The organism is Bradyrhizobium sp. USDA 4451 (assembly GCF_054822585.1).
In genome coordinates, this window is record NZ_JBTRCH010000001.1 from 1763648 (window position 1) to 1875399 (window position 111752).

The window sequence follows — 111752 nt, forward strand, 5'->3', positions numbered from 1 at the left end:
GCAGCGCGAACGCGTGCTGGCCCGCGGCACCATGGATGCGGCGAAACTCGACGCCATCATCGCCAAGCAGATGCCGGATGCCGAAAAGCGCAAGCGCGCGGATTTCATAGTGGATACCTCGCACGGACTTGATCCGGTGCGGGCGCGCATCCGCGACATTCTGGCCGAGGTTGTTAAGATGCCGAAGCGGCGCGTCTGATTCGCCGTCTTCCGGATGCCCTCACGTCATGCGCGAAATCGTTCTCGATACCGAAACCACTGGCCTCGATCCGCTGCGCGGCGACCGGCTGGTCGAGATCGGCTGCGTCGAGATATTCAACCGCATGCCGACCGGGCTGACCTACCACGTCTACATCAATCCCGAGCGCGACATGCCGTTGGAAGCGTTCAACGTCCATGGGCTGTCGACCGAGTTCCTGGCGTCCAAGCCGCTGTTCACCGAAGTGGTCGATGAGTTCCTGGCCTTCATCGGCGACACGCCGTTGGTGATCCACAACGCCTCGTTCGACATCAGCTTCATCAATGCCGAGCTCGACCGCATCAAGCGGAAGGCGATCCCGAAGGATCGGCTGGTCGATACGCTGCTGCTGGCGCGGCGCAAGCATCCCGGCGTGTCGAATCGGCTCGATGATCTCTGCTCGCGCTATCAGATCGACAATTCCCGACGCACCAAGCACGGCGCCTTGCTCGACGCCGAGCTGCTGGCCGAGGTCTATATCGATCTGATCGGGGCGCGGCAGTCGCAGCTCATCCTGGCGTCCGAAACATCGGATGCGCGCGCCGGCAGCTATGGTGATACGCCGCGCCGGCAGCGCGAGACGGCCCTGGTGGCGCGGGTCAGCGACGCGGATCGCGAAGCCCACCGGGCGTTCGTCGCCACGCTCGGCGACAAGCCGATCTGGAACGACTATTTGCCGCCGCCGGCGCCCGCCGAAGCCCCGGCGGCTTAAATCTTACCCGTCATCCTGAGGAGCCGCGCAGCGGCGTCTCGAAGGATGAATCGGCCCGGTCGGTGGCCGTCGATCCTTCGAGACGCCCGCAAGTGCGGGCTCCTCAGGATGACGGCTCACAGGTCCGGGTGACGCTATCTCGAATTGCGAATCAGCTCGGCTTGACGCCGGAGGCGGCCTGGGCTGCCTGGCGCTCCATGTTCTGGCGGTAGAGGCCGACGAAATCGACCGGATCGAGCAGCAAGGGCGGGAAGCCGCCGTCGCGGACCGAGGTTGCGACGATCTCGCGCGCGAACGGGAACAGCAGTCGCGGGCACTCGATCATGACCAGCGGGTGCAGGTTCTCCTTCGGCACGTTCACGATCCGGAAGACGCCGGCATAGGCGAGGTCGAAGCTGAACATCACCTTGCCCGCGGTCTCGGCCTTGCCCTCGATCGAGAGGATCACCTCGTACTCGTTCTCCGACAGGTTGTTGGCGGAGACGTTGATCTGGATGTTGATCGCCGGCTGTTGCTGCTGCTGGCCGAGCGAGGCCGGCGCATTCGGGTTCTCGAACGACAGGTCCTTGGTGTACTGCGCCAGAACGTTGAGCTGGGGAGCGGCCTGTTCGACGGGCGCGCCGTTGCCATTGGTCATGAAAATGTCTCCTGGAGCGGCGCTCGGGACAGGATGTCCGACGGCACGCGTTAAGGTGTTGGGAATGCCGATTCCGGGCGAGTGGCTATCATAGGCCCGGCTCGGTCCACAAGGACGACGAGTAATCGCGGGGCGGTGCGGCTGCGGCCGAAGCTTTGGCAATCGGCGCGCGAGCGCTACTCCGCCCAACCTCTTAACAGCTTCCTAAATTATTGAAGATGCGCGATTTCCGGGAAGGAACGGGTTTCCCCCCGGGGTTAAAACGCGCTACACTTGCCCGTGCCAAAAAGCGCCATTGGCCGGGCATAGTTTCGTGCCTACATGCTGCGGACTCACTCGGCGATGTAATCTCTGCCGTTCCCGACCGGGAACGCTTTGATGCCCGGCCCGTTGCCGGCAGAGACCAGAAAGCGAATTCGACGTGGATATCTACACCATCATCTTCCTGGCGCTGGCCGTGTTTATCTTCCTGCGCCTGCGCAGCGTTCTCGGGCAGCGCACGGGAAGCGAGCGACCGCCATATGATCGTGCAGCACCCAACGTCCTGCAGCGCGGCCAGGATAACAACGTCGTGCCGATCCCGGGATCGGTGATCGATCAGCCGGCCCCGGCCGCAACAGCCGAGCCGGTCGAGCCCACGGAGCGCTGGAAGGGCATCGCCGAGCCCGGGACACCGCTGGCGCAGGGTCTCGACGCGGTGGCCGCCCAGGACTCCTCGTTCGACCCGCGACATTTCCTCTCAGGCGCCCGCTCGGCCTATGAGATGATCGTGCTGGCTTTCGCCAATGGCGACCGCCGCGCGCTGCGCGACCTGCTGTCGAGCGAGGTCTATGAGAGCTTCGAGGCCGCGATCAAGGATCGCGAGAAGCACGAGCAGAAGACCGAGACCCGGTTTGTCTCGATCGACAAGGCCGAGATCGTCAGCGCGGAGACGCGCGATCGCTCGATCCAGCTCACCGTCCGCTTCGTGTCGCAGATGATCTCGGTCACGCGCGACAAGGCCGGAACCATCGTCGACGGCAGCCCGGACAAGGTCGCCGACATCACCGACATCTGGACATTCGCCCGCGACTCGACTTCCCGCGATCCGAACTGGAAGCTGGTTGGCACTGGAAGCGCTCACTAAACATCTCAGCTACGGGCGCCTCGCGATCGCGTGCTGTGCGCTCGCTGTCCTGTGCTCCACGGCGGCGATCGCCGCGCGCTACAGGACGAGCCGGCACGCTGCGCCACGGCACGAGCAATCCCACCCGATCCCCTATCCCAATCTGGAATTGCCGCTGCAGGTCAGCGGCAGCCAGTATGAGCCGCTGACCTGGCCCAATGTCTCCGGCTGGAACGACGACGATCATCTCGCCGCCTACAACGCGTTTCGTGCGAGCTGCAAGCCGATCGCGGCGCAACAGGGGGTGCCTGCAGACTCAAAGGCGCTGGGAAGCTCGCTGCGGGATCCCTGCCGGATCGCCAAGGGGCTCGTGCTCAGCGACGGCGGCAAGGCGAAGGAATTCTTCGAGCAGAATTTCGTGCCGCTGCGCATCTCGCGGCTCGGCGAGGAGGCCGGTTTCGTCACCGGTTATTACGAGCCGGTGCTCGACGGCTCGCGGACCCAGACCGATGTCTACAATGTTCCGGTCTATCGCCGGCCGTCCAACCTGTTCGTGCGCGGCAAGACGCAAGCCTCGGTCGGCCTGCCCAACAGCGGCCCGGTGTATCGCAAGATCGGCCGGCGCAAGCTCGTCCCCTTTTACGACCGCGCCCAGATCGAGGACGGCGCGATCGCCGGCCGCGGGCTCGAGATCTGCTGGCTGAAGAGCCAGACCGACCTGCTGTTCGCGCAGATCCAGGGCTCGGCGCGGATCAAGTTTGATGACGGCACCACGCTGCGCATCAATTACGATGCGCATAATGGCTATCCCTATACGCCGGTCGGACGCGTCCTGATCGACCGCGGCATCATCCCGAAGGAGCAGATGTCGATGCAGAAGATTAGGGAGTGGATGGAGCAGAACCCCGACGGCGCCAACGAGGTGCGGCGGCAGAACCGCGCCTATGTGTTCTTCCGCGAGGTGCCGCTGTCCGACAAGGACGAGGCCGTCGGCGCGCAGGGCGTGCCGCTGACGCCGGGCCGCTCGATCGCGGTCGACAAGGCGCTGCATGTCTACGGCACGCCGTTCTTCATCGCCGGCGAGCTGCCGATCGAGTCCGAACAGTCGAAGACGCCGTTCCACCGGCTGATGATCGCGCAGGATACCGGATCCGCGATCGTCGGGCCGGCGCGCGCCGATCTCTATTTCGGCGCCGGCGCGGATGCCGGCAAGGTCTCGGGCCGGCTGCGGCACAACATGCAGTTCGTGATGCTGGTGCCGAAGGGGCTTGACCCGGTCGCGCGCGGCCACAAGCTGCCGATCCCCGACGAGCGGCCGTCGGCGAAGATCGCAAAGCTGTTTCCGCAGACCGATCCGCTGAACGACAAGACGGCGGCGAAGCCTGCGGATGTGCCGACATCAGGTATTGCCAAGAGCACGGCAAAAGAAGCCGGCACTAGCGTCGTCGGGAAACCCGCCGCCAAGGATGCCGCGCCCGCGGCGCCTCAAGCGTCGACCCCTGTCGCGCAGGCCGCGCCTGTGGCAGAACCGGTGCCATTGCCGGCCGCCCGGCCCGACATTCCGCAGCAACCGGAGAAGCGGCGCACCCGGCGCTCCCGCCATCACCGCGATCAATGAAACGACCCGCGCCGATTCCCGATCTATCCGCTCCGTCGCGGCGCAAGCGCGCGCTGAGCGAGGAGGAGCGTGCGCTCTGGGAGAGTGTGGCCAAACAGGTCAAGCCGCTGCGCAAGAAGCCGGCCGCTCCGAAGGTCCATGCCGCGACCTCCGACACCGCCGCCTATCACGCGCCAGCAAAGCCCATCCCGGTCAGGCCGGTCATGTCAGTCAAGCCGACGCCGCGTCCACAGGTGCCGCCGCTGGCACCGATCGGCCGCCGCGAGCGGGCAAAGCTGTCGCGCGGCCGGCAGGAGATCGATGCGCGGCTCGATCTGCACGGCATGACGCAGATGCGCGCGCATCGGGTGCTGTTTGCCTTCTTGCAACGCGCGCATTCTGACGGGCTCACCTTCGTGCTCGTCATCACCGGCAAGGGCAAGGCCGGCGGCCTTCAGTCCGAGCGCGGCGTATTGCGCCGCCAGGTGCCGGAATGGCTGAGCCTGCCGGAATTCCGCTCGCTGGTCGTCGGCTTCGAGGAAGCGCATATCGGCCATGGCGGCGAGGGCGCGCTCTACGTGCGCGTCCGGCGCGCACGATGAGTACGATCCGGAAAAGTTTGCAGCGGTTTTCCGATAAAGATCATGCCAAAATTAGAATGGTCGTACGATCCCGACGCGCGGGATCAGCGTGATGATCCAGCCGAGGATTGTCGTCTTGCGATCGTCTGCCGGGACCACCGGCACGTCCTTCGACGCCGGCAGCATCTTCACGGCGTGCAGCATCAGGAACATGCAGACCGACCAGTTCGAGATCCAGCGCGAATAATCGAACACGGTCGCGAACATCACGACATAGCCGGTGTTGATCATGATCAGTGCGGCGAACACGATCCGGCGATGCAGCCCACTCGCGAGCGCCTCGATCAGCCGCGCGAAATAGCGCCACAGCGGCGTGTGCAGCCAGATCAGCAGCGCGAACACCGGCACGCCCAGGATATTCGAGGGCATCCGCGCCCAGGTATCGGCGAACTCCTTCGACAGCGGTTGGTACCAGATGTATCCGAACTGAAGCAGATCGGTGCGTGACGGATCGGCCATCCTGCCTTGCAGATGGCGGAGGAATTCGTCGTAGGGGACCTCGACCGTGCCCGCGAACTGCGCAACCAGGAACAGGATTCCGACGGCCGCGAGCGAGCCGATGCCCAAAATGATGTTTCGCGGCGTCGCGCCTTGCACGAGGTAGAAGCGCAGCACCACGATCGCTGCGATGGTCGGCACATACATCAGGACGAAGATGTGGTGGACCAGGATCAGCACGATCGAGAACAGCGCCGCAATCAGCACGTAGATGACCGTGCGTGCCGGGATCAGCAACAGCACGATCGCCAATGCACAGCCATAAATGTCGAAATGGCCGAGCGTGTGCATGAAGTTCTTCAGGAAGAACGGCGAGCCCGCGATGAAGACGAACAGCGGCCAATGAGTATCGTTAAAGCCGAATGTGCGCTGAAACAGCTTGATGAACAGTCCGAGCGTCAGCAGCCAGATCGCGCCGGCCATCCCGAACACCAGCCACACCGGCACCTTGTCGGTGAACAGCGAAACGATGGCGCCAACCAGCGCGCGCTTGGTGAAGCCGTAGTGATAGTCGACGAGGAGATGGATGTAGGGGACGAAGGGCGGCAGCGCGATCTTGTGCAGGAACACCCCGACCAGCACGGCCGCATTGACGGCCAGCATCAAGCGCCAGGGGTTTTGCCAGATTTGCAGACTCATCGGTCGCCCACTCTCGTCGTTCCGGGCAAGCGAAGCGCGACCCGGGACCCATAACCACCGAAGGAAGTTTTAAGGGGAATGTCGGCCCGAGTCTTGGTCACCGCGGGGATCGGTGGTTATGGTTCCCCGGCCTTCGCCGGGACGACGATGGTGGCCGCCTACAAAATAAACCGGCTCAGATCGGCGTTCTTGGCGAGGTCGCCGACATGCTTGGTCACGTAGTCGGCGTCGACCTGGATGGTCTCGCCATGGCGGTCGGGGGCGGTGAAGGAGATGTCGTCCAGCACCCGCTCCATCACGGTCTGCAGCCGCCGCGCGCCGATGTTCTCGACGGTGGAATTGACCGCGACCGCAACGTCGGCCAGCGCGTCGATCGCGCCGTCGGTGATGTCGAGCGTCACGCCCTCGGTCTTCATCAGCGCCACATATTGCTTGATCAGCGACGCCTCCGGCTCGGTCAGAATCCGGCGCATGTCGTCGCGGGTCAGCGCCTGCAGCTCGACGCGGATCGGCAGGCGGCCTTGCAATTCGGGCAGCAGGTCCGACGGCTTGGCGATATGGAAGGCGCCCGAGGCGATGAACAGGATGTGGTCGGTCTTGACCGCGCCGTGCTTGGTCGAGACCGTGGTGCCCTCGATCAGCGGCAGCAGGTCGCGCTGCACGCCCTCGCGGGAGACGTCGCCGCCGGCGCGGTTCTCGCGCACGCAGATCTTGTCGATCTCGTCGAGGAAGACGATGCCGTTGTTCTCGACCGCGCTGATCGCCTCCTGCACCAGCTGATCGGTGTCGAGCAGCTTGTCGGATTCCTCGTTGACGAGGATCTCGTGCGAGCCTTCCACGGTCAGCCGGCGCGTCTTGCTGCGGCCGCCCATCTTGCCGAAGATGTCGCCGAGCGAGATCGCGCCCATCTGGGCGCCGGGCATGCCGGGGATTTCGAACATTGGCATGCCGCTATTGCCGGACAGCGTCTCGATCTCGATTTCCTTGTCGTTGAGCTCGCCGGCGCGCAGCTTCTTGCGGAACGACTCGCGCGTCGCGGGGCTCGATCCGGGGCCGACCAGCGCATCCAGCACCCGCTCCTCGGCGGCAAGCTGGGCACGGGCCTGGACGTCCTTGCGCTTGCGCTCGCGGGTCTGCGCGATCGCGACTTCGACGAGATCGCGGACGATCTGCTCGACGTCGCGGCCGACATAGCCGACCTCGGTGAACTTGGTGGCTTCGACCTTGAGGAACGGCGCGCCGGCGAGCTTGGCCAGCCGCCGCGCGATCTCGGTCTTGCCGACGCCGGTCGGCCCGATCATCAGGATGTTCTTGGGCAGAACCTCCTCGCGCAGGGAACCGGCAAGCTGCAGCCGCCGCCAGCGGTTGCGCAAGGCGATCGACACCGCGCGCTTGGCGTCGGCCTGGCCAACGATGAAGCGGTCAAGCTCGGAAACGATTTCACGGGGGGAGAAGTCGGTCATTGGCTCTAGCTAGGTTGAAATCGCGCTCTCGGCAAGCGGCAGGCCGCCCAAGCATGATCCGGAAAGGTGGGCACCGGTTTTCCGGCAAGATCATGCCCTAAAGGATCGGCGGCCCGGCCTGCCACTGCCTGATCGCCTCGAATGGGTGGATCAGCATGATGATATTCAGTGTCAGATTGTCGCGAATGTGGAGCAGCATCACGATTTCGAACACAACGCCGAGCCCGATCGTTGCCGCGATTGCAAGCTTGCGCGCCAGCAGGAAGCCGAGAACCATCGCCAGCGTGTCCGACACCGAATTGACGATGGTGTCGCCATAATAATCGAGCGAGATCGTGCCGGCGCGATAGCGCTCGATGATCCAGTTGGAGTTCTCGACGATCTCCCAGCTGCCCTCGATCAGCATCGCGACAATCAGCCGCCCCGGCCAGGCGAGCCGCGGCAGCAGGAGGAAAGTCAGCCCATAGAACAGCAGGCCGTGCACGATGTGCGACAGCGTATACCAGTCGGCGATGTGCTGCGAATTCTCCGAGCTCTGAACCGTACCGTGCCAAAGCTTGACATAGCCGCAGGCGCAGATCGGCAAGCGGCCCATCGCGTACAGCAGGGCTGCTTGCAGCGCGAGCAGCGCGGCCGCGATCGCGGACCATTGCCACGCTGAAACGCCGGCTGCGGATTTGGGTACGGGTGTCATTCGTCACGGATCATCAGCAGCGCCCGCCCGTCGGGCGTATCGACCATTCCGGCCTCTCGAAAGCCTGCTTTCGCATAGGCACGCACCGCCCGCGCATTGGCCGGATCGGGATCGGTGACGATGCGCGGCGCGCCCTGCGCCAGCCGTTGCTCGGCAAAGGCACGGATCAGCGCCGAGCCGTGGCCGCCAGCCACCATGTCCGGTTCGCCGATGAAGAGATCGATGCCGCGAGTCCCCTCCGGCTGGGCGCCGAAGCCGGCATTCCAGGCCGTCAGGTCGTAGCACTGGATGTAGCCGAAATCGGACGCATCGGTTGCGACGATGAACTGATCCATTGCGGGCTCGTTGAGGTCACCACTCACGAGCGCGTATTGCTCGGCCGGATCGCCCCACCATTCCCGGACATGCGGCAACGCCAGCCAGCGCTTGATCTGCGGCAGATCGGCCGTCGTCATGGGGCGGAAATGATAGGGGGCGGCCATGCTCAGCCGCCGATCGTCTCGATCGTCACGTTGCGGTTGGTGTAGACGCAGATATCGGCGGCGATATCCAGGGCGCGGCGGACGATGGTCTCGGCATCCTTGTCGGTATCGACCAGTGCGCGGGCCGCGGCGAGGGCGTAATTGCCGCCGGAGCCGATCGCCATGACGCCGGATTCGGGCTCAAGCACGTCGCCGGTGCCGGTCAGCACCAGGGAGACGTCCTTGTCGGCTACGATCATCATGGCCTCCAGCCGGCGCAGATAGCGGTCGGTCCGCCAGTCCTTGGCGAGCTCGACGGCCGCCCGGGTCAGCTGCCCCGGATATTGCTCCAGCTTGCTTTCCAGTCGCTCGAACAGGGTGAAGGCGTCGGCGGTGGCGCCGGCGAAACCGCCGATCACGTCGCCCTTGCCGATCCGGCGAACCTTCCTGGCGTTGGCCTTGATCACGGTCTGGCCGATCGAGACCTGGCCGTCGCCGCCGATCACCACCTTGCCGCCCTTGCGGACCGTGCAGATCGTGGTGCCATGCCAAACCGGCAGCTCATTTTGGGATGCTTGCATAGGTTACCTCTCTTCCGGGCAGATTTAGGCGGTCGGGCAGGGGGTTACAATCGGGCGATTTGACAAGGAATTTAGGTCACCATGGCCCGAAGTTGGGCCATTTCGGGGTCATCCCGCAGTAGCGAAGGTGACATCAGCCTGTTAAAAGACCGGCGTTTTCGGCACGGGAAAGCTTAATCTTCATGCGCACGGCAACCATCAAGCGCAAGACCAAGGAGACCGACATCGAGGTGACGGTCAACCTCGACGGAGCGGGCGTATCCACGGTTTCGACCGGGATCGGCTTCTTCGATCATATGCTCGACCTCCTGGCCCGGCATTCGCGCATCGACATCACGGTGAAGGCGGATGGCGACCTCCATGTCGATTACCACCACACCACCGAAGACGTCGGTATCGCGCTCGGGCAGGCCGTCAAGCAGGCGCTCGGCAACATGGCCGGCATCACCCGCTACGCCTCGATCCACATGCCGATGGACGAGACGCTGTCGCGTGTCGTGATCGATATTTCCGGCCGCCCGGTGCTGGTGTTCAAGGTCGATTTCCCGCGCGACAAGATCGGCGAGTTCGACACCGAGCTGGTGCGCGAATGGTTCAACGCCTTCGCGATGAACGCCGGCGTGACTCTCCACGTCGAGACCCTATATGGCGAGAACAGCCATCATATCTCCGAATCCTGCTTCAAGGGTTTGGCGAGGGCGCTGCGGACCGCGGTTGCGATCGATCCGCGTGCCCAGGGCGAGGTGCCCTCGACCAAGGGTCAGCTCGGCGGCTGATCCCGGGAGCATGATGCGGAAACGGTCGTAACCGGCTTTCCGAAGGATCGTGCTCTCAACAAGAATTCATCGTCGGCGGAGCGTTCGATGCCGGTCTATACAGTGCATGCCCCCGTGGCCAGCGGCGCCGATCTTGCGGCGGCCGACAAATTCGTCTTCGTGCGCGACGGCTTCCGTTTCTGGGCCGCGGTTGCCGGCGTGGTGTGGCTGGCCTGGAACAGGCTCTGGCTGGCGCTGATCGGCTGGCTCGTCCTCACCTTCGTGATCGACTATGCGCTGACCAAGCTTGGTATCGGGCGCGGCGGGATCTTTCTCGTCGACCTGGTGCTGATGGTGCTGCTCGGGCTCGAGGCCGCGACCCTGCAGCGCTGGACGCTGTCGCGGCGCAAATGGCGCCTGATCGATCTCGTGGTCGCTGACAACGCGGATGCCGCCGAGCGCCGCTTTTTCGAGCGCTGGACCGCACGGCATCGCGGCGTCGTCAATGATCAGCGGTCGGTCGATCGCGGCGGCCCGCCGCCGACACGGGACGTTCCCGGTCAATCATTCTCAAAGCCCCCACCGATGCCGCAGGGCGGCATCATCGGATTGTTTCCAGAGCCAGGAGGATCGCGATGACCGTTGCAATCATCGATTATGGCTCCGGCAATCTGCATTCGGCGGCCAAGGCCTTTGAGCGCGCCGCGCGCAGCTTGGAGGATCCGCAGGCCATCAAGGTGACGCGCGATCCCGACGCGGTGTACCGCGCCGATCGGATCGTGCTGCCGGGTGTCGGTGCGTTCGCCGATTGCCGCCGCGGTGTCGACGCGGTCGACGGCATGCTGGAAGCGCTCACCGAGGCGGTGCGGGTCAAGGCGCGGCCGTTCTTCGGCATCTGCGTCGGCATGCAGCTGATGGCGACGCGCGGCAAGGAGCACGTCATCACCGAGGGCTTCGACTGGATCGGCGGCGATGTCGTCAAGATCGAGCCGCGCGACGAGGGCCTGAAGGTCCCGCACATGGGCTGGAATACGCTCGACATGGTGCGCGAGCACCCGGTGCTGGAGCGGCTGCCGCTCGGGCCGAAGGGGCGTCACGCCTATTTCGTGCACTCCTATCACCTCGACGCCGCCAACGAGGCGGACGTGCTGGCGCGCGCCGACTATGGCGGGCCGGTGACCGCGATCGTGGCCAAGGACACCGCTGTCGGTACCCAGTTTCATCCCGAGAAGAGCCAGCGTTTCGGCCTCGCCCTGATCTCCAATTTCTTGAAGTGGAAGCCGTGATCCTTTTTCCAGCGGTTGATCTGAAGAACGGCCAGTGCGTGCGCCTGGAGCAAGGCGACATGGCGCGCGCCACCGTGTTCAATCTCGATCCGGCGGCGCAGGCGGCAAGCTTCGCCGCACAGGGTTTCGAATATCTCCACGTCGTCGATCTCGACGGCGCCTTCGCCGGCAAGCCGATGAATGCGCATGCGGTCGAGGCGATGCTGAAGGCCGTCAACATGCCGGTGCAGCTCGGCGGCGGCATCCGCGACCTCACAACCATCGAGGCCTGGCTCGACAAGGGCATCACGCGCGTCATCATCGGCACCGCGGCGGTGCGCGATCCCGAGCTCGTGAAGGGCGCGGCGAAAAAATTCCCAGGCCGGGTGGCGGTGGGCCTCGATGCGCGCGACGGCAAGGTCGCGGTCGAGGGCTGGGCCGAGACCTCGCATGTGACCGCGCTCGAGATCGCGCAGCGCTTCGAGGACGCCGGCGTCGCCGCGATCATCTTTACCGACATCGCCCGCGATGGCCTGCTCAAGGGCCTCAACCTCGATGCCACCATCGGGCCTCGCCGACCGCATCTCGATTCCGGTGATCGCCTCCGGCGGCTTCGCCTCGATCGACGACGTCAAGGCGCTGCTGGAGCCGCGCGCCAAAAAGCTCGCTGGTGCGATCGTCGGCCGCGCGCTCTATGACGGGCGGCTCGATCCCGCCGCCGCCCTCAAGCTGATCCGCAGCGCAGCCTAGGAGGAGATCATGTTCAAGGTTCGCGTGATCCCCTGTCTCGACGTCAAGGACGGGCGCGTGGTCAAGGGCGTCAACTTCGTCGATCTGCGCGACGCCGGCGATCCGGTCGAAGCCGCGATCGCCTATGACGCCGCCGGCGCCGACGAGCTCACCTTCCTCGACATCACCGCCACCCATGAAAACCGCGGCATCATGCTCGACGTGGTGCGGCGAACGGCCGAGGCCTGCTTCATGCCGCTGACGGTCGGCGGCGGCGTCCGCACCGTCGACGACATCAAGACGCTGCTGCGCTCCGGCGCCGACAAGGTCTCGATCAATTCGGCGGCGGTCAGCCGGCGCGAATTCGTCAAGGAAGCCGCCGAGAAGTATGGCGAGCAATGCGTCGTGGTCGCGATCGACGCCAAGCGGGTCAAGCGCGCCGGCGGCTCGGACCGCTGGGAGATCTTTACCCATGGTGGACGTAATGCCACCGGCATCGATGCCATCGAATATGCCCAGGAGGTCGTCGCGCTCGGCGCCGGTGAAATCCTGCTGACCTCGATGGACCGGGACGGCACGCGGCAAGGGTTTGACCTGCCGCTGACCCGGGCGATCGCGGACAGTGTCCCCGTACCGGTCGTCGCGTCCGGCGGCGTCGGCAATCTCGATCATCTGGTCGACGGCGTTCGCGAGGGGCACGCCACCGGCGTGCTCGCAGCCTCGATCTTCCACTTCGGGGAATTTACCATCCGCCAGGCCAAGGATCACATGGTGCGTGCCGGCCTGCCGATGCGCCTCGATCCCTAGAGCATGGTCTGGAAACAGAGTGGTCTGGGACTCCTTGTCACAAAATGCTAAGTCCCCACCTAGGGGATGGCACCGTCTGGTGCTGTTGCGCATGCTTGAGTTGAGTTGATGTCGCGTTTCACGGTCCACGATTTGGCCGCCACCATCGACGCCCGTGCTGCAACGGGCGGCGAGGCGTCCTACACCCGCAAGCTGCTCGACAAGGGCGCAGAGCACTGCGCCAAGAAACTGGGTGAGGAAGCGGTCGAGACCGTGATCGCTGCGGTCGAGAATGATCGCGATCATCTCATCGCGGAAAGTGCTGATCTCGTGTTTCACCTGCTGGTCCTGTTGAAATCACGCGGCGTGAAGCTGGAGGACGTCGAGGCCGCGCTGGAGAAGCGCACCGCGATGTCGGGACTGGAAGAGAAGGCGTCGCGCAAGCGCGACTAGCGCAAATGATCGAGCGCATCGAGAAGGGCGGCCTCATGGACATCCGGGCACCAGATCAGCAGTACAACCCCTACCGCGTCTTCACGCGCCAGCAATGGTCGCATCTGCGCGACGATACGCCGATGACGCTCGAGCCGGGCGAATTCGACCGCCTGCGTTCGATGCACGACCGCCTCGATTTGCAGGAGGTCGAGGACATCTACCTGCCGCTGTCGCGGCTGCTCTCCATCTATGTCGATGCGACCCAGCGGCTGTATTACTCGCAGCGCCAGTTCCTTAATATCCGCGATCGCAAGATGCCCTACATTATCGGCGTCGCCGGCTCGGTTGCGGTCGGCAAGTCGACCACCGCCCGCGTGCTGCAGGCGCTGCTGGCGCGCTGGTCTCCGCGGCCGAAGGTCGATCTGATCACGACCGACGGTTTCCTGTTTCCAAATGCCGTGCTCGAGCGGCAGGGCATCATGCAGAAGAAGGGCTTTCCGGAGAGCTACGATCTGCCGACGCTGTTGTCGTTCCTCAGCGACATCAAGGCGGGACGGCGTCGCGTGCGCGCCCCTGTCTATTCGCATCTGACCTATGACATCGTGCCGAACAAATGGGTCGAGATCGATCAGCCCGACATCCTGATTGTCGAGGGTGTCAACGTGCTGCAGACCGGGCGGCTGCCGCGTGACGGCAAGGCGGTGCCGTTCGTCTCCGATTTCTTCGATTTCTCGGTCTATATCGACGCCGATGAGGCTGTGCTGCGGCAGTGGTACATCACGCGCTTCCTGGCGCTGCGAGACACCGCATTCACCGATCCGAGGTCCTACTTCCACCGCTACGCGCCATTGTCGGACGAGGAAGCGACCGCGACCGCGATCGCGATCTGGGAGCGCACCAACCTCGCCAATCTCGAGGACAACATCCTGCCGACCCGCCCGCGCGCGACGCTGATCCTGAAGAAGGGCGCCGACCACGTGGTGCAGACGGTGGCGCTGCGGCGGCTGTAGGCGTTAAGCGGCTAAGGCAGCCACATAACAGCTGTCGTCCTCGCGAACGCGGGGACCCATAACCACGAGTGCGCCGTAATTTGCAGGGCTGTGGCCGCAGCAGGTCACCAAAACTAAATTCGGTGGTTATATGGGTCCCTGCTTTCGCAGGGACGACACTGAGTTTGTGGTGACTACGCCGCGATATGCCGCGCGGCGGCGAGGCCCGCGAGCGCTTCTTCCAGCTTCTCGCGGTCGAGCGGCTTGATCAGGAAGCCATCCATGCCGGCCTCGAAACAGGCATAGCGGTCTTCCACCAGCGTATTGGCGGTCAGCGCCAGGATCGGGGTCCGGCGGATGGACTGCCCGGTCTCATGGCTTCGGATCTGTTTGGTGGTCTCGATGCCGTTGAGGCGCGGCATCTGGATGTCCATCAGCACGAGGTCATACGGCGTGCCGGCCGACGTCGCCGAGAGCCAGGATTCCATCGCCTGCTCGCCATTGGTGGTGATGACCACGTTGTGGCCGAGCCGGGTGAGCAGCGAACGCATCAGCAGCGCGTTGATCTCATTGTCCTCGGCGACCAGGATGGAGAGAGCCCTGTCCGCCGTCGCGCCTGCCGCCGCAGTGGGTGCGGATTCCGCGGCCGCCTCGATTGCGGGGCCTGGTGTCGGCATCGCGAGGCTGGGAGCCGCGATTTCGGGCTGCGCGGTCAGGCGGGCGGCGAGCGAGGCTGCGCGCAGCGGCTTGACCAGATAGCCGGTGAACATCGCGGTCTCGGCAGCCGAAAGCTCCTGCCGCGTCGCCGGCGTGAACATCACGATGCGATGGGTTGCATGGATGCGGGCGGCGCTGGCGAACGCCTCCATCGCCGCGGTGCCGAGCGTGTGGTCGATCAGCGCCGCGTGCCAGCTCCGTTCCGGCAGCAACGCCTCGGCGACATTGGCATCCGACACGATGCAGGTCTGCGCGCCCCAGCGCTGCAGCCGCCGCGAAATCAGCGAGGCCTCGATGCTGTGCGGCGCGACCAGCATGATCGACTGGCCGGCGAGATCGGGTGCGGTGAAGCTGTTGGCTTCACCAATGTCGGCCGCGGTCAGCGGGATCGAGACCTCGAAGGTCGAGCCGGCGCCCGGCGTGCTCGCCAGCGTGATGCGGCCGCCCATCCGCTTGACGATGCGGTCGCTGATCGAAAGCCCGAGGCCGGTGCCGCCATAACTGCGCGCGATGCGATCGTCGGCCTGCTCGAACTCACGGAAGATGCGCTGCTGCGCCTCCGGCGCGATGCCGATGCCGGTGTCGCGGACCAGGAAGCTGATCTCGTGCGGCCAGAGGCCGGGCTCGACGATCAGCGCCACGCCGCCGCTCGCGGTGAACTTGATGGCGTTGCCGGCGAGATTGAGCAGCACCTGGCGCAGCCGCGCGGCATCGCCGGCCACTTGCAGCGGCAGCCGCTCGTCGACATAGGCAGCGATCTCGATGCCCTTGGTCTGCGCGCGCGGCGCCAGCAGCTCGGTGATTTCCTCGATCAGGCCGGACAGCGCGAAGGGCCGGTGTTCGAGGTCGATCTTGCCGGCCTCGATCTTGGAATAGTCGAGCAGCTCCTCGATCAGCGCGAGCAGCGCGTCGCCTGACGTCTTGACCGCCTTGACGTAGGTCGTCTGCTCCGGCGTCAGCTGGGTATCCATCAGCAGTCCGCTCATGCCGATGATGCCGTTCAGCGGCGTGCGGATCTCGTGGCTGGCCATCGCCAGGAAGCGCGACTTGGCACGGTTGGCAGCGTCGGCCTGATCGCGGGCCTCAGTCAGCGCGCGCTCGCTCTCGGTGCGGTCGGTGACGTCGCGGCCGACGCTCTGCATCTCCGCCGGCGCACCGGCATCGTTGCGCACGAGGCCCTCGCGCCAGGCGATCCAACGCGGCCCGAGCGGTCCCGCGACCTTCTGGTCGTAGACACGGGTGCCGCTGGGCTCGAGCGCGGTCTCGCCCTGCTCCAGCACTGTCAGCGTGGCGGTGCTGTCGATCAGATTGTCGCGCGAGACCTGCGCCAGTTCGCAATAGGCGTCGTTGGCGTAGGTGATCCGTCCTTCGAGGTCGCGCAGCACGATCAAATCGCCCTGCGCCTCGAACAGCTTGCCGGCCCGCTGTTCGGCCTCTTGGAGTTCCCAGTTGCGGTCGGCCATCGCCTCGTTGTGCATGGCGACGGTGCGCAACCGCTTGCGCATCAGCCGCAGGCGGATGCCGAGCGTCACGATCCACAGACAGGCCAGCGCGAACAGGAAGCTGACCCCGATCGCGAATGAATTGGGATCGTAGCCGCTGTGCGGCGAGAGGGCGCCCGAGATGAATCCGAATGCGCCGCCGAACGCGACCGAGAAGATCGTGAACGAGCGGACGATCGTCGCGACCCAGGAATGGCGGCGCAGGAAGCGGCGAAAGCGTAACTTGATCCGGAAGAAACGCCCCATCAATGGTGGCCCTGAAATGGCTTGGTCTGGCAATGACGATGCGTCGGTCACCTTGCAAAGTGCTTGAGCTTGATGGCCGTTTCGCGTTGCCCTCGGAACAGGGTTAGCGCGAGGTTAACTCCGCCATGACCCGGCCGTGAAAGCGCGTGTCGGGTTTGACCGATGCCGCCTCCAGGCGGCGATGTCCGCCGCGGGCACTGACGATCAGCGCCGCGGCATCGCGCGCCGAAAACGTCCTGGACTGCACGAAGACGCGGTAATCGGACGGCCCATCGTCACGGGACAGATAGATCACCGGACCGTTTGCCGACGGATCGCTCGAAATCCCGATCAGCTGCGGCGTGACGTTGCTCTCGCACGCCCCGGCCTCGGCATCGTCGATGTCGTCGATCACGGTGAAGTCGGCGGTGTCCGCGCTGTCGGCAATCTGGACCAGGACGGTCGCAAGGCTCGGGTCGTCGGTGAAGCTGACGTGAAGCTGCGCCTGCCACGGCACCGCTGCGATCTGCATCGTGGCGCCGCCGACATCGATGCAGGGCCGGGGGCCCGGCAGGAATTCAGCGCGGGCAAATATCGCGGCCACAGCAAGCGGCACCACCGAGGCCAGCATTTTCATACGCAACATGACACAACTCGCTCGACCCAAGCTCCCGCGGATCGCGGTGCTTATGGTTTGCGGAGCGTAAATGAGAGTGGTTACTGCGGCGTTGACGCGACGAGCGTCGGTTGCAAAACACGAGGCGTCACGCCGCGCGCCGCAAATCGTCGGCCAATGCACGATAGGATAGCGCCTCGGCAAGGTGCAGCCGGCCGATCGTCTCAGCGCCGTCGAGATCGGCGAGCGTGCGCGCCACGCGCAGCACGCGGTGATAGCCGCGCGCGGTGAGATGCATGGTGTCGGCGGCCTCGCGGAGCAGCTTCTGCCCATGCGCGTCGGGCTGCGCGATGGTCTCGAGCAGCGAGCTCGGCGCTTCCGCATTGGTGCGGACATGCGGCATGCCGGCCGCCGCGTAACGCGCAAGCTGGATGTCGCGCGCGGCCGCGACGCGTCGGGCGACCTCGGCCGAGCCCTCCGCCGGCGGCGGCAGGATCAAATCCGCCGCGGTCACGGCCGGCACCTCGATCCTGAGATCGATGCGATCCATCAGCGGGCCGGAGATCCGCATCTGGTAGTCGGCGGTGCAGCGGTCGAGCCGGCCGCGCTTGCAGGAATAGCCGGGCTCATAGGCGTGGCCGCAGCGGCACGGGTTCATCGCGGCGACCAACATGAAGCGCGCCGGATAGGTGACGCGGTGGTTGGCCCGGCTGACCGAGACCTCGCCGTTCTCCAGCGGCTGGCGCAGCGAATCCAGCACGCGCGGATCGAACTCCGGCAGCTCGTCGAGGAACAGCACGCCTTGATGCGCCAGCGAGATCTCGCCGGGCCTGGCGCGCATGCCGCCGCCGGTCAACGCCGCCATGCTGGCGGAATGGTGCGGGCTGCGGAACGGGCGCCGCGCGGTCAGCGCGCCGTCGCGGATCTCGCCGGCGACGGAAGCGATCATCGAGACTTCGAGCAGCTCCGACGGCGACAGCGGTGGCAGGATCGAGGGCAGCCGCGCCGCCAGCATCGACTTGCCGGCACCGGGCGAGCCGATCATCAACAAATGATGCCCGCCGGCGGCCGCGATCTCGAGCGCGCGCTTGGCGCTTTCCTGGCCCTTGATGTCGCGCAAATCGAGCAGCGCTTCCTCGCGCGCCTCGTTCTGGTCTTGCACTTTCGGCTGCGGCCGTGACAGCACCTGCGTGCCCTTGAAGTGGTTGGCGATCTGGATCAGCGACTGCGCCGCGATGATCTGGATGTCGGGGCTCGCCCAGGCGGCCTCCGAGCCGCAGGCGGCCGGGCAGATCAATCCCTCGTCGCGCGAATTGGCGCCGATCGCGGCCGGCAGCACACCGGCCACCGGCGCGATCGAGCCGTCGAGCCCGAGTTCGCCGAGCACGGTGAAGCCGCCGAGTGCATCCGGCGGAATCGCCCCGATCGCGGCCATCAGGCCGAGCGCAATCGGCAGGTCGTAATGGCTGCCTTCCTTGGGCAGGTCGGCCGGCGCGAGGTTGACGGTGATGCGGCGGGCCGGAAGCGCCAGACCGGAGGCGATCAGTGCCGAACGCACCCGCTCCCGCGCCTCCGACACCGCCTTGTCGGGTAGGCCGACGATCGCGAATGCCGGCAGCCCCGGCGCGACCTGCACCTGCACGTCGACCGCGCGGGCCTCGATCCCCTCGAATGCGACGGTGGAAACGCGCTGAACCATGCTGCCCCTGTTTCTCGCCACCCAAGGTAGCGGAGCGGGCCGCTTAGCGCAAGAACATTAAGAGAACATCCGGGGACGACGCGCGCCGTCCCCGGATGATCAGCCGGTCACAGCGTCATCTGCATCGGCTCGGGATAGTAATGGAAGCCCTCGCCAGCCTTGGCGACGTGGCCATAGCCCGGCCAGGCGAAGTGATAGGACATGACGGCCGTCTTGTTCGCGGCCAGCATCTCCAGCATCTTGACCCGCGACGCTGCCGCCTGCTTCGGATCGGTGTCGTAGGAGAATTCCATCCGCGGCCGCTCCAAGAGCAGCACCGCGTGGTGCGAGAGATCGCCGAGGAAAGCGAAGGATTTGCCGCCCGAGGTCACCATGAAGATGGTGTGGCCCACGGTATGGCCGGGGGCTGCGAGCGCGGTCACGCCGGGCAGGAATTCCTGGCCGTCCTTGAAGAACACGATGCGGTCGCGCACCGGCAGCAGGTTCTTGCGGGCGTGCACGACAAAGTCCTTTAACGGACTGCCCATCTTGCCTTCGTCGGTCCAGAAATCGAGGTCGCTTTGCGCGATGTAGTACTGCGCATTCGGGAATAGCGGCTTGTCGTCGGCGCCGACGATGCCGCCGATATGATCGATATGCGCGTGCGACAGCACGACGGCGTCGATGTCCTCCGGCTTGATGCCGGCTTCCTGCATGCTCTTCTGCTGCCGGCCGGTGGTCGGACCGAACGCCTTCGAGGTGCCCATGCCGGTATCGAACAGGATCAGCCTGTCGCCCATGTTGACGATCGGTGAATTCTGCTCGAGCACGACATTGTCGGGCGAGAGGAAGTTGTCGGAGAGCATCTTCTTGACTTCTTCCTTCGGCACGCCCGTGAAGGTGCCGGAGGGATCGCCGAGCGGAAGGGGCCCGTCGGAGACGACGGTCACTTCGGCGTCGCCGAGTTCGAAGCGGTGCCAATAGGGAGTCTGTGTGCCGAGTTTCGGCGCGCGCGCCTGTGCGGTGCCGCCGAGCAGTGTGCTGGCGCCGAGACCGGCACCGAGCGCGAGCAAGGATCGTCGTGAGACATTGAGCGTCATAACGTCTTCCTCCCAATTTTTATGAATTTGTCGCGTTGTGCCCGCGCGTTGACCCGCCGCTTGACCTGACGCAGGCAAGAGGATGCTGCCCGCGCCCGCGCAAGCTGGCAAGTAGAATAAGGCGAACGCAGGCGCGACCGAGCCCTGGCTAAAGCGCGATGAGATCGGGATCGATTGTCAGCGCGCTTTAGCTCATTGTTTGAGCATGATCTTTTTCGGAAAACCGCTTCGCACTTTTCCGGATCATGCTTCTAGATTTCAGCCAGCCTGTGCGGCGCACAAAGAAGGATGATTATTTCGCGGCGCGCTTCTTCTCGATGGTATCCCAGATCATCGCCGCGACATCGGGGCCGTTGAGCCGCTGAATGGCGCGGATGCCGGTCGGCGAAGTGACGTTGATCTCGGTCAAATTGCCGTCGATCACGTCGAGGCCGACGAACATCAGACCAAGCTCGCGCAACGCGGGCCCGACAGTGGCGCAGATTTCGCGCTCGCGATCCGACAGCTCGGTCGCCTTGGCCGCGCCGCCGCGCACCATGTTGGAGCGCAGATCGTCCGCCGCCGGCACGCGGTTGACGGCGCCGGCGAATTCGCCGTCGACCAGGATGATGCGCTTGTCGCCATGCTTCACCTCGGGAAGGAAGCGCTGGATCACCCAGGGTTCCTTGAAGGTGACCGAAAACATGTCGAATAGCGAGCCGAAATTCATGTCCTGCGGCATCACGCGGAACACGGCGGCGCCGCCATGGCCGTGCAACGGTTTCATGACCACGGCGCCGTGCTGATCGCGGAAGGAGTTGATCTCGTCGAGGTCGCGCGAGATCAGGGTCGGCGGCATCAGCTGCGGGAAGTTCATCACGAACAGCTTTTCCGGCGCGTTGCGCACGCTGGCCGGGTCGTTGACGACCAGGGTGTTCGGATGAATGCGCTCGAGGAAATGCGTCGAGGTGATGTAGGCGAGGTCGAACGGCGGGTCCTGGCGCAGCAACACGACGTCGAAGCCGTTGAGCGCCTCGCGCTTCGGCTCGCCCAGCGTGAAGTGATCGCCGAGCTCGTCGCGCACGGTGAGCGGCTGCACCGGTGCCACCAGCTCCTCGCCGCGCAGCGACAACTTATCGGGCGTGTAGTAGGAAATGCCGTGGCCGCGCTTCTGCGCCTCGAGCAGCAGCGCAAAGGTCGAATCGCCGCGGATGTTGATGCGCGCGATGGGATCCATCTGGACGGCGATCTTCAATGTCATAGGTGTGTCCCGCGAGATCTTGAGGATAGGTTCTATGGGCTTGCGTCGAATGCCGCTAACAGATGGCGCGGCAGGCTCTTCGGCGCAATCAGCACGGCGTCGAATCTGAGGTCAAATTCGGCGTGTTCGGGATGCGCCATCAGCCACGCCTGGGCGGCATTGATAATGCGCAGCTGCTGGCGCGGCGTCACCGCATAGGCGGCCTCATCGAGGCTGGCCCGGGCCTTGACCTCGACGAAGGCCAGCAAATTGCGCCGGCGCACCACCAGGTCGATCTCGCCATAGGGCGTGCGGAAGCGCCGCGCCAGGATGCGATAGCCCTTGGCGATCAGAAGCGCCGCGGCACGGCTTTCGGCCGAGATGCCGGTGCGGAATGCGGCGACGCGCTCGGGCGAGGCGCTGTCAGTCTTGGCACTATCAGTCTTGGCCTCAGTCTTGGCGTTATCAGGCTTGGCCATCGCCGTCCCCGATGGTCTTCGCAAGCTCGAGCGCGCGGGCATAGACCTCGCGGCGCGGCCGGCCCGACAGCTCGACCGCGTGGGCGACCGCGTCCTTGACGCTGCCCCGCGCGAGCTGCGCGCGCAGGAGATCGTCGAGCGAAGTCTCGTCCATCACCCCGGCATCGTCGGCCGGCGGCCCGATCACCAGCACGAACTCGCCCCGGGTCTCCAGCGCATCCACGCCTGCCGCGAGCTCTGCGACCGGCGCGCGCTTGACCTCCTCGTGCAGCTTGGTCAGCTCGCGGCAGATCGCGGCATCACGTCCGGCCATGATTGCAGCCAGGTCGCGTAGCGTGTCCTGCACGCGATTGCCTGACTCGAACATCACCAGCGTCGCGTCGATCCGGGCAAGCTCAGTGAGCCGCGCGCGCCGCGCGTGCTCCTTGGTCGGCAGAAATCCCTCGAAGAAGAACCGGTCGGTCGGCAGCGCCGCCACCGACAGTGCCGTCAGCACCGACGATGGCCCGGGCACCGCGATGACGGCATGGCCGGCGGCGCAGACCTCGCGCACCAGCTTGAAGCCGGGGTCTGAGATCAGCGGCGTGCCGGCGTCGGAGACCAGCGCGATCGCGGCGCCCTGCGCCAGCCGTTCCAGGATCTTGGGCCGGGCCTGGGCGGCATTGTGCTCGTGGTAGAGCGCAAGCTCCGCCGTGATCGCGTAACGCTCGGTCAGCCGGCGCGTAATCCTGGTGTCCTCGCAGGCGATGACGTCGACGCCGGCCAGCGTCTCCAGCGCGCGCAGGGTGATGTCGGCGAGATTGCCGATCGGGGTCGCGACCAGATGGAGCCCGGGCCTGGCCCTGGGCGCGGGCAACTGCTGGCCGCCGATCGAAAAACTTCTGGCCGCAACGCCTGCCGTGGCATCCGAATGGTGGAGGGAACTGGCTTTTGCGCGCATAATGCCAATCTAGAGGGACGGCGACGCTTCCGCCATCCGCAAACGGCGGCGGAGAGGCCGTTGCCAGGGAAGGAAATGAAGGCCGCGGCAACGGCGCCGCGCGGCCATAATCCTTTTGTTTTAGTTAACTATTCGCCGACAATATGCCCAAATCCCCCCGCCTCATCAGAGCTGGATGGAGTCCTGGCCGATCCTGGTCGGTCAAGAGAAGAGAGACGATGGCAGGCCCGCATCACCGCAACTCCTCGCCGTCGGGCACGACCCGACGAACCGCGCTTGGTCTGCTCGTGGGCGCGCCGTTGCTGACGGCCTGTTCCGGTATCCAGCAGAGCTTGAGCCAATTCTCCAGCGGCAGCCCGGACGCCGGTCCTGCCGGCCCGCAGCAGCAGCCGCAGGCGGTTGGCACCGGCCAGGTCAAAATTGGATTGATTCTGCCACTGTCGGCGGCCGGCAATGCCGGGCTCGCCGCGCAGTCGATGCGCAATGCCGCCGAAATGGCGCTGGCGGAATTCCAGAACCCGAACATCCAGCTTCTGATCAAGGATGATGGCGGCAGCCCGCAGGGCGCGTCGCAGGGTGCCCAGCAGGCGCTGGCCGAAGGCGCCGAGATCATTCTGGGACCGCTGTTCGCGGGCTCGGTGCCGGCCGTCGCGCAACTGACCCGGCCGCGCGGCACTTCGGTGATCGCCTTCTCGACCGATTCGAGCGTGGCCGGCCGCGGCGTCTATCTGCTGAGCTTCCTGCCGGAGTCCGACATCAACCGCATCGTCGACTATTCGGCCGGAATCGGAAAACGCTCGTTCGCCGCGATGGTGCCGGACAACGCCTATGGCAATGTGGTCGAGGCCGCATTCAAGCAGGCGGTCGGCCGCAAGAACGGCCGCGTCGTCGCCTTCGAGAAGTATGGTGCCGACCGCGCAACGCCGGCGCGGACCGTGGCGCAGGCGCTTGGCCAAGCCGATGCGCTGCTGATCGCCGATGACGGCGATTCGGTGGTCGCGACCGCCGATGCGCTGACCGCGGCAGGCGCCAATCTGCGCAACATCCAGCTGCTCGGCACCGGGCTGTGGGACAATCCGCGGGTGTTCGCGAGCCCCGTCCTGCAAGGCGGCCTCTATGCCGCGCCCGATCCGTCCGGCTTCCGCAGCTTCGCCGGCCGTTACCGCACCAAATATGGCGGCGAGCCGGTACGCACTGCAACGCTGGCCTATGACGCCGTGGCGCTGATGGCGGCGCTGGCGCGCACCCAGGGCGCGCAGCGCTTTGCGCCGGAGACGCTGACCAACCCGTCGGGCTTTGCCGGTATCGACGGCCTGTTCCGCTTCCGCTCCGACGGCACCAATGAGCGGGGCCTTGCGGTCATGAAGGTGGCGTCCGGCGGCAGCACGCCGGTCGCAGGCTCGCCGAAGAGCTTTGGCGCCTAGATCGGTCGGGCACTGGCCTGAAATCGCCTTGAAGCGCCCGCCAGCTCCTTTGCATGGGGTTGTTTTCGATATTTAGGCGGCGAGATCCGCCACAACGGCGTCGAGCACCGGGAATCCCGCCTTCGTCACGCGCAGCCGTCCGTCGGCATCGACGGCGATCGCGCCCTCCTCGCGCAGCAGGGCGATCCGGTGCGGATCGAGCTTTCGGCCGGAGAGTTGCGCATAGCGTTTGGGATCGATGCCCTCGGCGAGCCGCAGCCCCATCAGCAGGAATTCGTCGGCGCGTTCTTCGCTGTTGAGGCTGTCGTCGCTGACGACGCCATGCCCGCGCTCCTCGACATTCAATAGCCAGGCCTCGGGACGCCGCTCGGTCGCGGTCGCGTGCCTGATGCCATCGATGTCGAGCCGGCCATGCGCGCCGGGGCCGATGCCGGCATATTCCTCGCCGCGCCAGTAGACGAGGTTGTGCTTGCACTCCGCCCCGGTGCGGGCGTGGTTGGAGATTTCATAGGCCGGCAATCCCTCGCGGGCGCAGACCTCCTGCGTCACGTCGTAGAGCGCGCGCGCGGTCGCTTCATCCGGGGTCTGCAATTTGCCGGCGGCATGCAGCCCGAAGAACGGCGTGCCTTCCTCGATGGTGAGCTGATACAGCGACAGATGCTCGGCCGCTTCCGAGATCGCCTGCTTCAACTCGTCCGCCCACATCCGCGGCGTCTGGTCGGGGCGGGCATAGATCAGATCGAACGAGTAACGGTCGAACGCGGAGCGTGCGATCGCAACCGCGTCGAGCGCCTCGCGCGCGCTGTGCAGGCGGCCCAATGCTTTGAGCGATGCATCATCCAGCGCCTGCACGCCGAGCGAGACGCGGTTGACGCCGGCTGAGCGATAGCCGCGAAAGCGCGTCGCCTCGACGCTGGTCGGATTGGCCTCCAGCGTGACCTCGACGTCGCGCGAGACCTGCCAATGCTTGCCGATCGCATCGAGCACGGCGCCGACGGTCTGCGGCTGCATCAGCGACGGTGTGCCGCCGCCGAGGAAGATCGAGCTGACCTCGCGCCCGGGCACCCGCGCGGCCGTGGTCTCGATCTCGCGGGCGAAGGCGCGCACGAAGCGCGCCTCGTCGACCGGTGCATGGCGCACGTGGCTGTTGAAATCGCAATACGGGCATTTCGACAGGCAGAACGGCCAGTGCACGTAGACGCCGAAGGCTGCTCGGTCAGCGTGGCTCAAGGCAGATCTCCGCGAGCTTCACGAAGGCGCGGGCGCGGTGCGACAGGCCGAGCCCGAGCGGCGGCAGGCCGTGCTTCTCGATGCTGGTCATCTCGCCAAAGGTTCGCGTGTAGCCGTCCGGCAGGAATGCCGGATCATAGCCGAAGCCGGCGGTGCCGCGCGGCGGCCAAACCAGGGTTCCATCGACGCGGGCCTCGACCTCTTCGAGGTGATTGTCCGGCCAGGCCACGCACAGTGCGGAGACGAAATGCGCTCTTCGGCGCGCGGGCGCGGTGGCGCCGCGCTCCTGCAACAGCCGCTCGATCCGCGTCATCGCCGCCATGAAGTCCTTGCCCTCGCCAGCCCAGCGCGCCGAGTAGATCCCGGGCGCGCCATCGAGCGCATCGACCACGAGGCCGGAATCGTCGGCGAAGGCCGGCAGTCCGGTCGCCTTGGCCGCCGCGATCGACTTGATCGCGGCATTGGCGCGAAAACTGTCGCCGGTCTCCTCGGGCTCGGCGAGGCCGAGCTCGCCGGCCGACACCGCCTCCACGCCATGCGGGGCCAGCAATTCCCGCATCTCGGCAAGCTTGCCGGGATTATGGGTGGCGATCACGAGCCTTCCGGTGATTCGGCGATGCATGGCCAATCTGACTACGCCACCGCGATCTTTTGCAAGTCGACCAGACGCGCGACACCTTTGCGCGCCAGCGCCATCAGGGCCAGGAATTCGTCCTGGGTGAACGGCGTCTTCTCCGCGGTGCCCTGCACCTCGATGATGCGACCGTCGCCGGTCATGACGAAATTGGCGTCGGTTTCGGCCTCGGAATCCTCGGCATAGTCGAGATCGAGCACCGGCGTACCCTGGTAAATGCCGCAGGAGATCGCCGCCACATTGTCGCGCAACACGTTGCTCTTCAGCATGTTGCGGGTCTTCATCCAGTTGATGCAGTCGGCCAGTGCCACCCAGGCACCGGTGATCGAGGCGGTGCGGGTGCCGCCATCGGCCTGGATGACGTCGCAATCGACCGTGATCTGGCGCTCGCCCAGCGCCTCGAGATCGATGGCGGCGCGCAGCGAGCGGCCGATCAGCCGCTGGATCTCGACGGTGCGGCCGCCCTGCTTGCCGGCGGAGGCCTCGCGGCGGGTGCGTTCCAGGGTGGCGCGCGGCAGCATGCCGTATTCGGCGGTGACCCAGCCACGGCCTTGGCCCTTCAGCCACGGCGGCAAGCGCTCTTCCAGCGTGGCGGTCACCAGCACATGGGTGTCGCCGAACTTCACCATGCAGGAACCCTCGGCATATTTGACGACGCCGCGTTCCAGCGACACGGGACGCAGTTCATCGGGCGCACGGCGGCTTGGCCGCATGAAGTCCTCCAGAAATCCGAGAAAATTGGCTGGGCGTGCTTGTAGGAGGGGGAAGGGGCAGCGGCAAGGGTTTTGGCAAGGGTTTTCGACCCAGTATCGCCCCGGTATCAAGAGGTCGAATGCGCGCTTGTCACCGGCCTTTGGGATCGACAAATTAGGCAGTAATTGTGAGGGACTGGAGTGTGACTCACCACGATCCAATCGGCCTGATCGCGCCGCATGCCGGGCTTGCCCAGCTCAACGAGCGTTCGCGCGACATTTTTCGTCAAATCGTCGAAAGCTACCTCGCGACCGGCGAGCCGGTCGGCTCGCGCAACATCTCGCGCCTGATCGCATTACCGCTGTCGCCGGCCTCGGTCCGCAATGTGATGTCGGATCTCGAGCAGCTCGGCCTGATCTATGCGCCGCACACCTCGGCGGGCCGGTTGCCGACCGAACTCGGCCTGCGCTTCTTCGTCGACGCCCTGATGCAGGTCGGCGACCTCACCGAGGCCGAGCGTCAATCGATCCAGACCCAGCTCGCCGCGGTCGGCCGGGCGCAGTCCGTCGAGGCCGCGCTCGGCGAAGCGTTGACGCGGCTGTCAGGGCTGACCCGCGCCGCGGCGGTGGTGCTGACGCCGAAGTCGAATGCGCGGCTGAAGCACATCGAATTCGTCCGGCTGGAACCGGAGAAGGCGCTGGTCGTGCTGGTCGGCGAAGACGGCCAGGTCGAAAACCGGGTGCTGGCGCTGCCGCCGGGTGTTCCATCCTCGGCACTGACGGAGGCGACCAATTTCCTCAATGCGCGGATCCGCGGCCGCACGCTGGCTGAGGCGCGGCTCGAGCTCGAGACCGCATTGACGCAGAACCGCGCCGAGCTCGATCAGCTCACGCAAAAGGTCGTCGCCGCCGGCATCGCGAGCTGGTCCGGCGGCGAGAGCGAGGACCGCCAGCTGATCGTGCGCGGTCATGCCAATCTGCTCGAGGATCTGCATGCGCTGGACGATCTCGAGCGCATCAAGTCGCTGTTCGACGATCTCGAGACCAAGCGCGGCGTGATCGATCTGCTCGGCCGCGCCGAGCGCGGCGAGGGCGTGCGGATCTTCATCGGCTCGGAGAACAAGCTATTCTCGCTGTCAGGTTCCTCGACCATCATCGCGCCCTATGGCGACGCCCAGGGCCGGATCGTCGGCGTGCTCGGCGTGATCGGGCCGACGCGGCTGAACTATGCGCGGGTGATCCCGACCGTCGATTATGCCGCGCGCATCGTCAGCAAGATGCTGGGCGGCTGATGGATGCGGATTTCGTTTTCATTTGACGGGTTGTCTTCGCCGAGGTCGGAGGTCCCTGTTCCCGAAACCGGTATGTTGCGCTTGATTTTCGCCGCCTAAAGCACGATATCCCGGGCAGCAATCCCCAAGATTTGAACCGACGCGAGTTTTCGAGAAGGCACGCCATGACCGATCCGAACCGGGCCAACGACAACACCGAGAATTCGGCGCCGACGGGTGAGCCCGTGGTCTCGAAGCCCTACATCATGCCGGACGATCCCGAGGTCGGGTCGGCGGAGGCGCTGACCAAAGAACTCGCCGAGGCGAAGGATCGCACGCTGCGCACGCTGGCCGAGATGGAGAATCTCCGGCAGCGCACGCGCCGCGAGGTGGCCGACGCCAAGACCTATGGCATCACTGGCTTTGCCCGCGATGTGCTCGATATCGCCGACAATCTGCAGCGCGCGCTCGATGCGGTGCCGGCCGAGACCAAGGAAACCGCCGATCCCGGCCTGAAGGCACTGCTCGAAGGCGTCGAGCTGACCGAGCGTTCGCTGCTCAACGCGCTGGAAAAGAACGGCGTGAAGAAGTTCGATCCGATCGGCGAGAAGTTCGATCCGAACTTCCAGCAGGCGATGTTCGAGGTGCCTGATGCGTCGGTGCCGTCGGGCACCGTGGTGCAGGTCGTGCAGGCCGGCTACATGATCGGCGAGCGCATCCTGCGTCCGGCACTGGTCGGCGTCTCCAAGGGCGGTGCCAAGCCCGCCCCGAGCGCCGACATCACGGTCTGAGCCGAAGGACTTCTGCGCCTTACGCGATATCCGACGACTGGATGCGCTTGACGCCGGCCTTGGCCATGTCGTCCCAGGCCTTGGCCAGCGATCCCTGCGTGTCGATGCCGCGGCAGGCGTCCTCCACCACGTAGGTTTCGAAGCCGGCCTTGCGCGCATCGAGCGCGGTCCATGCCACGCAGAAATCGGTGGCAAGCCCGGCCACGAAGAGCCGCTCGACGTTGCGTGCCTTCAGATAGGCGGCGAGCCCCGTTGTGGTCTTGCCGTCAGCCTCGGTGAAGGCGGAGTAGCTGTCGACGTCCTTGTGAAAGCCCTTGCGGATGATCAGCTCGGCCTGCGGGATCGCGAGCTCCTTCGACAGCGAGGCGCCGTCGGTGCCCTGCACGCAGTGGTCGGGCCACAGCACCTGCTTGCCATAGGCGAGGTCGATGACCTCGAACGGTTTCTTGCCTTCATGGACCGAGGCAAACGAGACGTGTCCGGGCGTGTGCCAGTCCTGCGTCATCACCACATTGGCAAAGCTCTTGGCGATCCTGTTGATGACCGGCACCACCTGCTCGCCGTCCTTCACCGCGAGGCTGCCGCCGGGCAGGAAGCAGTTCTGGACGTCGATCACGAGCAGTGCAGAGCCGTCGTCGGGCTTGATCGCAGCCGCCCAGAGGCTCTTGGGAACCAGGCTCGCGAGCGCCATCGCGCCAAGGCCTGCAACGATCCGTCGTCGATCCAACATCGTGCCCCTCCTCGCTTTGTGTGATTACAGCGCGAGGAGGCTAGTTCCGTTCGGCGACCTGCGGAAGTCCGAATCTTCGCGAAGACCGGATCAGCCGCGCGGCTGGATGCCGTCGCGCACCGCGCGGAAGCGCGGGAAGGCGGTCTCCCAGTCGGTGCGCGGCGAGCTGCCGATGACGCGCATCGACGTTTGCGCGCCGAACCGCAGCCACTGCACGATGGTCACCGGGGTGTTGTCCTTGCCGCTGACGGCGTCGATCCGGGTCTCGAAGCCGGGCTGGCCGTCGATCCGGATCGGCTCGGACATGGTGATCCGCCCGTCGCGCACGCCGGGGATCGTGGTGGCGATCTGCTGGGCGAAACGGCCGCGATCGTCTGGCGTGGCCGGGGCCGAGCCGATGATGCCGAGCAGCATGAACGGCTTGGTCTCGAGACCCTTCTCGTCGCCGTCGGCGATCAATAGCGCCGCGCCCGGCGCCAACATGCGGACATTCTTGAAACCTGAGAGTTCGCTGACCTTGAACGGCATCATGCCGAGCTGCTCGTCGACCGGCACCTCATTGCGGATCTGGGCGGTGGCGAACATCTGCCGCACCGCGTCGTCGGTGTAGATCTTGCTCGCATTCTCCGGCACCTGCACCGCGACATAGCCGGAGAAGGTCGGCCCCGGCAGGATCATGGAATAGCGCCGCACATTGCTGGCGCCGTCGCGCGCGCTCTCCACGGTGTAATAGGCGAGGCCGGCCGGCGTCTCGAGGCTTTCGGGCTTGATGTTTCCGGTGCCGGCGGGGTTGGTCTTGAAAGCGGTCACGACCTCGTTGTAGGCGTCCGCGGGCAGGTCGGCGATCAGGACCTTGACGCCCTGGTCTTCGGTCTCGAAGCCGATGAACGACTTGGCGCGGACGAGGCCCACCAGTGGTTTCATCCCGACATGTGCGCCCGGCGGAAACACCACGTCGGCGGCAGAGCCACGACAGGTGGCGGCAATCAGCAAGGCAACCGCAACGAGAACTCGAAAAGGCGTCATGGGGAATCTACCGGTTTTGCTTGAGGGCCGCGCAACGGGGCCGGTGCAGGGCTGGATGGCCTCTTTCAGTCGGACCGCTTTTAGCGGTTTTGATGACCCTGCAACAGGCCACCAAATCTCCGCTCCGGGCCCGCAGGCCCGATTCCATGGGCTTTTCGCCCTGATCGGCAGGCACTTTCCAGTTTCCCGACGTTTCCAAGAATGGAGGCCAGCGGCCAAACGGCGCGCCCTCGACCCGTGCGCGGCTCTCGCATACGACGTTTGTGAGCGTTCACTCAACAGCGCAGACGTCGCGTTACGGAGATTCGCGGCCGATGGCGGGGGCATCATTGCCGATTTGTTAACTTGGCCGGCGGTTGCCTCGGGCCTTGAACCGCCGCCGCAGCCGGGCTGACACAATCTTTCAAACGTCAGTCTTTTCAGGCTTCAACGTTGCGTCCAGTCCTTGCGGGCAGGACCCTCTCTCCTATATCAGGCTCACCGTCGCAATATCGCGAGTATGTGAACGTCTGGGGGTTCGGTACGGAGCGCCGTCAGGGCCCAACCAACCTGCCGTAGCAAAGAGGATATCAAAACCATGGGTAAGGTCATTGGGATCGACCTCGGCACCACGAATTCGTGCGTCGCCGTAATGGATGGCAAGAACGCCAAGGTGATCGAGAATGCCGAGGGCATGCGAACGACGCCGTCGATCGTTGCTTTCACTGACGATGGCGAGCGCCTCGTCGGCCAGCCGGCGAAGCGCCAGGCGGTGACCAATCCCGAGCGTACGTTCTTCGCGGTGAAGCGCCTGATCGGCCGCCGCTACGACGACCCGATGGTCGAGAAGGACAAGAAGCTCGTCCCCTACAAGATCGTCAAGGCATCGAACGGCGACGCCTGGGTCGAAGCCGATGGCAAGACCTATTCGCCCTCGCAGGTCTCGGCCTTCATCCTGCAGAAGATGAAGGAGACCGCTGAGGCGCATCTCGGCCAGAAGGTCGATCAGGCCGTCATCACGGTTCCCGCTTATTTCAACGACGCGCAGCGTCAGGCCACCAAGGACGCCGGCAAGATCGCCGGCCTCGAAGTGCTGCGCATCATCAACGAGCCGACCGCAGCCGCGCTCGCCTACGGTCTCGACAAGTCGAAGTCCGGCACGATCGCCGTGTACGACCTCGGCGGCGGCACCTTCGACGTCTCGATCCTCGAGATCGGCGACGGCGTGTTCGAGGTGAAGTCGACCAACGGCGACACCTTCCTCGGCGGTGAAGATTTCGACATGCGCCTGGTCGGCTATCTCGCCGACGAGTTCCAGAAGGAGCAGGGCATCAACCTGCGCAACGACAAGCTCGCTTTGCAGCGCCTGAAGGAAGCTGCGGAGAAGGCCAAGATCGAGCTGTCGTCGACCACGCAGACCGAAATCAACCTGCCGTTCATCACGGCGGACCAGACCGGTCCGAAGCATCTGACGATGAAGCTGACCCGCGCCAAGTTCGAGGCGCTGGTGGCCGACCTCGTCGAGAAAACCATCGAGCCGTGCCGCAAGGCGCTGAAGGATGCCGGCCTGACCGCCGGTGAGATCGGCGAAGTGGTGCTGGTCGGCGGCATGACCCGCATGCCGAAGATCCAGGAAGTCGTGAAGCAGTTCTTCGGCAAGGAGCCGCACAAGGGCGTCAATCCCGACGAAGTCGTCGCGATCGGTGCTGCGATCCAGGCAGGCGTGCTGCAGGGCGACGTCAAGGACGTGCTGCTGCTCGACGTGACCCCGCTGTCGCTGGGCATCGAGACGCTGGGCGGCGTGTTCACCCGCATCATCGACCGCAACACCACGATCCCGACCAAGAAGAGCCAGGTGTTCTCGACCGCCGAAGACAATCAGGGCGCCGTCACCATCCGGGTCTTCCAGGGCGAGCGCGAGATGGCGGCCGACAACAAGATGCTCGGCCAGTTCGACCTGATGGGCATTCCGCCGGCTCCGCGCGGCATGCCGCAGATCGAGGTGACCTTCGACATCGACGCCAACGGCATCGTCAACGTCTCGGCCAAGGACAAGGCGACCGGCAAGGAACAGCAGATCCGGATCCAGGCATCCGGCGGTCTGTCCGAAGCCGACATCGACAAGATGGTCAAGGACGCCGAGGCCAACGCGGCCGAGGACAAGAAGCGCCGCGAAGCCGTCGACGCCAAGAACCATGCCGACGGCCTGGTTCATTCGACCGAGAAGGCTCTGGCCGAACACGGCTCGAAGATCCCGGACACCGATCGTCGGGCGATCGAGGACGCCGTCAGCGATCTCAAGGAAGCGCTGAAGGGCGATGACGCCGAGGCGATCAAGGCCAAGACCAACACCTTGGCGCAGGCTTCGATGAAGCTCGGCGAAGCCATGTACAAGCAGCAGGCCGAGGCCGATGCGGCCAAGGACGCTGCCAAGGATGACGTTGTCGACGCGGAGTTCACCGAGGTCGACGACGACAAGAACAGCAAGAAGTCTGCCTAAGCGGATTTGCGATCATGACCCTCACACCAATGAGCACGCCAGGCGTCTCGGAGGAGTGGGGGTCATTTTTCTTTAAGGCGATCGCTGCATCTTCGAGACAGCCGCAATCCTTGCAGGCGCAGTTCTTGCAGACCTGGTCCTGGGCGATGGCCACGAACTTCGGACGGAATTGAAGGATGTCGACCAAGCGCTGCTACTACGAGACTCTCGAGGTCGATCGGAACGCGGACGAGACCAAGCTGAAATCGGCTTTCCGCAAGCTCGCAATGAAGTGGCATCCGGACAGGAATCCTGGCGACGCCACCAGCGAGGTCCGGTTCAAGGAAATCAACGAAGCCTACGAGGTGCTGAAGGACGGCGACAAGCGCGCCGCCTATGACCGCTTCGGCCACGCCGCCTTCGAACAGGGCATGGGTGGCGGCGGCCCCGGCTTCGGCGCCGGCTTCGCTTCATCCTTCTCCGACATCTTCGAGGATCTGTTCGGCATGGCCGGGCAGCGCCGCAGCGGCGGCCGCGAACGCGGCGCCGATCTGCGCTACAACATGGAGATCACGCTCGAGGAGGCCTTCCAGGGCAAGACCGCGCAGATCGAGATCCCGGTCTCGGTCACCTGCGAATCCTGCTCGGGCACCGGCGCCAAGGCCGGCACCAAGCCGAAGACCTGCTCGCATTGCGGCGGCGCCGGCCGGATCCGGCAGGCCCAGGGCTTCTTCACGCTGGAGCGGACCTGCCCCGGCTGTCAGGGCCGCGGCCAGATGATCGAGGACGCCTGCGCGTCCTGCGCCGGCTCCGGCCGGGTGACGCGCGAGCGCACGCTGTCGGTCAACATTCCACCGGGAGTCGAAGACGGCACCCGCATCCGTCTCGCCGGCGAAGGCGAAGCCGGCGTCCGCGGCGGACCGCCCGGCGACCTCTACATCTTCCTGTCGCTGACCACGCACCAGTTCTTCCAACGTGATGGCGCCGACCTGCACTGCCGCGTGCCGATCTCGATGGTGACCGCAGCGCTCGGCGGCGAATTCGAGGTGCCGACCATCGACAAGGGCAAGACCAAGGTGAAGGTGCCGGCTGGCACCCAGTCGAGCCGACGATTCCGCATTGCATCAAAAGGCATGCCGGTGCTGCGCTCGCGCCAGACCGGTGACATGTATGTCCAGGTCGTGGTCGAAACCCCGCAGAATCTGACCAAGAAGCAGCAGGAATTGCTGATGGAGTTCGAAAAACTGTCGTCCGGCGCAACCCAGCCGGAGGCTGCGGGTTTCTTCTCTAAGGTCAAGGACTTCTTCGGAAGCCGCTCCGCCTAGCCGCAGTCGTTCTGCTTGACCGTAACGGCTTCGATCTATACGTGTTTATGACTGTTTTCTGACAACCGCTCGATTGTGCGGTCCCCGCCTGGTAGCGACATGCCTTTGCAATCGTCCGTGCGTGCGTCGAAGAAGCCCCTCCGTCTCGACGACGAGGTTCGTTTTCTCCGTTCATGGATCGAGAAGCCGCTGCACATGGGCGCGGTGATGCCGTCCGGCCGGCTGCTTGCGCGCACCATGGCGCAATATGTCGATGCTGATGCGGAAGGGCCGGTTGTCGAGCTTGGACCCGGCACCGGTGCGATCACCAACGCGCTGATCGAGCACGGCGTTGACCAGAAGCGACTCGTGCTGGTCGAATACAATCCCGGCTTCTGCGCGCTGCTGCGCGAACGCTATCCGCAGGCCAAGGTGGTCCAGGGTGACGCCTACAGGCTGCGCGATACGCTGTGGGACGTGATGAAGTCTCCGGCCTCTGCCGTGGTCTCCGGCCTGCCGCTGGTCACCAAGCCGATGCTGACCCGCCTGAAGCTGATCCGTGACGCCTTCCTCGCGCTCGCGCCCGGCGCGCCCTTCGTCCAGTTCACCTATTCGGTGGCGCCCCCGATTCCGAAGTCACTGCCGGGCGTATCCACGGAGGCCTCCGAGCGGATCTGGATGAACCTTCCGCCCGCGCGGGTCTGGGTGTATCGCAAGGGCTGACGCGTAGTCCGCAAAAGTGGGTACCGGTTTTGCGCATGGAATACGCGTAGAATCTTAGCTAAGAGCATTTTCAAGGAAAATGCTCGCCGGCGCCGTCGCGCCGGGTGCACCTTCCACCTGCGATTTCGAAATGTCCGCGCTGAAAATCCTCGTGATCCCGGGATCGCTGCGATCAGGCTCGCTCAATGCGAAGCTGGCGGCTGTGCTGGCGCATGAATTGGCGCAGCTGGGCGCCGACGTCAGTCGCATCTCGCTCGGCGATTTTCCGTTGCCGATCTATGACGGCGACCTGCAGGTCAAATCGGGCGTGCCGCAGCATGCCGTCAATCTGAAGCGGATGATCGGCGCCCATCATGGCGTGCTGATCGTGACGCCCGAATATAATTCCTCGGTGCCGGCGCTGGTGAAGAACACCATCGACTGGGTCAGCCGCGTGCAGGATCCGCAGGAAGCCCGCGGCCAGGTGTTCCACGGCCGGGCCTTCGCGATCGCAGCCGCATCCGGCAACCGGCTCGGCGGCACGCGCGCATTGGCGGCGCTGCGCCTGATCCTGTCGGCGTGCCACGCCACCGTGATCCCGAACCAGCTCGCGCTGTCATTCGCCGAGCAGGCCTATGACGATATGGATCGTCTGAAGCACCAGGGCGATATCGACGCGATGCGCGCGCTGGTGCGGCAGCTGATCGACCATTCTCAACGCATGATGTGAGGTGACATGCAGCCAGCCAAGATCGCACCCAGAGACCGGTTGATTGCGGCGCTCGATTTGCCGTCGGTCGCTGCGGCCGAGACGATGATCGACAGGCTCGGCGACAGCGTCACCTTCTACAAGATCGGCTATCAGCTCGGTTACGCCGGCGGCCTTACGCTCGCAAAGCAGCTTACCGGCAGCGGCAAGAAGGTCTTCCTTGACCTGAAGATGCACGACATCGGCAACACGGTCGCGCGCGGCGTCGAAAGCGTCGCCGGTCTCGGCGCAACCTTCCTCACCGTGCATGCCTATCCGCAGACCATGAAGGCCGCGGTCGAGGCCCGTGCCGGCTCCAGCCTGAAAATCCTCGCGGTGACGGTGCTGACCTCCTACGACGACGCAGACCTTCATGCCGCAGGCTATCGCCTCAGTGTCTCCGAGCTGGTCGAGGCGCGCGCCAGGCAGGCCCAGGCACTCGGCGTCGACGGCCTCGTCAGCTCGCCTGAGGAAGCCGCCGCGCTGCGCAAGATCGTCGGCGCGCAGATGAACCTGGTGACCCCGGGCATCCGCCCGGCGGGCTCGGCGACCGGCGACCAGAAGCGCATCATGACGCCGGCCCGCGCCATTGCCGCCGGCGCCGACTATCTGGTGGTCGGCCGTCCGGTGATGGAAGCCGCCGATCCGAAGGCTGCCGCCGAAGCCATCCACGCCGAGATCGCCCAGGCGCTCGCCTGAACCAACAACAAGGGAGAAAAGAGATGGCCAAGGGATACTGGATCGGACGTGTCGACGTTCACAATGACGAGGGCTACAAGCCCTACGCGATCGCCAACCTTGCGATCTTCAAGAAGTTCGGCGGCCGCTACGTGGTGCGCGGCGGCCAGCTCAATTGCGTCGAGGGCCAGAGCCGCTCGCGCAACGTCGTGATCGAATTCCCCGACTATGCGACCGCGATGGCCTGCTACAATTCGCCGGAATACCAGGCCAACATCAAGGTGCGGCAGCCGCATTCGGTTGCCGACCTCATCATCATCGAGGGCTATGACGGCCCGCAGCCCTGATCGGGGCCAGCCGGTTCGGTTGCCGGAACAGCCCTGGCTCGCTATATCGCGTGGAGAGGTGAGCCATGGCTGACATGCGTTTGATTGTTGCGGGAGCTGGCGGTCGAATGGGCCGTACGCTGACGCGGGTGATTTCCGAAACCCCGGGGGCGGTGCTGGTCGGAGCCCTGGAAGCGCCGGGCTCGGAGCTGCTCGGCAAGGATGCCGGGATGCTCGCCGGCCTGCCCGCCAACGACGTCAAGCTGTCGGCCGACCTGTGGTCGATGTCGGCGGCCGCCGACGGCATCCTGGATTTCACCGTGCCGGCCGCGACCATCGCCAATGTCGCGATCGCGGCCGAGCGCGGCCTTGTCCATGTCATCGGTACCACCGGCCTGTCGTCGTCCGACGATGCCGTGATCCGCAGCGTCACCGATCGCGCCATCGTGGTGAAGTCGGGCAATATGAGCCTCGGCGTCAATCTGCTCGCCGCGCTGGTCAAGCGCGTTGCACAGTCGCTCGACCAGAGCTTTGACATCGAAATTCTCGAACTGCATCACAAATCCAAGATCGACGCGCCGTCGGGTACGGCCCTGATGCTCGGCGAAGCCGCCGCCGCCGGCCGCAAGATCGCGCTCGATCAGCATTCGGCGCGCGGCCGCGATGGCCTGACCGGCGCGCGGCGTGCGGGCGATATCGGCTTTGCCTCGTTGCGCGGCGGCACCGCGGCCGGCGATCACAGCGTGATCTTTGCCGGGCCCTCGGAGCGCATCACGCTATCGCACCATGCCGAGGATCGCGCGCTGTTCGCGCAGGGTGCGCTGAAGGCGGCGCTGTGGGCGCATGGCAAGAAGCCCGGCATGTATTCGATGTCCGATGTCCTCGGCCTGAGCGACTGAGACCGCTCGACGAGATCAAATCCAGCCAAGCGAAAACGGAATCTGAAATGAGTGATCGTCTTCTTGTGCTCGTTCGTCACGGCCAGAGTGAATGGAATCTGAAGAACCTGTTCACCGGATGGAAGGACCCCGATCTCACCGAGCAGGGCATCGCCGAGGCCAACGACGCCGGCCGCAAGCTGAAGGCGCAGGGTCTGTCGTTCGATGTCGCCTTCACCTCCGATCTCACCCGCGCGCAGCACACGCTGAAGCTGATGCTGGAGCAGATCGGCCAGACCGGACTGCCGACGACGAAGAATCTCGCGCTCAACGAACGCGATTACGGCGATCTCTCCGGCCTCAACAAAGACGACGCCCGCAAGAAGTGGGGCGAGGATCAGGTCCTGATCTGGCGCCGTTCCTATGACGTGCCGCCGCCCGGCGGCGAAAGCCTGAAGGACACGCTGGCGCGCACGCTGCCCTATTACGTCCAGGAGATCCTGCCCGGTGTGCTGCGCGGCCAGCGCACCCTGATCGCCGCCCATGGCAATTCGCTGCGCGCGCTGATCATGGTGCTGGAGAAGCTGACCCCGGAGCAGATCCTCAAGCGCGAGCTCGCGACCGGCGCGCCGGTGGTCTATCGGCTCAACGCCGATTCGACCGTTGCATCGAAGGTCGATCTGGCGGGGTAGGCATCGTGTGATCCGTCATGAGGAGCGCGAAGCGCGTCTCGACGGATGAATCGGCCCCGCTCGTGGCCGTCGACCCTTCGAGACGCGCGCAAGAGCGCGCTCTTCAGGGTGACGGTGAAAGAGCGGGTCCGCATTAATGCAATCCGACCTGGCCGGCTTCCCAGCCGAGCATCGCCTGCTTGCGGGTGACGCCCCAGTGATAGCCAGTCAGCGCACCGCTCTTGCCGAGTGCGCGATGGCAGGGCACCACGAACGACACCGGGTTGCGGCCGACCGCGGCGCCGACGGCGCGCGAGGCCTTTGGATTGCTGATCTTGCAAGCAATGTCGGAATAGCTCACCGCGCGGCCCATCGGGATCTTGAGCAGCGTCTCCCAGACCCGCACCTCGAAGTCGGTGCCGATCAGCACGACGCGCAGCGGCTGGTCCGCCCGCCACAGCTTCGTGTCGAACACGCGCTGGGCCAATGCGGTGGTGCCGTCGGTGTCCTCGACATAAGTCGCGTTCGGCCAGCGCCGCTTCATGTCGGCGAACGCGGTCTGCTCGCCGCCGGAATCGGCGAAGGCCAGTCCCGCGAGTCCGCGATCGGTTGCGATCACGATCGCGGTGCCGAACGGCGACGGGTGGAAGCCGTAGCGCAGGGTCATGCCGCCGCCGCCGGTCTTCCATTCGCCCGGCGACATCGCCTCGTGGGTGACGAACAGATCGTGCAGCCGCCCCGGGCCCGAGAGACCGGAGTCGAGTGCCGCGTCGAGCACGCTGGCGGAATCGCGCAACAGGTTCTTGGCGTGATCGAGCGTCAGCGCCTGCATGAAAGCCTTCGGCGTCAGCCCGGCCCAGCGGCGGAACAGATGGTGCAGTTCATCCGGCGTGACGGCGGCGGCATCGGCCATCGCTTCGATGGTCGGCTGCGTGCGCCAATGCTCCGAGATGAACGCGATGGCGCGCCGCACCGAGTCGTAGTCGCGCAGGGCGGCGCTCTGAAAGCCCGGCTTGGCCAGGCGCTGGTCATGTATCGCGAGTGTCATCATGGTGTCTGATTTAGGAGCCATGGCGCGTCCAAACCACCCGATTTCTGACAAGCACGATCCGGAAGAGTGGGACCGGTTTTCCGGCAAGATCATGCTCAAAAATGAGCTCGATCAAGCAATTGGATTGTAGGTGGGCCCGCGTTTCGCGGTATTCAATGCGGCAGTCAAGGCTTTGGAAAAGCTCGCCTTTTCGTCTGGGCTCAAGAAACTGCCGACGCTGACCCGGCGGCCCCGGGACACCAGGTAAAGCCGCTCGATGCCGAACTCCTCATGCGCGATCTGCTCGAACCGGACCCAGAGCGGATTGAGCACCCATTCCGCGACATGGCCGCGGTGGCTGACCCGGCGGATCCTCAGTTCCGACGGCGTCACGGTGATCTCCTCGCTCGCCTTGGCGGTACGAAAATTGACCTTGAATGCCCAGTAGATCACCAGCACGTCGAGGCCGAAGAAGCCGAAGATCGGCCAGGCGCCCAGCCACCAGAACACCGCGCCTGCGATGAAGCTGATCACGGTGACGAGCGACATCAGCACGATGAAGCCGGTGCGGTTCAGCGAGCGGTGCGGCGTCAGCAGCGCCGAGAACAGCTTTGGCTCCGCCTCAGGCGCATCCGCCTCGAGGTCATTGGTCCCGCGGTCGTCGCCCGGATCAAAGTCGTTGCCTGCGGTCATGACGTATCAGTATATCCCGTTCATGGCCAAAATCATCCGCTCACAACGCGTCAGCACGCCAAGCGTTCGGTCCGCGCCCAAGAAGAAGGCCGCGAAAGCGGCAAAGCCGCTGTCCAAACGCGCGGCAAAGAAGCCGGCGACCAAGGCCGCCAGGAAGGTCGCCAAGCCAAAGCCATGGACGGCGGAGGAGGTCTACGAGGTCTTCGACCGGTTCCGCAAAGCCAATCCGGAGCCGAAGGGCGAGCTCGAACATCTCAACCCCTACACGCTGCTGGTTGCGGTGGTGCTGTCGGCGCAGGCGACCGATGCCGGCGTCAACAAGGCAACCCGGCCGCTGTTTGAGGTCGCCGACACGCCGGAGAAGATGGTTGAGCTCGGCGAAGACAGGCTGCGCGACTACATCAAGACCATCGGGCTCTATCGCAACAAGGCCAGGAATGTCATCGCGCTGTCCGAAAAGCTGATTGCCGAATTCGGCAGCGAGGTGCCGCGCACCCGCGCCGAAATCGAATCATTGCCCGGTGCCGGCCGCAAAACCGCGAACGTCGTGCTCAACATGGCGTTCGGTGAGCGCACGATGGCAGTCGACACCCATGTCTTTCGCGTCGGCAACCGCACCGGTCTGGCGCCGGGCAAGACGCCGCTCGAGGTCGAGCTCGGGTTGGAGAAGGTGATCCCGACCGAGTTCATGCTGCACGCCCATCACTGGCTGATCCTGCATGGCCGTTATACCTGCCTCGCCCGCGGGCCGCGCTGCGAAGTATGTCTGATCAATGATCTCTGCCGGTGGCCGGAGAAGACCGTCTGAGCATTGACGGCTCCTGGCCGCCTTTGATCACGCGCGCATGTGCCGCCTGGCTTCGTGAAGAATGTGATGCGCAGGATCGGTCTGGAGTCGACCTCACCGCGCCGATCACCGCATCGAGATTCCCTGACGCCGGTCCGGCTCGATCAATTCGCGGCGCGGGCCTGACAGCCGCTTGTACATGTGCACCATGAAGGCCATGCCGAACAATGGCGTCGCCAGATTGACGATCGGGATCGAGACGAAGGCCGCGATGAACAGGCCGGCGGTGAACACGGTCGCCGCATTCTCCTTGCGCATCGCCTTGGCGTCATCAGGCGAGCGGAACCGCATCGCCACGAGCTCGAAATATTCGCGGCCGAGCAGCCACGCGGTCGCGATGAAGAAGATGATGAAGCCCGCGCCCGCGAACAGCACGAACGGCAGGGCGACCAGATAGACCAGGATGGTCAGCAGCGCCGTCTTGATACCCTCGATGGTCGCGAGCGTGACCGGCAGCGCCACGCCGGGATGGTCGGCCGGATAATGCTCGCGCTCGACATGGTCGGCGACATCGTCGACGAACAGGCTGGCCACCAGCGAGGTGATCGCGGGCATCAGGAAGATGCCACCGAGCACGACGCCGAGGCCGGCCGAGATCGAGATGATCCAGGACAGCACATGCAGCGTGGAATGGAAATTGGGGCCGAGCATGCCTTCTGCCCAGACCTCGCCGGCATCGGCAAGCCAGCTCAGCAGCCGCTGCAATCCGATTGCCAGCACGGTGATCAGCACCAGCGCAAGCCCGATCGAGCGCCACAGGATGCTGCGCATCGGCGGCGACAGGATTTGCGAAAGCGCCTTGACGGCGGCGTCGAACACGACCGGGTTACCTCTGGCAAGTGGACGTGCGAGAGGTAGCCACCCATTATGGCTTCGGCAAGTGCCGAAAGGTTCTAGGCGTCGAGCGGCTTGCCGCGGACGTGGGGTCCCCAGACACCAATGGCAATGATCACGATCACCATCGCGGCGGTGATCAGGCCGAACACCCCGATGACGCCGGCCTCCTTCAACATGAACGCCACGATGAAGCCGGAGAAGGTCGCGCTGAGCCGGCTCATCGAATAGACGAGGCCCGCCGCGCGGGCCCGGATCGCGGTCGGGAACACCTCGGTCTGGTAGGCATGATAGGCGTAGGACAGCGTCATGTTGGCGCCGGTCACCAGCACGCCGCTCGCAATCAGCAGCACCGGTTCGGTGAGCTGCGCGAAGGCGAGGCCGAACACCGAGATCGCTGCGGCCGCGCCGCAAATGATCCATTTGCGTTCGAGGCGGTCGGCGAAGGTTGCGGCCAGCAGCGGCGCCAGCGGATAGGCGACCGCGATGATGAAGGAATATTGCAGGCTCTTGGTGACGTTGATGCCCTTCTCGACCAGCAGCGCCGGAACCCAGTTGGAGAAGCCGTAGACGCCGAACGCCTGGCACAGGTTGAAGATCATGAAGAGCACGACGAGCGAAGCATAAGGCGGCCGGAACAGGTCGGCATAGCCGGTTTCGATCGCCGCGCGTGCCGGCATGGTCGTAGCCGTTGAGGCAGGTCGCGGTGTCGTGGTGCCTGATGCGGCCCTCGAGGGTCCGCATGATTTTTTCGGCCTCGGCTGCACGGCCGTGGCGGGCAAGCCAGAGTGGGCTTTCCGGCACGTAGAGCCGCAGGACCCAGATGATCATGCTGGCGGCGGCGCCGATCAGCGCCACCCAGCGCCAGCCGTCGATGCCGTGGGGCGAGAGCGGCACCAGCCACCACGACAGTGCGACGACGATCGGGACTGCCGACAGCATCACCGCCTGGTTGATCGCAAACGCCCGGCCGCGCATCCAGCTCGGCACCAGCTCGGTGATGTAGGCATCGATGGTGATGACCTCGATGCCGATCCCGATTCCGGCGATGAAGCGCCATAGCAGCAGGCCGCCCGGTGTGGTCTGGCACGCCATGATCACCGACGCCGCGCTGTAGAACAGCAGCGAATATGTGAAGACGGCCTTGCGCCCGTAGTGATCGGCGAGAAAGCCGAGGCAGAAGGTGCCGATGAACAGGCCGGCAAAGGTCGCCGCGACGAAGGCGCCGATCCCGGAAAAGCCGAAGAAGGCCTGCGTCGTCGTGGTCATCAGCCCGCTGCGGGCGAGGCCCGGCGCGATGTAACCTGTGAAGAACAGGTCGTAGATCTCAAAGCAGCCGCCGAGCGAGAGCAGGATCACCAGCCGCCAGACATAACCGGACGCAGGCAGCGCCTCGAGCCGTCGCGAGATCTCGTCGGGCCTGCTTGTCGTCGTGGCAAGATCGATCGCAGAGCCGACATCGACGGCGCTCATTCCGCTCCTCCCCAGGTGCGCTGGCGGCAGCCTTTCTTGGGAAGGCGTACCGGTTCGGCCATGTTTGGCAGCCGGGAGCCAGAAATCCAGACGAACATATCGAAGGGATCGTTCGATATTTTCGATGGGGCTATCCGACACGCGCGATTCTAGATCAGAAGCGTCGCCTCCCAGTCGCCACGGCCCACCTGGTCTGCGATCAGGGCGCGGATCAGCCGGCACATTTCCTCCATGACGTAGGTCATCGGGCGGTTGCGCAAGCGGCAGAGATAAAGCGTGCGGGTCAGCTTCGGTTCGACCACCTCGCGGGCGACCAGCAGCCGGGCCTTCAACGGCTCCTTGACGAAATGCGTCGTCGCGATCGTGCAGCCGAGGCCCGCGGTCAACGCGCCGATCATACCGCTGGTGGAATTGAGGTGCATGATTGCGTTGGCTTCCAGCCGCTTCAGCGGCACCGGATCGTCCAGCAGCGCACGCGCCGACAGCCCATGCCGCAACAGGATCAGCGGCAGCTGCGCGACCTCCTCGAAGCTGATTGGTGCCTTCTTGCCGATCAGCTTCTCGGTGCCGACGCAGAACATCTGCTCCTCCAGCACGGGCTCGGCGATCAGGTCCTTTTCCGAGGGCGGGTTGTAGACCAGCGCGAGATCGACCTCGGAGCTCATCAGATGCAGCAGCGTCGCACCCGACAGGCTCTCGGTCAGCGACAGCTTCAGGTTGGGATATTTCGTCAGCACGGTCCGCATCAGCGGCACGCCGATCGCCTTCATCGCCGAATTGGCCATGCCGATCGAGATGTCGCCGGCGATCGCGCTGCCGCCGTCCTTGATCTCGCGCTCGGCCGCCGCCATCGCGCGCAGGATGATGCGGGCATGTTCATAGAGCCGCTCGCCCGCCGCGGTCGGTTCCATGCCGCGCGGCTTGCGCTCGAACAGCGGCGTGGCGAATTCCGCTTCCAGATTGGCGATGTGGTGGCTGAGCGCGGATTGCGCGACATTGGCCTGATCTGCGGCCCGCGACAGGTTGCGCTGCTCGTAGACCGCGATGAAGTAACGAAGCTGGCGCGAATCCATGCTGGCTCAGCGTTCTAGAACGACGAATGCACTATTCGACAGATTATATTTTTCAGATAGCGTGCGGAAGCCTAACCTGCGCCAAACCACTCAAAACGAGCGCAACGAGCACGGAGAAACCGATGACCGGGAGCGGACTGCCGCTGGAAGGCGTGAGGGTCGTCGAGATGACCCACATGGTGATGGGGCCGACCTGCGGCATGATCCTGGCGCAGCTCGGCGCCGAGGTGATCAAGGTCGAACCCCCCGCAGGTGACAAGACCCGCTCGCTCGGCGGCATGGGCGTCTCGTTCTTCCCGCTGTTCAACCGTGGCAAGCGCAGCGTCGTGCTCGATCTCGCCAAGGCGGACGATCGCGACACGATGCACCAGCTGCTCGCCGGCGCCGACGTGTTTCTGGAGAATTTTCGCGACGGCCAGCTCGACAAGCAGGGGCTCGGCGCAGATGAGTTGCGTGCGAAATATCCGCACCTGATCATCGCCGGCCACAAGGGCTTTCTCTCCGGACCTTACGATCATCGCCCGGCGCTCGACGAGGTCGTGCAGATGATGTCGGGACTCGCAACGATGACCGGCACGCGCGACAAGCCGCAGCGCGTCGGCTCTTCCGCCAACGACATCATGGGCGGCATGTTCGGGGTGATCTCGATCCTTGCCGCGCTCTACCAGAAGCGGGGCGGCAACGGGAACGGCGCCGACATCCGCATCGGTCTGTTCGAGAACTGCCTGTTCCTGGTCGCCCAGCACATGGTCGAGTACGAGATGACCGGGCGCAAGCCGCGCTCGATGCCGGAGCGCGAGCATGCCTGGCCGATCTACGACATCTTCGATGCCGCCAATGGCGACCGCATCTTCATCGGCGTCGTCACCGAAGGCCATTGGCAGAGCTTCTGCCGCGAGTTCGGTCTGGCGGAGCTCGCCGACGATCCGACGCTGCGCTCCACCACCGACCGCATCATGGCGCGCGACCGGATCCTTCCGCGCGTGGCCGAGGTAATCAAAGGCTGGAACGTGGCCGACCTTTCCGCGCGGCTCGACGCGCTCAATATCTGTTTCTCGCCGATCAACCGGCCCGAGGATCTGCTCAGGGATCCGCATGTGCTGCGGCCCGGCGGACTGGTCAACAATGTCAACGCCGACGGCAAGCCGTTCCGCGTCCCCGCGCTGCCGGTTGAGTGGAACGGCCACAATATCGGCGAAGGCCTGACAGTGCCGGTGCTCGGCGCCGATACCGATGCGGTGCGCGCCGAGCTCGCCCAACGGAATATCTCATCAACCGGAAACGCCGCGTGAGGCTGACATGACCCGTGTCCACGATATCTATCCCAACGACAGAGTGAGCCTGCGCGAGGTCGGTCTGCGCGACGGCCTGCAACTGGTGAAGACGTTCCCGTCGACCGAGGCGAAGCAGCGCTGGGTGCGCGACGAATATGCCGCCGGCGTCCGGCATTTCGAAGTCGGCTCGTTCCTGCCGGCGAAAACCTTCCCGCAATTCGTCGATGTCCGCGACGTCGTCGCCGCAATCGCATCGCTGCCCGGCGCGCATGGCGTCGCGCTGGCGTTGAACGAGCGTGGCGTCAACGAGGCGCTGGCGTCTGGCGTCGCCGAGATCGCCTCGGTAGTGTCGGCGACGGAGGAGCATAGCCAGGCCAATGCCAACCGCTCGCGCGAGTCGGCGATCGAGAACATCAAGCGCCTCTGCGAGCTGCGTGACGCCTCTGCGCACAAGCCGCTCGTCAATGCCGCGATCTCGATGGGGCTTGGCTGCTCGATCGTCGGCGCGGTCGATCCGAAGGAGGTGCTGCGCCTCACCGAGAAGCTCTACGAGGTCGGGGTCGACATGGTCGCGATCGCCGATACCGTCGGCTATGCCGGGCCGAAGGCGGTCGGCGAATTGACACGCGGCGCGGTGAAGATCGCCGGCTCCAGGCCGGTCTGCGTGCATTTGCACGACACCCGCGGCATGGGCATCGCGAACGCGTCCGCTGCGCTCGATGAAGGTGCCCGCGTGCTCGACGGTTCGCTCGGCGGCCTCGGCGGCTGCCCGTTCGCGCCGGGCGCGACCGGCAATGTCGTGTTCGAAGACCTCGTCTTCCTGTGCGAGAGCAAGGGATTTCCGACCGGCATCGATCTCCATCGCCTGGTCGAGGTGCGAACGATCCTGAAATCAGAGATGCCGAACGAGCAGCTCTATGGCGGCCTCGCCCGCGCCGGCCTGCCGCGCGGCACCAAGGCGACGTAAGGAGACCCGTAGCCCGGATGGAGCGCAGCGCAATCCGGGACGCTTCGTTCGCGGGCGCAAGATCCCGGACTGCGCTGCGCTTCATCCGGGCTACGAAGTCTCAATCGTGCGTGTGCCGATGACCGCGCTTGCGCGGCTTCTTGTCGGGGACGGTCGGGATCATCACGACGCGGCCGTAGCGCACGCCGCGCTCGGCGATGACGTGGTCGGCGAGATGGCGGACCTCGCCGCTCGGTCCTTTCAGCGCCGTCACCTCCATGCAGCTGTCGTCGTCGAGATGGACATGCAGTGTCGCCAGCGACAGGTCGTGATGGCCGTGGAAATTCTGCACCAGCCGCTTCGACAGATCGCGCGCGGCGTGGTCGTAGACATAGACCAGCGCCGCGACGCATTGCCCTGACGGCGCTTCCTCCGTGCTCTGCTGCAGACCGGCGCGCGCGAGGTCGCGGATGATCTCGGAGCGGTTCTGATAGCCGCGCGCCTCGGCGGCGGCGTCGATCTCCGCGAGCAGATCATCCTCGATGGTGATGGTGATGCGTTGCATGGACTATCCGTGTTGCTGAGCATCAGTATGATATTTTTGTTGTAACATCATACTGTGCTTGCTAGCGTTCGCTGGCCGGGATTGGTTGGACTGGTGCGGTCGTCGCGTGACTGTAACAGGTATCATGCGGGGGCATGGGCGTTGCGTCGTACTGCATGGCGGATATTTCCGGCCGCCGCATCCATTGCCGCATTCGCACCGGTCGCCGAGGCGCAGACACTTGCTGCGGCACCCGGGCAACTCCCACCGGTGACGGTGACGTCGCCCGATCAGGCGCCGCCGAAGCGCGCCAAGCCGTCGCAGCGTCCGCGTCATGTCGCCGCGAGCGGCCGCAAGCCCGCCGCGGCGCAGCCGAGCCAGGCCAATTCTGCAAGCAATGGAATCACCGGCGGATCCGCAACGGTGTCTTCCAGCCTGCAACCGACCGCCGCCAGCGCGCGGCAGATCGGCGGCGACGAAGTGAATGCGCGGCCGGTCTCGCGGGTCGGCGAAGTGCTGGAGGTGGTGCCGGGCCTGATCGTCACCCAGCATTCCGGCGAAGGCAAAGCCAATCAGTACTTTCTGCGTGGCTTCAACCTCGACCACGGCACCGATCTCGCGATCACCGTCGACGGCATGCCAGTCAACATGCCGACCCATGGCCACGGCCAGGGCTATGCCGACATCAACTTCCTGATCCCGGAGCTGATCCAGTCGATCGACGTCCGCAAGGGTCCGTACTACGCCGACAAGGGCGACTTCGCGTCCGCCGGCGCGGTCGACATCAATTATCTCGATCGGCTTTCGAAGAACATCGTGGAGCTGACCGCCGGCAGCTTCGGCTACCAGCGCGCGATGGCCGCAGGCTCGACCAAGGTCGGAGACGGCACGCTGCTCGCCGCCTTCGAGGCCAACAAGTACGATGGCCCGTGGGACGTGCCCGACGATATCCGCAAGCTCAACGGCGTCCTGCGCTACAGCCAGGGCACCGCAACCGACGGCTTCTCGCTGACTGCGATGGCCTACTCCAACGGCTGGAATTCGACTGACCAGCTCGCGCAACGCGCCATCGATCAGGGATTGGTCGGCCGTTACGGCTCACTCGATCCGACCGATGGCGGCACCTCGAGCCGCCTCAGCCTGTCCGGCAGCTGGGCGCAGTCGAGCGACTACGGGCGGACCAAGCTCAACGCCTATGTGATCCGCTCGTCGCTGCAGCTTTACAACGACTTCACCTATTTTCTCGACGACCCGGTCAATGGCGATCAGTTCAGCCAGATCGACCGACGCACCGTCTATGGCTTCGACGCGAGCCACGCCGCCAATGTCCGCATCGCCGGCATCGAGACCCAGACCCTGTTCGGAGTGCAGGCCCGCTACGACGACATCAATGTCGGTCTGTTCAAGACGGCGCAGCGCGAGATCCTGTCCACCGTGCGCAACGACCAGGTGCAGGAAGGCAGCCTCGCGCTGTGGGCCGATACAACGGCGCGCTGGACCGACTGGCTGCGTACCACGGTCGGCGTCCGCGAGGATTATTTTGCCGGGCATGTGCTGAGTGACACGCCGCAGAATTCCGGCAACGCGCAGGCGGCGATGACGAGCCCGAAGGCAGGAATTGTGCTCGGCCCGTGGGCCAAGACCGAGTTCTACGGCAATGCCGGCTTCGGGCTGCATTCCAATGATATCAGGGGCGCGACCATCACGGTCGATCCCAACGACAAGGTCACGCCGCTCGATCGCGTGCCGTTACTGGTGCGCTCGAAAGGCGCCGAGCTCGGCATCCGCACCCGGGCGATCGACGGTCTCACCTCGTCGCTTGCCGTGTTCGTGCTCGACTTCGATTCCGAGCTGCTGTTCGTCGGCGATGCCGGCACCACCGAGCCGAGCCGGCCGAGCCGGCGGGTCGGCGTCGAGTGGACCACCCAGTACAAACTGTTGCCGTGGATGAGCCTCGATTTCGACCTCGCCTATACCCGCGCCCGCTTCACCGACGATGATCCGGTCGGCAATTTCATTCCGGGCGCACCCAGCTGGGTCGCCAGCGGCGGCGTCAGCTTCGGCCACGACACCGGTTGGTTCGGCAGCCTGCGCGCCCGCTATTTCGGCCCACGTCCGCTGATCGAGGACGACAGCGTCCGTTCGCTGTCATCGTTCATCGTCAACGCCCGTGCCGGCTACAAATTCGACAACGGGATGCGGTTGCAGCTCGATGTGCTCAATCTCTTCGACGCCCAGACCAACCAGATCGAATACTACTATCTGTCGCGGCTGCCCGGCGAACCGATCGACGGCGTCGTCGACCGTCATGTGCATCCCGCCGAGCCGCTCGCCGTTCGCCTGACGCTGGTGGCAACGTTCTGATCAGTCGTACACGCGGCGGCTCGAGCTGAAGTCCTCGACATCGGGGTGTACGGCGGGTGCTTCGCGATAGGGTGGCACAATCAGCATCACCACCCGCCGAGTCTGGCCCGGTCTGTCCAGCAACGTCGCCTGAGCATCGAACTCAGAGCGAATGACGTCAGTTGCGCGCAACGTGGTGCGCGCCATCCAGCTCAGGCAATCCGGCTGGTCGGCGAAGCACAGCGCGGCCCAGCCGCGGTCGAGCGTGGTCTTGCGCGGCAAGCCCCAGGTGTACTGATAGGCAAACGGCCGGGCATAGAACGGATGATCCGGACTGTAGAAGGCCGCAGCGAAGGCGAGCGCGTCGTCGCCGCTGACGGCGGCGAGCGGCGTCCCGGCCGCATCGTGCCATCGCGCGGTCAGCTCCGCTGCGACCGCGTGATAGAAGCCGCGGCCTTCGCCATAACCGTGGATGTTGCGGTAGAGCGCATGAAGCGGGGCGCCGACGACGGCTGCGAGAACGGCGATCCCTGCCACCATGACCGTCAGGTTGACCGTGTAGAAGCGCTCGATCGGATAGCTCGTCGTGCACACGATCAGGACGATGAACAGGAACAGGCCCTGCACCGCCCAGAGCGAAGGCAGGTCGGTGCCGACCGCGAGCGAAACGATCGCCGGAAACAGGATGGTCCCGATAGCGACCAGCAGCAGCAAACGGAGCCCGGGGCTCATCGTCCTGAAATCCCCCGGCAGCCGCACCAGCCGCCGGCCGGCGATGAACACCCAGGTGATTGCCGCGATCGAGCTGGCCCCGATCAGCCCCATGATGAAGTACGAGACTTCCCACAGCGCGGCGACACGATCGGCGCCGGCGTGCGCGAGCGCATAATCGAACGTGGTCGCGCCGGTCGTGGCGAGCCAGTGCAGATGCGGGCCGAGCACGAGTATTCCGGTCAGCGTCGAGATCCAGGGCGAGGCCGACAGCAGATAGCGGCGGCGACCCGGATGCAGCACGGCAGCGAACACGAAGCTCGCGATCAGGAAGATCGAATAATATTTGCCGAGCATGGCGAATGCGCAGGCTGCACCGGCCGCAATCGCCCAGCCGGGCTGCCTTGGCGCCTCGAATGCGCGCAGGAAGCAATAGGTTGCCAGCGGCCATGCGGCCAGCAGTACCGTGTTGGCGTTGAAGCGCTGGGCGTGGAATTGATAGACCGGCAGCAACATCGCCAGCAGCAACACGATCACCCGCTTCTCGCCGCGGACGAAGCGGCGCGAGATCAGGTCGACCGCCCACAGCGCCACGGCTGCGTTGACCATCGCCATCAATTGCAACGACCAATCGATCAGCGGGAAGACTGCCGTCCATCCCCGCGCGATCCAGCCCATCAACGGCGGATGCTTGGGGTACCCCCAAGCGAGATGACGGCCGAGCGTCCAGGTCTCGAGCACGTCCGGATGCAGTCCGGCGCCGAGATAGGCGATGACGAGATACGCGGTCCAGATCGCGATAAAGAAGGCGAGCAGCAGCGGGATCGACCATCCGGCCTCGATCCCTTCAAGCCACTTGATGAACGGACGGCGCCACCGCGCCGGGTCTTTCTCCGACGCGACAGCCATCGCCGAGAAATCGATCAACGAAAACACCGTAAAACTACCGAATGAGGCAAAACAGAAGCGCGTGCACTCTAAAGCATGATCCGGAAAAGTGCGAAGCGGTTTTCCGAAAAGATCATGCTCAAACAAGGGCCTAAAGTGCGATGACGATTTGATCCAATCTCATCGCGCTTTTAATGATGCAGCCGCGAGAACTCAACGACGAAGCCGAGTGCCAAGACGGATTCAAGATCATGGTTGACGCGGCCGACGCCCGACAGGTTGAGCCAGCCAGCGGCACGCGTCATGCCGCCGCGGTCGTCATTTCCGCAACCGGAAGCGCCGTCTCTTCGTCAATCGCTTCAGGAACAAGCGGCGGCGATCCTGGAAACACACCGAATGCGCCGGCTACCTCCTGGAGCGGCTTCTGCTTGTCGGCCCAGTGCAGGGCCGTGTAGTCGAAACCGTGCACGATGGTGGGTTTGACGACTTCGAAATAGGGCGAGATGTCGAAGTCGCGCGGCATGTAGAGCGAGGAGTCGCGGATATGCAGGATCTCGCGGCGCGCCTTGCGGCTGGCGGCCCGCGTGATCTTGGGCAGGATCGGATAGCGCACGGCGTCGAACGCCTGTGCGATCAACGCCGAGCAGATGATCTTGGTCGGATCGCCGGAGCCGAACGCGATCATGCGGCGGCGCCAGCGCTGCGGGATCGGCAGCGGAAACAGATAGCGCGCGAGATCGACGATGTTCTTGGTGTCGTAGCCGAAGCCGATGCGATTGATGGCATAGCGGCACACCGTGGTGCGGTCCTCGAACGACAGTCCGACCGGACGGCAGAGGCGGGTATGATAGGCCAGATATTTCGATAGCGGCGCGGAGGTCACGCCTTCGCCGATATTGGCCTCGATCAGCACATGCTGCTCACCGTCAGGCTCGAACGCACCGTCGATCGGTCCGACGAACAGCGCGGCATGGGACCAGGTCGATTGCGTGAGGTACTTGATGATGCCGGAAATGCGGTTGTTGCCTTCGACCAGCAGCACATCGCCGGGCTGCATGATGCTCCGCAGATGGTCCGGATCGCTCGGCGTGAACGGTTCGTAACCGGGGACCTCCTTCTGCAGGTACCCCGCAATCCATTTACCGACGGTATCGAGCATTACGCCCATGGATTCCCCCCAGCGGTTCTACGACCGCTTCGTTCGACTTAATCATGGTCGTAAGCCGTTGCAATTTGGTTCATGCCTGCAACCGATCAATCATGATTGATTCACCATGAGTGTTGCTGCGGTCGGTGAGATGCGGCACAGTTCGCGAAGCGTTCCCATTCCCTGCAAGTCTCCGGAAACCATGCCAGAAGCTAAGTCATGACAGTGACCCGCCGCGATTTCCTGTCGGCGACCGCAGGACTGGCGCTGGTGCCGGTGCTGGGTAGCCGGGCCGTTGCTGCGCCGCCGCCGCGCGAGGCCGACATCGTCGTGATTGGCGCCGGTGCCGCAGGCATCGCCGCAGCGCGGCGGATCGCCGCCGCAAACCGCAAGGTGATCGTGCTGGAGGCGTCCGGCCAGGTCGGTGGTCGCTGCCAGACCGATGCGTCGACCTTCGGCGTGCCGTTCGACCGCGGCGCGCGCTGGATGCACAATCCCGAGACCAATCCGATGATCCGGCTGGCGCGGTCCGCCGGCCTCGACATCGTCACGGCGCCCGCGGGCCAGAAGATTCGCATCGGGCGCCGCTACGCCCGTCCCGGCGAGACCGAGGAATTTCTGGCGGCGCTGGTCCGTGCCAATCGCGCCATCGACGACGCCTCGCGCAAGGCCGATATCGCCTGTGCCGCGGCGATGCCGAAGGATCTCGGCGATTGGGCCGGCACCGCGGAATTCCTGCTCGGCGCCAATTTCAGCGGCAAGGATCTGAAGGACCTCTCCGCCGTCGACAAGGTGCGTGCGCAGGATCGCAACACCGCGATCGCCTGCCGGCAAGGGCTCGGTGCGCTGATCGCAAAGCTCGGCGAGGGACTGCCGCTCGTGTTGTCGACGCCGGCGCAGCGTATCCTGTGGAGCAATCGCGACGTGATGGTCGAGACGCCATCTGGCAAGATCACCGCGCGCGCCGCCATCGTCACGGTGTCGAGCAACGTGCTCGCGGGCGGCAATATCAAGTTCGCGCCCGAACTGCCGAAGCGCGCGCTGGACGCCGCCGCCAAGCTGACCCTCGGCAGCTACGATCGCATCGCATTGCAGATCCCCGGCAATCCGCTCGGGCTGTCGCGCGATGACGTCATCATCGAGCAGAGCAATTCGACCAGGACTGCGCTGCTCTACGGCAATATCGCAGGCTCCTCGCTGTGCACGATCGACGTCGCCGGCTCGTTCGGCCGCGATTTGTCCGCGCAGGGCGAGCAAGCGATGTCGGCGTTCGCGGTGGAATGGCTGACCAGGCTCTACGGCAGCGAGGTCGGCGGTGCCGTGAAGCAGACCAGCGTGACGCGCTGGAATGCACAGCCCTTCATTCAAGGCGCGATGTCGGCGGCGGCACCCGGCGCGCAATTCTCGCGCAAAATCCTCGCCGAGCCGATCGGCGCGATGTATCTCGCGGGAGAAGCCACGCACGAGACCCTGTGGGGCACCGTCGACGGCGCCTGGGAAAGCGGCGAGCGCGCTGCCGACGCCGCGCTACGCAGGATCGGCGGGGCCAGGGATGCAACGCCGGAGTCGGCAGCGCCGGCGGCAAAACAGCGAAAGCGCGCGCCGCACCGGTCCGCGGGACCAATGAATTGATGGTCGGAGAGATCAGGCATCGCGGGCTGCGATGGGGTTGATCCTCGATTCAAGACGTCAAACACGCGGTGTCATCACCCGCGAAGTGATCCAGTATTCCAGAGACGCCAGTGCTTGAATTGAGGGGCCACGGCGTACTGGATCGCCGGTCAGACCGGGCGATGACAGCGTATATGGGACGCGAGTTCTGCCTCTCATTGCGCGCCGGCGAATGACGAGTTGAGGGAGTCCGCGCCGCCTCACACCGGCAATCTCAGCTCCATCAAATCCTTCGCCACCACGATCCGGCCCTTGAAATTCGTCTTCACGTCGCGGGTCCAGTCGTCGTCGGTGACTTGAGGATCGTCGCCGGGGACGAAGTGGCTGAGCACCAGCATCTTGACGCCGGCGGCGGCGGCGATGCGTCCGACGTCTTCGGTCGAAGTGTGACTATCGAGCAGATGCTTCTTCAGCGTCGCGCCGTTCTTGGTCTTTGCCACCAGCCGGTCGACCGCGGGGACATAGAGACACTCGTGCACCAGCACGTCGGCACCCCCAGCAAACTCAGCGAGCTTCGGATTGTAGGCGGTGTCGCTGGAGAACACGATCACACCGTCCGGTGTCTCGAACTTGTAGGCGAAATTGTCCGTGATCGGCGGATGCGGCGTGCGGAAGGCGGTGACGGTGACATCAGGCGTCTTCAGCACCACGCCGTCGTCGGTGATGTCCTTCGCGATTAGCAATTTGCGCGGGTCGGGCCGGCCTTCGTCCTCGATCCGGGTCTCGACATCGAACTTGTTCAGCTCCCAATATTCCTTGGTCATCGCCTCGATGCCCTTGGGACCGAACGAATGGATCGGCGTCGAGAGGCCGGCCGCCCAGGCGTTGTAGACCAGATTGCCGTATTCCAGATTGTGATCGGAATGGTGGTGGCTGATGAGAATGTACTTCACTGACGGGATCGGCACGCCGGCGCGGACCAGCTGGCGGCTGACGCCCATGCCGCAATCAATGACAAACGGTGTGTCGTTGACGACGACGAGGTTGGCGGGATTGGAGGCGCCATTGCCGACGCGCGGCCCGCCCTTGGTGCCGAGGAACACGATGCGGGTGAGCGGTTTTGCATCTTGCGCGCGCACGCTGGGCGCTGCGAGCACGGCGGCGCCGCCGAGCGCCAGTTTCAATGCATTGCGCCGATCGATCATCGGTTCCTCCCTGAAGTCTTTGAGGCGACCCTAGCCGCCGCGCAGGATGCCATCAAGCGCCGGCAGGCCGACGATGACGGCGGCGGCGATCAGCGCGTAGCAGATCGCGCGAAACACCTGCTCGCTCGCCTTGCCGAACAGCGAGGCGCCGAACCAAACGCCGATGCCGTAAACCGGACCCACGATCAGCGAGAACTTGATCGATTCGATCGTGATCAGCCCGGTGAACCAGTAGCTCACCAGCGAGAAGAAATCCGAGGCCCCGAAGAACAGCACGATGTTGGCGCGCGAGATCACCGACGAGATCGGGCGGCCCAGCCAGTAGGCGACGATCGGTGGGCCGCCAGTCTGCGCGAGACCGCTACAGAAGCCGGAGAGGCCGCCGACGCCGATCGAAAGCGCGGCGTGATCCTTGCCGTGGTAGCGCCAGCCCGACAGCAGCAGCACCAGCAACGCTGCGACGAAACAGGAGATGATCCAGCGCGTGGTCACCGGCTCGAGCACGGTCAGGAAATAGGTGCCGATGGGAACGCCGACCAGCGCGCCGGCGACCATCACCGCGGTGGCCTTGCGGTCGGCGTGAGTCCAGGCGTTCGGCAGCAGCGGCGTGGCGGCCACGAAATCGATCACGAGCAGCAGCGCCGCCACCAGCCGCGGTCCCGCGACGCTGCTCGCGAGCGGCATGAAGATCAGCGCCGAGCCGAAGCCGGAGAAGCCGCGCGCCGTACCCGACACGAACGCGATCGCGCAGATTGCGAGGGCGATGCTGCTCGAGATGTCGGATGGGATGAGGCTGAAGCAGGTCATGCGGTGGGAATAAGGTTCAACTAGCTAGGCGGCGAATGAACTGATGTCTTGATACAAAGCACTCGCAATTCAAACCCGTCATCCTGAGGCGCGAGCGGAGCGAGCCTCGAAGGATGAATCGGCCACAGACGGGGCCGTCGACCCTTCGAGACGGCCGCTACGCGGGCCTCCTCAGGGTGACGGTGATGGATTCCCCGCAAGCGGGGAGTCCCAAGGCAGCCGCCGCGCCGGCGTCACGCCCGCAGCGTGCCGCCGGTCTTCTTGGTCACCTCGGTGACTACCTTGGCCGCGACAGCGTCGATCTCCTGGTCGGTCATCGTCTTCTCACGCGGCTGAATCGTCACCGCGATCGCGATCGATTTCTTGTCGGGATCGATGCCCTTGCCTTCATAGACGTCGAACACGGTGACATCCGTGATCAGCTTCTTGTCGACACCCTGCGCCGCGCGGACGATATCGCCCGCCTTGACGCCGCGATCGACGATGAAGGCGAAGTCGCGCGACACCGGCTGGAATGCCGATAGCTCCAGCACCGGCTTGGCGCGCGTCGCCCGCTGCTTGCCTTGCGGGATGCGCTCGAGGATCACCTCGAACACGATCATCGGGCCGTCGGCACCGAGCGCCTCGGCCGCCCGTGGATGGAGCTCGCCGAAATATCCGAGCACGTTCTGCGGGCCGATCTGGATGGTGCCGGAACGTCCCGGATGCAGCCACGCCGGGCCGCCGGGAACGATCTGCAGCGCCTGCATCGGCGCGCCGGCCGCGGCCAGCACGGCGAAGGCGTCGGCCTTGGCATCCATTGCGTCCGCCGCAGCCGCGCCGGTCCAGTGCCGCCCGATTCCCTTCGACGAGGCATAGCCATGGCGCACGCCGGAAGCGGCCACCAGCTGGTCTTCCGGCTTGTCGCCGCGGAACACCTGGCCGACCTCGAACAGCGCGACATCGGGAGTGCCGCGGTTGATGTTGGCCTGAGTGGCGGCAACCAGGCCAGGCAGCAGGCTCGGCCGCATGTCGGAGAGATCGGCTGCGATCGGGTTGGCGAGCACGAGCTCGCTCTGGCCGCCGCCGAACAGCTTTGCCGCGTCATTGGTGATGAACGACCAGGTCACGGCTTCCACCATGCCGCGGACGCCGAGCGCGCGCTTGGCGCGGCGGGTGCGCAGCTGCATCGGCGTCAGCACCGGCTTGCGCGGCTCCTCGCCACGCTCGAACGGTGTCATCGGTACCTTGTCGACGCCGACGATGCGCACGATCTCCTCGACGATGTCGGCCTTGCCCTGCACGTCGGTGCGCCAGGATGGGATCGCGATCTTCACGACCGGGCCGTTGCCGGCCAGCATGAAGCCGAGGCGGGTCAGGATCAGCTTGACCTCGACCAGCGGCACCTCGATGCCGGCGAGACGCTTCACCTCGGCGAGCGGGAAGTCGATGACGCGATCCTCGCCGAACTGCTTGCCGACCACGACGTTCTCGGACGGCGTGCCGCCGCAGAGATCCAGCACCAGCTTGGTCGCGAGCTCGAGCCCGGGCACCATGAAGGCCGGATCGACGCCGCGCTCGAATCGATAGCGCGCATCCGAATTGATGCCGAGCTTGCGGCCGGTCTGCGCTATGTTGATCTCGTTCCACAGCGCCGATTCGATCAGCACATCGGTGGTGTTGTCGTCGCAGCCCGAGGCCTCGCCGCCCATGATGCCGGCGAGCGATTCGACGCCGTGCTCGTCGGCGATCACGCAGACGTTGCTGTCGAGCGTGTAGGTGCGGCCGTCGAGCGCGAGCAGCGTCTCGCCATCCTTGGCGCGGCGGACGGTGAGGTTGCCCTGCACCTTCTTGGCGTCGAACACGTGCAGCGGGCGGGCGCGGTCGTACGTCATGAAGTTGGTGATGTCGACCAGCGCGTTGATCGGGCGCAGGCCGATCGAGGTCAGCCGCTTCTGCAGCCATTCCGGCGACGGGCCGTTCTTGACGCCGCGCACCAGCCGCAGCGCGAAGCCCGGGCACAGCGTGGCGTCTTCCACCTTGACCTGAACCGGGCAGGGGAATTCGCCCTTGATCGGCCTGATGCCGGGATCCTTGAATTTGCCCATGTCGGCTGCGGCGAGATCGCGCGCGATGCCGTGCACGCCGGTGCAGTCCTGCCGGTTCGGCGTCAGATTGATCTCGATCGTGGGATCGCCGAGCCCGGCCCAGTCGGCGTAGCCCTTGCCGAGCGGCGCGTCGGCCGGCAGCTCCATGATGCCGTCGTGGTCTTCCGAGATCTGCAACTCGGCCGCCGAGCACAGCATGCCGCGGCTCTCGACGCCGCGGATCGTGCCGACGCCAAGCGTGATGTTCTTGCCGGGAATGTAGGTGCCGGGCGGCGAGAACACGCTGACCAGCCCGGCACGCGCGTTCGGCGCACCGCACACCACCTGCACCGGCTCAGCCCCGTCGCCGGTATCGACCATGCAGACGCGCAGCCGGTCGGCGTTCGGATGCTGCTCGGCCGAGATCACGCGCGCGATCGTGAACGGCGCGAGCTGTTTCGCCTTGTCCTCGATGTTCTCGACCTCGAGCCCGATCATGGTGAGCTTGTCGGCGAGCTTGTCGAGCGGCTCGTCGGTCTCGAGATGTTCCTTCAGCCAGGAGAGGGTGAACTTCACGGCTGCATGCCTCGGTTCTTGTTGGTGTTGATTAGCGTGCTTGCGACGTCGGTATGGCTCCCTCCCCCCTTGCGGGAGAGGGTTGGGGAGAGGGGTACGCCGCTTGCTCGAAACGATGTTGTGCTGTGGCTAGCGTGAGCGACATCCAAGGAAAAAGGACTCGCGGAGATGTACAGGGCGACGACTGCGTTCAGTGCCCGCGGCCACCCCTCTCCCTGACCCTCCCCCGCAAGGGGGGAGGGAACGGAGAGCGTGTTCGCAATGTCGTTTGCGCTCACCGATATCACGTACTCAATCCCCCCGCGATGGTCGGGATGTCGAGCGGCTTGAAGCCGTAGTGGTCGAGCCAGCGGATGTCGTTCTCGAACAACTGGCGGAGATCGGCGATGCCGTATTTCAGCATCGCGATGCGATCGATGCCCATGCCCCAGGCGAAACCCTGGTAGACGTCGGGATCGATCCCGCAGGCGCGCAGCACGTTCGGGTGCACCATGCCGCAGCCGAGGATCTCCATCCAGTCTTCGCCCTCGCCGAAGCGGATCTCGCCCTTGTCGCGGCGGCACTGGATGTCGACCTCGAGCGACGGCTCGGTGAACGGGAAGAACGACGGCCGGAACCGCATGTTGATGTGGTCGACCTCGAAGAATGCCTTGCAGAACTCGTGCAGGATCCATTTCAGGTGGCCGAGATGCGAGCCCTTGTCGATCACGAGGCCTTCGACCTGGTGGAATTGCGGCGTGTGGGTCGCATCGGAGTCGATGCGATAGGTGCGGCCCGGACAGATCACGCGGATCGGCGGTGTCTTACTCAGCATCGTGCGCACCTGCACCGGCGAGGTGTGGGTCCGCAGCAGCATGCGCGAGCCGTCCGCCTTCGGATTGAAGAAGAAGGTGTCGTGCATTTCGCGGGCCGGATGGCCCTCGGGGAAATTCAGTTTGGTGAAGTTATAGTCGTCTGTCTCGATGTCGGGACCTTCGGCGACCGCAAAGCCCATGTCGGCGAAGATCGTGGTGAGCTCGTCCCAGACCTGGCTCAGCGGATGGATGCGGCCGGTCTCCGCCGGCGTCTCGCGCAGCGGCAGCGTGACATCGATGGTCTCCGCGGCGAGGCGTGCATCGAGCGCGGCCGCTTTCAGCACGTCGCGCCTGGCCGCGAGTGCCTGCGTCACCGCATCCTTCGCAAGGTTGATCTTGGCGCCTTCGGTCTTGCGCTCCTCCGGCGACATCTTGCCGAGGGTGGCGAGCAAGGCCGAGATCGAGCCCTTCTTGCCGAGCGCTGCGACGCGCACCGCCTCGAGGGCGGCCTCGTCACCGGCCGAGGCGATCTGGTCGAGGATGGATGTTTCGAGCGTTGCGAGGTCGGACACGGTCAATTCCTGCGCTTGAGCGGAGCATGATCTGGAGGGAAGAACCGGGAAGCGAACCAGGCCCCGCCTTGCCGACCATGCGCGAAAATTCGGCTGGGTTGTCGCCGCCCGAAGGCCGTAACGTCAAGCAAAAAGCCGGTCATTTCGGGCTTATGGCCGGCTGCATTGAACCCCCCGCGCTGGCCGCGCTACCCAAGGGGGAGTTCAAGGAGACCCACGCGATGTTGCTGCGATCCTGCCTGGCCGTGCCGGCGGTCCTGTTGATGCTCGGAACGGCGCAGGCCGCGACCGAGGAATGCCCCGCCAAATCGACCCAGATGGACGACATCATCGCGGAGCTCGAGAAGGCGCCGAGCTGCAACCGCGCGATGAAGGTCTTCGAGGCGTGCGAATATGGCGCCAGCGGGGACGTCCAGTTCGGCGAGGTGGTCGAGAAGAAATGCGAGGGGGACTTCCTGTCCGGCCTCGGAGCGTCGCAGAAGAAGGCCTATGCCGGCCAGCTCAGGCGCTGCGACCACAAATACGACAACGAAAGCGGCACCATGTACCGCTCGTTCACCGCGTTCTGCCGGGCGATCGTCGCCCAGCGCTATTCGCAGAAGGCGCTGAAAGCGGGCGCCAAGGCCCGCTAGAAACGCCCGCTAGGCTCAGGCCGCCAGCGCCGCCTTGGCCTTCTCGGCGATCGCCTGGAACGCAACCGGCTCGTGGATCGCGAGATCCGACAGCACCTTGCGGTCGACCACGACGCCCGACTTGGACAGGCCGTTGATGAACACGCTGTAGGTCATGCCGAACGGACGGACCGCGGCGTTGATGCGCTGGATCCAGAGCGCGCGGAAGGTGCGCTTCTTGCGCTTGCGGTCGCGGAAGGCGTACTGGCCGGCCTTTTCGACGGCCTGCTTGGCGACGCGGATGGTGTTCTTGCGGCGGCCGTAATAGCCCTTGGCGGCCTTGTAGACTTTCTTGTGCTTGGCGTGAGCGGTCACACCGCGTTTGACGCGAGACATGACGGAAATCCTTGATCTGGAAGAGGTGACGGGGCGCCGCGCTGGCGCGGCGAGGGTTCAAGCGGATCGGAGCGATCAGGCGTTCGGCAAGAAGTACTTCTTGACGTTGTCGCCGTCGGTCTTGAACAGCACGCGGGTGCCGCGGAGCTGACGGATCTGCTTCTTCGTCCGCTTGATCATGCCGTGGCGCTTGCCGCGCTGGGCGTGCATCACTTTGCCAGTGGCAGTCACCTTGAAGCGCTTTTTAGCGCCCGACTTGGTCTTCAACTTGGGCATTTAGCTCTCCTGTCGCACAGCACGAAAATCGCCCCGAGAGGCGTCCGGCCGGCTAAAATGCTCGTTAGAGCGTTGAAAGTGCTAAGGTTTTTTTCCGAATTGAAAGAACCTGCACTGGACGTCGCCACGGCAGCCCTTGATCAGCCGGGCGGCGAAGGCCCGGCTTATGACAGAGGATCGGCGGTTTTGCAACGTTTGAGACAGCCAAACGGGTGGGAACCGGGTAGCCCGGATGGAGCGAAGCGCAATCCGGGGCAGCTGTCGCCGCGGATCGACTTTCCCGGATTTCGCTGCGCTTCATCCGGGCTACGGGCTTCGAAATAGAAACGGCCCGCCAGGTCGCCTGACGGGCCGTTTCACAGAGCCTACAAACCAATTCGAACTAGCGCGGTGCCAGCACCATCACGACCTGGCGGCCTTCGAACTTCGCGTCCTGCTCGACCTTGGCGAACTCGGCCACGTCGGCCTTCACCTTGTCCAAGAGCTTGGTGCCGATCTCCTGGTGCGCCATCTCACGACCGCGGTAGCGCAAGGTGATCTTGACCTTGTCGCCTTCCTCGAAGAAGCGCTGCATCGCGCGCATCTTCACGTCATAGTCGTGATCGTCGATCATCGGGCGGAGCTTGATCTCCTTGATCTCGACGACCTTCTGCTTCTTGCGGGCCTCGGCGGCCTTTTTCTGCGCGGAATATTTGTACTTGCCGTAGTCCATGATCTTGCAGACCGGAGGACTGACATTCGGCGAAATCTCGACGAGGTCCATGCCGGCTTCCATGGCCATCTTGATGGCAACCATGGTCTCGACGGTGCCCTTGTTGACACCATCGGCATCGATCAGCTGGATCTGCGCGTTGCGAATCTCATCATTGGTGCGCGGCCCGTCTTTGGCGACTGTGGGCGGGGCTCTATTGGGACGGCGAATGGGTAACTCTCCAAAGTTGTGAAAGGGAAGGCGGATATTTTGAAGCAAGACGCTGCACCGGGCAAGCGAACTCGCTCCTTTAAGCGGCAAAACCGCCAATTGCGAGGCATTTTGGCCACGCCCGGCACATATAGCGGGTGCATGCGCTCCGCAAGGCGTCGCGTGCTGCCGTTGACCGCTGCCGCGCGACGATTGAAAACCAGATCTCTGACACGCGAGTGACCGAACCATGAGCCAAACCGCCGCAACCGGACAGGAACCCGCCTTCATCGAGGTCGGCGAGGGCAGTGCGGCGCGCCGGATCGCTGTGCGCGCCCGCGCCGGCCGCGGCCCGGGCAGCACAAATGGTGCGCCAGGCAGCACAAATGGTGCGCCGGGCCTGTTCTGGCTCGGCGGCTTCAAGTCCGACATGTCCGGCACCAAGGCGATCGCGCTCGATGCATGGGCCGCCGAGCACGGCCGCGGCTCGGTCCGGTTCGACTATTCCGGCCACGGCGAATCCGGCGGCGAATTCGTCGACGGCACCATTGGCCGCTGGCTCGAGGAGAGTCTGGCTGTGTTCTCGCAGTTCTGCTGCGGGCCGCAGGTCGTGATCGGTTCCTCGATGGGCGGCTGGATGGCGCTGCTGCTGGCGCGCGAGATCGCAAGGCGCGGCAAGGAGAAGCTCGCCGGCCTGGTGCTGATCGCGCCGGCGCCCGATTTCACCGAGGAATTGATGTGGAAGGGCTTCTCGCCGGAGATCCGCGCCGAGATCGAGACCAAGGGCATGTGGCTCAGGCCGTCGGAATATGGCGACGGCTCGCCCTATCCGATCACCCGCAATTTGATCGCGGAGGGCCGCAACCACCTGCTGCTCGGAAGCCAAATCGATGTCGGCTGCCCGGTGCGCATCCTGCAAGGCGCGCAGGATCCCGACGTGCCGTGGAAGCACGCCTTCGCGCTGGTGCACCGCCTGCCGGCCGAGGACGTGGTGCTGACCATGATCCAGGACGGTGATCACCGCCTGTCGCGCCCGCAGGACATCGCGCGCATCATCGCGGCGGTGGCGGAGATCGGCTAAGCGCTTTCATCTTGCACGACGTCATCATCCGCGAAAGCGGACGATCCAGTACGCCGCGGCCTCTCGATCTAAGGCAACGGCTCTGGAATATTGGATGCCCCGCCTGCGCGGGGCATGACAGAGTGGCTGGGAGCAACGCCAATGGACACCACCACGATGCTGCGCGCGTTCTGCGACGCGGTCGAGCAGCGCAACGGCAAGGCCTTTGCCGATCTTTTCACCGAGGACGGCGTCTATCACGACGTGTTCTACGGCGCGTTCGCGGGCCACGCCAAAATCGCCGAGATGATCGACGACTGGTTCTACCGCACCGCGACCGATTTCCGCTGGGTGATGCACGATCCCGTCAGCGACGGCACGACGCTCTACGCGCGCTACACGTTCAGCTACCGCTCGATCCTGCCGGAAGCCAAGGGCGCACGGGCGATGTTCGAAGGTGTCGCGATCATGCGGCTGCGCGACGGCAAGATCATGGAGTATCACGAAGTCGCCAACACCGCGCCCGCCTTCGTCGACCTGAACTTCGCGCCGGAGCGGATTGCGAAGATCGTCGCCAAGCAGGGCGCGGCGCTGAGGGCACGGCCGGAGATGCAGCGGCATCTGGCTTGAGCTGCGCGACGGACTTCTCTGTCGTCATTCCGGGATGCGCCGTCAGGCGCAGGCCCGGAATCCATCGGGCCGCAACGCTGGTAGAGGAATGGATTCCGGGCTCGCGCTGCGCGCGCCCCGGAATGACTACGGTGGGAAATTACGGCGGCGGCGGGTTGGTCATCGGCTTGCGCTGGGCGAGCGCCGCCACGGTCGACGTGCCGATCGGACCCTTCTCGTCATAGAGCCAGCATTCGCCGATCGCGATGCCGTCGGTGGCGTGGTGATTGACGACCTCGAAGCCGATCCAGTTGGTCACCGGCAAACGATGCAGATAGATCGTGACGTCGCTGTTGATGTAGCCGAGGCCCTGGTCGCCGGCGTTCGCGAAGGGGCTGGCGAAGTCAGCGCCGGTGGCGACATGGACGAACGGCGTCATCTTCACACCGGCGACGAGCTCGCGCACCTCGCTCATCCAGAGTCTCCGTTCGCCGAGCGAGCCCATATGGCCCGTGATCGGCCGCGTCTCCCATTTGCCGTTCATGCCGAGCCTGGGATCGGCCGGCTTCGGGATGTCAGCCGGCGCCGGCACCTGCCAGTTCGGCGGCGACCACACATTGCCGGGGGCATTTTCCGTCCTACGCAACAATTGGCAGGAGGCGCGCGCCATGATGGTGCCGCCGGAGACAAACTCGGCCTCGACCATCTTGATGCGCATGCCGTCGCGGACGAGCTTTGTCGTCACCTCGATCGGCGTCGTGATGTTGGGCAGCCGGAACATGTCGACAGTCAGTCGCGCGGGCACGAACTCGTCGGAGCCGTGGCGCTCCTCGATGACGAAGCCGAGCAGGCCGATCACGACGCGGCCGTGCAGGGATTCCGGACTCCACGGTCCGTTGGCAACTGATGTCGGCATGAAGCCGTCGCCGTGCCTGGTGAAGAAGGGCTGGTTTGTCATGGCGTGCGACCATGACGGGAACGGGTTACGAAAATCAAGGGTTTCTCCCGTCATTGCGAGGAGCGAAAGCGACGAAGCAATCCATGCGCCCGCGTCCGCCGCGCGATGGATTGCTTCGCTTCGCTCGCACTGACGGGGATGGAGCGATGCGCACCGGCCACCGGTGACTGCATGCGTTCACGCAACGTTGGCCGCGCGCCACTCCTGCTGCACGGTGATGTCGGGCTCACCGCCGGCCCGTGACGCCAGCGCCGCGAACGCGTCGCGCGCGAGCAGCTGCGCCAGCGCCCACACCGCGGCACCCCGCACCAGCGGGCTGGCATCGTCGAGCAGGCTTCGCGCTTCGCTGGCAAGGTTGGGGTCGCCGGAGTTGCCGATCGCGATCAGCACATTGCGGATGAAGCGGTCGCGGCCGATGCGCTTGACCGGCGATTTCGTGAACAGCGCGCGAAACGCGGCGTCGTCGAGCCGCGCGAGGTCGGCGAGCGCTGGTGCGCGCAACCCATCGCGCGCCGCAAGCTTCTGCTCGCGGCCCTCTTGCGCGAACTTGTTCCACGGGCATACCGCGAGGCAGTCGTCGCAGCCATAGATGCGGTTGCCGATGGCCTTGCGGAATTCGTGCGGGATCGGGCCCTTGTTCTCGATCGTCAGATACGAGATGCAGCGCCGCGCATCGAGCTTGTAGGGGGCGGGAAACGCTGCAGTCGGGCAGATGTCCTGGCAGGCACGGCAGCTGCCGCAATGATCGGCTTCGCCTTCGTCGCGCGGCAGCTCGGTCGCGGAATAGATCGCGCCGAGGAACAGCCAGGAGCCGAATTCGCGCGACACCAGATTGGTGTGCTTGCCCTGCCAGCCGATCCCTGCGGCTTGCGCCAGCGGCTTCTCCATCACGGCGGCGGTGTCGACGAACACCTTCACCTCGTCGCCGGTCTCGGCGGCGAGCCAGCGCGCCAGAATCTTCAGGCGCTTCTTGATGACGTCGTGATAGTCGTCGCCCTGCGCATAGACCGAGATCGCACCATGCGAGCGGCGCGCGAGAATATCGAGCGGATCATCAGCGGGCCCGTAATTGACGCCGAGCATGATGATCGAACGCACGCCGCCCCACAGCACGCGCGGGTCGGCGCGCCGTTCCGGATTGGCTGCGAGCCAGTCCATGTCGCCATGGCCGCCGGAGCCGAGGAATTCCAAAAAATATCTTCCGGCTGCACTGGTCGCATCAGGCGCGGTGAAGCCGATGGCATCGAAGCCGAGCGCGCGCGCCTCGCGCACAAGCGCGGCCTTGAGATCGGATGGTGAGAGCGTTACTGCCGGGTTCAGAAGTCGAGGTCCACATAGGTGCGCGACGCCGGCACCCCCGCCAGCCATTCGCTGAGCAGCGGGCGGAACGACGGGCGGGATTTCACCCGCGCGTACCACGCCTTTGCCGCGTCGTCCTCGCTCCATGGCACGTCGCCCAGATAGTCGATCGCCGAGAGATGCGCCGCGGCGGCGAGATCCGCGTAGGTCAGGCGGTCGCCGGCGAGATAGTTCCGCGTCTTCGCCAGCCAGCCGATATAGCTCAGATGATAGCGCACATTGACTTTGGCGGCGCGCATGATGTCGGGCGCCGGCGGGCCGCCGCCATTGTCCTCGCTCATGAAGCGCTTGTAGATCCGCTCGGTCACCAGCGGGTTGGAGGCTTCCTCGAAGAATTTCTCGTTGAACCACGCCATCAGCCGGCGCACCTCGACGCGCTCGGCCGACGAGGTCGGCAACAGCCGCCGCTCGCCGGCATCCAGCCCATGCACCTCGTCGACATATTCGGCGATAACAGGCGCACCCGGAATCGGCGGAAAGCCCTCGGCGATCAGGACCGGCGTGGTGGCCGCCGGATTGAGCGCGAGGTACGCCTCGCGCCGCTCCCACACCCGTTCCTCCACCAGACGCAGATCGAGGCCGTACTCGCCGAGCACGAGGCGAATGAAGCGCGAATGCGGACAGAACGGATGGTGATACAGCGTGTACATGAAGCCCTTGGTAGATTCACGGCGATTAAGAAACCATCAACCTGTGCGGTCCGGACCTGTGCCTTGGCCAGACCGGCTCCGGTCGTCTCTATGTCGCGTCAGCACACGAACCGGTAGCCACCCCCGCAGATGGTGCGGGTCACAAAAACGCTATAGCTCAGCAAATCGGCCGGGTAACCCATTGTTTGACGATTTTTTGCGATTGCGGCCAATGTGCGAATAAGCGAGAAGAATCCCGTTTTCCACACAGGACAGGCCACATCATGATGACGGATATGCTGCGGGCGGTGATTCTCGGCATCGTGGAGGGCGTCACCGAGTTCCTGCCGGTCTCGTCCACGGGCCACCTGCTGCTCGCAGAACGTTTCTTCAATCTCGGCGAAGGCAATTTCTGGAAGAGCTTCGCGATCCTGATTCAGCTCGGCGCGATTCTGGCGATCCTCGTGCTCTACTTCACCAAACTGTGGCGCGTCGCGCTCGGCATGTTCTCCAATCCAGACGACCGCCGCTTCGTGATCGGCGTGCTGGTGGCGTTCCTGCCCGCCGTCGTGATCGGCCTGATCGCCGGCAAGTACATCAAGGAATTCCTGTTCAATCCGTGGGTGGTCTGTTTCACGCTGATCGTCGGCGGCGCCGTGCTGCTCTGGGTCGATCAGCTCGACCTCAAGATCTATGAGGACGATGCGACCCGGTTCCCGCTGCTGATGTATTTCTGGATCGGCGTTGCGCAGTGTCTGGCGATGATCCCCGGCGTGTCGCGCTCCGGCGCCAGCATCGTCGCTGCAATGCTGCTCGGCGCCGACAAGCGCTCGGCCGCCGAGTTCTCGTTCTTCCTTGCGATCCCGACCATGGTCGGTGCGTTCGCCTATGATTTCTACAAGAACCGCGGCGACTTCTCCTCCGACAATCTCAGCGTGATCGCGGTCGGCTTCGTGGTGTCGTTCATCACCGCGATGATCGTGGTGCGGGCATTCCTGAATTTCGTCACCCGGCGCGGCTTCACCTTCTTTGCCTGGTGGCGCGTGATCGTCGGCACGCTCGGCCTGATCGCGCTGGCGATGGGACGGTAAAGACTCCCACAGGCACCATCCATCACCGTCACCCTGATGAGGCCGCAAAGCGGCCGTCTCGAAGGGTCGACGGCCCGACTGTGGCCGATTCATCCTTCGAGGCTTGCCCAGCGGCGCAATTGCGCCGCAAGGGTCGCACCTCAGGATGACGGCGAGGGTTTAGGGCGGGCCCCCTACGCGCTCTTCTTCTGGAACTGGCCGGTCGCGCGGAAGCGCCAGAGATATTGCGGGGCGACCGCTTCCATCGAATCCGGCGTGATGCCGAGCCCGGCAAATGTGAGCCCGGCGGCCTTGGCGGTGTCTGACACCACATTGTCCGACCGCAGCATCGCGACCTGGTCCGGGGTCAGCGTGAACGGCCCCGGCGCGAATTGCAGGACATAGGATTGCAGTCTGGCGAGGCCGAATGGCAGCGGCGCCAGCATGCGGTCGCGCTGGGTGATCTGGAGGATGATCTCCATCACCTCGCGCATGGTCAGCACTTCCGGCCCGCCGAGCTCGTAAGTGGCGCCGCCCTTCGCCTTGCCGTCCACGGCATCGGCCACCGCGTCGGCGACATCGGCGACATAGGCCGGCTGCAACTTGTTGGCCCCGCCGCCGACCAGCGGCAGCACCGGCGACATCCGGGCCAGCGCCGCAAAGCGATTGGTGAACTGATCCTCGGGCCCGAACATCAGCGACGGCCGCATGATGGTGGCCTGCGGTGCGGCCGCCAGCACCGCCTGCTCGCCTTCCGCCTTGGCGCGGTAATAGCCGGAGGCCGAGTCCTTATCGGCGCCGATGGCGGAAACATGGACCATCCGGGCTCCGGCAGCGGCCGCCGCCTGGGCGATTGCCTCGGCGCCCTTCACCTGCACGGCATCAAAGCTCTGTCCGCCGCCCTCGGCCAGGATGCCGACCAGATTGATGGCGATGTGCGAATCACGCATCGCCGCCTCGACCGAGGCCGGGTAGCGCACATTGGCCTGGACGGCATGAATCTGCCCGACGCGGCCGAGCGGCTGCAGATGGAACGCCAGTTCAGGCCGCCGCACCGCGACTCGCACGCGGTAATCGCGCTTGCAGAGCGCCCGGACCACGTTCCGTCCCAGAAAACCCGATCCGCCGAAGACCGTGACGAGCGTTTCCAGGTTCGATGCCATGAGGTCCATTCCTGCCGGATTCGAGAGCGATTGAGCGCATTTAGCGCCTCTCGCGATACGCCATCAGCTCAATCCTGTACAGGCTATTTGAATTTTCGATCGCGAATTTGACAAGCGCGTAACCGATCCTTACTAAGCCGCTCCACATGCCCAGGTGGCGGAATTGGTAGACGCGCTGGCTTCAGGTGCCAGTGGCTTAACGGCCGTGAAGGTTCGAGTCCTTTCCTGGGCACCACCCCCTTTTTAAGCGATTGAAATCGCTCAGCATCCGGAGGGTGGGTGCGACGAGGCGGTGACCCGCTGAGGATGCGGTGGCAGAGTACGCCGACGCCGGGCCGAGCTTGCCTCACACCACCCGCCGTCCAGCCCGCCGCGCGATCGGCTTCTGCACAAAATACATCGCGATCATCGAGATCATCGAGCTCGCCACGACGACGTAGCCGATCCGGTCGAAATGCAGCAGCGAGCCGTCCGCATTCTCGGCGACGATCGCGGCTGCGACCACCGAGCCCAGCCCGCCCGAGAGCTGCTGCACCGAGGCCGAGACCGCGCTGAACGCGCCGCGCTGGCTGGCGTCGGGGATCGCCGACATCAGCGCCTGCGACGGGATCATGCGCGAGAAGATGCCGACGAACATCAGCACGTTGACGATGATCGCGATCAGCAGCGAGACGTGGCCGAGATGAGTGTAGATCAGCACCATGATGGCCGACACCACGCAGCCGAAGATGAAGGTCGGATATTTGCCGAATGCATCGCTGGCGCGGCCGACTAGCGGTCCCATCAGGATGCTGAACAGGCCGGAGACCAGATAGATCGTCGGCAGATGGACGATGTCGATGCCGAGATTATGCACGGTGAAGGCGCTGCCGAACGGCATCAGCATGAAGCCGCCGGTCGCCAGCAGCGTCGTCACCAGGAAGGCCAGCGTGTAGCGCGGCTGCGTCACGGTCGCGAACAAATGCTGGAACGGGTTGCGGTCGTGCTGCAGCTTGAGATGGCCGTCGACCGGCTCCATGAACAACGCGATGGTGGCGATCGCAGCGATCGACAGGCCGACGATGGCGACGAAGCAGACGTGCCAGTTCCAGTGATTGGCGAGGAAGAGTCCGGCCGGCACGCCGAGCACCTGGCTCGCCGCAAATGCGGTCTGGATGAAGCCCATCACCCGGCCGCGCAGCTGCAGCGGAAACAGGTCGGTGACGATCGCGAGCACGACGGAGCCGATCACGCCGCCGAACAGGCCGGTGACGATGCGGCCGAGCAGCAGCACGTGGAAGTTCTGCGCCAGCGCGCACAGCACGGTGCCGAATGTGAAGCCAACATAGAAGAACAGCAGGAGCCGCTTGCGGTCGAAGCGATCGGCAAAGCCGGCGGCGAGGATGCCGGAGATGCCGGCCGCGAAGGCGTAGGCCGACACCGCGACGCCGAACTGCCCGGCGGTGATGTTGAGCGACGGCATCAGGATGGCGCCGAGCGGCGACATGATGATGAAGTCGAGGATCAGGGTGAATTGCGTGAAGGCGAGCAGCGCGATCAGGAACGTTTGATAACGCGAAAAGCCGCGCTCCTGCTGGTCGTCATCGATCGGCGCGGCGATGGTCTGTTCCGACATGAGGCTCATTTCTGAAGATGAGTAGGACGTGCGAGCGGCTGGCCACAGATAGGGCGCCGCTCGTGGATTTCATCGGCGCGGATACGCAAAAAGCGCAGAAAAAAGCGCAGAAGTGTTGATCAAGAACCGCGAGATTTCCGCTTCTTCATATGGGTGTTGCCGGGCCTCGGGTCATCCCGGCGCCTATCGTTTGAATTGCAGCGTGATCCAAATGCAACAGGGTCGGCGCGATGCTGGGCAGCCGTGTCGGGATATGGCAAGAGCAGGGAGTAACGCCCGGCTGAGCCGCCCGGCAACTGCCTTTCCGCTCGCATCCGGGGCGTTTGGGGCAGAGCGTTTTCGAGCGAAGCGGATACCGGTTCGCGTAAAGAAAACGCGTCAAAACAAGAGTCTAGAGCTCCGTTCCGATTTCATCGGAACGGAAAAGGCTCTAGTGTCGCCTGTCGAATCGAACCGACCCGAGGCCTTGATACATGACCATCCGCCTGCATCGCAGCGACCTGCCCGATCTCACGCGCTACACCGATTCCGTTGCGATCGACACCGAGACCATGGGGCTGCATCCGCATCGTGATCGGCTCTGCGTGGTGCAGATGTCGAACGGCGACGGCACCGCCGACGTGATCCAGATTCCGAAGGGCCACACCGATGCGCCGAACTTGAAGGCGCTGCTCGCCAATCCCAAGATCACCAAGATCTTCCATTTCGCGCGGTTCGATGTCGCGGTGCTCTACAACACTTTCGGCGTGATGCCGACGCCGGTCTATTGCACCAAGATCGCCTCGCGGCTGTCGCGCACCTACACCGACCGCCACGGCCTGAAGGATCTGGTGCGCGAGGTGCTCAACGTCGAGCTGTCGAAGCAGCAGCAGTCGAGCGACTGGGGCGCGCAGAGCCTCAGCGAAGCCCAGCTCGCCTACGCCGCGTCCGACGTGCTGCATCTGCATGCGCTGCGCGACAGATTGAATGCGATGCTCGCGCGCGAAGGACGCGCCGACCTCGCTCAGGCCTGCTTCGATTTCCTTCCCGCCCGCGCCAGGCTCGATCTCGATGGCTGGGAGGCCGAGGACATCTTCGCCCATTCATGAATTCGCCGTTCATGATGGGCGTCGAATTCGTCGCGGCAGGGGCCGTTCCGCCCCGTTTCGGCCAAACTGTTCACGCGTGGTCTCCTTGCGGGGGCGCGACGCGAGGTCCGGGCTGCATAATTGGGCGGCTCCGGCTAGAATAGGGGCAATTTCGTGCCTCTGGAGCTCAGGTGAATTCGGTTCAGAATCCAGCCTATGTGACTGGCCTCGAGGCGCGCTTTGCTGCCGCCGCGCGGCACAGCCGCATGGTGCGGATCCTGCGCGTCGCGGTGCCCGCTGTGGTCGGGCTGTCGATGGCCTCGATCATCTTCGTCTCGGTCTACAATCCATTCCGCGAACTGATCCCCAAGCTGCCGGTCGAGATGGACAACCTCGTGGTGTCGGGCACCAAGATCACGATGGAATCGCCGCACATCGCCGGCTTCTCGGCCGACGGGCGGCCCTACGAGATGTGGGCCAAGGCGGCGATCCAGGACGTCACCGATCCCGACCATGTCGAGCTGAAGACGATCCGCGCCAAGGTCGCGCAGCAGGACGAGTCGACCGTAACGATGGATGCGCGCACCGGCTTCTTCGACAACAAGAAGCAACTGCTCGATCTGCGCCAGGATATCTTCCTGCAATCCTCCACCGGCTATGAAGCGAAGCTGACTCAAGCCTTCGTCGACATCAACAAGGGCAACGTGTCGTCGGACGAGCACGTCGACGTCAAGCTGCTCCAGGGCACGCTGACATCGGACCGGCTCAGGATCTACAACAGCGGCGAGCTCGTGCGTTTCGAAGGCAATGTCGTGATGTATCTCGACAAGCTCGGCGACAACAATCCGAGCCCGCAAGCCGAGCCCGCACCGCCTCCTCCTCCGGCGCCGCCGAAGGCGCGCAAATCCGCCAACCCGAAATGATTTTGATGATGAGACGTTTTCCGTACGGCACGGCAATTGCGACTTTCCTGCTTGCGCTGCTCGCGAGCGGCGCGGCCTTCGCGCAAGGCTCGATGAGCGGCGTTCCCAACGCCATGCAGGGCTTTTCGCAGAACCGCGATCAGCCGATCCAGATCGAGGCGGCTGCGCTCGAAATGCGCGACAAGAAGAAGGAGGCGACCTTCTCCGGCAATGTGAAGGTCGTGCAGGGCGACACCACCATGACCTCGAAGATCCTGGTCGTGTTCTACGAGGATAAGTCGACCCAGACGCCGGCGCCCGCGCCGGCCGGCACCAAGGCCGCGGCCGCCAAGGGGGGTGCCGCGCCGATGCAGTCGGCGACGCCCGGGCCCGGCGGCGCGTCCTCGATCAAGCGGCTCGAGGCGAAAGGCAATGTCGTCGTCACCCAGAAGGACCAGGTCGTCACCGGCGAGACCGCGATCTTCGACACCAAGACCAATCTGATCACCATGCTCGGCGGCGGCGGCGGCCAGGTGGTGCTGACCCAGTGCCAGAACGTGCTGCGCGGCGATCGTCTGCTGGTCGACATGACCACCGGCGTCTCGCGGGTCGAGTCCGACAGCGGCAAGGTTCAGGGCCTGTTCATCCAGTCGCAGGGCGGCCAGAGCGGCAAGGGCGGCTGCGGAACGCCGGCCGCGCCGGGCGCGGCGCCTGCCGCCCCGTCGCCGCTTCAATTGATTCCCGGCAGCAAGCCGAAATAGCCGACCAGTGGTGCGAGGATGGCCATCAGAGTTGCTGGCGGCGCCCCGGCTGCGGCCAGCCCGTAAGCCCCCCGTCAGCTTTGGCCAAGCCATCAAAAGCAAGATAGATCAATGCATTAGATAATATTTTGCAGCCGCGAGGTTGAAGCGCGCGGGGTGAGGCTGTATCTACTGCTGCGGCCCGGCCGAACGATGCGCCTTGAGGGGGAGTCTTGTCGGCCGGAGGGGCATCCATTCATTCAAGGCGCGGGCGATCGCGCTTTGCCGTGTTGTTTGAGCATGATCTCCGCCGCAAACGCGTCCGCTTTTGTTGCGCAGGGAAGGCCGGTGTTCAGTTTTCCGGCTCATGCTTGCGCCTTCGCATGCGAATCGATTGGTCCGCAGGCAAAAGTCGCGGGATCCGTGAAAGGCTGAAGCGAAGCGGGGATGGTGGATTTTCTCGGCATGTTCCGGCGGCGCCCTGCGAAACGCAGTTCCGGATTTGCGCGCGCGCATGACGACATCACGGCGCTCGGCGACCAGTTCGGCGAGATGCTGACGTCTCCGGTGCGCGACGCACCGCCGATGGCGCGCGCCGCGTCGGCGCCCGCAGTCGAGCTGCGAGCCCAACCGGCCGCAGCGCCCGCACCGGCGCGTGCGCGGCCCGCCCGCAACAACGCCACGGCGGCGCCCCAGCTGATCAAGCGGCCGGGCTATCTGGCTGTGCATAGCGTGGAAAAGAGTTTTGGCAGCCGCCAGGTCGTGCGCGGCGTCAGCATCTATGTACGCCGCGGCGAGGCGGTCGGCCTGCTCGGGCCCAACGGCGCCGGCAAGACCACCGTGTTCTACATGATCACCGGCCTGATCAAGGCCGATCGCGGCGCGATCGAACTCGACGGCCACGACGTCACCAAGCTGCCGATGTACCAGCGCGCACGCCTCGGCATCGGCTATCTGCCGCAGGAAGCCTCGATCTTCCGCGGCCTGTCGGTGGAACAAAACATCCGCGCCGTGCTCGAAGTCGTCGAGCCTTCGAAGAAGAAGCGCGAGCACGAGTTGGATTCGCTGCTCGACGAGTTCAACATCACGCGGCTGCGCAAAAGCCCGTCGATCGCGCTGTCCGGCGGCGAGCGCCGCCGCGTTGAAATCGCGCGCGCGCTGGCGACGCGGCCCAATTACATGCTGCTCGACGAACCGTTCGCCGGCATCGACCCGATCGCGGTCGGCGACATCCAGGACCTGGTCCGCCATCTCACCAACCGCGGCATCGGCGTGCTCATCACCGACCACAATGTCCGCGAGACGCTCGGCCTGACCGACCGCGCCTACATCGTCTATGCCGGTGAGATCTTGACTGAGGGCAGCCCGGAGGAGATCGTTAACGATCCGGATGTACGCCGGCTTTACCTTGGCGAGGAATTCCGCCTGTAGCGCATGATCCGCCAAAGTGTGAAGCGGTGTGGCGACAAGATCATGCGCAAATTAGAGAATCTGACGCGCGATCGGACGCAAAACCGGACGTCCACTTTTGCTGATCGCGCTTACCCCAAAAATTGCATCCGTCAAGCCGTGTACAAGCTTCACGGACTAAGATAAGCAAGAATCGAGCCAACTTTCAGGGTCGATCTTGCCTCCATGGCGCTGACGCAAAGACTAGAGTTCCGCCAGTCGCAGTCGCTGGTGATGACGCCGCAGCTGATGCAGGCGATCAAGCTGCTGCAACTGTCGAACCTGGATCTGTCGACCTTCGTCGAGGAAGAGCTGGAGCGTAACCCGCTGCTGGAGCGGGCGGCCGACGGGCCGGAACCCCCGGTGGCGGGCGAGCCGACCATGGAGCGGGCGGACTACGGCGATTCCGACGGTTCGAGCAGCTACGGGGATGAGGGCGACTCGTCCGAGATGGCCGCGGGTTCCGGTGGCGAGGCCGCTTTCGAACCCGGGCAGGAGGAATGGCTGAACCGCGACCTCGGCACCCGCGCCGAGATCGAGCAGACGCTCGATACCGGTCTCGACAACGTGTTCTCCGAGGAGCCGGCGGAAGCCGCCGCGCGCGCCGCGCAGGACGCGCCGCCGTCGGTCTATACCGAATGGGGCGGAGGCGCCTCCAGCGACGACGAGTACAATCTCGAAGCCTTCGTGGCCGCCGAGCTGACGCTCGCCGATCACCTCGCCGAACAGCTCGCGGTGGCGTTCTCGGCGCCGGCGCAACGCATGATCGGGCAGTACCTGATCGACCTGGTCGACGACGCCGGCTATCTGCCGGCCGACCTCGGCCAGGCTGCCGAGCGGCTCGGCGCATCGCAGGAAGCGGTCGACGAGGTCGTCGCGGTGCTGCAGAAATTCGATCCGCCGGGCGTGTGCGCGCGTAACCTGAGCGAGTGCCTAGCGATCCAGCTGCGCGAGCTCGATCGCTACGATCCGGCAATGCAGGCGCTGGTCGAGCATCTCGACCTGCTCGCCAAGCGCGACATCGCGGCCTTGCGAAAGCTCTGCGGCGTCGACGATGAAGACATCACCGACATGATCGCGGAGATCCGCCGGCTCGATCCGAAGCCCGGGCTGAAGTTCGGCACCTCGCGGACGCAGACCATGGTGCCTGACGTCTATGTGCGTCCGGGTCCCGATGGCGGCTGGCATGTCGAGCTCAACAGCGACACTCTGCCGCGCGTGCTGGTCAACCAGACCTATTACTCTGAGCTGTCGAAGACGATCCGCAAGGACGGTGACAAGTCGTACTTCACCGACTGCCTGCAGAACGCGACCTGGCTGGTCCGCGCGCTCGATCAGCGCGCCCGCACCATCCTCAAAGTCGCGACCGAGATCGTCCGCCAGCAGGACGGCTTCTTCACCTATGGCGTCGCGCATCTGCGGCCGCTCAATCTGAAAGCGGTCGCGGACGCGATCCAGATGCATGAATCGACGGTGTCGCGCGTCACCGCCAACAAATACATGGCGACCAATCGCGGCAGTTTTGAATTGAAGTATTTTTTCACCGCGTCGATCGCGTCCGCCGACGGCGGCGAGGCGCATTCGGCCGAAGCGGTGCGTCACCACATCAAGCAGTTGATCGACGGCGAGGCGCCGTCAGCGATCCTGTCCGACGACACGATCGTGGAACGTTTGCGGGCCTCGGGCATTGATATTGCCCGCCGCACCGTCGCGAAATATCGCGAGGCGATGCGGATACCATCCTCGGTGCAGCGCCGCCGTGACAAACAGAGCATGCTTGGTAATGCCCTTTCGGCCCCTGCCTCCTCATCCGACCGGTCGCGCGATACAGCCCCCGTTTAGGTTACTTCTTGAGCATGCCCCCGTCCGAGTACGGAGCGGCCCATGCGCTCGTTGCGTTCGCGCCAAATCGGGATAGTCTCAATCTCCAGGTGAAGCGTCGTCCAGAGAGGGAGGTTACCGGAAGCCCAGCAAGCATCATGCTCCAGCAAGAGTGATCGAGGCATCCAGCAATCGAGGCATCAAATGACCCTTCGTATCTCGGGAAAGAGCATCAGCATCGGCGAGGCGCTTCGCGCGCGCGTCAGCGAGCGCACCGACGAGGTCCTGCGAAAGTATTTTGATGGCAACTATTCCGGTCACATCACCCTGAGCAAGGATGGCTTCGGCTTCCGCACCGACTGCGCGCTGCATCTGGATTCCGGCATCACGCTGGAAGCCGAATCCAACGCCGCCGACGCCTATGCCAGCGCCGATGCCGCGCTCCTGATGATCGAGAAGCGTCTGCGCCGCTACAAGAGCCGGCTCAAGGACCGCTCCGCGCGCAAGGCCTACGCCGCGACCGCCGCACTTGCCGAGTTGAACGGCGCAGGCCTCGACGCGCCGAGCTACGTGATCGAGGCGCCCGAGAACGAGGACGAGGTCACCGAATACAGCCCCGTGATCATTGCCGAGGCAACCACCGCGCTGAAGCGGCTGTCGGTCAGCGAAGCCGTGATGGAGCTCGACCTGACCGGCGCCTCCTGCCTGGTGTTCCAGCACGGCGGCAGTGGCCGGTTGAACATCATATACCGCCGTACGGACGGCAATGTCGGCTGGGTCGATCCGCCCGCGGTGAGCCCCTGAGGATAGTTGGCCGATGGCATTGACGTCCGAAGCCAGCCCTGCTTATGGTCCGCCGCCTCCAGGAATAAGGGGGCGGAACAGGGTTCGCAGGTGTTGGCACCGCCGATACGTTGGAGTAGAAGCCCTGCCAGCTGGACCCGGGCTAAGCCCGCATCCCACCTCAACTTCTTGACGCCGCCGCTGTAAAGCCTATTTCGCAACCTGACGGTTCATTCACCTCGGAACGTCCCAATGCCGATTACCGATTTGGTCGCACCCGAGGCGATACTTCCGGCTTTGAAAGTCATCAGCAAGAAGCAGGCGCTGCAGGAACTCGCCGCGCGTGCATCGGCGTTGACCGGGCAGAACGAGCGTGCCGTTTTCGAAGTGCTGTTGCAGCGCGAGAAGCTCGGCACCACGGCGGTCGGCTACGGCGTTGCGATTCCGCACGGCAAGCTGCCGAAGCTCGAGAAGCTGTTCGGCTTCTTTGCCCGCCTCGAGCGCCCGATCGATTTCGAGGCGATGGACGGCCAGCCGGTCGACCTGATCTTCCTGCTGCTGGCGCCTGAAGGCGCCGGCGCCGACCACCTCAAGGCACTGGCGCGCATCGCCCGCCTGCTGCGCGACCAGGACGTCGCCAAGAAGCTGCGCGCCTCGCGGGACGCCCAGGCGATCTACTCGGTGCTCGCGCTGCCGCCGGCGAGCGCGGCGTAATCGTTCGCGTCAGCGAACTCGTTCGCGCAGCTGTCACCAGAGCATAGCCAATGCGTCACGTGATGACGTTCGCCAATGCGTTGTTGATGTTTGAATTCCCGTAGCCCGGATGGAGCCAACGGGTCGCGCGAACGCGCGCCCGATGACAGGCTCCGCGCAATCCGGGAAAGTCTCGCCGCCGGCACAAATCCCCGCTGCGCTTCATCCGGGCTACGAAGCTGTGTACGTCGCAACGTCTCAGCAGATCGTCGGCAGCAGACGGCGGACTTCGTCGAGCAGGTCCGGAACGGCTTTTTTGTCGTCTGCGAGATGCCTGAGCAGCGCGCTCTGGAACAGGCCGTCGAACAGCGCGTAGAGCGCCGCCGGTGACGATGCCGGGCGTTTGTTGCCGAGCTCGGCATAGCGCGTGGCGATGCGCCAGATCATCGCTTCCAGGCTCTTGTCGATCTCGAGCACATCCTTGCGAAATGCCGGTTCGAACATCGCCTGCGAGCGCAGATCGTACCAGAGTCGATGCATGCGCGCTTCATTCTCGAGCGTCGCTGCGAGCTTGGCGAGGAAGCCTTCGGTCAATTCGTCGCGGCTCTGTGCAGTCGTCACCACCTCGTCATAGCGCGTCACGCATTTCGCCTTGTAGTGACGCACGCAGCAGCAGATCAGATCGAGCTTGTCGCTGAAGTAGTAGTGAAACACGCCGTGCGTGAAGGCGGAGTTCTGCGCGATCTCGCGCAGGCTGGTGCGCGCGAAGCCGAGTTCGCCGAGCGTCTCAAGCGCGGCCTCCGCAAGTTCGATGCGCCGTGCGTTGAACTTCTCGTCGCGCAGCGTCTCGGCCGCTACGGCAACACGCTGGGCCGCTCCTGTCGCTTGCCGCGCCATCCGGTGCCTTTCCTCTTCTTCCTTTCAGCAGCTTATACCGCGGCAACCGCGGCGCGCTCCATCTCTTCACAGCATCCTCTTTGACACTTGTCAAATTCAGGCTTGACAAGCGTCAAGTTCCTGGACGAGGGTTGGGTCAATAATTTGGACAACCGTCAAGACGGCTGACCAATCGACAAAACAGGAGGAAATGCACCGCGGGGCGCCAAGGCTGCGCCCCGCCGCCGCCGGCCGCGACCACCAATGCGCTCCAAATGCGCGAAGCGCCCCGGCCCGCGCTGCCCCCGTCCGCAGCACCATCAATCAGCAAGCAAAGGGAGGACTACGTCATGAGTGGGAAGAGCCTCGAAGGCAGGAAAGCCCTGGTGACCGGCGGCGCCCGGGGGATTGGCGCTGCGATCGCACAGGCGCTGGCGCGCTCCGGCGCCGCGGTCATGATCGGCGATATTCTCGAAAGCGTCGGCAAAGACACCGCCGGCGCGATCGCCAGGGCCGGCGTGAAGACCGGCTTTGCCAAGCTCGACGTCACCGACGATGCGCAATGGGAGCGCGCCGCCGCCGCGACGGTCGAGACGCTGGGCGGCTTCGACATCCTGATCAACAATGCCGGCATCGAGATCACCTCGCTGGTCGCCGACATCAAGGCCGAGGACGCGCGGCGGATGTGCGACGTCAACATCGTCGGCACCGTGCTCGGCATGAAGCACGCCTTCCGCGCGATGCGGCCGGGTGGCGCCGCAGGCAAGGGTGGCGCCGTGGTCAACATTGCCTCGGTTGCCGCGACGATCGCCTTCCCGAGCATCGCCGTCTATTCCGGCACCAAATCCGCGGTCGATCGCATGACCCGGGTCGGCGCGATGGAAGCCGGCAAGCTCGGCTACGGCGTGCGCGTCAACTGCATCTATCCCGGCCTGATCCCGACCGACATGGGCCTGCAGCTCGCCAACGACATCGTGAAGATCGGCCTCGCGCCCGACGTCAACGCCGCGGTCGGCTCGGTGGTCGAGCAGACGCCGCTCGGCAAGCTCGCGGAGGTCACCGACATCGCCGACGCCGCGGTGTTCCTGTGCTCGAACGATGCCCGCTTCATCACCGGCATCGGCCTGCCGGTCGACGGCGGCATGGGCATGTAGCAACAAGCCGACAACAGGCATTTCGGAGGAACGCAATGAGCGAGAAGAAGCCCGTCATCGTCTATGGCGCATCCGGCTACACCGGCCGGCTGGTCTGCGAATATCTGCGCGAATACAACATCCCCTTCATCGCCGCCGGCCGCAGCGCCGACAAGCTCAACGCCGCGATGAAATCGAACGTGGCCGGCATCGAGACGGCCGACTACGAAGTGGTGACGGTGCCGCACACCGCGAGCGCGCTGACCGAATTGTTCAAGGGCGCTTCGGTGGTGCTCAACACCGTGGGCCCGTTCGCCAAGTTCGGCATTGAGGTCGTGCAGGCCTGCCTCGCCGCCAGGTGCCACTACACCGATACGACGGGCGAGCAGGACTGGCTGATCACGCTCGAGCAGGAGTTCGGCACCAAGTTCGGCAATGCCGGCCTGCTGCTGGCGCCGGGGATCGCGCAGATGTACACCACCGGCGAGATCGCCGCGCAGCTCTGCCTGGAGACGCCCGGCCTCGACACGCTCGATATCGCCGTGTTCTGGGGCGGCAGCCCGACCATCGCCTCGACGCAGACCATCCTGGTCAACGCCGCGATGGCCAAGGCCTATTACCTCGAGCAGAACAAATACGTCGAGCATCAGCCCGATGCCGGTCTCACCAGCCTCGCTATCCCCGGCCAGCACGAGCTGGCGCTGGCGCTGCCCTGGGGCGGCACCTCGCACCCGGTGTGGTTCAAGCGCGATCCGCGCGTCGCCAATGTGAAGGTGCTGGGCGGCGTGTTCAATCGCGCGCTGATGCTGGGCGTGCCGCAGATCGTCGCCGCCGCGCTGGAGGCGACCAAGGACATGAAGCCGGATGAGCGCTACGCCGCGCTGGCGCAGACCGCGGCCGGCGTGATGAACACCATGCCGCCGCGCGAGAACCCGCGCGTCAACAAGTCGCTGGATTCGGTGTATGCCTCCGGCCCGCTGGGGCGCGCGCACTGCGTCATCTACGGCAACAGCAACTACAAGCAGACCGGCATGCTGCAGGCCTATGCTGCCGCGCACCTGCTGCAGCAGCCGCCCAAGCGCGTCGGCTTTGCCTCGGCCTGCCAGGCGTTCGGCCATCATGAGCTGCTCGGGCAGTTGCGCAGCTTCGGCCTGGTCGGCAAGCCGGTCCTGACCGTCCACGACTAGGCCTGAGCCCCGATCGGATCGGGGCTCAGCACTCCGTTCCCTGAAGCGTTTTCGTCAAGCGGACAGGTATCCGCTTTGCTCGAAGACGCACTGCGGGTGACGCAGTCGCGCGTCACCCGCCCCCCTTTCGCGAGACCCGCCATGCGCTTCATCGATTATCTCGATAAGGGTGCCTCGCTCGGCGCCGACGCGCCGTGCCTCACGATGGATGGCCGCGACCTCAGCTATGGCGAGGTGCAACGGCTGAGCTACCGCATCGCGCGCGGGCTCGAGCGATCCGGCATCACGCCCGGCGAGAAAGTCGCGATCCTCTCAAGCAACGATCCGCTCGCGTTTGCCTGCGTGTTCGGCATCTCGCGCGCCGCCGCGGTGTGGTGCCCGATCAATCCGCGCAACGAGGCGGCCGAGAACAAGTTCATCCTCGATCAGTTCGATTGCAGCCTGCTGCTGTTTCATTCGAGCTTCGCCCCGATGGTCGACGCCGTGCGTCAGGATCTGCCCAAGCTGCGCGCGCTGGTCTGCCTCGATACCGAACTGCCGTTCGCGCCGTCGTTCGACCACTGGCTCGGCGGGCTCGCCGGTGATGTCTATCAGCGCGACACGATCGACGATCTCGCGATGATCCCGGGCACCGGCGGCACCACCGGCAAGCCGAAGGGTGTGATGCTGTCGGGGCGCAACATCGAGGCAATGACCGCGCTGACCCTGATGGGCTACCCGTTCGAGGGCCGCCCGATCTATCTCGCGCTGGCGCCGCTGACGCACGCCGCCGGCGTGCTGTGTTTTCCGATCATGACGCTGGGCGGCCGTATCGTGATCATGCACCACCCCGACATCGGCGAGTTCCTGGCGCTGATCGAGCGCTATCGCGTCACCCACACCTTCCTGCCGCCGACCGTGATCTACATGCTGCTCGATCACCCCAGGCTCGACGCGACCGATCGCAGCTCATTGCAGTGCTTCTGGTATGGCGCGGCGCCGATCTCGGCGACCCGGCTTGCCGAAGCCTTGCGGCGGATCGGGCCGATGGCGCAGCTGTTCGGCCAGACCGAGGCGCCGATGATGATCTCGATGATGGCGCCGGCGGACCATTACAATGCGGACGGCACCATCGCGCTGGAGCGCCTTGCGTCCGCGGGGCGGATCGGCCCGCTGGTGCAGGCCGGCATCATGGACGGCGACGGCAAGCTCTTGCCGGCGGGATCGCGCGGCGAGATCGTGGTGCGCGGCTCGCTCGTCATGGAGGGCTACTACAAGAACCCGGAAGCCACCCGCGAAGCATCAGTGCATGGCTGGCACCACACCGGCGACATCGGCTACATCGACGGCGACGGCTATCTCTACATCGTCGACCGCGCCAAGGACATGATCATCACCGGCGGCTTCAACGTCTACTCGATCGAGGTCGAGAACGCGTTGCGCGCCCATGCAGCTGTGCAGGATTGTGCGGTCATCGGATTGCCCGATGACAAATGGGGCGAGCGCATCGTCGCCGTGGTGCAGCCGCGCGCCGGCCACACCGTCGACGCGGGAGCGCTGGCTGCGTTCGTCAAGCAGCAGATCGGCAGCATCAAGACGCCGAAGCAGATCGAGGTCTGGGACGACCTGCCGCGTTCCAAGGTCGGCAAGGTGCTGAAGCCGGACATCCGCGCGCGATTGACCTGAGCGTGTATTGACATCCGGCCTGTGGCGCCAGACAAGCGGGGATAGTATCGCGCTTGCGACCCGAGGGATCGGTATGTCCCGTGACTTTCGCCTTGATCGCGTTCCCGTCGACGTTCTCGCCTACGAACTCGCCGAAGAAAGCGCGAGCGCGCTCGGACGCATGGGCCGCGCGCTGGAACAGGCGCTCGCCAGGCTCCGGGAGTTTGATGCCGCGCATCCGCCCTCCGAAGCTAGGCAGCAGGCCCGGCGCATCCTCGTGCGGGAAGCCGGTCATGCGCTCTGGATGTTCGTGGTGCAGCGGGAGGCCTGCGGGCTGCGCAACAACCGGATGCTGATGCGCGACTATAGCGTGCCCGGCGAGGTGCAGCTCAGCATGGGTCCGCTACTGGCCACGTCGACCTCATCCCAATAAAAAAGCGCGGGCCGTCTCGGTGTCGAGGCCTGCCCGCGCATTGTATCGGCGGATGCTTCAGCCGTGCGTCAGTGGACGCTGACGGCCTGCAACTCGTTGCTCCAGGCGTTGGCGATCGCGGCTTCGCGGCTGTCGGTCAGCATGATCGGCGTGCCGTCGGCGGCATGTAGTGCGAACAGCTTGAGGCCGGGCGCGATCTTCGGCGCCTGCGGAAAGAGGTCGGGCACGTCCTCGGAACGGACCTGCTTCACATAGGCGATGTGGCCTTCGCCCAGATGAGCCAGTGCTTCCGGCGTGACGCTGGTGGATTCGATGGTCGTGGTACTCAGCTCACTCATGGTCTCGACTCCTCAGTCAGATAAGCGGTCGAGTCCGCTCGTTGTTTCTATTATTCGTGTTCATTGATAGCGATTGTCTTAATGACCCGTTCAGGTTCTGGCCTGGCCAGGTCGATCGACAACAGCCCGTTCTTCAGATCCGCGCCCAGCACCTGCATCCCCTCCGCCAGCACGAAAGTGCGCTGGAAGTGGCGCGCGGCGATGCCGCGATGGATGTATTGCCGAGCCTTGTCGTCCTGCTGGCGGCCGCGGATGACGAGCTGATTTTCCTCAATAGTTACATCGAGTTGGTCGCGGGTGAAGCCCGCCACCGCCAACGTGATGCGCAGCTTTTCAGGCTGCCCGTTGGACCGGTCGCACCGCTCGATATTGTACGGAGGATAGCCGTCGGCGCCCTTTACGACGCGGTCGAGCGCACGCTCGATCTCGTCGAATCCCAGCAGGAACGGACTGGACAACGATGGAACACGAGACATTACAAAGTCCTCTCGAAGCGACTTTGAGGGGCCCTTGCGGCGCCCCATGCAACCGGCGGGCCGTCGGGCCTCCGGTCAGTGAGGGATATGGGGGCGATCTGGATAGCGTTCAAGCAGCCCCGAAACCAGCCTAAACGCCCGCAACATGAGGGCAAATTCTTCTCGATCTGTTACCCCGCGAGCCGTGTGCGGCCATCGGCGGTAAAAAGATGCAGTTTGTCGCGCGGGGCCACTGCGCGGATCCGCTCGCCGATCGCCGGACCGGTGGCGCCGGGAACCCGGACGATCACCTCGCCCGGCGGCAGCTCGCCCGGATTGGCAGCAACGCCCCGCTCCTCGCGCTGGCGGCTGCCATAGACGAAGGTTTCGGCGCCGACATGTTCGATGGCCTCGACCGTCAGGTCGAGCGCAACGCCGCCGGGCGCGGTCTCGCCCGTGATCACAAAGTCCTCCGGGCGGATGCCGACAATGCCGGCACCGTCGGCGCCTGATATCTGGGAGGTCAGCTCGTCCGAGCGCAGCGGCATCAGGTTCATCGGCGGGGCGCCGATGAAGGAGGCGACGAAGGTGGTCGCCGGCTTCTGGTAGATCTCGAGCGGATTGCCGATCTGCTCGACCTGGCCGCCATTCATGACCACCAGGATGTCGGCCAGCGTCATTGCCTCGAGCTGGTCGTGGGTGACGTAGATCGAGGTGGTGTTGAGCCGGCGCTGCAGCTTGCGGATCTCGACCCGCATCGCGATGCGCAGCTTGGCATCGAGGTTCGACAGCGGCTCGTCGAACAGGAACACCTTCGGCTGGCGCACGATGGCGCGGCCCATCGCGACCCGCTGGCGCTGGCCGCCGGAGAGCTGGCGCGGCTTGCGCTCCAGCATCGGCGACAGCTCGAGCACGCGCGCGGCTTCCTCGACCCGGGTCCTGATCTCGGCTTCGGCCATGCCGCGGTTACGCAGGCCGTAGGCCATGTTGTTGTAGACGCTCATATGCGGATAAAGCGCGTAGTTCTGGAACACCATCGCGATGTCGCGATCGGCGGGCTCAACCTGGTTGACGACGCGGCCGCCGATGTCGATCTCGCCGCCGGTGATGGTCTCGAGCCCGGCGACCATGCGCAGCAGCGTGGACTTGCCGCAGCCGCTTGGGCCGACCAGCACGCAGAACTGGCCGTCGCCGACGTCGACATCGACGCCCTTGATGGCCTCGAAGCCGCCGGGATAGGTCTTGCGGACACTGCGCAGCGTGACGTTGGCCATTACTTTTCCGTCTCCACCAATCCGCGCACGAACAGTTTCTGCATCACGACGACGACGAATACCGGCGGCAGCATCGCGAGCAGCGCGGTCGCCATCACCACAGGCCATTCGGTCAGCGCGTCGGTCGTGGTGATCATCTTGCGGATGCCGACCTGGATGGTCTGCATGTCGTCGCGCGTCGTGATCAACAGCGGCCAGAGGTACTGATTCCAGCCGAGGATGAACAGGATCACGAACAGCGCGGCCATGTTGGTGCGCGACAGCGGCAGCAGCGTATCCCAGAAGAAGCGGAACGGGCCGGCGCCGTCGATCCGCGAGGCCTCCAGCAATTCATCCGGCACCGTCATGAAAAATTGCCGGAACAGCAGCGTCGCGGTGGCGGACGCGATAAGCGGCAGCGACAGGCCTGCGTAACTGTCGAGCAGATGCAGGTCGGCGACGATCTTGTAGGTCGGATAGATGCGCACCTCGACCGGCAGCATCAGCGTGATGAAGATGATCCAGAAGATCGCCATCCGGAACGGAAAGCGGAAATACACGATCGCATAGGCCGAGATGATCGAGATCGCGATTTTGCCGACCGCGATCAACAGCGCCATGATCAGCGAGTTCAGCATCATGTTGAGCACCGGCTCGCGGGTCGAGCCGCTCGTGCCGACAAACAGCGTCTGGTAGTAGGTCTCGAGGAAATGGCCGCCGGGCAGCAGCGACATCTGGCCGTTGGCGATGACGGCGTTGTCCTGGGTCGAGGCGACGATCGCCAGATACACCGGGAAGGCGACGATCGCGATCCCGATCCACAGGATGACGTGAGCCAGATAGCGCTGGAAGCCCTCCTCCTCGACCATCAGTAGGTCACCTTGCGTTCGACGAAGCGGAACTGGATGCCGGTCAATACGACGACGATGACCATCAGGATGACCGACTGCGCCGCCGACGAGCCGAGATTGCCGCCGAGCAGGCCGTCGGTATAGACCTTGTAGACCAGCGTTTCGGTCGCCTTGCCGGGGCCGCCGCGGGTCATCGTGTCGATGATGCCGAAGGTGTCGAAGAAGGCGTAGACGATGTTGATGACCAGCAGGAAGAAGATGGTCGGCGACAGCAGCGGGAAGATCACGGTCCAGAACCGCCGCATCGGGCGGGCGCCGTCGATCGCCGCGGCCTCGATCACGCTCTTGGGGATGCTCTGGAGCCCTGCGAGGAAGAACAGGAAATTGTAGGAGATCTGCTTCCACGCCGCGGCGAGGATGATCAGGGCCGCCGCCTGGTCGCCGTCGAGCAGCGGATTCCAGTCAACCCCCATGGCGCGCAGATAGCGCGACAGCACGCCGAGCGAAGGGTGCAGCATGAACACCCAGAGCACGCCGACCACCGGCGGGGCGACGGCATAGGGCCAGATCAAGAGCGTGCGGTAGAGCGTCGAGCCGCGCAGCGGCTTGTCGGCCATGACAGCGAGCAGCAGCGCAAACGACAGCGAGGACACCGCGATCGCGAACGAGAACGCGAAGGTCCTGACGATCGCGGCGAAATAGGCCGGGTCCTTGAACAGCTCGAGATAGTTCTCGAACCAGACGAAGGTGGTGGACAGGCCGAAGGCGTCCTGCAGCAGGAAGGACTGGATCACCGCCTGCGCGGCCGGCCAGTAGAAAAAGATCAGGACGATCGCGAGTTGCGGGGCAACCAGCGCGTAAGGCAACAGCTTTGATTGGAAAATCGCTTGCTTTTGCATGACATCCTGAAAAATGGCAGGCCGCATGATGCGGCCTGCCGGATCGTCGGTCTAGGGCCGGATTATTTCACGGCGGTCTTTTCAAACTGCCGCAGCATCTGGTTGCCGCGCTCGACGGCCGAGTCCAGCGCCTGCTTGGCGGTCTTCTTGCCGGCCAGCGCCTGCTCGATCTCCTCCGACCACATGTCGCGCAGCTGCACCATGTTGCCGAGGCGCAGGCCGCGGGAGTTCTCGGTCGGCTCCTTGTTGGTGAGCTCGAGCAGCGGGGTCTCGAGATAGGGCTGGTCCTTGTAGAAGCCCTCTTCCTTGGCCTTGGCGTAGGCGGCCTTGGTGATCGGCAGATAGCCCGACGCCTTGTGGATCCAGACCTGGCGATCGGTGTCCGACAGGAAGGTCAGGAACTTGGCCACGCCCTTGTATTCCTCGGCCGATTTGCCGCCCATCACCCACAGCGAGGCGCCCCCGATGATCGAGTTCTGCGGCGCGCCCTTGACGTCGGGATAATACGGCATCGGCGCGGCGGTGAAGTTGAACTTGGCCTGCGCCTTGACGTTGCCGAAGAACGCCGACGAGGTCAGGTAGATCGGGCACTCGCCCGAGGTGAAGCGGCCTTCGCCGGTGTTGGTGCGGCCGGCATAGTCGTAGGTCTTGTCCTTCTGCAGCTCGACCAGGTTCTCGAGATGCTTGACCTGCAGCGGACCATTGAATTCGAGCACGGTGTCGAAGCCGTCGAGGCCGTTGGCCTTGCTGGCGAGCGGCACGTTGTGCCAGGCCGAGAGCTGCTCGAGATTGACCCAGGTGACCCACGAGCCGGAGAATCCGCAGGTGGTGTAGCCGGCGGCCTTCAGCTTCTTGGCGTCGTCGAACACTTGCGGCCAGGTCTTCGGGATCTCCGCGATGTTGGCCTTCTTCAGCGCGTCGAGATTGACCCACATCACCGTCGACGACGAGTTGAAGGGGAACGACAGCATCTCGCCCTTCGAGGTCGAGTAGTAGCCGGTGATCGCGGGCAGATAGACGCTCGGATCGAACTTCTCGCCGGCGTCCGCCATCAGCTTGTAGACCGGCTTCACGGCGCCGGTGGCAGCCATCATCGTCGCGGTGCCGACCTCGAACACCTGCATGATGTGCGGCGCGTTGCCGGCGCGGAATGCGGCGATGCCGGCGTTCATGGTGTCGGCGTAACCGCCCTTGTAGGTCGGGATCACCTTGTAGTCGGACTGCGACGCGTTGAAGTCGTTGGCCAGCTTGACGATGACGTCGTTGTTGGCGCCGGTCATCGCGTGCCACCACTGAATCTCGGTCACCGCAAATGCAGGCGACGCGAATGCAAGCGTAGCGGCGGCGACAGCAGCAGCGCCCAATCGTCGAAAAATCATCAAGGCCCCTCCCGGTTGGAAACGTCATGTTTCGTTGCGCGCGTTATCAGCGCCGGATGACGTTCAAATGACCGTATAAACGAAAGCCATCGTAGGGGGGAAGCCGCGACAAAGGGAAGCGGTAAAAAAGGCGAAGAAGCCGGCGCCTTGCGGTGCAGCGCCAGACGCGACGCTGCACCGCACGGCTGACGGATGGTTGTGTCAGCGCTTGCGCTGGGGGCCGCAGACCACGCCCTTGTCGACCAGGCCGTTGATCTCGTCCTTTGAGTAGCCGAACTCGCCGAGCACTTCCGTGGCGTGCTGGCTGAATTTCGGCGGCGTGCGGCGCAAGCTTGGCTTGGTGCGTTCGAGCCGGATCGGCGAGGCGACGCCCTTGTACCAATCCTTCTCGATGACGTCGCCGCGATGGATCGTGTGCGGGTTGGTCAGCGCCTGGTCGATCTTCTGCACGGGGCCGGCCGGCAGGCCGGCGGCGAGCAGCCGGTTGCACAGCGGCTCGGCCTCGTGCTGGCTGAACACCGCCGCAAGCTCGACCCGCAGCGCGTCGCGGTTGGCGATGCGGTCCTTGTTGCGGGCAAAACGCGGATCGGTGCCGAGCTCCGGCTTGCCGATCTCCTTGGCGAGCTTGCGGAACGTGCCGTCATTGCCGACGCCGATGAAGATGTTGTCGGTCTTGGTCGGGAAGATCGCGTAGGGAACGAGGTTCGGATGCTCGTTGCCGGTGAGCTGTGGCGGCTTGCCGTGCATGAAGTAGTTCGCGGTGTGTGGATGCATGATCGCAAGCCCGGTCTCGTACAACGTGGTCTCGATGAACTGGCCGAGCCCGGAGCGCTGCCGCTCCGACAGCGCCATCAGGATGCCGATCGCGGCATAAAGACCAGTCGTGATATCGACCAGCGGCACGCCGATGCGCATCGGGCCGCTCTCCGGCGAGCCGGTGGCCGCGATCATGCCGGTCATCGCCTGGATGATTGCATCATAGCCGGGGTTGCCGCCGCGCGGGCCGTCGGCGCCGAAGCCGGAGATCCGGCAATGCACGAGGCGCGGAAACTTCGCGCGCAGCACGTCGTTTCCGATGCCCCATTTGTCGAGCGTACCCGGCTTGAAATTCTCGATCAGCACGTCGGCGGTCTCGAGCATCTTCATCAGCACCGCGCGTCCGCCTTCGGAGGCGAGGTCGAGGCCGATCGAGCGCTTGTTGCGGTTGATGCCGACGAAATAGGCCGCGTCTTCCTCATGGAAGGGAGGGCCCCACTCGCGCACCTCGTCGCCGGCGGGCGGCTCGACCTTGATCACATCGGCGCCGTGGTCGGCGAGAATCTGGGTGCAATACGGGCCGCCGAGCACGCGCGTCAGATCGATCACGCGCAGTCCAGTCATCGCGCCCGCAGCCGCTGGGGTATTCATGGAAACAACCTTCGCTCAGTTGGGATTGGAAATGCGGTCCCAGAGCTAACGGTCTTCAGGCAAGGCAGCAATGCTTTGATCGGCGCAGGCCCATGCAGGGGCGGCGCGGGCGTTCGCCAAACGAACCGGCATCTGAAAGACAATGGTCCGCCACGTATCGCGGCGGACCATTGCGTGATGTGGAATGAGAGCGTTTTCGAGCGAAGTGGATACCGGTTCGCGTGAAGAAAACGCGTCAAAAGAAGAGTCTAGGGCCCCGTTCCGATTCAATCGGAACGGAAAGGGCCTCTACACGACGGTCAGCTTGACGTCGACATTGCCGCGGGTGGCGTTGGAGTAGGGGCACACCTGGTGGGCCTTCTCGACCAGCGCTTCGGCGTCAGCGCGGGACAGGCCCGGCAGCGAGATGGCGAGGTCGACGGCGAGGCCGAAGCCGCCCTGCGAGCGCGGGCCGATGCCGACCGTCGAGGTCACCGCGGCGTCGGCGGGAACCTTGGGCCCACCCTGCGAGGCCACGAACTTCATCGCGCCGATGAAGCAGGCGGCATAGCCGGCCGCGAACAGCTGCTCCGGATTGTTGCCGGCGCCGCCGCCGCCACCGAGCTCCTTCGGGGTCGTGAGCTTGACGTCGAGCGCGCCGTCGAGCGTTGCCGCATGGCCGTCGCGGCCGCCGGTGGCCTTGGCGCTGGTCTTGTAGAGCACGTTCACAGACATCGTGGTCTCCCTTGGTTGTGGGCCGGTTTGAATTCGGCGATGCATGTATTGCATCCAATTGAATTGTGCGCAATATAAATTATGGAGCCTCACATTTAATTGTCCGCAATTGAATCCGCGGTCCCTTGAGCCCAGAATGACCCGGAAATGAGATGGATTCGATGACAACCATGGTCAGGAAACAGACGGCGGCGGATCAGGCGCTGCGGCTCGATAACCAGATCTGCTTTGCGGTCTATTCGACCGCGCACGCCTTCAACCGCGTCTACAAGCCGCTGCTCGACCGGCTCGGGCTGACCTATCCGCAGTATCTGGTGATGCTGGCGCTGTGGGAGCGCGACGACGTGCCCGTGAAGGACCTCGGCGAGCGCCTGTTCCTGGATTCCGGCACGCTGACGCCGCTCCTGAAGCGGCTGGAGGCGGCCGAGCTGATCAGGCGGACCCGCAGCACCGAAGACGAGCGCGTGGTGCTGATCGCGCTGACGCCGCAGGGCCATGCGCTGCGCGAAAAGGCAAAAGCCGTCCCGCAATCGATCCTCGCGGCCTCGGACTGCACGGTCGGGGAATTGCTGGCGATGAAGGACGAGATCGTCGCGTTGCGTGATCGGTTGAACGCGGTGCTGGGGGAGTAGCGGGCGGTGCGAGCTGCGGCTAGAGGCGCTTCTTGGCGAAGGCGCGGCCGGAGGCGGACTTCAGGTATCTTTCAAAAGCAACGGCCTGCTTCTCGTCGCTGAAGGCAACGTAGGTCTTGAGCCGCCAAGGCCCATATTTGGATGTATGGGGCACTTCGCCAGCGTTGTGCTTGGCCAGTCTGGCCCGCAGAACGTCGGTGAGCCCGACGTAGAAGTGCAGGCCGTCGAGGCTTTCGAGAATGTAGACGTATTTCATGAGGCTCCCCGCGCGGCGGATGGGGAGCATGCTAGCGTATTTGAATTCGGTGAGAGCCCGGCTTCGCCCTTCGGGCTACGCCGCGGCAGCCTTCGTTCACTTCGCTACGAGGGACTTCCCCAGGCTTGCCGAGCCGTAGCTCGCGAAGCGAGCGAAGGCTGGTGGAGCCAGGCGGGATCGAACCGCCGACCTCTTGCATGCCATGCAAGCGCTCTCCCAGCTGAGCTATGGCCCCATATTCCAGTGGGATGATCCTGGGGGATCGATCCCGGTCCGCGCGGCCTGGATGACTCGCGCGGCAGCACCGTTGATCATAGATCGGCGCCGATCTCAAGTCTCTTCATCACCGCCGACGTCACCAATGATGTCGGTCACGTCCTCATCGCCCTCTTCCTCGTCGGCGATGAAGGTCGAATCGTCGTCGTCATCGTCGTCGATGGTCTCATCGACCTCGATATCGTCCTCGGATTCGGGAACCTGGGCCTTGACCTTGCCGGTGTTCTCCTCGGCATCGGCCTCCTCCAGCGAGACCAACTCTTCGGCCTCGGCGGGTTCCGGCATGTCGGCGGCGGTCGCAGGCGAATTGACGGTGGCGCCACGGCCCCGCGGCGGGGCCACCGGCGCGATCGGCACGACCTCGCCGGTGTAGGGCGAAATCACCGGGTTCTTGTTGAGGTCGTAGAACTTCTTGCCCGTGGTCGGGCAAATGCGCTTGGTTCCGAGCTCGGACTTGGCCACGTGGTCATCCCAGAATTTTGCTGAAAAACGGTGCTTCACTTGGCTAGTTGAGGGGCTGCTGTCAATAGCGGTTTGCGCGCAAGTGACGGGCGCGTGACGCGGTGTTGCCTATGTGATACCTGCCGCGGCGCGAGAGGACACAGTCTTGGCCCATTCTGACACCCCGACCCCGCTGGAATCGCGCGCCTGCGGCCCCCTGGCCGGCAAGGTCCGCGTCCCCGGCGACAAATCGATTTCCCACCGTGCCCTGATCCTGGGAGCGCTTTCGGTGGGTGAAACCCGCGTTTCCGGCCTTTTGGAGGGCGAGGACGTCCTCAACACCGCCAAATCGATGCGCGCACTGGGCGCCAAAGTGGAGCGGGCCGCGCCTTTTGCCTGGTCGGTCGCAGGCGTCGGCGTCGGCGGCTTCGCCCAGCCCGCAGCCCCGCTCGATTTCGGCAATTCCGGTACCGGCTGCCGGCTGGTGATGGGCGCGGTGGCGGGATGCCCGATCGCGGCCATCTTCGATGGCGACGCCTCGCTGCGGTCGCGCCCGATGCGCCGGATCCTCGATCCCCTGGAGCTGATGGGCGCCCGGACCAGCGATATCGGGGCCGGCGGCCGGCTGCCGCTGACCCTGCACGGTGCCCGCTATCCGGTGCCGATCGTCTACAAGACGCCGGTCGCCTCGGCCCAGATCAAGTCCGCGGTGCTGCTGGCGGGGCTGTCCGCGCCAGGCGTCACCACCGTGATCGAGCAGGAGGCGAGCCGCGACCACACCGAATTGATGCTGAAGCATTTCGGCGCCGAGATCTCCTCCGAAAAGGAAGGCAGCCATGGCCGCCGGATCACGCTGAACGGCGAGCCTGAGCTGCGCGGCGCCGAAATCGTGGTGCCGGCCGATCCGTCCTCCGCGGCGTTTCCGATCGTCGCGGCGCTGATCGTCCAGGGATCCGACGTCATGTTCTCCGACGTGATGACCAATCCGCTGCGCACCGGCCTGTTCACCACGCTGCGCGAAATGGGCGCGGCGATCGAGGAGAGCGAGGTGCGCGGCGATGGCGGCGAGCCGATGGCGCAATTGCGCGTCCGTGCCTCGAAGCTCAGGGGCGTCGAGGTGCCGCCGGAGCGCGCGCCGTCGATGATCGACGAATATCTGGTGCTCGCGGTTGCGGCTGCGTTTGCCGAGGGCACCACGATCATGCGCGGCTTGCAAGAGCTGCGGGTCAAGGAATCCGACCGCCTCGAAGCGACCGCGGACATGCTGCGGGTCAATGGCGTCACGGTCGAGGTCTCCGGCGACGATCTGATCGTCGAGGGCCGCGGCCATGTCCCGGGCGGCGGTCTCGTCGCCACCCACATGGATCATCGCATCGCGATGTCGGCGCTGGTGATGGGCTGTGCTTCGGACCGGCCGGTGAAGGTCGACGACACCGCCTTCATTGCCACAAGTTTTCCGGACTTCATCCCGATGATGCGCTCGCTTGGAGCTGATTTCGCATGATCATCGCCATCGACGGACCGGCCGCCTCCGGCAAGGGCACGCTCGGCAAGCGGCTCGCCCACCATTACGGCTATCGCCATCTCGACACCGGCGTGATCTACCGCGCGGTGGCCTATGCGATGATGGCGCAGGGCGCCGACCTCAACGACGAGATGCTGGCAGTGGCCGTCGCGCTCGAGCTCGATCCCGAGAAATTCGGCAATCCGATCCTGAAGACCCAGAAGGTCGGCGAGGGCGCATCCGTTGTCTCGGCCTTTCCCAAGGTGCGCGAGGCGCTGGTGAACTTCCAGCGCCAGTTCGCCGCCGATCCGCCCGGCGCGGTGCTGGATGGGCGCGACATCGGCACCGTGATCTGCCCCGATGCCGACGTGAAGATCTTCGTGGTCGCCGATCCCCGCGTGCGGGCGCGCCGGCGTACCCTGGAAGCCCGGGCCCGCGGCGAGGATGCCGACGAGGAGGCCGTGCTCGCCGACATCCTCAAGCGCGACGAGCGCGACCAGAATCGGACCATTGCGCCGTTGCGGCCGGCGGCCGATGCCCACACGCTGGACAATTCCAACCTCGACATCGAGGCCGGCGTCCGCGCCGCCATTGCCATCGTCGAGGCGGCCCGCGCAAAACGCTAGAATCGCAGGCACGGGCGGGCCTTTCGGCCCGAAACCCCAGCAAAATGGGGCATTTCCTGCTTGCCGAAAGGTGCCCGCACGGCTATATCAGCGCCGTTCGGAGCACCATCGACATTGTCGAGATCGTGTCTGAGCGGGCCGGCGCCGGGTTTGAGCCATCCTCAAACGAAACTGACGCCGCATCTGGAGGAACGCCCGCTCCCAGGTCTTGCAGTCGATATTTTCGTGATCACGCTCCGGATTATCAAAACGTACCGAACGTGCAGTCTTGCTGCCGGCCCGCTGTTGCACCTCCTGCAATGAGCGGTCGTCAGGGTTTGCGGAACCCTGACACTTCACGCGCGGTGCGCCCATCAACCCGAACTGCCGGCGAAATCCCGCATCTGGAGATCAAATGGTTTCGAATTCTGCGTCTTCTTACACCCCGACCCGCGACGACTTCGCGGCGATGCTTGATGAGTCCTTTGCCGGCGGCAATTTGCAGGAAAGCTCGGTCATCAAGGGCAAGGTGGTTGCAATTGAGAAGGACATGGCCGTCATCGACGTCGGCCTGAAGACCGAAGGCCGCGTCGCGCTGCGCGAATTCGCCGGCCCCGGCCGTGAGAGCGACCTCAAGGTCGGCGACGAAGTCGAGGTGTTCCTCGACCGCATCGAGAATGCGCTTGGCGAAGCCGTGCTGTCGCGCGACAAGGCGCGCCGCGAGGAGAGCTGGGGCAAGCTCGAGAAGGCGTTCCAGAACAACGAAAAGGTCAACGGCGTCATCTTCAACCAGGTCAAGGGCGGCTTCACGGTCGACCTCGACGGTGCGGTGGCGTTCCTGCCGCGCTCGCAGGTCGACATTCGTCCGATCCGCGACGTTGCGCCGCTGATGAACAACTCGCAGCCGTTCCAGATCCTCAAGATGGACCGCCGCCGCGGCAACATCGTGGTGTCGCGCCGCACGGTTCTCGAAGAGACCCGCGCCGAGCAGCGCCAGGAGCTGGTGCAGAACCTCGAAGAGGGTCAGGTGATCGACGGCGTGGTCAAGAACATCACCGATTACGGTGCGTTCGTTGATCTCGGCGGCATCGACGGCCTGCTGCACGTGACCGACATCGCCTGGCGCCGCGTCAACCACCCGACCGAGGTGCTGACCATCGGCCAGACCGTCAAGGTCAAGATCATCAAGATCAACCACGAGACGCACCGCATCTCGCTCGGCATGAAGCAGCTGCTGGACGATCCGTGGCAGGGCATCGAAGCCAAGTACCCGCTGGGTGCCCGCTTCACCGGCCGCGTCACCAACATCACCGACTACGGTGCGTTCGTCGAGCTCGAGCCGGGCATCGAAGGCCTGATCCACGTCTCCGAGATGTCGTGGACCAAGAAGAACATGCATCCCGGCAAGATCGTTTCGACCTCGCAGGAAGTCGAAGTGCAGGTGCTGGAAGTCGATTCGGTCAAGCGCCGCATCTCGCTCGGTCTCAAGCAGACCATGCGCAATCCCTGGGAAGTGTTCGTCGAGAAGTTCCCGGTCGGCTCGACCGTCGAAGGCGAGGTCAAGAACAAGACCGAGTTCGGACTTTTCTTGGGCCTCGACGGCGACGTCGACGGCATGGTCCATCTCTCCGACCTCGACTGGAAGCTTCCGGGCGAGCAGGTCATCGACAACTTCAAGAAGGGCGACATGGTCAAGGCCGTGGTGCTCGACGTCGATGTCGAGAAGGAGCGTATCTCGCTCGGCGTCAAGCAGCTCGAAGGCGACCCCTTCGCCGAGCCGGGCGACGTCAAGAAGGGCGCGGTCGTGACCTGCGAAGTGCTCGAAGTGAAGGAGAGCGGCATCGAGGTTCGGATTTCGGGCACCGAGTTCACTACCTTCATCAAGCGGTCCGAGCTGGCCCGCGATCGCAACGACCAGCGTGCCGAACGCTTTGCCGTCGGCGAGAAGGTCGATGCCCGCGTCATCCAGTTCGACAAGAAGGCCCGCAAGGTGCAGGTCTCGATCAAGGCGCTGGAAGTCGCCGAAGAGAAGGAAGCCATCGCGCAGTACGGCTCCTCCGATTCGGGTGCGACGCTCGGCGACATCCTCGGCACCGCGCTGAAGAACCGCGGCACCGACAAGTAAGCGTTCGGGCGATTTAAGCGAACAACTAGAGGGCCCCGGCGCGAACCGGGGCCCTTTGTTTTTGGCGTAGCCCGGATGGAGCGAAGCGAAATCCGGGGCTTTATCCCCGCGGCGGACTTTCCCGGATTGCGCTTCGCTTCATCCGGGCTCCGGATGCGTCGATGGGACGGGCCTTGTTTTCTTCAAATTGCGCCGCAATTGATGTATTTGGCTAAGCAGATGGTGACGCTGCGACGGCAAAACGCGCGGGACTGCGCGCTGACTATTTCTGGAGAGATCGGATGTCGCTGGATTCGGATGTGATCGTCGACCGCCGCCGTATCAGGCGCAAGCTGACGTTCTGGCGCGTCGCCGCTGCGGTCATTGCGATCGCGGCCATCGTCGGCGTCGGCGTGATCGCCGCCGGCGACCGCGGCAGCCTCTCGGCATCGAACGCGATCGCGCGGATCAACATCGACGGATTGATCCGCAGCGACCAGGAACGCGTGGAGGCGTTGGAGCGGCTCGGCAAGTCGAGCTATGCGGCGGTTGTCGTGCACATCAATTCGCCGGGCGGCACCACCGCAGGCTCCGAGCAGCTCTATGACTCGCTGATGCAGTTGAAGGCGAAGAAGCCGCTGGTCGTCGTGGTCGAGGGCCTGGCCGCCTCGGGCGGCTACATCACGGCGATCGCCTCCGACCATATCGTCGCCCAGCAGACCTCGCTGGTCGGCTCGATTGGCGTGCTCTTCCAGTTTCCGAACGTTTCGGAATTGCTCAAGACCGTCGGCGTAAAGATGGAGGAGATCAAATCCTCCCCGCTGAAAGCTGCGCCCAACGGCATGGAGCCGACCAGCCCCGAGGCACGCGCCGCGATCGAGGGTCTGGTCAAGGACTCCTATGCATGGTTCCGTGGATTGGTGAAGGAGCGCCGCGGCATGGACGACGCCCTGCTGGAGAAGGTCGCTGACGGTCGCGTCTTCACCGGCCGGCAGGCGGTCGATCTCAAGCTGATCGATCAGCTCGGGGACGAGAAGACCGCGATCGCCTGGCTGGTTGCGGAGAAGAAGGTCAAAAGCGACCTGCCGGTGCGCACTTACAAGCTCAATCCGCGCTTCAGCGACCTGACCTTCCTGCGCACGGCTGCATCCATGACGCTCGATGCGCTCGGCCTCGGCGGCATCGCGCGGCGGATCGAGCAGGGCGGCGTGGCCCAGGCGGTCGACCGGTTTGGGCTGGACGGCATGCTGGCATTGTGGAGTCCGGGCGGAACCGACTGACCGGCTGCCAAACGCGTGCTGTTTGATGAATTCCCGCTCTGCGGGAATCGCCGCATGCCCCAATCGGGCTATTTGTCACGCGATTTCACGGCGCTCTAAATCGATTTAGCGTCTTGACAGTGCACGGCATTTTCACGGAAATGGGTTTCCGCAAGAGCCCGGATCCCACTTTCGATGATCAAATCCGAACTTGTTCAGCGTATCGCCGAGCACAACCCGCACCTCTATCAGCGGGATGTCGAGAATATTGTGAATGCGATTCTCGATGAAATCGTCGCGGCGCTGGCGCGTGGCGACCGTGTCGAGTTGCGCGGTTTCGGCGCATTCTCGGTGAAGCATCGCCCGGCGCGCGCCGGCCGCAATCCGCGTACCGGCGAGCATGTGCCAGTCGATCAGAAGAGCGTGCCGTTCTTCAAGACCGGCAAGGAAATGCGCGAGCGTCTCAATCGCGACGAGACCGAGGCGGGAGCCTCCAAGGTCGACGCGCCCAAAGCCGACGCTTAAAAGGCGGATGCTTGAGAGGCTGATGCCTGACAAGGCTGCGGCCTAGCGCGCGAGATCAGACGTTGCCGTGCTGCGGGTGATCGGCCCGCCACTTTCTCCATCGCTGCGAGAGATGGTCATGCGAAAGTTCTTCACGGCAGTGGTCGTCATTCCGCTCGGACTGATCTTCATCATCTTTGCGGTCGCTAACCGGCACTGGGTGACGGTGTCGTTTGACCCCTTCAACTCTGTGACGCCGACAATCGCGGTCACACTGCCGCTGTTTGTCGTCATCATCGCCTCCGCGATCCTGGGTGTGATCGCGGGCGGCATCGCGACCTGGTTCAGGCAGGGGCGGTGGCGCCGCGCCGCCCGGCAGCACGAGGCCGACGCCCGCCAGGTCCGCGCGGAGCTCGCCGACCTCAGGTCCGCCGCCCGGGACGACGCGCAGCGCCGTCCGGTCCCGGCCCTATCAGGCTTTTACGGGCCCAATGGGCGAGACAAGCAGGGCGCGACGTTGTAGAACCCGCCCCGTCGGACCCGGGCCTGCCCCTGTTCCGGGCGCCCGAAAACCCGTTTTGAAGACCCGTTTCGAGACCATGCCCCTGCTCGTCAAAATCTGCGGCCTGTCCACGCGCGAGACGCTCGACGTCGCGCTCGAGGGCGGCGCTGACATGGTGGGGTTCGTGTTCTTTCCGCCGTCGCCGCGCCATATCAGCCTGGAGACCGCGCGCGAGCTCGGCAGCCGCGCCAAGGGACGCGCCGTCAAGGTGGCGCTGACCGTCGATGCCGATGACGCGACCATCGAGAACATCATCGAGACGCTGCGACCCGACATCCTGCAATTGCACGGCAAGGAGACCACGGCGCGGCTGCGCGACCTCAAGCAGAAATTCGGCCTGCCGCTGATGAAGGCGCTGCCGGTCGAGACCTCGGCCGACCTTGCGCCGCTGCCGGGCTATGCCGGCGTCGCCGACCGCATCCTGTTCGATGCCCGCGCGCCGAAGGATGCGACGCGGCCGGGCGGTCTCGGCGCGCCGTTCGACTGGCACCTGCTGGAAAATCTCGATCTCGCGCTGCCCTACATGGTCTCCGGCGGGCTCAATGCCGGCAATGTCACTGAAGCCGTCCGCGTCACCCGCGCCGGCGGGGTCGACGTGTCGTCGGGCGTCGAGCGCACGCCCGGCATCAAGGATCCCGAGCTGATCCGCGCCTTCATCCGCGCCGCACGCGCAACCCAAAGAACTACCCGAGAACTGACGGTTCGATGAATCAAAACCTGCCCAATTCCTACCGCAGCGGCCCCGACGAGCGCGGGCATTTCGGCATTTTCGGCGGACGCTTCGTCGCTGAAACGCTGATGCCGCTGATCCTCGATCTCGAAAAGGCCTATGCCGACGCCAAGGCCGATCCGGCATTCCAGGCCGAGATGAATCTCTATCTGAAGGACTATGTCGGCCGGCCCTCGCCGCTGTACTTCGCCGAACGGCTCACCGAGCATCTCGGCGGGGCGAAAATCTACCTGAAGCGCGAGGAGCTCAACCACACCGGCTCGCACAAGGTCAACAATGTGCTCGGCCAAATCATGGTCGCGCGCCGCATGGGCAAGAAGCGCATCATCGCCGAGACCGGCGCCGGCCAGCACGGCGTGGCGACGGCGACGCTGTGCGCGCGGTTCGGGCTCGAATGCGTGGTCTATATGGGCGCGGTCGACGTCGAGCGGCAGCAGCCGAACGTGATCCGCATGGAAATGCTCGGCGCCAAGGTGGTCCCGGTGCAGTCGGGCGCGCGTACGCTGAAGGACGCGATGAACGACGCGTTGCGCGACTGGGTCACCAACGTGCACAACACCTTCTATTGCATCGGCACGGTGGCGGGCCCGCACCCTTATCCGATGATGGTGCGCGACTTCCAGTCGATCATCGGCCGCGAGACCCGCACGCAGATGCAGGAAGCCGAGGGCCGCCTGCCGGACTCGCTGATCGCCTGCATCGGCGGCGGCTCCAATGCAATGGGCCTGTTCCATCCGTTCCTCGACGATCCCTCGGTCGAGATTTTCGGCGTCGAGGCCGCCGGTCACGGGCTGACGCAGCTGCATGCCGCCTCGCTCGCCGGCGGGCGCCCCGGCGTGCTGCACGGCAACCGCACCTATCTGCTGATGGACGCCGACGGCCAGATCGAGGAAGCGCACTCGATCTCCGCCGGCCTCGACTATCCCGGCATCGGCCCCGAGCACGCCTGGCTGCACGAGACCGGCCGCGTCAAATATCTCTCGGCGACCGACGAGGAAGCGCTCGCCGCATTCCAGCTGCTGTCGCGGCTCGAAGGCATCATCCCCGCGCTGGAATCCGCGCACGCCATCGCGAAATTGTCCGAGCTCGCGCCGCAGCGGCCCAGGGATCATCTGATGGTGGTCAACCTCTCGGGCCGTGGCGACAAGGACGTGCCGCAGGTCGGCGACATCTTGAAGGCGAGGAAGAAGTGACCACCCGTATCGACGCACGTTTCGCCGAGCTGAAGCAGCAGGGCCGCTCCGCTTTCGTCACCTTCGTGATGGCCGGCGACCCCGACGCAAAAACCTCGCTCGACATCCTGAAGGCGCTGCCCAAGGCCGGTGCCGACGTCATCGAGATCGGCATGCCGTTCACCGATCCGATGGCCGACGGCCCGTCGATCCAGGCCGCAGGCCTGCGCGCGCTCAAGGGCGGCATGACCCTGCGCAAGACGCTGGCGATGGTCCGCGACTTCCGCAAGGAGGACAACGCCACGCCGATCGTGCTGATGGGCTACTACAATCCGATTTACATCTACGGCGTCGACGGCTTCCTGGCCGATGCCAAGACCGCCGGCGTCGACGGGTTGATCATCGTCGACCTGCCGCCGGAGGAAGACACCGAGCTCTGCATCCCCGCGATGAAGGCCGGGCTGAACTTCATCCGGCTGGCGACGCCGACCACCGACGACAAGCGCCTGCCGGCGGTGCTCGCCAACACCTCGGGCTTTGTCTATTACGTCTCGATCACCGGCATCACCGGCGCCGCGACGGCCGATTCGACCGCAGTTGCCGAAGCCGTCGCCCGCATCAAGCGGCACACCAAGCTCCCGGTCTGCGTCGGCTTCGGCATCCGTACCCCGGAGACGGCGCGGGCGATCGCCGGAAGCGCCAATGGCGCGGTGGTCGGTACCGCGATCGTCGATGCGGTGCGTGCCAACCTCGACGCCGAGGGCCGCGCGACGCCGAAGACCGTGAGTGCGGTGGCGGACCTGGTGTCCGCGCTGGCGCAGGGGGTCCGCGGCGCCAGGCAGGCCGCTGAATAAGCCACATTTTGCGGCAACAAGGCCGCCAATGGCGGCTTGCCGGGTTCGCCCGGCCCGCCATATATCCAGCTGGTGCGGGACCGACCCGCATTTCGGAGCGAACCATGAACTGGCTCACCAACGTCGTCCGGCCGAAGATCCGCAACATCCTGCGGCGCGAGACGCCGGAGAATCTCTGGATCAAGTGTCCGGATTCCGGGCAGCTCGTGTTCTACAAGGACGTCGAGGCCAACCAGTTCGTGATCCCCGGCTCGAACTACCACATGCGGATGGGCGCGGTGGCGCGGCTGAAGTCGATCTTCGACAACGAGACCTGGTTCGACGTCGCGTTGCCCGAGGTGACGGCCGATCCGCTCAAGTTCCGCGACGAGCGCAAATACGCCGACCGCATCAAGGATGCCCGTGCCAAGACCGGACTGAACGACGCGATCAAGGTCGGTTACGGCAAGCTCGAAGGCGCCGGCGTGGTGGTCGCGGTGCAGGACTTCGATTTCATGGGCGGCTCGCTCGGCATGGCCGCCGGTGAGGCGATGGTGCGCGGGCTCGAGCTCGCGGTCGAGAAGAAGTCGCCGTTCATCGTGTTCGCTGCATCCGGCGGCGCGCGGATGCAGGAAGGCATCCTGTCGCTGATGCAGATGCCGCGCACCACGGTGGGCGTGCAGATGCTGCGCGAGGCGAAGCAGCCCTACATCGTGGTGCTGACCAACCCGACCACCGGCGGCGTCACCGCGTCCTATGCGATGCTCGGCGACATCCAGATCGCCGAACCCGGTGCGCTGATCGGCTTCGCCGGCGCCCGCGTGATCGAGCAGACCATTCGCGAGAAGCTGCCGGAAGGCTTCCAGCGCGCCGAATATCTGCGCGAGCACGGCATGGTCGACATGGTCGTGCATCGCCACGAGATGAAGGCGACGCTGGCGCGGCTGTGCCGCCTGCTGACCAAGGCGCCGGCGCTGGAAACCGCATCGAAATCCACGGCCCCGGTCACCGAGCCGGCCCAGATCGTCACGGCGCCGGAGACGGTGCCGGCTGCGCCGCACGCGTGACCGCAGGCGCCGCCCCATCGCAAGCCTCGTTCGAGGCGTTGATCGCGCGGATATCGGCGCTGCATCCCAAGCGCATCGATCTCAGCCTCGATCGCATGCGCGGCCTGATGGAGCGGCTCGATAATCCCGAGCGCAAGCTGCCGCCGGTGATCCATGTCGCCGGCACCAACGGCAAGGGCTCGACGGTCGCCTATCTGCGGGCGATCCTCGAAGCATCAGGCCTGCGCGTACACGTCTTCACCTCGCCCTACCTGGTCCGGCTCAACGAATGCTACCGGCTCGGCGCTACCGGCGGCGGCAAGCTGGTCGGCGACGACGAGCTGCGCGCGACGTTCGAGGAATGCGAGCGCATCAACGCCGGCAACCCGATCACGGTCTTCGAGATGGAGACGGCGGTGGCGTTCTGCCTGTTCGCCAAGCATCCGGCCGATGTCGCGCTGCTCGAGGTCGGCCTCGGCGGCCGGCTGGATTCCACCAATGTGGTGGAGACGCCGCTCGCTTCGGTGATCACGCCGGTCAGCATGGATCACATGGAATTCCTCGGCGACAATCTGGCGGCGATCGCCGGCGAGAAGGCCGCGATCATCAAGCGCAAGGTGCCGGTGGTGTGCGCCGAACAGGCGCCCGAGGCAATGGCGGTGATCGAGGCGGAGGCGAGCCGCATGCGCGCGCCGCTGCATGCCGCCGGCCAGCAATGGCATGTCGGTGTCGAGCGCGGCCGGCTGGTCTATCAGGACGAGCGCGGCCTGCTCGATCTCGCCGCGCCAAAACTGTTCGGCCGGCACCAGTTCGACAATGCGGGCCTTGCGATCGCGACGCTGCGCGCAATCGACGCGTTCAAGCTCAACATCGCAGCCTTCGAGGCCGGCATCGTCAATGCGGAATGGCCGGCGCGGATGCAACGATTGGTCTCAGGCAGCCTGGTCTGCCAGGGCCCGCAGGGCTCCGAGATCTGGCTCGATGGTGGCCATAATGCCGAGGGCGGCCGCGTTGCGGCTGCTGCGCTCGGCGATCTCGAGGAGCGGGTGTCGCGGCCGCTGGTCGTGATCGCAGGCATGATGGCCAACAAGGATGCCAACGCCTTCCTCGCCAATTTCGCCGGGCTGACGCGACACATCATCGCGGTCCCGGTGCCCGGCCGCGACAACGGCATGGCGCCGGACAAGCTCGCCGACGCCGCGCGTGCGCTCGGCATGCGGGTCGAGATCGCATCCGGCGTCGACGCCGCCTTGCAGCGGCTCGCGACGCTGGCCTACGAGGTGCCGCCGCGCATCCTGATCACCGGCTCGCTGTACCTCGCCGGCCCGGTGCTTGCGGCCAACGGCACGCCTCCTGCATGATTCCGTTGACGTAGCCCGGATGAAGCGAAGCGAAATCCGGGAAGGCTCGATCCGCCGAGGCTGGGCCCCGGATTACGCTTCGCTGCATCCGGGCTACGGGAGAACAACACATCATGCGATTTGCTGCGATCGCCGATATCCACGGCAACCACCTCGCGCTTGAAGCGGTGCTGTCCGACATCCGCGCCCAGGGCATCTCCGACATCGTCGATCTCGGCGACATGGTGAGCGGGCCGCTCGACGCGCGGCCGACGATCGACATGCTGATGGCGCTCGATGCGGTCCATCTGCTGGGCAATCACGACCGCTATCTGATCGACCGCCCGCACGAGAAGATGGGCTCCTGGGAGCGGTTGACCTATACCCAGCTCGAGCCGCGGCATCTCGACTGGCTGCGCACGCTGCCGGCCAATGCGGTCTATCGCGACGCGGTTTTCCTCTGCCACGCGACGCCGCAGGATGACGAGACCTATTGGCTCGAGGTGGTGCTGCCGGGCGGCGAAGTCTGCATGTCCGCGCTTGATGCGATCGAGGCCAAAGCTACGGGCATCACGCAATCGCTGATTCTCTGCGCGCACACCCACACCGCGCGCGCCGTGCGGCTTCGCGATGGGCGGCTGATCGTCAATCCCGGAAGCGTCGGCTCGCCCGGCTATCGCGCCGGCAAGCCGCATCCGCATGTCGTCGAGGCCGGTTCGCCCGACGCGCGTTACGCGATCCTCGAACAGGTTGGTGGCGACTGGACCGTGACCTTCCGCCACATCCCCTACGACCACGCAGCGATGGCGGCGCTGGCGAGGCAGCACGGCCAGGCCGAACTCGCCTCGGCGCTGGCGACCGGATGGATCCGCTGACGGCTACGCCTTCAACAGCTTCATCGGATCGACCGCCTTCTGCTTCAGCTGCTCGAACGTGCATTGCGTCGGCGCTTTGTCCGGACGCCAACGCAGGATTGAGGTGCCGTGGCGAAAGCGGTCGCCGCTGAAATGGTCGTAGCAGACCTCGATTACGAGCTTGGACCTTAGCGGACACCATTGTGCCGAGCGTTCGGTCGACCACCGGCTCGGACCGCCCGGTGCATTCCCTGTGAAGCCGGGCTTGGCGATCAACGGCTCGAGGCGATCGGTGAGCGCCGGCTTGTCCTGCTGCTTGATCGCCGAGGTGAAGCCGACATGGTGCAACAAGCCGTCGTCGTCATAGAGGCCGAGCAGCAGCGAGCCGACGACCTTGCGGCGGCCGATCTTGTTGGTGGCATAGCGAAATCCGCCGATCACGCAATCGGCGCTTCTGAATTTCTTGATCTTCTGCATGCCGTCGCGATTGCCGGCCTGATAGGGCAGGTCCAGGCGTTTGGCGATCACGCCGTCGAATCCGCCGCCGGAGCGCGCCAGCCATGTCTTCGCCGTCGTGTAGCTCGTTGTCGCCGGCGAGAGCCGAAAGCCGGGATTGGACTTCAATTGCGCTTTGGCAAAAGCCTCGAGCTGCGGCCGGCGCGTGCTCAAGGACTGTCCGGAAAGCTCCGTCTCGGTTGGCGAAGCGAGCAGATCGAACGCCAGATACAAGGCGGGCGTTTCATGCGCGAGCCGTGTCACCCGGCTGGCGGCAGGATGGATACGCTGCAGGAGATCGTCGAAGGAGAATGTCCGGCCGTGCGGCACCACGATCTCGCCGTCGAGCGCGAACGACTTGGCCTTTACGCTCAGCGCCGCGGCGACCAACTCAGGGAAATAGCGGGCGAGATCCTCGCCGGATTTCGAGCGCAGGTCGACCTTGTTGCCTGCGCGTTTCAGCAGGCAGCGGAAGCCGTCCCATTTGGGTTCGTATTGCCACGCTTTGCCGCGCGGGATGGCATCGACCGAGCGGGCCTCCATCGCGACGAGCGGCGTGGATATCGAAGCGGGCTTCTGACGTGGGGAGGGCAAGCGCTAAGACCTTCAAACGCAACACACAAGGTCTCAACGCAAACGGCCGGCGAATCCGCCGGCCGGGCTCGAAATTATTTAATCAGCAGACCTGGATCAGACCGCAGCGGTGATCCACTGCTGCAGCTTGGCCTTCGGGGCGGCGCCGACCTGACGGGAGGCCATCTCGCCGCCCTTGAAGATCATCAGGGTCGGGATCGACATCACGCCATACTTCGACGCGGTCTTCGGGCTCTCGTCGACGTTGAGCTTCACGATCTTGACCTTGTCGCCCATCGCGCCTGAAATCTCATCGAGAGCGGGCGCGATCATGCGGCAGGGGCCGCACCATTCGGCCCAGAAGTCAACGACCACCGGCCCGGTCGCCTTGAGCACTTCGGCTTCGAAATCGGCGTCAGAAACCTTGCCAACGGCCATGGGAGTACCTCGTTCGGTTGGGACAAAAGGGCGCGGTTGAGAATCGCGCCCGGGAGCATGAGGCAAACGTATGAATGCCCCCTTGCCGGGTCAAGCTCGCTCACGCCGACATGACCTTATGCCAGCCCGGCGTCCAGCGTGGAGGCGGAAATCTCCATCATTTCAGGGGTTTCGGTCCAGAGCAGAGCGGCGTGGATGATCCTGTGGGGATAAAGTTTTGCCAGCACCGCACGGTACAGTGCGAGCTGCCGGATATAGCCCCTGGGGGCCTCGGCGGAGATCTTGGGCGGGGCGTGGTTGGTCTTGAAATCGACGATCAGGACCTCGTTCGGCGTCACCACCAGCCGGTCGATCTGGCCCGAGACCAGCTCTTTCGGCCGGCCCGGCCGCTCCAGCCGACCCACGATCGAAACCTCGGCACGGCTGCCGGGGGCAAATACCGGCGCGAAGCGCAGATCGACGGTGAGGGCGACCACCTGCCGCGCCAGCGCCGCGCGCTCTTCCTCGCTCCAGCCATCGGCGTTACGGGCAAGATAACCGAGCGCCGCGCCGAGCCGTCGTTCCACCGCGACGTCGGGTAGCGATTGCAGCAGGCGATGCACCAGCGTGCCGCGCTGCAGGGCGCGGGCGCGCAGCAGCACCGATTCGCCGGTTTGTATCTTGTGACTGTCGTCGTCGGCCGGATCGGACGGGCGCAGCACGTCCGCGGCGGCGGCTTCCGGCGCGGCCGCCGTCCGCAGCCAGGACGGCAGTACGATCGGCGCCGCGGCCGCCGCCGCCGCCGCGCCGGTGAGATCGGCAGCGTCATCCGGCCGCGAATAGCGCGTCACCTTGCCGGCCGGCGTCTCCTCTTCCTCCAGCTTGAGCCCGGAATTGGCGAGCCCCTTGGTGATCAAATCGTACCAGGAGGATTTGCGTACCGTGTTCATGTTGCCGGGCATGCAGCCGCCGACGATCAGCCGGTCGGCGGCACGCGTCATCGCGACATAGAGCAGGCGGCGATACTCGTCCTCGGTGTCGCCGAGCATCGCCTTGCGCGCGTCGGCGACGCTGGGCGGATCCTCGGCCTTCTTGCCGGCCCACACCACGACGCCGGGCGCGTTCGGCGCGGCGTTGCCCTGCGGCAGATGGATCAGCCGCAGCCGCTGCGTGTCCGACGGCGAGGTCGTGGTGTCGACCAGGAACACCACCGATGCTTCGAGGCCCTTGGCACCGTGCACGGTCATCACGCGGACCTCGTCGCGCGAGATCTCCATGTCGCGCTTCACCTCGGTGTCGGCGGCGCGCATCCAGGCGACGAAGCCCTGCAGCGAGGCCGGCGCCTTGCGCTCATAGCTCAGCGCCAGCTCGAGGAATTCGTCGAGCGCGTCATTGGCCTCGTGGCCGAGCCGGCGCAGCATGCGCGCCCGCCCGCCATCGCCGCCGAGCAGCCAGGCGTAGAACGCGAACGGCGTCTCCTGGGTGAAGCGGCGCTCGCAGTCTTCGAGGCGGCGCAGCGCGGCCGCCAAACGCTCATCACTCGACGCCTGCGCGGTCAACGCCTCGCGCAGCGAGCTGCGGCGCTGATACGCCAGCTTGAACAGATCGTCATCGTCGAGGCCGAACAGCGGGCTCTTCAGCGCCACCGCGAGCGCGAGGTCGTCCTGCGGCAGCAGCAGCGCATCGGCGAGGTTCATCAGGTCGATGATCGCGATGTGCTCGGTCAACTTCAGCCGGTCGGCGCCGGCGACCGGGATACCCGCGTGCTTCAGCGCCTGGATCACGGCGTCGAAGGCGTTGCCGCGCCGCCGCACCAGGATCAGCATGTCGCCGTAACGCAGCGGCCGCCGCGCGCCTTCGCTGCCGGTCATGGTGCCGCTGGTGACGAGGCGCTTGATCTCGGCCTGGATGCGCCGCGCCAGCTTCACCTCGGGGCTCGTCACGGACACGCCGTCGAACGGCGCCCGCCAGCCTTCGATGTCCTGGCGGTCGTCGGCGACCGCGAGGTCCCACAGCTCGATCAGGCTGGGGCCGGCGTCGGCCATCGCATTGTGGATCGGATAGCCGTTCTCGACCGCGTGGATGCTGCGGAAGATCTCCTGCTCACGGAACACGTGGTCGACCGAATGCAGGATCACCGGTCCGGAGCGGAACGAATAGGTGAACGACACCGGATCGAATTTCAGTCCGGCCTCCTCAAATCGCCGCTTCAGCTCGCGCCGGCGCAGGTCGAATTCACGCGGTGCCGCGCCCTGGAACGAGAAGATCGACTGCTTCTCGTCGCCGACCGCGAACACGGTGCGTACCAGGCCGTCGCGGGCACCGGCGCCGGACGTGAATTCCGAGATGATATGGGCGACGATGTCCCATTGCCGCGGGCTGGTGTCCTGCGCCTCGTCGATCAGCACGTGATCGACGCCGCGGTCGAGCTTGTAATGCACCCAGCCCGAGGAGACGCGGTCGAGCATCGCCAGCGTCTTGTCGATCAGATCGTCATAGTCGAGCAGACCGCGTTCCAGCTTCTCGTGCCGGTAGTGCGCGGCCGCCGCAGTCGCGATGTGGATCAGCGCTTCGGTGCGGTCGCGCGCCACCACCGCGCGGCGGCGTTCGATCAGCGGGCCGAGACGGTCGATCTCGGCCTCGAAGCGGTGGCCGGCGACGGAGTTCTTCTTGATGAAATTGTTGGTGACGACGGAGGCGCGTGGTGCGCGCTCATCGGTCAGGAACACGCCGAGATACTCGTCGACCTGGGCCGCCCCGCTAAAGGTCAGTGCGCTGCGCAGCCGCTCGGCCTGCTTCTGATCCGCCTTGCTGCTGGTGTCGAGCAGCGTCGCCGTCTCCTGCCAGCTCGACCGCGGCAGGTTCGGCCCGTCGACGATCTCGCGCTCGACATCCTCGATGCGAATATCGGCGGGAACGCCAAGCGCCGCAGACATCTGCGCGACGGCGGCCGCGGCGCTGCCGGCGGCATCGGTCCAGGCCATGAAATGGTCGCGGCTGAGGCAGGCTTCGCGCACCACCTCCTTGAAGGTGACGTCGGCGGCATTTGCCATCGCCGTCCGCAGTGCGCGGCCGATCGGACTGTCGGGAATCCGCGATGCCTCGAGGAACACGGCGAGATTGGCGCGCTCCATCATCTCGTTCTGGTCACGGTCATCAAGCACGGCGAAGCGCGCCGGCACATTGGCCTCGAACGGGAACTGTTGTAGCAGGCGGGTGCACAGCGCGTGGATGGTCTGCACCTTCAAGCCGCCGGGCGTCTCCAGCGCGCACGCGAAAAGCTTGCGCGCTTCCTTGCGGAGCTTCGAATCCGGGTGTGCGATGCCGGCCTCTCGGATCGCAGCATCGAGCCCGGCATCGTCGAGCGTCACCCAATGGCCGAGCGTCGTGAACACACGTTCCGCCATGTTCGCCGCGGCGGCCTTGGTGAAGGTGATGCAGAGAATCTTTTCCGGCGGCACGCCTGACAGCAGCAGGCGAATCACGCGCTGCACCAGCACATGCGTCTTGCCCGAGCCGGCATTGGCCGACACGAAGGTCGAGGCCTTCGGATTGGACGCGCGGGCCTGCGCGTCACGCACCGCGGGCGGGATCGGTCTGACGGCCTTCACCATTCCTCGATCCCCAGGCCGCCGGCGGCGGACCATTCCTTGATCCGCGCGAGGTCGTCATACGCGCCGTAACGGTTCGCCCACATCGAGAGGTTCAGCGAGGTGTAGGCTTGGCTCTCGTCGTCGAAGGCGCGGATCAGGGCTTCCAGCTTGCGCCGCGCGCTGTCGGCGGCTTCATCGGGCGGCTGCGGGGTGTCGTTGGTCTTGATCTTCAATTCGAGCGAGCGCTGCTCGCCCGGCGGGTTGTTGCCGCTCAGCCTGACATAGACGAGATCGCCGACCGAGGAGCCCGCCGGGATGTCGGCAAAGCCACCCTCGCGCAGGATCGCGGCTTCCAGCGTCAGCTGCGGCGACAGGCCCATGCGCACCTGCTTGCCGGTCGGCGGTTGCCCGGTCTTGTAGTCGAGGATCGCGAAGCTGCCGTCGTCGCGGCGCTCGATGCGGTCGGCGCGTGCCGAGAGGATGAAGGTCCTGGCATCGTCGAGCGGAATGCCGATCTCGCCGCGGATCTCGGCCTTGATCGCAGCAATGCTGCCGCGCCGGGCCTGCTCCCATTCGGCAAACCACGCCGCGATGCGCTGGAAGCGCGGCCACCACAGCGCGCGCGCCTCAGGCCGCTCCATCAGTGGCGCGAAATGCCTGGCACCGATGTCGCGCAGGGCGCTCTTGATGTCGTCAGGCAGCGCGTCAGCGTAAGTTTGCGTGAACTCGCCGAGCGATTCGTGGATTGCGGAGCCGCGGTCCGCCGCCGACAGCGGCATGTCGACCGGATCGAGCGGATCGAGCCGCAAAATGTGGCGCGCATAGATCGTATAGGGATCGCGCAGCCAGTCCTCGATCGCGGTGACCGACATTTTCAGCGGCCGCGCCTCGCGCGGTGGCCGCGGCTCGGGCTGCGCGATCGGCTCGACCTTGTCGGGCCGGTCGAGCTCGGCCGCATATTGCACATAAATCTCGCCGGCCGATGTCGCCGCCTTCCAGCGCGCTTCGCCCGCCACCGCCTCGAGCCGATGCAGGAAGCGCGAAGCAACAGCCGGTGCGCCGCCGACCTTGGCCGCGTGGGTCAGGATCACCTCGTCATGGCCGAGCAGCTGCGCGAAGTCGTGCGCGGACAGGCCGATGCGCCGTTCGGGCAGATCGAGCCCGAGCTCATGCCGCATCGGCCGGCTTAGCCACGGGTCGACCCGCGGCGCCGGCGGCCAGACGCCCTCGACCAGGCCGCCGAGGATGACGCGATCGGATTCGGTGAGGCGCGCTTCGAGCGAGCCGTAGATGTTGAGCTGAGCCCGCGCCGATTCCGGCCGCCGTACCATGCGGTCGGCGAATGCGGTCTGGAAAACCTCGGGATAATCTGACAGCGGCGTCATCAGCCCGCTCGGCTGCTGCTTGGCGAGCAGCTCGTCGAAGGCAGCTGCCAGCGACGCACCGGCGCGTTCCTCGAACGCGATGGCGATGCCGTTCTCGTCGGAGGACAGCGCGATCAGCGCCTCGCGGTGGCGCGCGGCCAGCTCGGCGAAATCATGCGGTTTTGACGACGCCATGCCTTCCAGTGGCGCCAGCGCCGCCTGCAATCTGGCGATCAGGTCCTGCGCCTGGTTGAGCTCGTTGTCGCGCAGCCGCGTGCGTGGCTCCATGGCGTGCAGCGACGAGGTCTCGCCGCCATTAAGCTTGACCAGTTCGGCGCGGAAGCGGGCGAAGTCGCGGGCAAGCCCGCCGGTCCCGGCTTGCGGCCGCGTACCGCGCAGCAACGCGATCTCCAGCACCTCGGTCGCCCGCTTCAGCGCACCGTGCGCGCCGCCGAGCCGGAACAGGGGATGCTTGAGCAGCGCGAGCAGTGTCGGCGGCTCCAGCCCCCTGGCCGCGGCCTCCGCGGTGAGGCGGGCGAACACGCCGGCGGGCGTTTCGATCAGCGCGTCGCCTCCGGAATCGTCGAACTCGAGCTTCCAGCGCGTCAACGAGGCCATCACGCGGCGCGCCAGCGCGCGGTCCGGCGTCACCAGCGCGGCCGATCTGCCGAGATGCCGCGCCTCGCGCATCGCGACCGCGATCGCCAGCGCCTCCATCTCCGGATCGGACGCCTCGACCACGGTGAGGTTGCTCATCCCAGCCGAAATCCGCGCCACGATCTCGGGCCGTTCCAGCCGGTCGTGCCATTGCGCGGTCGCGGTC

The 111752-nt window shown here is 65.1% G+C and carries 109 protein-coding genes, 2 tRNA genes and 2 pseudogenes (2 of these 113 running past the window's edge); 58 read left to right on the top strand and 55 right to left on the bottom strand.

The features are described from left to right. Both coaE and dnaQ read left to right on the top strand, forming a co-directional pair. Nucleotides 1-199: the 3' end of a dephospho-CoA kinase gene (gene coaE / locus ACVMB0_RS08095; RefSeq protein WP_456751348.1), read on the top strand. Its footprint begins 401 nt before the window's first position; only the last 199 of its 600 coding nucleotides appear in the window; its start codon lies beyond the left edge, outside the window; it ends in the stop codon at nt 197-199. Nucleotides 200-227: 28 nt separating this feature from the next. Then, entirely contained in the window at nt 228-950 is a 723-nt protein-coding gene (gene dnaQ, locus ACVMB0_RS08100) for a DNA polymerase III subunit epsilon (protein ID WP_456751347.1), read from the top strand. A gap of 151 nt (nt 951-1101) precedes the next feature. Here dnaQ and secB read toward each other — a convergent pair whose 3' ends face one another. Beyond that, nucleotides 1102-1587 (bottom strand): protein-export chaperone SecB, encoded by a 486-nt coding sequence (gene secB, locus ACVMB0_RS08105; RefSeq protein WP_461345873.1) that lies wholly within the window; start codon nt 1585-1587, stop codon nt 1102-1104. Between the two features lie 421 nt (nt 1588-2008). On the opposite strand from secB, the gene ACVMB0_RS08110 reads away from it, so the two are divergent. The 3 genes from ACVMB0_RS08110 to ACVMB0_RS08120 are packed head-to-tail and all read left to right on the top strand — an operon-like array spanning nt 2009 to nt 4891. After that, nucleotides 2009-2713: a Tim44/TimA family putative adaptor protein gene (locus ACVMB0_RS08110; protein WP_456751345.1), complete on the top strand. Its 705-nt coding sequence runs from the start codon at nt 2009-2011 to the stop codon at nt 2711-2713. Further along, nucleotides 2691-4310, top strand: a complete 1620-nt coding sequence (gene mltA, locus ACVMB0_RS08115; RefSeq protein WP_461345874.1) for a murein transglycosylase A — start codon at nt 2691-2693, stop codon at nt 4308-4310. The genes ACVMB0_RS08110 and mltA overlap by 23 nt, the downstream gene beginning before the upstream one ends. Next, nucleotides 4307-4891 (top strand): Smr/MutS family protein, encoded by a 585-nt coding sequence (locus ACVMB0_RS08120; RefSeq protein ID WP_461345875.1) that lies wholly within the window; start codon nt 4307-4309, stop codon nt 4889-4891. The genes mltA and ACVMB0_RS08120 overlap by 4 nt, the downstream gene beginning before the upstream one ends. Before the next feature lie 51 nt (nt 4892-4942). On the opposite strand, the gene ACVMB0_RS08125 is transcribed toward ACVMB0_RS08120, so the two are convergent. From ACVMB0_RS08125 to hslV, 5 genes are all read right to left on the bottom strand, one after another. Next, nucleotides 4943-6067 carry a hypothetical protein gene (locus ACVMB0_RS08125; RefSeq protein ID WP_461345876.1) on the bottom strand — a complete coding sequence of 375 codons (1125 nt, stop codon included), beginning with the start codon at nt 6065-6067 and terminating at the stop codon, nt 4943-4945. Between the two features lie 158 nt (nt 6068-6225). Further along, the gene (gene hslU, locus ACVMB0_RS08130; protein ID WP_461345877.1) at nt 6226-7530 is read right to left on the bottom strand and encodes an ATP-dependent protease ATPase subunit HslU; all 1305 of its coding nucleotides are present in this window, start codon (nt 7528-7530) and stop codon (nt 6226-6228) included. 97 nt (nt 7531-7627) lie between these two features. Continuing rightward, complete coding sequence (locus ACVMB0_RS08135) at nt 7628-8224, bottom strand: DUF2585 domain-containing protein (protein ID WP_461345878.1); 597 nt, start codon at nt 8222-8224, stop codon at nt 7628-7630. Next, complete coding sequence (locus ACVMB0_RS08140; protein ID WP_461345879.1) at nt 8221-8706, bottom strand: GNAT family N-acetyltransferase; 486 nt, start codon at nt 8704-8706, stop codon at nt 8221-8223. The genes ACVMB0_RS08135 and ACVMB0_RS08140 overlap by 4 nt, the downstream gene beginning before the upstream one ends. Nucleotides 8707-8708: 2 nt before the next feature. Continuing rightward, nucleotides 8709-9266: an ATP-dependent protease subunit HslV gene (gene hslV / locus ACVMB0_RS08145; RefSeq protein ID WP_244068959.1), complete on the bottom strand. Its 558-nt coding sequence runs from the start codon at nt 9264-9266 to the stop codon at nt 8709-8711. Nucleotides 9267-9448: 182 nt separating this feature from the next. Here hslV and hisB point away from each other — a divergent pair, with 182 nt between their 5' ends. The 7 genes and pseudogenes from hisB to coaA all read left to right on the top strand — a co-directional run bounded on the left by hisB (nt 9449) and on the right by coaA (nt 14246). Further along, a complete protein-coding gene (gene hisB, locus ACVMB0_RS08150) occupies nt 9449-10042 on the top strand; it encodes an imidazoleglycerol-phosphate dehydratase HisB (RefSeq protein WP_163157286.1) in 594 nt (197 codons plus the stop codon). Between the two features lie 87 nt (nt 10043-10129). Then, nucleotides 10130-10660, top strand: coding sequence for a DUF2628 domain-containing protein (locus tag ACVMB0_RS08155; protein ID WP_461345880.1), 531 nt, complete (start codon nt 10130-10132; stop codon nt 10658-10660). Next, the gene (hisH, locus tag ACVMB0_RS08160; protein ID WP_461345881.1) at nt 10657-11307 is read left to right on the top strand and encodes an imidazole glycerol phosphate synthase subunit HisH; all 651 of its coding nucleotides are present in this window, start codon (nt 10657-10659) and stop codon (nt 11305-11307) included. The genes ACVMB0_RS08155 and hisH overlap by 4 nt, the downstream gene beginning before the upstream one ends. Then, nucleotides 11304-12036 (top strand): annotated as a pseudogene (gene hisA / locus ACVMB0_RS08165) (1-(5-phosphoribosyl)-5-[(5-phosphoribosylamino)methylideneamino]imidazole-4-carboxamide isomerase). Before hisH ends, hisA begins: the two are co-directional and overlap by 4 nt. Nucleotides 12037-12045: 9 nt before the next feature. Then, nucleotides 12046-12822: an imidazole glycerol phosphate synthase subunit HisF gene (gene hisF / locus ACVMB0_RS08170; RefSeq protein ID WP_461345882.1), complete on the top strand. Its 777-nt coding sequence runs from the start codon at nt 12046-12048 to the stop codon at nt 12820-12822. 108 nt (nt 12823-12930) lie between these two features. Next, nucleotides 12931-13254, top strand: a complete 324-nt coding sequence (locus tag ACVMB0_RS08175; protein WP_461345883.1) for a phosphoribosyl-ATP diphosphatase — start codon at nt 12931-12933, stop codon at nt 13252-13254. 35 nt (nt 13255-13289) lie between these two features. Continuing rightward, nucleotides 13290-14246 (top strand): type I pantothenate kinase, encoded by a 957-nt coding sequence (coaA, locus tag ACVMB0_RS08180; RefSeq protein WP_456756367.1) that lies wholly within the window; start codon nt 13290-13292, stop codon nt 14244-14246. Between the two features lie 173 nt (nt 14247-14419). On the opposite strand, the gene ACVMB0_RS08185 is transcribed toward coaA, so the two are convergent. From ACVMB0_RS08185 to rsmI, 7 genes are all read right to left on the bottom strand, one after another. Further along, on the bottom strand, nt 14420-16690 hold the full coding sequence (locus tag ACVMB0_RS08185) for a response regulator (protein WP_461345884.1): 2271 nt from the start codon (nt 16688-16690) through the stop codon (nt 14420-14422). Between the two features lie 103 nt (nt 16691-16793). Further along, a complete protein-coding gene (locus ACVMB0_RS08190) occupies nt 16794-17315 on the bottom strand; it encodes a hypothetical protein (protein ID WP_461345885.1) in 522 nt (173 codons plus the stop codon). A 118-nt stretch (nt 17316-17433) separates the two neighbouring features. Continuing rightward, nucleotides 17434-18984: a YifB family Mg chelatase-like AAA ATPase gene (locus ACVMB0_RS08195; RefSeq protein ID WP_461345886.1), complete on the bottom strand. Its 1551-nt coding sequence runs from the start codon at nt 18982-18984 to the stop codon at nt 17434-17436. Between the two features lie 107 nt (nt 18985-19091). After that, the gene (locus ACVMB0_RS08200; protein WP_461345887.1) at nt 19092-20063 is read right to left on the bottom strand and encodes an MBL fold metallo-hydrolase; all 972 of its coding nucleotides are present in this window, start codon (nt 20061-20063) and stop codon (nt 19092-19094) included. 292 nt (nt 20064-20355) lie between these two features. Beyond that, nucleotides 20356-21303, bottom strand: a complete 948-nt coding sequence (gene gshB / locus ACVMB0_RS08205) for a glutathione synthase (protein ID WP_461345888.1) — start codon at nt 21301-21303, stop codon at nt 20356-20358. 32 nt (nt 21304-21335) lie between these two features. Beyond that, nucleotides 21336-21761 carry a YraN family protein gene (locus ACVMB0_RS08210; protein ID WP_461345889.1) on the bottom strand — a complete coding sequence of 142 codons (426 nt, stop codon included), beginning with the start codon at nt 21759-21761 and terminating at the stop codon, nt 21336-21338. Beyond that, nucleotides 21748-22701 (bottom strand): 16S rRNA (cytidine(1402)-2'-O)-methyltransferase, encoded by a 954-nt coding sequence (gene rsmI / locus ACVMB0_RS08215; protein ID WP_456751327.1) that lies wholly within the window; start codon nt 22699-22701, stop codon nt 21748-21750. Before rsmI ends, ACVMB0_RS08210 begins: the two co-directional genes overlap by 14 nt. Before the next feature lie 218 nt (nt 22702-22919). On the opposite strand from rsmI, the gene ACVMB0_RS08220 reads away from it, so the two are divergent. Further along, nucleotides 22920-24125, top strand: a complete 1206-nt coding sequence (locus ACVMB0_RS08220; RefSeq protein ID WP_461345890.1) for a penicillin-binding protein activator — start codon at nt 22920-22922, stop codon at nt 24123-24125. A gap of 72 nt (nt 24126-24197) precedes the next feature. Here ACVMB0_RS08220 and hemW read toward each other — a convergent pair whose 3' ends face one another. From hemW to rph, 3 genes are read right to left on the bottom strand one after another with little or no spacing between them, the layout of a single operon-like run. Next, entirely contained in the window at nt 24198-25355 is a 1158-nt protein-coding gene (gene hemW / locus ACVMB0_RS08225) for a radical SAM family heme chaperone HemW (RefSeq protein WP_461345891.1), read from the bottom strand. Further along, entirely contained in the window at nt 25342-25977 is a 636-nt protein-coding gene (gene rdgB, locus ACVMB0_RS08230; RefSeq protein ID WP_456751324.1) for an RdgB/HAM1 family non-canonical purine NTP pyrophosphatase, read from the bottom strand. The genes hemW and rdgB overlap by 14 nt, the downstream gene beginning before the upstream one ends. 11 nt (nt 25978-25988) lie before the next feature. Continuing rightward, entirely contained in the window at nt 25989-26702 is a 714-nt protein-coding gene (gene rph / locus ACVMB0_RS08235) for a ribonuclease PH (RefSeq protein WP_456751323.1), read from the bottom strand. Between the two features lie 182 nt (nt 26703-26884). Here rph and hrcA point away from each other — a divergent pair, with 182 nt between their 5' ends. Further along, complete coding sequence (gene hrcA / locus ACVMB0_RS08240; RefSeq protein WP_461345892.1) at nt 26885-27973, top strand: heat-inducible transcriptional repressor HrcA; 1089 nt, start codon at nt 26885-26887, stop codon at nt 27971-27973. Nucleotides 27974-28137: 164 nt separating this feature from the next. Beyond that, nucleotides 28138-28743: a nucleotide exchange factor GrpE gene (gene grpE, locus ACVMB0_RS08245; protein ID WP_461345893.1), complete on the top strand. Its 606-nt coding sequence runs from the start codon at nt 28138-28140 to the stop codon at nt 28741-28743. 19 nt (nt 28744-28762) lie between these two features. Here grpE and pncA read toward each other — a convergent pair whose 3' ends face one another. Beyond that, entirely contained in the window at nt 28763-29473 is a 711-nt protein-coding gene (gene pncA, locus ACVMB0_RS08250; RefSeq protein ID WP_456751321.1) for a bifunctional nicotinamidase/pyrazinamidase, read from the bottom strand. Nucleotides 29474-29563: 90 nt separating this feature from the next. Then, nucleotides 29564-30499, bottom strand: coding sequence for a hypothetical protein (locus ACVMB0_RS08255; protein WP_456751320.1), 936 nt, complete (start codon nt 30497-30499; stop codon nt 29564-29566). Between the two features lie 577 nt (nt 30500-31076). On the opposite strand from ACVMB0_RS08255, the gene dnaK reads away from it, so the two are divergent. From dnaK to ACVMB0_RS08295, 8 genes are all read left to right on the top strand, one after another. Beyond that, a complete protein-coding gene (dnaK, locus tag ACVMB0_RS08260; protein ID WP_456751319.1) occupies nt 31077-32978 on the top strand; it encodes a molecular chaperone DnaK in 1902 nt (633 codons plus the stop codon). A gap of 176 nt (nt 32979-33154) precedes the next feature. Continuing rightward, nucleotides 33155-34282 carry a molecular chaperone DnaJ gene (dnaJ, locus tag ACVMB0_RS08265; protein WP_456751318.1) on the top strand — a complete coding sequence of 376 codons (1128 nt, stop codon included), beginning with the start codon at nt 33155-33157 and terminating at the stop codon, nt 34280-34282. A 99-nt stretch (nt 34283-34381) separates the two neighbouring features. Then, nucleotides 34382-34984, top strand: coding sequence for a class I SAM-dependent methyltransferase (locus tag ACVMB0_RS08270; RefSeq protein WP_021078192.1), 603 nt, complete (start codon nt 34382-34384; stop codon nt 34982-34984). A gap of 130 nt (nt 34985-35114) precedes the next feature. After that, a complete protein-coding gene (locus ACVMB0_RS08275) occupies nt 35115-35693 on the top strand; it encodes an NADPH-dependent FMN reductase (RefSeq protein ID WP_456751317.1) in 579 nt (192 codons plus the stop codon). Nucleotides 35694-35699: 6 nt separating this feature from the next. After that, a complete protein-coding gene (pyrF, locus tag ACVMB0_RS08280) occupies nt 35700-36410 on the top strand; it encodes an orotidine-5'-phosphate decarboxylase (protein ID WP_461345894.1) in 711 nt (236 codons plus the stop codon). 23 nt (nt 36411-36433) lie between these two features. Beyond that, a complete protein-coding gene (locus tag ACVMB0_RS08285; protein WP_456751315.1) occupies nt 36434-36736 on the top strand; it encodes a DUF1330 domain-containing protein in 303 nt (100 codons plus the stop codon). A gap of 65 nt (nt 36737-36801) precedes the next feature. After that, on the top strand, nt 36802-37614 hold the full coding sequence (dapB, locus tag ACVMB0_RS08290) for a 4-hydroxy-tetrahydrodipicolinate reductase (protein WP_461345895.1): 813 nt from the start codon (nt 36802-36804) through the stop codon (nt 37612-37614). 47 nt (nt 37615-37661) lie between these two features. Next, a complete protein-coding gene (locus ACVMB0_RS08295) occupies nt 37662-38285 on the top strand; it encodes a 2,3-bisphosphoglycerate-dependent phosphoglycerate mutase (RefSeq protein WP_456751313.1) in 624 nt (207 codons plus the stop codon). Nucleotides 38286-38418: 133 nt separating this feature from the next. Here ACVMB0_RS08295 and ACVMB0_RS08300 read toward each other — a convergent pair whose 3' ends face one another. Further along, complete coding sequence (locus ACVMB0_RS08300) at nt 38419-39315, bottom strand: methylated-DNA--[protein]-cysteine S-methyltransferase (protein WP_456756366.1); 897 nt, start codon at nt 39313-39315, stop codon at nt 38419-38421. On the opposite strand from ACVMB0_RS08300, the gene ACVMB0_RS08305 reads away from it, so the two are divergent. Beyond that, the gene (locus ACVMB0_RS08305) at nt 39314-39445 is read left to right on the top strand and encodes a hypothetical protein (RefSeq protein WP_456756605.1); all 132 of its coding nucleotides are present in this window, start codon (nt 39314-39316) and stop codon (nt 39443-39445) included. The two genes, ACVMB0_RS08300 and ACVMB0_RS08305, sit on opposite strands and share 2 nt — an antisense overlap. Here the strand turns inward: ACVMB0_RS08305 and ACVMB0_RS08310 are convergent. Next, on the bottom strand, nt 39427-39987 hold the full coding sequence (locus ACVMB0_RS08310; protein ID WP_461345896.1) for a DUF2244 domain-containing protein: 561 nt from the start codon (nt 39985-39987) through the stop codon (nt 39427-39429). The genes ACVMB0_RS08305 and ACVMB0_RS08310 overlap by 19 nt on opposite strands. 22 nt (nt 39988-40009) lie before the next feature. Between ACVMB0_RS08310 and nth the strand changes: the two genes are divergently transcribed. Next, a complete protein-coding gene (gene nth, locus ACVMB0_RS08315) occupies nt 40010-40795 on the top strand; it encodes an endonuclease III (RefSeq protein ID WP_456751311.1) in 786 nt (261 codons plus the stop codon). 105 nt (nt 40796-40900) lie between these two features. On the opposite strand, the gene ACVMB0_RS08320 is transcribed toward nth, so the two are convergent. The 4 genes and pseudogenes from ACVMB0_RS08320 to ACVMB0_RS08335 form a co-directional block, all read right to left on the bottom strand. Then, on the bottom strand, nt 40901-41653 hold the full coding sequence (locus ACVMB0_RS08320; protein ID WP_456751310.1) for a sulfate transporter family protein: 753 nt from the start codon (nt 41651-41653) through the stop codon (nt 40901-40903). 74 nt (nt 41654-41727) lie between these two features. Beyond that, a complete protein-coding gene (locus ACVMB0_RS08325) occupies nt 41728-42348 on the bottom strand; it encodes an MFS transporter (RefSeq protein WP_461349619.1) in 621 nt (206 codons plus the stop codon). 103 nt (nt 42349-42451) lie between these two features. Further along, nucleotides 42452-43141 (bottom strand): annotated as a pseudogene (locus tag ACVMB0_RS08330) (MFS transporter); the annotation flags it as partial. Between the two features lie 149 nt (nt 43142-43290). After that, the gene (locus tag ACVMB0_RS08335; RefSeq protein ID WP_456751308.1) at nt 43291-44214 is read right to left on the bottom strand and encodes a LysR family transcriptional regulator; all 924 of its coding nucleotides are present in this window, start codon (nt 44212-44214) and stop codon (nt 43291-43293) included. A 122-nt stretch (nt 44215-44336) separates the two neighbouring features. On the opposite strand from ACVMB0_RS08335, the gene ACVMB0_RS08340 reads away from it, so the two are divergent. Then, complete coding sequence (locus ACVMB0_RS08340; RefSeq protein WP_461345897.1) at nt 44337-45506, top strand: CaiB/BaiF CoA transferase family protein; 1170 nt, start codon at nt 44337-44339, stop codon at nt 45504-45506. Between the two features lie 7 nt (nt 45507-45513). Further along, nucleotides 45514-46455 carry a beta/alpha barrel domain-containing protein gene (locus ACVMB0_RS08345; protein ID WP_461345898.1) on the top strand — a complete coding sequence of 314 codons (942 nt, stop codon included), beginning with the start codon at nt 45514-45516 and terminating at the stop codon, nt 46453-46455. Between the two features lie 100 nt (nt 46456-46555). Here ACVMB0_RS08345 and nikR read toward each other — a convergent pair whose 3' ends face one another. Beyond that, entirely contained in the window at nt 46556-46999 is a 444-nt protein-coding gene (gene nikR / locus ACVMB0_RS08350) for a nickel-responsive transcriptional regulator NikR (RefSeq protein WP_461345899.1), read from the bottom strand. A gap of 141 nt (nt 47000-47140) precedes the next feature. Here nikR and ACVMB0_RS08355 point away from each other — a divergent pair, with 141 nt between their 5' ends. Beyond that, nucleotides 47141-49342 (top strand): TonB-dependent receptor, encoded by a 2202-nt coding sequence (locus ACVMB0_RS08355; protein WP_461345900.1) that lies wholly within the window; start codon nt 47141-47143, stop codon nt 49340-49342. Here the strand turns inward: ACVMB0_RS08355 and ACVMB0_RS08360 are convergent, their stop codons facing one another. Next, nucleotides 49343-50941 (bottom strand): glycosyltransferase family 39 protein, encoded by a 1599-nt coding sequence (locus ACVMB0_RS08360; protein WP_461345901.1) that lies wholly within the window; start codon nt 50939-50941, stop codon nt 49343-49345. Nucleotides 50942-51221: 280 nt separating this feature from the next. After that, nucleotides 51222-52088, bottom strand: a complete 867-nt coding sequence (locus tag ACVMB0_RS08365) for a YiiX/YebB-like N1pC/P60 family cysteine hydrolase (protein WP_456751302.1) — start codon at nt 52086-52088, stop codon at nt 51222-51224. A gap of 198 nt (nt 52089-52286) precedes the next feature. On the opposite strand from ACVMB0_RS08365, the gene ACVMB0_RS08370 reads away from it, so the two are divergent. Further along, entirely contained in the window at nt 52287-53699 is a 1413-nt protein-coding gene (locus ACVMB0_RS08370) for a flavin monoamine oxidase family protein (protein WP_461345902.1), read from the top strand. A gap of 239 nt (nt 53700-53938) precedes the next feature. On the opposite strand, the gene ACVMB0_RS08375 is transcribed toward ACVMB0_RS08370, so the two are convergent. From ACVMB0_RS08375 to pheS, 4 genes are all read right to left on the bottom strand, one after another. Then, nucleotides 53939-54883 carry an MBL fold metallo-hydrolase gene (locus ACVMB0_RS08375; protein ID WP_461345903.1) on the bottom strand — a complete coding sequence of 315 codons (945 nt, stop codon included), beginning with the start codon at nt 54881-54883 and terminating at the stop codon, nt 53939-53941. A 30-nt stretch (nt 54884-54913) separates the two neighbouring features. Continuing rightward, the gene (locus tag ACVMB0_RS08380) at nt 54914-55690 is read right to left on the bottom strand and encodes a sulfite exporter TauE/SafE family protein (RefSeq protein ID WP_461345904.1); all 777 of its coding nucleotides are present in this window, start codon (nt 55688-55690) and stop codon (nt 54914-54916) included. Between the two features lie 233 nt (nt 55691-55923). Continuing rightward, on the bottom strand, nt 55924-58332 hold the full coding sequence (pheT, locus tag ACVMB0_RS08385) for a phenylalanine--tRNA ligase subunit beta (RefSeq protein WP_461345905.1): 2409 nt from the start codon (nt 58330-58332) through the stop codon (nt 55924-55926). A gap of 283 nt (nt 58333-58615) precedes the next feature. Further along, entirely contained in the window at nt 58616-59698 is a 1083-nt protein-coding gene (gene pheS, locus ACVMB0_RS08390) for a phenylalanine--tRNA ligase subunit alpha (protein WP_461345906.1), read from the bottom strand. A 221-nt stretch (nt 59699-59919) separates the two neighbouring features. Here pheS and ACVMB0_RS08395 point away from each other — a divergent pair, with 221 nt between their 5' ends. Then, the gene (locus ACVMB0_RS08395; protein ID WP_461345907.1) at nt 59920-60330 is read left to right on the top strand and encodes a hypothetical protein; all 411 of its coding nucleotides are present in this window, start codon (nt 59920-59922) and stop codon (nt 60328-60330) included. 15 nt (nt 60331-60345) lie between these two features. Here the strand turns inward: ACVMB0_RS08395 and rplT are convergent, their stop codons facing one another. The 3 genes from rplT to infC form a co-directional block, all read right to left on the bottom strand. Next, nucleotides 60346-60705, bottom strand: coding sequence for a 50S ribosomal protein L20 (rplT, locus tag ACVMB0_RS08400; RefSeq protein WP_018269297.1), 360 nt, complete (start codon nt 60703-60705; stop codon nt 60346-60348). A gap of 75 nt (nt 60706-60780) precedes the next feature. Continuing rightward, complete coding sequence (gene rpmI / locus ACVMB0_RS08405; RefSeq protein ID WP_008539890.1) at nt 60781-60981, bottom strand: 50S ribosomal protein L35; 201 nt, start codon at nt 60979-60981, stop codon at nt 60781-60783. A 382-nt stretch (nt 60982-61363) separates the two neighbouring features. Next, the gene (gene infC / locus ACVMB0_RS08410) at nt 61364-61903 is read right to left on the bottom strand and encodes a translation initiation factor IF-3 (protein WP_024584293.1); all 540 of its coding nucleotides are present in this window, start codon (nt 61901-61903) and stop codon (nt 61364-61366) included. A gap of 229 nt (nt 61904-62132) precedes the next feature. Here infC and ACVMB0_RS08415 point away from each other — a divergent pair, with 229 nt between their 5' ends. Beyond that, entirely contained in the window at nt 62133-62963 is an 831-nt protein-coding gene (locus ACVMB0_RS08415) for an alpha/beta hydrolase (protein WP_461345908.1), read from the top strand. Between the two features lie 141 nt (nt 62964-63104). Next, on the top strand, nt 63105-63572 hold the full coding sequence (locus ACVMB0_RS08420) for a nuclear transport factor 2 family protein (protein WP_456751294.1): 468 nt from the start codon (nt 63105-63107) through the stop codon (nt 63570-63572). Between the two features lie 139 nt (nt 63573-63711). On the opposite strand, the gene ACVMB0_RS08425 is transcribed toward ACVMB0_RS08420, so the two are convergent. The 3 genes from ACVMB0_RS08425 to ACVMB0_RS08435 form a co-directional block, all read right to left on the bottom strand. Beyond that, nucleotides 63712-64509, bottom strand: coding sequence for an acyl-CoA thioesterase domain-containing protein (locus tag ACVMB0_RS08425; protein ID WP_456751293.1), 798 nt, complete (start codon nt 64507-64509; stop codon nt 63712-63714). A 177-nt stretch (nt 64510-64686) separates the two neighbouring features. Continuing rightward, nucleotides 64687-65877, bottom strand: a complete 1191-nt coding sequence (gene queG, locus ACVMB0_RS08430; protein WP_461345909.1) for a tRNA epoxyqueuosine(34) reductase QueG — start codon at nt 65875-65877, stop codon at nt 64687-64689. Beyond that, complete coding sequence (locus ACVMB0_RS08435) at nt 65826-66518, bottom strand: glutathione S-transferase family protein (RefSeq protein ID WP_461345910.1); 693 nt, start codon at nt 66516-66518, stop codon at nt 65826-65828. Before ACVMB0_RS08435 ends, queG begins: the two co-directional genes overlap by 52 nt. A gap of 263 nt (nt 66519-66781) precedes the next feature. On the opposite strand from ACVMB0_RS08435, the gene ACVMB0_RS08440 reads away from it, so the two are divergent. After that, nucleotides 66782-67588: an undecaprenyl-diphosphate phosphatase gene (locus ACVMB0_RS08440; protein WP_461345911.1), complete on the top strand. Its 807-nt coding sequence runs from the start codon at nt 66782-66784 to the stop codon at nt 67586-67588. A 173-nt stretch (nt 67589-67761) separates the two neighbouring features. Here ACVMB0_RS08440 and ACVMB0_RS08445 read toward each other — a convergent pair whose 3' ends face one another. Further along, complete coding sequence (locus ACVMB0_RS08445) at nt 67762-68730, bottom strand: complex I NDUFA9 subunit family protein (RefSeq protein WP_461345912.1); 969 nt, start codon at nt 68728-68730, stop codon at nt 67762-67764. A 148-nt stretch (nt 68731-68878) separates the two neighbouring features. Here ACVMB0_RS08445 and ACVMB0_RS08450 point away from each other — a divergent pair. Then, nucleotides 68879-68965, top strand: a tRNA-Leu gene (locus ACVMB0_RS08450). 111 nt (nt 68966-69076) lie between these two features. On the opposite strand, the gene ACVMB0_RS08455 is transcribed toward ACVMB0_RS08450, so the two are convergent. Beyond that, the gene (locus tag ACVMB0_RS08455) at nt 69077-70345 is read right to left on the bottom strand and encodes an MFS transporter (protein ID WP_461345913.1); all 1269 of its coding nucleotides are present in this window, start codon (nt 70343-70345) and stop codon (nt 69077-69079) included. A gap of 473 nt (nt 70346-70818) precedes the next feature. On the opposite strand from ACVMB0_RS08455, the gene ACVMB0_RS08460 reads away from it, so the two are divergent. The 7 genes from ACVMB0_RS08460 to ptsN all read left to right on the top strand — a co-directional run bounded on the left by ACVMB0_RS08460 (nt 70819) and on the right by ptsN (nt 77821). Continuing rightward, nucleotides 70819-71433, top strand: a complete 615-nt coding sequence (locus tag ACVMB0_RS08460) for a ribonuclease H-like domain-containing protein (RefSeq protein ID WP_461345914.1) — start codon at nt 70819-70821, stop codon at nt 71431-71433. A 170-nt stretch (nt 71434-71603) separates the two neighbouring features. After that, nucleotides 71604-72335, top strand: a complete 732-nt coding sequence (lptC, locus tag ACVMB0_RS08465) for an LPS export ABC transporter periplasmic protein LptC (protein ID WP_461345915.1) — start codon at nt 71604-71606, stop codon at nt 72333-72335. Nucleotides 72336-72340: 5 nt separating this feature from the next. Continuing rightward, nucleotides 72341-73075 (top strand): LptA/OstA family protein, encoded by a 735-nt coding sequence (locus tag ACVMB0_RS08470; protein WP_461345916.1) that lies wholly within the window; start codon nt 72341-72343, stop codon nt 73073-73075. 426 nt (nt 73076-73501) lie between these two features. Further along, nucleotides 73502-74485, top strand: a complete 984-nt coding sequence (lptB, locus tag ACVMB0_RS08475; RefSeq protein WP_456751225.1) for an LPS export ABC transporter ATP-binding protein — start codon at nt 73502-73504, stop codon at nt 74483-74485. A gap of 204 nt (nt 74486-74689) precedes the next feature. Next, nucleotides 74690-76345 (top strand): RNA polymerase factor sigma-54, encoded by a 1656-nt coding sequence (gene rpoN, locus ACVMB0_RS08480; protein WP_461345917.1) that lies wholly within the window; start codon nt 74690-74692, stop codon nt 76343-76345. 183 nt (nt 76346-76528) lie between these two features. Further along, complete coding sequence (hpf, locus tag ACVMB0_RS08485; protein WP_456751223.1) at nt 76529-77128, top strand: ribosome hibernation-promoting factor, HPF/YfiA family; 600 nt, start codon at nt 76529-76531, stop codon at nt 77126-77128. 231 nt (nt 77129-77359) lie between these two features. After that, nucleotides 77360-77821 (top strand): PTS IIA-like nitrogen regulatory protein PtsN, encoded by a 462-nt coding sequence (ptsN, locus tag ACVMB0_RS08490; protein ID WP_029082506.1) that lies wholly within the window; start codon nt 77360-77362, stop codon nt 77819-77821. Nucleotides 77822-78058: 237 nt separating this feature from the next. Here the strand turns inward: ptsN and ACVMB0_RS08495 are convergent, their stop codons facing one another. Further along, nucleotides 78059-78697 carry a TetR/AcrR family transcriptional regulator gene (locus ACVMB0_RS08495; protein ID WP_163153963.1) on the bottom strand — a complete coding sequence of 213 codons (639 nt, stop codon included), beginning with the start codon at nt 78695-78697 and terminating at the stop codon, nt 78059-78061. Nucleotides 78698-79026: 329 nt separating this feature from the next. On the opposite strand from ACVMB0_RS08495, the gene ACVMB0_RS08500 reads away from it, so the two are divergent. From ACVMB0_RS08500 to ACVMB0_RS08515, 4 genes are all read left to right on the top strand, one after another. Further along, the gene (locus ACVMB0_RS08500; RefSeq protein WP_461345918.1) at nt 79027-79830 is read left to right on the top strand and encodes an SDR family NAD(P)-dependent oxidoreductase; all 804 of its coding nucleotides are present in this window, start codon (nt 79027-79029) and stop codon (nt 79828-79830) included. Between the two features lie 35 nt (nt 79831-79865). Further along, a complete protein-coding gene (locus ACVMB0_RS08505) occupies nt 79866-80996 on the top strand; it encodes a DUF5938 domain-containing protein (protein ID WP_461345919.1) in 1131 nt (376 codons plus the stop codon). Nucleotides 80997-81137: 141 nt separating this feature from the next. Beyond that, on the top strand, nt 81138-82661 hold the full coding sequence (locus tag ACVMB0_RS08510; RefSeq protein WP_461345920.1) for an AMP-binding protein: 1524 nt from the start codon (nt 81138-81140) through the stop codon (nt 82659-82661). Nucleotides 82662-82734: 73 nt separating this feature from the next. After that, entirely contained in the window at nt 82735-83073 is a 339-nt protein-coding gene (locus ACVMB0_RS08515; protein ID WP_461345921.1) for a DUF6665 family protein, read from the top strand. 68 nt (nt 83074-83141) lie between these two features. Here ACVMB0_RS08515 and ACVMB0_RS08520 read toward each other — a convergent pair whose 3' ends face one another. From ACVMB0_RS08520 to ACVMB0_RS08555, 8 genes are all read right to left on the bottom strand, one after another. Beyond that, nucleotides 83142-83411 carry a BQ00720 family protein gene (locus ACVMB0_RS08520; protein WP_456751218.1) on the bottom strand — a complete coding sequence of 90 codons (270 nt, stop codon included), beginning with the start codon at nt 83409-83411 and terminating at the stop codon, nt 83142-83144. A gap of 50 nt (nt 83412-83461) precedes the next feature. After that, the gene (locus ACVMB0_RS08525) at nt 83462-83887 is read right to left on the bottom strand and encodes an Hsp20 family protein (protein WP_212019554.1); all 426 of its coding nucleotides are present in this window, start codon (nt 83885-83887) and stop codon (nt 83462-83464) included. A 170-nt stretch (nt 83888-84057) separates the two neighbouring features. Then, nucleotides 84058-85140: a sn-glycerol-3-phosphate import ATP-binding protein UgpC gene (locus ACVMB0_RS08530; RefSeq protein WP_461345922.1), complete on the bottom strand. Its 1083-nt coding sequence runs from the start codon at nt 85138-85140 to the stop codon at nt 84058-84060. After that, complete coding sequence (gene ugpE / locus ACVMB0_RS08535) at nt 85140-85988, bottom strand: sn-glycerol-3-phosphate ABC transporter permease UgpE (RefSeq protein ID WP_456751216.1); 849 nt, start codon at nt 85986-85988, stop codon at nt 85140-85142. Before ugpE ends, ACVMB0_RS08530 begins: the two co-directional genes overlap by 1 nt. Next, nucleotides 85988-86869 carry a sn-glycerol-3-phosphate ABC transporter permease UgpA gene (gene ugpA, locus ACVMB0_RS08540; RefSeq protein WP_173639768.1) on the bottom strand — a complete coding sequence of 294 codons (882 nt, stop codon included), beginning with the start codon at nt 86867-86869 and terminating at the stop codon, nt 85988-85990. Before ugpA ends, ugpE begins: the two co-directional genes overlap by 1 nt. Nucleotides 86870-86931: 62 nt before the next feature. Beyond that, nucleotides 86932-88248, bottom strand: coding sequence for a sn-glycerol-3-phosphate ABC transporter substrate-binding protein UgpB (ugpB, locus tag ACVMB0_RS08545; protein WP_456796988.1), 1317 nt, complete (start codon nt 88246-88248; stop codon nt 86932-86934). 201 nt (nt 88249-88449) lie between these two features. Further along, nucleotides 88450-89655, bottom strand: coding sequence for a CaiB/BaiF CoA transferase family protein (locus ACVMB0_RS08550; RefSeq protein ID WP_461345923.1), 1206 nt, complete (start codon nt 89653-89655; stop codon nt 88450-88452). 288 nt (nt 89656-89943) lie between these two features. Continuing rightward, nucleotides 89944-90369: an organic hydroperoxide resistance protein gene (locus ACVMB0_RS08555; protein WP_461345924.1), complete on the bottom strand. Its 426-nt coding sequence runs from the start codon at nt 90367-90369 to the stop codon at nt 89944-89946. Between the two features lie 170 nt (nt 90370-90539). Here ACVMB0_RS08555 and ACVMB0_RS08560 point away from each other — a divergent pair, with 170 nt between their 5' ends. Further along, the gene (locus tag ACVMB0_RS08560; RefSeq protein ID WP_298371380.1) at nt 90540-91001 is read left to right on the top strand and encodes a MarR family winged helix-turn-helix transcriptional regulator; all 462 of its coding nucleotides are present in this window, start codon (nt 90540-90542) and stop codon (nt 90999-91001) included. 19 nt (nt 91002-91020) lie between these two features. Here the strand turns inward: ACVMB0_RS08560 and ACVMB0_RS08565 are convergent, their stop codons facing one another. From ACVMB0_RS08565 to ACVMB0_RS08575, 3 genes are all read right to left on the bottom strand, one after another. After that, nucleotides 91021-91257 (bottom strand): GIY-YIG nuclease family protein, encoded by a 237-nt coding sequence (locus tag ACVMB0_RS08565; RefSeq protein ID WP_456751212.1) that lies wholly within the window; start codon nt 91255-91257, stop codon nt 91021-91023. A gap of 159 nt (nt 91258-91416) precedes the next feature. Beyond that, nucleotides 91417-91492: transfer RNA gene (locus ACVMB0_RS08570), tRNA-Ala, on the bottom strand. A 95-nt stretch (nt 91493-91587) separates the two neighbouring features. Continuing rightward, on the bottom strand, nt 91588-91995 hold the full coding sequence (locus ACVMB0_RS08575; protein WP_456751211.1) for a TIGR02300 family protein: 408 nt from the start codon (nt 91993-91995) through the stop codon (nt 91588-91590). A 145-nt stretch (nt 91996-92140) separates the two neighbouring features. On the opposite strand from ACVMB0_RS08575, the gene aroA reads away from it, so the two are divergent. From aroA to ACVMB0_RS08635, 12 genes are all read left to right on the top strand, one after another. Continuing rightward, nucleotides 92141-93478, top strand: coding sequence for a 3-phosphoshikimate 1-carboxyvinyltransferase (gene aroA, locus ACVMB0_RS08580; protein ID WP_461345925.1), 1338 nt, complete (start codon nt 92141-92143; stop codon nt 93476-93478). Further along, the gene (gene cmk, locus ACVMB0_RS08585) at nt 93475-94104 is read left to right on the top strand and encodes a (d)CMP kinase (protein ID WP_456751209.1); all 630 of its coding nucleotides are present in this window, start codon (nt 93475-93477) and stop codon (nt 94102-94104) included. Before aroA ends, cmk begins: the two co-directional genes overlap by 4 nt. A 394-nt stretch (nt 94105-94498) precedes the next feature. Further along, complete coding sequence (gene rpsA / locus ACVMB0_RS08590) at nt 94499-96208, top strand: 30S ribosomal protein S1 (RefSeq protein ID WP_076863580.1); 1710 nt, start codon at nt 94499-94501, stop codon at nt 96206-96208. Nucleotides 96209-96489: 281 nt separating this feature from the next. Next, nucleotides 96490-97467: a signal peptide peptidase SppA gene (sppA, locus tag ACVMB0_RS08595; RefSeq protein WP_456751208.1), complete on the top strand. Its 978-nt coding sequence runs from the start codon at nt 96490-96492 to the stop codon at nt 97465-97467. 174 nt (nt 97468-97641) lie between these two features. Further along, nucleotides 97642-97971, top strand: coding sequence for an integration host factor subunit beta (locus ACVMB0_RS08600; protein WP_461345926.1), 330 nt, complete (start codon nt 97642-97644; stop codon nt 97969-97971). 118 nt (nt 97972-98089) lie between these two features. Next, nucleotides 98090-98473 (top strand): LapA family protein, encoded by a 384-nt coding sequence (locus tag ACVMB0_RS08605; RefSeq protein ID WP_456751206.1) that lies wholly within the window; start codon nt 98090-98092, stop codon nt 98471-98473. Between the two features lie 76 nt (nt 98474-98549). Next, nucleotides 98550-99221 carry a phosphoribosylanthranilate isomerase gene (locus ACVMB0_RS08610; RefSeq protein ID WP_461349620.1) on the top strand — a complete coding sequence of 224 codons (672 nt, stop codon included), beginning with the start codon at nt 98550-98552 and terminating at the stop codon, nt 99219-99221. Beyond that, nucleotides 99218-100435 carry a tryptophan synthase subunit beta gene (gene trpB / locus ACVMB0_RS08615; protein ID WP_461345927.1) on the top strand — a complete coding sequence of 406 codons (1218 nt, stop codon included), beginning with the start codon at nt 99218-99220 and terminating at the stop codon, nt 100433-100435. The genes ACVMB0_RS08610 and trpB overlap by 4 nt, the downstream gene beginning before the upstream one ends. Further along, the gene (gene trpA / locus ACVMB0_RS08620; RefSeq protein ID WP_456751203.1) at nt 100432-101268 is read left to right on the top strand and encodes a tryptophan synthase subunit alpha; all 837 of its coding nucleotides are present in this window, start codon (nt 100432-100434) and stop codon (nt 101266-101268) included. Before trpB ends, trpA begins: the two co-directional genes overlap by 4 nt. A 104-nt stretch (nt 101269-101372) precedes the next feature. After that, the gene (gene accD, locus ACVMB0_RS08625; protein ID WP_456751202.1) at nt 101373-102314 is read left to right on the top strand and encodes an acetyl-CoA carboxylase, carboxyltransferase subunit beta; all 942 of its coding nucleotides are present in this window, start codon (nt 101373-101375) and stop codon (nt 102312-102314) included. A 95-nt stretch (nt 102315-102409) separates the two neighbouring features. Next, nucleotides 102410-103654, top strand: coding sequence for a bifunctional folylpolyglutamate synthase/dihydrofolate synthase (locus ACVMB0_RS08630; protein WP_461349621.1), 1245 nt, complete (start codon nt 102410-102412; stop codon nt 103652-103654). 113 nt (nt 103655-103767) lie between these two features. Next, nucleotides 103768-104508: a metallophosphoesterase family protein gene (locus ACVMB0_RS08635; RefSeq protein ID WP_461345928.1), complete on the top strand. Its 741-nt coding sequence runs from the start codon at nt 103768-103770 to the stop codon at nt 104506-104508. Nucleotides 104509-104511: 3 nt separating this feature from the next. Here the strand turns inward: ACVMB0_RS08635 and ACVMB0_RS08640 are convergent, their stop codons facing one another. The 4 genes from ACVMB0_RS08640 to addB form a co-directional block, all read right to left on the bottom strand. Beyond that, entirely contained in the window at nt 104512-105576 is a 1065-nt protein-coding gene (locus tag ACVMB0_RS08640; RefSeq protein ID WP_461345929.1) for an ATP-dependent DNA ligase, read from the bottom strand. 96 nt (nt 105577-105672) lie between these two features. After that, entirely contained in the window at nt 105673-105993 is a 321-nt protein-coding gene (gene trxA / locus ACVMB0_RS08645; RefSeq protein ID WP_016847387.1) for a thioredoxin, read from the bottom strand. A gap of 116 nt (nt 105994-106109) precedes the next feature. After that, nucleotides 106110-109586 carry a double-strand break repair helicase AddA gene (addA, locus tag ACVMB0_RS08650; RefSeq protein WP_461345930.1) on the bottom strand — a complete coding sequence of 1159 codons (3477 nt, stop codon included), beginning with the start codon at nt 109584-109586 and terminating at the stop codon, nt 106110-106112. Beyond that, nucleotides 109580-111752: the 3' portion of a double-strand break repair protein AddB gene (gene addB / locus ACVMB0_RS08655; protein ID WP_461345931.1), read on the bottom strand. Its footprint extends 974 nt past the window's final position; 2173 of the gene's 3147 nt are visible here — the last part of the coding sequence; its start codon lies beyond the right edge, outside the window — the gene reads right to left on this strand; it ends in the stop codon at nt 109580-109582. The genes addA and addB overlap by 7 nt, the downstream gene beginning before the upstream one ends.

Excerpts from the sequence above, each read along its gene's own strand:
- dnaQ (WP_456751347.1), top strand. The coding sequence starts at position 228 with ATGCGCGAAATCGTTCTCGATACCGAAACCACTGGCCTCGATCCGCTG.
- secB (WP_461345873.1), bottom strand. The coding sequence starts at position 1,587 with ATGACCAATGGCAACGGCGCGCCCGTCGAACAGGCCGCTCCCCAGCTC.
- ACVMB0_RS08120 (WP_461345875.1), top strand. The coding sequence starts at position 4,307 with ATGAAACGACCCGCGCCGATTCCCGATCTATCCGCTCCGTCGCGGCGC.
- ACVMB0_RS08125 (WP_461345876.1), bottom strand. The coding sequence starts at position 6,067 with ATGAGTCTGCAAATCTGGCAAAACCCCTGGCGCTTGATGCTGGCCGTC.
- hslU (WP_461345877.1), bottom strand. The coding sequence starts at position 7,530 with ATGACCGACTTCTCCCCCCGTGAAATCGTTTCCGAGCTTGACCGCTTC.
- ACVMB0_RS08135 (WP_461345878.1), bottom strand. The coding sequence starts at position 8,224 with ATGACACCCGTACCCAAATCCGCAGCCGGCGTTTCAGCGTGGCAATGG.
- ACVMB0_RS08140 (WP_461345879.1), bottom strand. The coding sequence starts at position 8,706 with ATGGCCGCCCCCTATCATTTCCGCCCCATGACGACGGCCGATCTGCCG.
- hslV (WP_244068959.1), bottom strand. The coding sequence starts at position 9,266 with ATGCAAGCATCCCAAAATGAGCTGCCGGTTTGGCATGGCACCACGATC.
- hisB (WP_163157286.1), top strand. The coding sequence starts at position 9,449 with ATGCGCACGGCAACCATCAAGCGCAAGACCAAGGAGACCGACATCGAG.
- ACVMB0_RS08155 (WP_461345880.1), top strand. The coding sequence starts at position 10,130 with ATGCCGGTCTATACAGTGCATGCCCCCGTGGCCAGCGGCGCCGATCTT.
- hisH (WP_461345881.1), top strand. The coding sequence starts at position 10,657 with ATGACCGTTGCAATCATCGATTATGGCTCCGGCAATCTGCATTCGGCG.
- hisF (WP_461345882.1), top strand. The coding sequence starts at position 12,046 with ATGTTCAAGGTTCGCGTGATCCCCTGTCTCGACGTCAAGGACGGGCGC.
- ACVMB0_RS08175 (WP_461345883.1), top strand. The coding sequence starts at position 12,931 with ATGTCGCGTTTCACGGTCCACGATTTGGCCGCCACCATCGACGCCCGT.
- coaA (WP_456756367.1), top strand. The coding sequence starts at position 13,290 with ATGGACATCCGGGCACCAGATCAGCAGTACAACCCCTACCGCGTCTTC.
- ACVMB0_RS08185 (WP_461345884.1), bottom strand. The coding sequence starts at position 16,690 with ATGGGGCGTTTCTTCCGGATCAAGTTACGCTTTCGCCGCTTCCTGCGC.
- ACVMB0_RS08190 (WP_461345885.1), bottom strand. The coding sequence starts at position 17,315 with ATGTTGCGTATGAAAATGCTGGCCTCGGTGGTGCCGCTTGCTGTGGCC.
- ACVMB0_RS08195 (WP_461345886.1), bottom strand. The coding sequence starts at position 18,984 with ATGGTTCAGCGCGTTTCCACCGTCGCATTCGAGGGGATCGAGGCCCGC.
- ACVMB0_RS08200 (WP_461345887.1), bottom strand. The coding sequence starts at position 20,063 with ATGACGCTCAATGTCTCACGACGATCCTTGCTCGCGCTCGGTGCCGGT.
- gshB (WP_461345888.1), bottom strand. The coding sequence starts at position 21,303 with ATGACATTGAAGATCGCCGTCCAGATGGATCCCATCGCGCGCATCAAC.
- ACVMB0_RS08210 (WP_461345889.1), bottom strand. The coding sequence starts at position 21,761 with ATGGCCAAGCCTGATAACGCCAAGACTGAGGCCAAGACTGATAGTGCC.
- rsmI (WP_456751327.1), bottom strand. The coding sequence starts at position 22,701 with ATGCGCGCAAAAGCCAGTTCCCTCCACCATTCGGATGCCACGGCAGGC.
- ACVMB0_RS08220 (WP_461345890.1), top strand. The coding sequence starts at position 22,920 with ATGGCAGGCCCGCATCACCGCAACTCCTCGCCGTCGGGCACGACCCGA.
- rdgB (WP_456751324.1), bottom strand. The coding sequence starts at position 25,977 with ATGCATCGCCGAATCACCGGAAGGCTCGTGATCGCCACCCATAATCCC.
- rph (WP_456751323.1), bottom strand. The coding sequence starts at position 26,702 with ATGCGGCCAAGCCGCCGTGCGCCCGATGAACTGCGTCCCGTGTCGCTG.
- grpE (WP_461345893.1), top strand. The coding sequence starts at position 28,138 with ATGACCGATCCGAACCGGGCCAACGACAACACCGAGAATTCGGCGCCG.
- pncA (WP_456751321.1), bottom strand. The coding sequence starts at position 29,473 with ATGTTGGATCGACGACGGATCGTTGCAGGCCTTGGCGCGATGGCGCTC.
- ACVMB0_RS08255 (WP_456751320.1), bottom strand. The coding sequence starts at position 30,499 with ATGACGCCTTTTCGAGTTCTCGTTGCGGTTGCCTTGCTGATTGCCGCC.
- dnaK (WP_456751319.1), top strand. The coding sequence starts at position 31,077 with ATGGGTAAGGTCATTGGGATCGACCTCGGCACCACGAATTCGTGCGTC.
- dnaJ (WP_456751318.1), top strand. The coding sequence starts at position 33,155 with ATGTCGACCAAGCGCTGCTACTACGAGACTCTCGAGGTCGATCGGAAC.
- ACVMB0_RS08270 (WP_021078192.1), top strand. The coding sequence starts at position 34,382 with ATGCCTTTGCAATCGTCCGTGCGTGCGTCGAAGAAGCCCCTCCGTCTC.
- ACVMB0_RS08275 (WP_456751317.1), top strand. The coding sequence starts at position 35,115 with ATGTCCGCGCTGAAAATCCTCGTGATCCCGGGATCGCTGCGATCAGGC.
- pyrF (WP_461345894.1), top strand. The coding sequence starts at position 35,700 with ATGCAGCCAGCCAAGATCGCACCCAGAGACCGGTTGATTGCGGCGCTC.
- ACVMB0_RS08285 (WP_456751315.1), top strand. The coding sequence starts at position 36,434 with ATGGCCAAGGGATACTGGATCGGACGTGTCGACGTTCACAATGACGAG.
- dapB (WP_461345895.1), top strand. The coding sequence starts at position 36,802 with ATGGCTGACATGCGTTTGATTGTTGCGGGAGCTGGCGGTCGAATGGGC.
- ACVMB0_RS08295 (WP_456751313.1), top strand. The coding sequence starts at position 37,662 with ATGAGTGATCGTCTTCTTGTGCTCGTTCGTCACGGCCAGAGTGAATGG.
- ACVMB0_RS08305 (WP_456756605.1), top strand. The coding sequence starts at position 39,314 with ATGGTGTCTGATTTAGGAGCCATGGCGCGTCCAAACCACCCGATTTCT.
- ACVMB0_RS08300 (WP_456756366.1), bottom strand. The coding sequence starts at position 39,315 with ATGATGACACTCGCGATACATGACCAGCGCCTGGCCAAGCCGGGCTTT.
- ACVMB0_RS08310 (WP_461345896.1), bottom strand. The coding sequence starts at position 39,987 with ATGACCGCAGGCAACGACTTTGATCCGGGCGACGACCGCGGGACCAAT.
- nth (WP_456751311.1), top strand. The coding sequence starts at position 40,010 with ATGGCCAAAATCATCCGCTCACAACGCGTCAGCACGCCAAGCGTTCGG.
- ACVMB0_RS08325 (WP_461349619.1), bottom strand. The coding sequence starts at position 42,348 with ATGCCGGCACGCGCGGCGATCGAAACCGGCTATGCCGACCTGTTCCGG.
- ACVMB0_RS08335 (WP_456751308.1), bottom strand. The coding sequence starts at position 44,214 with ATGGATTCGCGCCAGCTTCGTTACTTCATCGCGGTCTACGAGCAGCGC.
- ACVMB0_RS08340 (WP_461345897.1), top strand. The coding sequence starts at position 44,337 with ATGACCGGGAGCGGACTGCCGCTGGAAGGCGTGAGGGTCGTCGAGATG.
- ACVMB0_RS08345 (WP_461345898.1), top strand. The coding sequence starts at position 45,514 with ATGACCCGTGTCCACGATATCTATCCCAACGACAGAGTGAGCCTGCGC.
- nikR (WP_461345899.1), bottom strand. The coding sequence starts at position 46,999 with ATGCAACGCATCACCATCACCATCGAGGATGATCTGCTCGCGGAGATC.
- ACVMB0_RS08360 (WP_461345901.1), bottom strand. The coding sequence starts at position 50,941 with ATGGCTGTCGCGTCGGAGAAAGACCCGGCGCGGTGGCGCCGTCCGTTC.
- ACVMB0_RS08365 (WP_456751302.1), bottom strand. The coding sequence starts at position 52,088 with ATGGGCGTAATGCTCGATACCGTCGGTAAATGGATTGCGGGGTACCTG.
- ACVMB0_RS08370 (WP_461345902.1), top strand. The coding sequence starts at position 52,287 with ATGACAGTGACCCGCCGCGATTTCCTGTCGGCGACCGCAGGACTGGCG.
- ACVMB0_RS08375 (WP_461345903.1), bottom strand. The coding sequence starts at position 54,883 with ATGATCGATCGGCGCAATGCATTGAAACTGGCGCTCGGCGGCGCCGCC.
- ACVMB0_RS08380 (WP_461345904.1), bottom strand. The coding sequence starts at position 55,690 with ATGACCTGCTTCAGCCTCATCCCATCCGACATCTCGAGCAGCATCGCC.
- ACVMB0_RS08395 (WP_461345907.1), top strand. The coding sequence starts at position 59,920 with ATGTTGCTGCGATCCTGCCTGGCCGTGCCGGCGGTCCTGTTGATGCTC.
- rplT (WP_018269297.1), bottom strand. The coding sequence starts at position 60,705 with ATGTCTCGCGTCAAACGCGGTGTGACCGCTCACGCCAAGCACAAGAAA.
- rpmI (WP_008539890.1), bottom strand. The coding sequence starts at position 60,981 with ATGCCCAAGTTGAAGACCAAGTCGGGCGCTAAAAAGCGCTTCAAGGTG.
- ACVMB0_RS08415 (WP_461345908.1), top strand. The coding sequence starts at position 62,133 with ATGAGCCAAACCGCCGCAACCGGACAGGAACCCGCCTTCATCGAGGTC.
- ACVMB0_RS08420 (WP_456751294.1), top strand. The coding sequence starts at position 63,105 with ATGGACACCACCACGATGCTGCGCGCGTTCTGCGACGCGGTCGAGCAG.
- ACVMB0_RS08425 (WP_456751293.1), bottom strand. The coding sequence starts at position 64,509 with ATGACAAACCAGCCCTTCTTCACCAGGCACGGCGACGGCTTCATGCCG.
- queG (WP_461345909.1), bottom strand. The coding sequence starts at position 65,877 with ATGGCTGGCGGGGGTGCCGGCGTCGCGCACCTATGTGGACCTCGACTT.
- ACVMB0_RS08435 (WP_461345910.1), bottom strand. The coding sequence starts at position 66,518 with ATGTACACGCTGTATCACCATCCGTTCTGTCCGCATTCGCGCTTCATT.
- ACVMB0_RS08440 (WP_461345911.1), top strand. The coding sequence starts at position 66,782 with ATGATGACGGATATGCTGCGGGCGGTGATTCTCGGCATCGTGGAGGGC.
- ACVMB0_RS08445 (WP_461345912.1), bottom strand. The coding sequence starts at position 68,730 with ATGGCATCGAACCTGGAAACGCTCGTCACGGTCTTCGGCGGATCGGGT.
- ACVMB0_RS08455 (WP_461345913.1), bottom strand. The coding sequence starts at position 70,345 with ATGTCGGAACAGACCATCGCCGCGCCGATCGATGACGACCAGCAGGAG.
- ACVMB0_RS08460 (WP_461345914.1), top strand. The coding sequence starts at position 70,819 with ATGACCATCCGCCTGCATCGCAGCGACCTGCCCGATCTCACGCGCTAC.
- ACVMB0_RS08470 (WP_461345916.1), top strand. The coding sequence starts at position 72,341 with ATGATGAGACGTTTTCCGTACGGCACGGCAATTGCGACTTTCCTGCTT.
- lptB (WP_456751225.1), top strand. The coding sequence starts at position 73,502 with ATGGTGGATTTTCTCGGCATGTTCCGGCGGCGCCCTGCGAAACGCAGT.
- rpoN (WP_461345917.1), top strand. The coding sequence starts at position 74,690 with ATGGCGCTGACGCAAAGACTAGAGTTCCGCCAGTCGCAGTCGCTGGTG.
- hpf (WP_456751223.1), top strand. The coding sequence starts at position 76,529 with ATGACCCTTCGTATCTCGGGAAAGAGCATCAGCATCGGCGAGGCGCTT.
- ptsN (WP_029082506.1), top strand. The coding sequence starts at position 77,360 with ATGCCGATTACCGATTTGGTCGCACCCGAGGCGATACTTCCGGCTTTG.
- ACVMB0_RS08495 (WP_163153963.1), bottom strand. The coding sequence starts at position 78,697 with ATGGCGCGGCAAGCGACAGGAGCGGCCCAGCGTGTTGCCGTAGCGGCC.
- ACVMB0_RS08500 (WP_461345918.1), top strand. The coding sequence starts at position 79,027 with ATGAGTGGGAAGAGCCTCGAAGGCAGGAAAGCCCTGGTGACCGGCGGC.
- ACVMB0_RS08505 (WP_461345919.1), top strand. The coding sequence starts at position 79,866 with ATGAGCGAGAAGAAGCCCGTCATCGTCTATGGCGCATCCGGCTACACC.
- ACVMB0_RS08510 (WP_461345920.1), top strand. The coding sequence starts at position 81,138 with ATGCGCTTCATCGATTATCTCGATAAGGGTGCCTCGCTCGGCGCCGAC.
- ACVMB0_RS08515 (WP_461345921.1), top strand. The coding sequence starts at position 82,735 with ATGTCCCGTGACTTTCGCCTTGATCGCGTTCCCGTCGACGTTCTCGCC.
- ACVMB0_RS08520 (WP_456751218.1), bottom strand. The coding sequence starts at position 83,411 with ATGAGTGAGCTGAGTACCACGACCATCGAATCCACCAGCGTCACGCCG.
- ACVMB0_RS08525 (WP_212019554.1), bottom strand. The coding sequence starts at position 83,887 with ATGTCTCGTGTTCCATCGTTGTCCAGTCCGTTCCTGCTGGGATTCGAC.
- ACVMB0_RS08530 (WP_461345922.1), bottom strand. The coding sequence starts at position 85,140 with ATGGCCAACGTCACGCTGCGCAGTGTCCGCAAGACCTATCCCGGCGGC.
- ugpE (WP_456751216.1), bottom strand. The coding sequence starts at position 85,988 with ATGGTCGAGGAGGAGGGCTTCCAGCGCTATCTGGCTCACGTCATCCTG.
- ugpA (WP_173639768.1), bottom strand. The coding sequence starts at position 86,869 with ATGCAAAAGCAAGCGATTTTCCAATCAAAGCTGTTGCCTTACGCGCTG.
- ugpB (WP_456796988.1), bottom strand. The coding sequence starts at position 88,248 with ATGATTTTTCGACGATTGGGCGCTGCTGCTGTCGCCGCCGCTACGCTT.
- ACVMB0_RS08550 (WP_461345923.1), bottom strand. The coding sequence starts at position 89,655 with ATGAATACCCCAGCGGCTGCGGGCGCGATGACTGGACTGCGCGTGATC.
- ACVMB0_RS08555 (WP_461345924.1), bottom strand. The coding sequence starts at position 90,369 with ATGTCTGTGAACGTGCTCTACAAGACCAGCGCCAAGGCCACCGGCGGC.
- ACVMB0_RS08560 (WP_298371380.1), top strand. The coding sequence starts at position 90,540 with ATGGTCAGGAAACAGACGGCGGCGGATCAGGCGCTGCGGCTCGATAAC.
- ACVMB0_RS08565 (WP_456751212.1), bottom strand. The coding sequence starts at position 91,257 with ATGAAATACGTCTACATTCTCGAAAGCCTCGACGGCCTGCACTTCTAC.
- cmk (WP_456751209.1), top strand. The coding sequence starts at position 93,475 with ATGATCATCGCCATCGACGGACCGGCCGCCTCCGGCAAGGGCACGCTC.
- rpsA (WP_076863580.1), top strand. The coding sequence starts at position 94,499 with ATGGTTTCGAATTCTGCGTCTTCTTACACCCCGACCCGCGACGACTTC.
- sppA (WP_456751208.1), top strand. The coding sequence starts at position 96,490 with ATGTCGCTGGATTCGGATGTGATCGTCGACCGCCGCCGTATCAGGCGC.
- ACVMB0_RS08600 (WP_461345926.1), top strand. The coding sequence starts at position 97,642 with ATGATCAAATCCGAACTTGTTCAGCGTATCGCCGAGCACAACCCGCAC.
- ACVMB0_RS08605 (WP_456751206.1), top strand. The coding sequence starts at position 98,090 with ATGCGAAAGTTCTTCACGGCAGTGGTCGTCATTCCGCTCGGACTGATC.
- ACVMB0_RS08610 (WP_461349620.1), top strand. The coding sequence starts at position 98,550 with ATGCCCCTGCTCGTCAAAATCTGCGGCCTGTCCACGCGCGAGACGCTC.
- trpB (WP_461345927.1), top strand. The coding sequence starts at position 99,218 with ATGAATCAAAACCTGCCCAATTCCTACCGCAGCGGCCCCGACGAGCGC.
- accD (WP_456751202.1), top strand. The coding sequence starts at position 101,373 with ATGAACTGGCTCACCAACGTCGTCCGGCCGAAGATCCGCAACATCCTG.
- ACVMB0_RS08630 (WP_461349621.1), top strand. The coding sequence starts at position 102,410 with ATGCGCGGCCTGATGGAGCGGCTCGATAATCCCGAGCGCAAGCTGCCG.
- ACVMB0_RS08635 (WP_461345928.1), top strand. The coding sequence starts at position 103,768 with ATGCGATTTGCTGCGATCGCCGATATCCACGGCAACCACCTCGCGCTT.
- trxA (WP_016847387.1), bottom strand. The coding sequence starts at position 105,993 with ATGGCCGTTGGCAAGGTTTCTGACGCCGATTTCGAAGCCGAAGTGCTC.
- addA (WP_461345930.1), bottom strand. The coding sequence starts at position 109,586 with ATGGTGAAGGCCGTCAGACCGATCCCGCCCGCGGTGCGTGACGCGCAG.